This window comes from Micromonospora sp. NBRC 101691, assembly GCF_030269285.1.
Classification (GTDB): Bacteria; Actinomycetota; Actinomycetes; order Mycobacteriales; family Micromonosporaceae; genus Micromonospora; species Micromonospora echinospora.
This window is the reverse complement of the sequence record NZ_BSTB01000019.1, coordinates 1-115343: the sequence shown is the minus strand read 5'-3', so window position 1 is coordinate 115343 and position 115343 is coordinate 1. Positions and strand designations below refer to the sequence as shown.

General features: G+C 72.4%; 102 protein-coding genes and 1 pseudogene (1 of these 103 running past the window's edge). 50 read left to right on the top strand and 53 right to left on the bottom strand.

The annotated features are described in order from the left end of the window. Both QSK20_RS25115 and QSK20_RS25110 read right to left on the bottom strand, forming a co-directional pair. Positions 1-825, bottom strand: partial view of a hypothetical protein gene (locus QSK20_RS25115; protein WP_285791073.1) — the 5' portion only. Its footprint begins 36 nt before the window's first position; only the first 825 of its 861 coding nucleotides appear in the window; it begins with the start codon at positions 823-825; its stop codon lies off the left edge, out of view. A 139-nt stretch (positions 826-964) separates the two neighbouring features. Further along, positions 965-2806 carry a phosphoenolpyruvate carboxykinase (GTP) gene (locus QSK20_RS25110; RefSeq protein ID WP_285791072.1) on the bottom strand — a complete coding sequence of 614 codons (1842 nt, stop codon included), beginning with the start codon at positions 2804-2806 and terminating at the stop codon, positions 965-967. A gap of 374 nt (positions 2807-3180) precedes the next feature. Here QSK20_RS25110 and QSK20_RS25105 point away from each other — a divergent pair, with 374 nt between their 5' ends. The 4 genes and pseudogenes from QSK20_RS25105 (at position 3181) to QSK20_RS25090 (ending at position 6477) form a co-directional block, all read left to right on the top strand. Further along, on the top strand, positions 3181-3768 hold the full coding sequence (locus QSK20_RS25105; RefSeq protein ID WP_352232314.1) for a GtrA family protein: 588 nt from the start codon (positions 3181-3183) through the stop codon (positions 3766-3768). A 62-nt stretch (positions 3769-3830) separates the two neighbouring features. Then, positions 3831-4397, top strand: a pseudogene (locus QSK20_RS25100) (GtrA family protein); the annotation flags it as partial. A gap of 254 nt (positions 4398-4651) precedes the next feature. Then, complete coding sequence (locus tag QSK20_RS25095; RefSeq protein WP_285791070.1) at positions 4652-5779, top strand: MaoC/PaaZ C-terminal domain-containing protein; 1128 nt, start codon at positions 4652-4654, stop codon at positions 5777-5779. A gap of 98 nt (positions 5780-5877) precedes the next feature. After that, the gene (locus QSK20_RS25090; protein WP_285791069.1) at positions 5878-6477 is read left to right on the top strand and encodes a signal peptidase II; all 600 of its coding nucleotides are present in this window, start codon (positions 5878-5880) and stop codon (positions 6475-6477) included. A 36-nt stretch (positions 6478-6513) separates the two neighbouring features. On the opposite strand, the gene QSK20_RS25085 is transcribed toward QSK20_RS25090, so the two are convergent. Both QSK20_RS25085 and QSK20_RS25080 read right to left on the bottom strand, forming a co-directional pair. Further along, the gene (locus tag QSK20_RS25085; RefSeq protein WP_285791068.1) at positions 6514-7086 is read right to left on the bottom strand and encodes a PH domain-containing protein; all 573 of its coding nucleotides are present in this window, start codon (positions 7084-7086) and stop codon (positions 6514-6516) included. A 117-nt stretch (positions 7087-7203) separates the two neighbouring features. Beyond that, positions 7204-8079 carry a biotin--[acetyl-CoA-carboxylase] ligase gene (locus QSK20_RS25080; RefSeq protein ID WP_285791067.1) on the bottom strand — a complete coding sequence of 292 codons (876 nt, stop codon included), beginning with the start codon at positions 8077-8079 and terminating at the stop codon, positions 7204-7206. Between the two features lie 111 nt (positions 8080-8190). Here QSK20_RS25080 and QSK20_RS25075 point away from each other — a divergent pair, with 111 nt between their 5' ends. Then, the gene (locus QSK20_RS25075; RefSeq protein ID WP_285791066.1) at positions 8191-9774 is read left to right on the top strand and encodes an acyl-CoA carboxylase subunit beta; all 1584 of its coding nucleotides are present in this window, start codon (positions 8191-8193) and stop codon (positions 9772-9774) included. A 138-nt stretch (positions 9775-9912) separates the two neighbouring features. On the opposite strand, the gene QSK20_RS25070 is transcribed toward QSK20_RS25075, so the two are convergent. Both QSK20_RS25070 and QSK20_RS25065 read right to left on the bottom strand, forming a co-directional pair. Next, on the bottom strand, positions 9913-10776 hold the full coding sequence (locus tag QSK20_RS25070; protein ID WP_285791065.1) for a hypothetical protein: 864 nt from the start codon (positions 10774-10776) through the stop codon (positions 9913-9915). Next, the gene (locus QSK20_RS25065; protein WP_285791064.1) at positions 10769-11269 is read right to left on the bottom strand and encodes a SigE family RNA polymerase sigma factor; all 501 of its coding nucleotides are present in this window, start codon (positions 11267-11269) and stop codon (positions 10769-10771) included. Before QSK20_RS25065 ends, QSK20_RS25070 begins: the two co-directional genes overlap by 8 nt. A 114-nt stretch (positions 11270-11383) precedes the next feature. Here QSK20_RS25065 and QSK20_RS25060 point away from each other — a divergent pair, with 114 nt between their 5' ends. Beyond that, positions 11384-11854 carry a GNAT family N-acetyltransferase gene (locus QSK20_RS25060; protein WP_285791063.1) on the top strand — a complete coding sequence of 157 codons (471 nt, stop codon included), beginning with the start codon at positions 11384-11386 and terminating at the stop codon, positions 11852-11854. Between the two features lie 24 nt (positions 11855-11878). On the opposite strand, the gene QSK20_RS25055 is transcribed toward QSK20_RS25060, so the two are convergent. Continuing rightward, positions 11879-12622: a M50 family metallopeptidase gene (locus tag QSK20_RS25055; protein WP_285791062.1), complete on the bottom strand. Its 744-nt coding sequence runs from the start codon at positions 12620-12622 to the stop codon at positions 11879-11881. A 112-nt stretch (positions 12623-12734) separates the two neighbouring features. Between QSK20_RS25055 and QSK20_RS25050 the strand changes: the two genes are divergently transcribed. Continuing rightward, positions 12735-13286, top strand: a complete 552-nt coding sequence (locus QSK20_RS25050) for a Uma2 family endonuclease (protein ID WP_285791061.1) — start codon at positions 12735-12737, stop codon at positions 13284-13286. A 130-nt stretch (positions 13287-13416) separates the two neighbouring features. Beyond that, entirely contained in the window at positions 13417-14172 is a 756-nt protein-coding gene (locus tag QSK20_RS25045) for a GH25 family lysozyme (RefSeq protein ID WP_285791060.1), read from the top strand. Positions 14173-14282: 110 nt separating this feature from the next. Here QSK20_RS25045 and QSK20_RS25040 read toward each other — a convergent pair whose 3' ends face one another. Together QSK20_RS25040 and QSK20_RS25035 are read right to left on the bottom strand one after the other, a co-directional pair. Beyond that, positions 14283-14540 carry a hypothetical protein gene (locus tag QSK20_RS25040; RefSeq protein WP_285791059.1) on the bottom strand — a complete coding sequence of 86 codons (258 nt, stop codon included), beginning with the start codon at positions 14538-14540 and terminating at the stop codon, positions 14283-14285. 104 nt (positions 14541-14644) lie between these two features. Continuing rightward, positions 14645-16591, bottom strand: coding sequence for a serine/threonine-protein kinase (locus QSK20_RS25035; RefSeq protein ID WP_285791058.1), 1947 nt, complete (start codon positions 16589-16591; stop codon positions 14645-14647). Positions 16592-16683: 92 nt separating this feature from the next. On the opposite strand from QSK20_RS25035, the gene QSK20_RS25030 reads away from it, so the two are divergent. After that, positions 16684-16896, top strand: coding sequence for an acyl-CoA carboxylase subunit epsilon (locus tag QSK20_RS25030; protein ID WP_285791057.1), 213 nt, complete (start codon positions 16684-16686; stop codon positions 16894-16896). Positions 16897-17016: 120 nt separating this feature from the next. Beyond that, complete coding sequence (locus QSK20_RS25025; protein ID WP_285791056.1) at positions 17017-17481, top strand: hypothetical protein; 465 nt, start codon at positions 17017-17019, stop codon at positions 17479-17481. Positions 17482-17699: 218 nt separating this feature from the next. Here QSK20_RS25025 and QSK20_RS32180 read toward each other — a convergent pair whose 3' ends face one another. After that, positions 17700-18026 carry a hypothetical protein gene (locus QSK20_RS32180; protein WP_352232313.1) on the bottom strand — a complete coding sequence of 109 codons (327 nt, stop codon included), beginning with the start codon at positions 18024-18026 and terminating at the stop codon, positions 17700-17702. 815 nt (positions 18027-18841) lie between these two features. Here QSK20_RS32180 and QSK20_RS25015 point away from each other — a divergent pair. From QSK20_RS25015 to QSK20_RS25005, 3 genes are all read left to right on the top strand, one after another. Beyond that, positions 18842-19975, top strand: a complete 1134-nt coding sequence (locus QSK20_RS25015) for a S8 family serine peptidase (RefSeq protein ID WP_502889011.1) — start codon at positions 18842-18844, stop codon at positions 19973-19975. A gap of 137 nt (positions 19976-20112) precedes the next feature. Then, positions 20113-20787, top strand: coding sequence for a Maf family protein (locus QSK20_RS25010; protein WP_502889010.1), 675 nt, complete (start codon positions 20113-20115; stop codon positions 20785-20787). Between the two features lie 52 nt (positions 20788-20839). Further along, positions 20840-21493 (top strand): O-methyltransferase, encoded by a 654-nt coding sequence (locus QSK20_RS25005; RefSeq protein ID WP_285791053.1) that lies wholly within the window; start codon positions 20840-20842, stop codon positions 21491-21493. Between the two features lie 156 nt (positions 21494-21649). Here QSK20_RS25005 and QSK20_RS25000 read toward each other — a convergent pair whose 3' ends face one another. Both QSK20_RS25000 and QSK20_RS24995 read right to left on the bottom strand, forming a co-directional pair. Beyond that, on the bottom strand, positions 21650-22405 hold the full coding sequence (locus QSK20_RS25000; RefSeq protein WP_285791052.1) for an ABC transporter permease: 756 nt from the start codon (positions 22403-22405) through the stop codon (positions 21650-21652). An 18-nt stretch (positions 22406-22423) separates the two neighbouring features. Further along, entirely contained in the window at positions 22424-23383 is a 960-nt protein-coding gene (locus QSK20_RS24995; protein ID WP_285791051.1) for an ATP-binding cassette domain-containing protein, read from the bottom strand. Between the two features lie 202 nt (positions 23384-23585). Here QSK20_RS24995 and QSK20_RS24990 point away from each other — a divergent pair, with 202 nt between their 5' ends. Then, positions 23586-25337, top strand: a complete 1752-nt coding sequence (locus QSK20_RS24990) for an acetyl/propionyl/methylcrotonyl-CoA carboxylase subunit alpha (protein ID WP_285791050.1) — start codon at positions 23586-23588, stop codon at positions 25335-25337. Positions 25338-25481: 144 nt separating this feature from the next. Here QSK20_RS24990 and QSK20_RS24985 read toward each other — a convergent pair whose 3' ends face one another. Continuing rightward, positions 25482-26378 carry a LysR family transcriptional regulator ArgP gene (locus QSK20_RS24985; RefSeq protein WP_285791049.1) on the bottom strand — a complete coding sequence of 299 codons (897 nt, stop codon included), beginning with the start codon at positions 26376-26378 and terminating at the stop codon, positions 25482-25484. A 69-nt stretch (positions 26379-26447) separates the two neighbouring features. Here QSK20_RS24985 and QSK20_RS24980 point away from each other — a divergent pair, with 69 nt between their 5' ends. From QSK20_RS24980 to QSK20_RS24960, 5 genes are all read left to right on the top strand, one after another. Further along, positions 26448-27053 carry a LysE/ArgO family amino acid transporter gene (locus QSK20_RS24980; RefSeq protein WP_285791048.1) on the top strand — a complete coding sequence of 202 codons (606 nt, stop codon included), beginning with the start codon at positions 26448-26450 and terminating at the stop codon, positions 27051-27053. Between the two features lie 115 nt (positions 27054-27168). Beyond that, on the top strand, positions 27169-28608 hold the full coding sequence (locus QSK20_RS24975; RefSeq protein WP_285791047.1) for a GuaB1 family IMP dehydrogenase-related protein: 1440 nt from the start codon (positions 27169-27171) through the stop codon (positions 28606-28608). 141 nt (positions 28609-28749) lie between these two features. After that, on the top strand, positions 28750-29265 hold the full coding sequence (locus QSK20_RS24970; protein WP_285791046.1) for a MarR family winged helix-turn-helix transcriptional regulator: 516 nt from the start codon (positions 28750-28752) through the stop codon (positions 29263-29265). Further along, a complete protein-coding gene (locus QSK20_RS24965; RefSeq protein ID WP_285791045.1) occupies positions 29259-30989 on the top strand; it encodes an ABC transporter ATP-binding protein in 1731 nt (576 codons plus the stop codon). The genes QSK20_RS24970 and QSK20_RS24965 overlap by 7 nt, the downstream gene beginning before the upstream one ends. Beyond that, a complete protein-coding gene (locus tag QSK20_RS24960) occupies positions 30986-33067 on the top strand; it encodes an ABC transporter ATP-binding protein (RefSeq protein ID WP_502889009.1) in 2082 nt (693 codons plus the stop codon). The genes QSK20_RS24965 and QSK20_RS24960 overlap by 4 nt, the downstream gene beginning before the upstream one ends. Positions 33068-33159: 92 nt before the next feature. Here the strand turns inward: QSK20_RS24960 and thrS are convergent, their stop codons facing one another. Further along, positions 33160-34356, bottom strand: a complete 1197-nt coding sequence (gene thrS / locus QSK20_RS24955) for a threonine--tRNA ligase (protein ID WP_285791044.1) — start codon at positions 34354-34356, stop codon at positions 33160-33162. Positions 34357-34976: 620 nt separating this feature from the next. Between thrS and QSK20_RS24950 the strand changes: the two genes are divergently transcribed. After that, a complete protein-coding gene (locus QSK20_RS24950) occupies positions 34977-35618 on the top strand; it encodes a DedA family protein (RefSeq protein WP_285791043.1) in 642 nt (213 codons plus the stop codon). 18 nt (positions 35619-35636) lie between these two features. On the opposite strand, the gene QSK20_RS24945 is transcribed toward QSK20_RS24950, so the two are convergent. Next, positions 35637-37040 (bottom strand): NAD(P)H-quinone dehydrogenase, encoded by a 1404-nt coding sequence (locus QSK20_RS24945; protein ID WP_285791042.1) that lies wholly within the window; start codon positions 37038-37040, stop codon positions 35637-35639. A gap of 107 nt (positions 37041-37147) precedes the next feature. On the opposite strand from QSK20_RS24945, the gene QSK20_RS24940 reads away from it, so the two are divergent. Further along, positions 37148-37603 (top strand): gamma-glutamylcyclotransferase, encoded by a 456-nt coding sequence (locus QSK20_RS24940; RefSeq protein ID WP_285791041.1) that lies wholly within the window; start codon positions 37148-37150, stop codon positions 37601-37603. Between the two features lie 153 nt (positions 37604-37756). Here QSK20_RS24940 and QSK20_RS24935 read toward each other — a convergent pair whose 3' ends face one another. Genes QSK20_RS24935 through QSK20_RS24925 form a run of 3 tightly spaced genes read right to left on the bottom strand, consistent with a single transcriptional unit; the run spans position 37757 to position 40290 of the window. After that, positions 37757-38521 carry an SCO6745 family protein gene (locus tag QSK20_RS24935; protein ID WP_285791040.1) on the bottom strand — a complete coding sequence of 255 codons (765 nt, stop codon included), beginning with the start codon at positions 38519-38521 and terminating at the stop codon, positions 37757-37759. Between the two features lie 43 nt (positions 38522-38564). Beyond that, complete coding sequence (locus QSK20_RS24930) at positions 38565-39653, bottom strand: hypothetical protein (RefSeq protein WP_285791039.1); 1089 nt, start codon at positions 39651-39653, stop codon at positions 38565-38567. 4 nt (positions 39654-39657) lie between these two features. After that, the gene (locus tag QSK20_RS24925) at positions 39658-40290 is read right to left on the bottom strand and encodes an MBL fold metallo-hydrolase (RefSeq protein WP_285791038.1); all 633 of its coding nucleotides are present in this window, start codon (positions 40288-40290) and stop codon (positions 39658-39660) included. Between the two features lie 147 nt (positions 40291-40437). Here QSK20_RS24925 and QSK20_RS24920 point away from each other — a divergent pair, with 147 nt between their 5' ends. After that, complete coding sequence (locus tag QSK20_RS24920) at positions 40438-41547, top strand: DUF4349 domain-containing protein (RefSeq protein WP_502889008.1); 1110 nt, start codon at positions 40438-40440, stop codon at positions 41545-41547. Here QSK20_RS24920 and QSK20_RS24915 read toward each other — a convergent pair. Together QSK20_RS24915 and QSK20_RS24910 are read right to left on the bottom strand one after the other, a co-directional pair. Continuing rightward, entirely contained in the window at positions 41504-42763 is a 1260-nt protein-coding gene (locus QSK20_RS24915; RefSeq protein ID WP_285791036.1) for an amidohydrolase, read from the bottom strand. The genes QSK20_RS24920 and QSK20_RS24915 overlap by 44 nt on opposite strands. A gap of 585 nt (positions 42764-43348) precedes the next feature. Further along, positions 43349-44932, bottom strand: a complete 1584-nt coding sequence (locus tag QSK20_RS24910) for an acyl-CoA mutase large subunit family protein (RefSeq protein WP_285791035.1) — start codon at positions 44930-44932, stop codon at positions 43349-43351. A gap of 207 nt (positions 44933-45139) precedes the next feature. On the opposite strand from QSK20_RS24910, the gene QSK20_RS24905 reads away from it, so the two are divergent. Together QSK20_RS24905 and QSK20_RS24900 are read left to right on the top strand one after the other, a co-directional pair. Beyond that, complete coding sequence (locus QSK20_RS24905) at positions 45140-47341, top strand: protein kinase domain-containing protein (protein WP_285791034.1); 2202 nt, start codon at positions 45140-45142, stop codon at positions 47339-47341. A 47-nt stretch (positions 47342-47388) separates the two neighbouring features. After that, positions 47389-49062 (top strand): phospho-sugar mutase, encoded by a 1674-nt coding sequence (locus QSK20_RS24900; protein ID WP_285791033.1) that lies wholly within the window; start codon positions 47389-47391, stop codon positions 49060-49062. Positions 49063-49216: 154 nt separating this feature from the next. On the opposite strand, the gene QSK20_RS24895 is transcribed toward QSK20_RS24900, so the two are convergent. Together QSK20_RS24895 and upp are read right to left on the bottom strand one after the other, a co-directional pair. Then, on the bottom strand, positions 49217-49897 hold the full coding sequence (locus QSK20_RS24895) for a GOLPH3/VPS74 family protein (RefSeq protein WP_285791032.1): 681 nt from the start codon (positions 49895-49897) through the stop codon (positions 49217-49219). A 108-nt stretch (positions 49898-50005) separates the two neighbouring features. Beyond that, on the bottom strand, positions 50006-50638 hold the full coding sequence (gene upp, locus QSK20_RS24890; protein ID WP_285791031.1) for a uracil phosphoribosyltransferase: 633 nt from the start codon (positions 50636-50638) through the stop codon (positions 50006-50008). A 155-nt stretch (positions 50639-50793) separates the two neighbouring features. Between upp and deoC the strand changes: the two genes are divergently transcribed. The 9 genes from deoC (at position 50794) to cydC (ending at position 61679) form a co-directional block, all read left to right on the top strand. After that, positions 50794-51753 carry a deoxyribose-phosphate aldolase gene (deoC, locus tag QSK20_RS24885; protein WP_285791030.1) on the top strand — a complete coding sequence of 320 codons (960 nt, stop codon included), beginning with the start codon at positions 50794-50796 and terminating at the stop codon, positions 51751-51753. A gap of 5 nt (positions 51754-51758) precedes the next feature. Then, on the top strand, positions 51759-53189 hold the full coding sequence (locus QSK20_RS24880) for an aldehyde dehydrogenase family protein (protein WP_285791029.1): 1431 nt from the start codon (positions 51759-51761) through the stop codon (positions 53187-53189). Further along, a complete protein-coding gene (locus QSK20_RS24875) occupies positions 53182-54048 on the top strand; it encodes an aldehyde dehydrogenase family protein (protein ID WP_285791028.1) in 867 nt (288 codons plus the stop codon). The genes QSK20_RS24880 and QSK20_RS24875 overlap by 8 nt, the downstream gene beginning before the upstream one ends. A 339-nt stretch (positions 54049-54387) precedes the next feature. Further along, positions 54388-54792 carry a BlaI/MecI/CopY family transcriptional regulator gene (locus QSK20_RS24870; RefSeq protein ID WP_088980725.1) on the top strand — a complete coding sequence of 135 codons (405 nt, stop codon included), beginning with the start codon at positions 54388-54390 and terminating at the stop codon, positions 54790-54792. A gap of 10 nt (positions 54793-54802) precedes the next feature. After that, positions 54803-55708: a M56 family metallopeptidase gene (locus QSK20_RS24865; RefSeq protein WP_285791027.1), complete on the top strand. Its 906-nt coding sequence runs from the start codon at positions 54803-54805 to the stop codon at positions 55706-55708. 156 nt (positions 55709-55864) lie between these two features. After that, entirely contained in the window at positions 55865-57118 is a 1254-nt protein-coding gene (locus QSK20_RS24860) for a cytochrome ubiquinol oxidase subunit I (RefSeq protein ID WP_285791026.1), read from the top strand. Between the two features lie 10 nt (positions 57119-57128). Then, positions 57129-58136 (top strand): cytochrome d ubiquinol oxidase subunit II, encoded by a 1008-nt coding sequence (locus tag QSK20_RS24855; RefSeq protein WP_285791025.1) that lies wholly within the window; start codon positions 57129-57131, stop codon positions 58134-58136. Between the two features lie 7 nt (positions 58137-58143). Continuing rightward, the gene (cydD, locus tag QSK20_RS24850) at positions 58144-59901 is read left to right on the top strand and encodes a thiol reductant ABC exporter subunit CydD (RefSeq protein ID WP_285791024.1); all 1758 of its coding nucleotides are present in this window, start codon (positions 58144-58146) and stop codon (positions 59899-59901) included. Beyond that, the gene (cydC, locus tag QSK20_RS24845; protein ID WP_285791023.1) at positions 59898-61679 is read left to right on the top strand and encodes a thiol reductant ABC exporter subunit CydC; all 1782 of its coding nucleotides are present in this window, start codon (positions 59898-59900) and stop codon (positions 61677-61679) included. The genes cydD and cydC overlap by 4 nt, the downstream gene beginning before the upstream one ends. A gap of 64 nt (positions 61680-61743) precedes the next feature. Here the strand turns inward: cydC and QSK20_RS24840 are convergent, their stop codons facing one another. Beyond that, positions 61744-62082 (bottom strand): PadR family transcriptional regulator, encoded by a 339-nt coding sequence (locus tag QSK20_RS24840; protein ID WP_285791022.1) that lies wholly within the window; start codon positions 62080-62082, stop codon positions 61744-61746. Positions 62083-62160: 78 nt separating this feature from the next. Between QSK20_RS24840 and QSK20_RS24835 the strand changes: the two genes are divergently transcribed. The 3 genes from QSK20_RS24835 (at position 62161) to QSK20_RS24825 (ending at position 66950) form a co-directional block, all read left to right on the top strand. Next, on the top strand, positions 62161-63153 hold the full coding sequence (locus QSK20_RS24835) for a SatS C-terminal domain-containing protein (RefSeq protein ID WP_285791021.1): 993 nt from the start codon (positions 62161-62163) through the stop codon (positions 63151-63153). A gap of 55 nt (positions 63154-63208) precedes the next feature. Then, on the top strand, positions 63209-65605 hold the full coding sequence (locus QSK20_RS24830; protein ID WP_285791020.1) for a transposase: 2397 nt from the start codon (positions 63209-63211) through the stop codon (positions 65603-65605). Positions 65606-65729: 124 nt separating this feature from the next. Beyond that, the gene (locus QSK20_RS24825; protein WP_285791019.1) at positions 65730-66950 is read left to right on the top strand and encodes an ABC transporter substrate-binding protein; all 1221 of its coding nucleotides are present in this window, start codon (positions 65730-65732) and stop codon (positions 66948-66950) included. 135 nt (positions 66951-67085) lie between these two features. On the opposite strand, the gene QSK20_RS24820 is transcribed toward QSK20_RS24825, so the two are convergent. The 4 genes from QSK20_RS24820 to QSK20_RS24805 form a co-directional block, all read right to left on the bottom strand. Then, the gene (locus tag QSK20_RS24820; RefSeq protein ID WP_285791018.1) at positions 67086-67682 is read right to left on the bottom strand and encodes a GTP-binding protein; all 597 of its coding nucleotides are present in this window, start codon (positions 67680-67682) and stop codon (positions 67086-67088) included. A 1-nt stretch (position 67683) separates the two neighbouring features. After that, positions 67684-68061 (bottom strand): DUF742 domain-containing protein, encoded by a 378-nt coding sequence (locus QSK20_RS24815; RefSeq protein ID WP_285791116.1) that lies wholly within the window; start codon positions 68059-68061, stop codon positions 67684-67686. A 102-nt stretch (positions 68062-68163) separates the two neighbouring features. Continuing rightward, on the bottom strand, positions 68164-68568 hold the full coding sequence (locus QSK20_RS24810; RefSeq protein WP_067370442.1) for a roadblock/LC7 domain-containing protein: 405 nt from the start codon (positions 68566-68568) through the stop codon (positions 68164-68166). Next, complete coding sequence (locus QSK20_RS24805) at positions 68565-71936, bottom strand: sensor histidine kinase (protein WP_285791017.1); 3372 nt, start codon at positions 71934-71936, stop codon at positions 68565-68567. Before QSK20_RS24805 ends, QSK20_RS24810 begins: the two co-directional genes overlap by 4 nt. Positions 71937-72130: 194 nt before the next feature. Here QSK20_RS24805 and QSK20_RS24800 point away from each other — a divergent pair, with 194 nt between their 5' ends. Next, a complete protein-coding gene (locus QSK20_RS24800) occupies positions 72131-72736 on the top strand; it encodes a uridine kinase family protein (RefSeq protein ID WP_285791016.1) in 606 nt (201 codons plus the stop codon). 59 nt (positions 72737-72795) lie between these two features. Here QSK20_RS24800 and QSK20_RS24795 read toward each other — a convergent pair whose 3' ends face one another. Then, entirely contained in the window at positions 72796-73875 is a 1080-nt protein-coding gene (locus QSK20_RS24795; RefSeq protein WP_285791015.1) for an adenosine deaminase, read from the bottom strand. Positions 73876-73920: 45 nt separating this feature from the next. Here QSK20_RS24795 and QSK20_RS24790 point away from each other — a divergent pair, with 45 nt between their 5' ends. After that, positions 73921-74856, top strand: coding sequence for a putative RNA methyltransferase (locus QSK20_RS24790; protein ID WP_285791014.1), 936 nt, complete (start codon positions 73921-73923; stop codon positions 74854-74856). 63 nt (positions 74857-74919) lie between these two features. Here the strand turns inward: QSK20_RS24790 and QSK20_RS24785 are convergent, their stop codons facing one another. The 9 genes from QSK20_RS24785 to QSK20_RS24745 form a co-directional block, all read right to left on the bottom strand. Beyond that, positions 74920-75603 carry a DUF4272 domain-containing protein gene (locus QSK20_RS24785; RefSeq protein ID WP_285791013.1) on the bottom strand — a complete coding sequence of 228 codons (684 nt, stop codon included), beginning with the start codon at positions 75601-75603 and terminating at the stop codon, positions 74920-74922. Between the two features lie 11 nt (positions 75604-75614). Beyond that, the gene (locus tag QSK20_RS24780; protein ID WP_285791012.1) at positions 75615-76895 is read right to left on the bottom strand and encodes a thymidine phosphorylase; all 1281 of its coding nucleotides are present in this window, start codon (positions 76893-76895) and stop codon (positions 75615-75617) included. Further along, positions 76892-77617: a cytidine deaminase gene (locus QSK20_RS24775; RefSeq protein ID WP_285791011.1), complete on the bottom strand. Its 726-nt coding sequence runs from the start codon at positions 77615-77617 to the stop codon at positions 76892-76894. The genes QSK20_RS24780 and QSK20_RS24775 overlap by 4 nt, the downstream gene beginning before the upstream one ends. A 244-nt stretch (positions 77618-77861) precedes the next feature. Beyond that, on the bottom strand, positions 77862-79142 hold the full coding sequence (locus QSK20_RS24770; RefSeq protein WP_285791010.1) for an ABC transporter permease: 1281 nt from the start codon (positions 79140-79142) through the stop codon (positions 77862-77864). Between the two features lie 59 nt (positions 79143-79201). Further along, entirely contained in the window at positions 79202-80584 is a 1383-nt protein-coding gene (locus QSK20_RS24765; RefSeq protein WP_285791009.1) for an ABC transporter permease, read from the bottom strand. Beyond that, positions 80581-82125 carry an ABC transporter ATP-binding protein gene (locus QSK20_RS24760; protein WP_352232315.1) on the bottom strand — a complete coding sequence of 515 codons (1545 nt, stop codon included), beginning with the start codon at positions 82123-82125 and terminating at the stop codon, positions 80581-80583. The genes QSK20_RS24765 and QSK20_RS24760 overlap by 4 nt, the downstream gene beginning before the upstream one ends. 243 nt (positions 82126-82368) lie before the next feature. Continuing rightward, on the bottom strand, positions 82369-83436 hold the full coding sequence (locus QSK20_RS24755; protein WP_285791114.1) for a BMP family lipoprotein: 1068 nt from the start codon (positions 83434-83436) through the stop codon (positions 82369-82371). A gap of 278 nt (positions 83437-83714) precedes the next feature. Continuing rightward, positions 83715-84056, bottom strand: a complete 342-nt coding sequence (locus QSK20_RS24750; RefSeq protein ID WP_285791008.1) for a hypothetical protein — start codon at positions 84054-84056, stop codon at positions 83715-83717. 125 nt (positions 84057-84181) lie between these two features. Next, on the bottom strand, positions 84182-85183 hold the full coding sequence (locus QSK20_RS24745; RefSeq protein ID WP_285791007.1) for a hypothetical protein: 1002 nt from the start codon (positions 85181-85183) through the stop codon (positions 84182-84184). 102 nt (positions 85184-85285) lie between these two features. Here QSK20_RS24745 and QSK20_RS24740 point away from each other — a divergent pair, with 102 nt between their 5' ends. Continuing rightward, positions 85286-85879, top strand: coding sequence for a TetR/AcrR family transcriptional regulator (locus QSK20_RS24740; RefSeq protein WP_285791006.1), 594 nt, complete (start codon positions 85286-85288; stop codon positions 85877-85879). 48 nt (positions 85880-85927) lie between these two features. On the opposite strand, the gene QSK20_RS24735 is transcribed toward QSK20_RS24740, so the two are convergent. From QSK20_RS24735 to QSK20_RS24720, 4 genes are all read right to left on the bottom strand, one after another. Continuing rightward, positions 85928-87793 (bottom strand): glycoside hydrolase family 13 protein, encoded by a 1866-nt coding sequence (locus QSK20_RS24735; protein WP_285791113.1) that lies wholly within the window; start codon positions 87791-87793, stop codon positions 85928-85930. 131 nt (positions 87794-87924) lie between these two features. Next, positions 87925-88821: a sugar ABC transporter permease gene (locus tag QSK20_RS24730; protein ID WP_285791005.1), complete on the bottom strand. Its 897-nt coding sequence runs from the start codon at positions 88819-88821 to the stop codon at positions 87925-87927. Next, complete coding sequence (locus QSK20_RS24725) at positions 88818-90458, bottom strand: ABC transporter permease subunit (RefSeq protein ID WP_285791004.1); 1641 nt, start codon at positions 90456-90458, stop codon at positions 88818-88820. Before QSK20_RS24725 ends, QSK20_RS24730 begins: the two co-directional genes overlap by 4 nt. After that, positions 90458-91711, bottom strand: a complete 1254-nt coding sequence (locus QSK20_RS24720) for a sugar ABC transporter substrate-binding protein (RefSeq protein WP_285791003.1) — start codon at positions 91709-91711, stop codon at positions 90458-90460. Before QSK20_RS24720 ends, QSK20_RS24725 begins: the two co-directional genes overlap by 1 nt. A 200-nt stretch (positions 91712-91911) precedes the next feature. Between QSK20_RS24720 and QSK20_RS24715 the strand changes: the two genes are divergently transcribed. Together QSK20_RS24715 and QSK20_RS24710 are read left to right on the top strand one after the other, a co-directional pair. Then, complete coding sequence (locus tag QSK20_RS24715) at positions 91912-92997, top strand: LacI family DNA-binding transcriptional regulator (protein WP_285791002.1); 1086 nt, start codon at positions 91912-91914, stop codon at positions 92995-92997. A gap of 174 nt (positions 92998-93171) precedes the next feature. Continuing rightward, a complete protein-coding gene (locus QSK20_RS24710; protein WP_285791001.1) occupies positions 93172-94815 on the top strand; it encodes a glycoside hydrolase family 13 protein in 1644 nt (547 codons plus the stop codon). A 199-nt stretch (positions 94816-95014) separates the two neighbouring features. Here QSK20_RS24710 and QSK20_RS24705 read toward each other — a convergent pair whose 3' ends face one another. From QSK20_RS24705 to QSK20_RS24685, 5 genes are all read right to left on the bottom strand, one after another. Further along, positions 95015-95458, bottom strand: coding sequence for a hypothetical protein (locus QSK20_RS24705; RefSeq protein ID WP_285791000.1), 444 nt, complete (start codon positions 95456-95458; stop codon positions 95015-95017). A gap of 103 nt (positions 95459-95561) precedes the next feature. Next, on the bottom strand, positions 95562-96497 hold the full coding sequence (locus QSK20_RS24700; RefSeq protein WP_285790999.1) for a YihY/virulence factor BrkB family protein: 936 nt from the start codon (positions 96495-96497) through the stop codon (positions 95562-95564). A gap of 80 nt (positions 96498-96577) precedes the next feature. Then, on the bottom strand, positions 96578-97213 hold the full coding sequence (locus QSK20_RS24695) for a hypothetical protein (protein ID WP_285790998.1): 636 nt from the start codon (positions 97211-97213) through the stop codon (positions 96578-96580). A gap of 55 nt (positions 97214-97268) precedes the next feature. Next, positions 97269-97661, bottom strand: a complete 393-nt coding sequence (locus tag QSK20_RS24690) for a hypothetical protein (RefSeq protein WP_285790997.1) — start codon at positions 97659-97661, stop codon at positions 97269-97271. Between the two features lie 35 nt (positions 97662-97696). Continuing rightward, on the bottom strand, positions 97697-98212 hold the full coding sequence (locus QSK20_RS24685) for a hypothetical protein (protein ID WP_285790996.1): 516 nt from the start codon (positions 98210-98212) through the stop codon (positions 97697-97699). Positions 98213-98339: 127 nt separating this feature from the next. Between QSK20_RS24685 and QSK20_RS24680 the strand changes: the two genes are divergently transcribed. After that, the gene (locus tag QSK20_RS24680; protein WP_285791112.1) at positions 98340-98564 is read left to right on the top strand and encodes a DivIVA domain-containing protein; all 225 of its coding nucleotides are present in this window, start codon (positions 98340-98342) and stop codon (positions 98562-98564) included. Further along, complete coding sequence (locus QSK20_RS24675) at positions 98564-98818, top strand: hypothetical protein (protein WP_285790995.1); 255 nt, start codon at positions 98564-98566, stop codon at positions 98816-98818. Before QSK20_RS24680 ends, QSK20_RS24675 begins: the two co-directional genes overlap by 1 nt. Positions 98819-98911: 93 nt before the next feature. Here the strand turns inward: QSK20_RS24675 and QSK20_RS24670 are convergent, their stop codons facing one another. The 3 genes from QSK20_RS24670 to QSK20_RS24660 are packed head-to-tail and all read right to left on the bottom strand — an operon-like array spanning position 98912 to position 101684. Continuing rightward, on the bottom strand, positions 98912-99511 hold the full coding sequence (locus QSK20_RS24670; RefSeq protein WP_416901179.1) for a 2'-5' RNA ligase family protein: 600 nt from the start codon (positions 99509-99511) through the stop codon (positions 98912-98914). 10 nt (positions 99512-99521) lie between these two features. After that, positions 99522-100547: a tryptophan--tRNA ligase gene (trpS, locus tag QSK20_RS24665; RefSeq protein ID WP_285790994.1), complete on the bottom strand. Its 1026-nt coding sequence runs from the start codon at positions 100545-100547 to the stop codon at positions 99522-99524. Between the two features lie 33 nt (positions 100548-100580). Next, complete coding sequence (locus tag QSK20_RS24660; RefSeq protein WP_502889004.1) at positions 100581-101684, bottom strand: hemolysin family protein; 1104 nt, start codon at positions 101682-101684, stop codon at positions 100581-100583. Positions 101685-101910: 226 nt separating this feature from the next. On the opposite strand from QSK20_RS24660, the gene galE reads away from it, so the two are divergent. Both galE and galK read left to right on the top strand, forming a co-directional pair. Beyond that, complete coding sequence (gene galE / locus QSK20_RS24655; protein ID WP_502889017.1) at positions 101911-102840, top strand: UDP-glucose 4-epimerase GalE; 930 nt, start codon at positions 101911-101913, stop codon at positions 102838-102840. After that, the gene (gene galK / locus QSK20_RS24650; RefSeq protein ID WP_285790992.1) at positions 102837-104054 is read left to right on the top strand and encodes a galactokinase; all 1218 of its coding nucleotides are present in this window, start codon (positions 102837-102839) and stop codon (positions 104052-104054) included. The genes galE and galK overlap by 4 nt, the downstream gene beginning before the upstream one ends. A gap of 52 nt (positions 104055-104106) precedes the next feature. Here the strand turns inward: galK and QSK20_RS24645 are convergent, their stop codons facing one another. Then, complete coding sequence (locus tag QSK20_RS24645; RefSeq protein ID WP_285790991.1) at positions 104107-104256, bottom strand: hypothetical protein; 150 nt, start codon at positions 104254-104256, stop codon at positions 104107-104109. Continuing rightward, positions 104243-107197, bottom strand: a complete 2955-nt coding sequence (locus QSK20_RS24640; RefSeq protein WP_285790990.1) for a glycosyl hydrolase family 28-related protein — start codon at positions 107195-107197, stop codon at positions 104243-104245. Before QSK20_RS24640 ends, QSK20_RS24645 begins: the two co-directional genes overlap by 14 nt. 662 nt (positions 107198-107859) lie before the next feature. Between QSK20_RS24640 and QSK20_RS24635 the strand changes: the two genes are divergently transcribed. The 5 genes from QSK20_RS24635 to QSK20_RS24615 are packed head-to-tail and all read left to right on the top strand — an operon-like array spanning position 107860 to position 113643. Continuing rightward, a complete protein-coding gene (locus QSK20_RS24635; protein ID WP_285790989.1) occupies positions 107860-108906 on the top strand; it encodes a LacI family DNA-binding transcriptional regulator in 1047 nt (348 codons plus the stop codon). A 39-nt stretch (positions 108907-108945) separates the two neighbouring features. Continuing rightward, entirely contained in the window at positions 108946-110544 is a 1599-nt protein-coding gene (locus QSK20_RS24630; RefSeq protein ID WP_285790988.1) for an FAD-dependent oxidoreductase, read from the top strand. 27 nt (positions 110545-110571) lie between these two features. Further along, positions 110572-111855: an ABC transporter substrate-binding protein gene (locus QSK20_RS24625; protein ID WP_285790987.1), complete on the top strand. Its 1284-nt coding sequence runs from the start codon at positions 110572-110574 to the stop codon at positions 111853-111855. Between the two features lie 8 nt (positions 111856-111863). Continuing rightward, a complete protein-coding gene (locus QSK20_RS24620) occupies positions 111864-112811 on the top strand; it encodes a carbohydrate ABC transporter permease (RefSeq protein WP_285790986.1) in 948 nt (315 codons plus the stop codon). Then, positions 112801-113643, top strand: coding sequence for a carbohydrate ABC transporter permease (locus tag QSK20_RS24615; RefSeq protein WP_145834199.1), 843 nt, complete (start codon positions 112801-112803; stop codon positions 113641-113643). The genes QSK20_RS24620 and QSK20_RS24615 overlap by 11 nt, the downstream gene beginning before the upstream one ends. 142 nt (positions 113644-113785) lie before the next feature. Here the strand turns inward: QSK20_RS24615 and QSK20_RS24610 are convergent, their stop codons facing one another. Continuing rightward, the gene (locus tag QSK20_RS24610; RefSeq protein WP_285790985.1) at positions 113786-114832 is read right to left on the bottom strand and encodes a LacI family DNA-binding transcriptional regulator; all 1047 of its coding nucleotides are present in this window, start codon (positions 114830-114832) and stop codon (positions 113786-113788) included. A 387-nt stretch (positions 114833-115219) separates the two neighbouring features. After that, a partial coding sequence (locus tag QSK20_RS32295) for an elongation factor 1-alpha C-terminal domain-related protein (protein WP_502889016.1) occupies positions 115220-115343 on the bottom strand: 124 nt, incomplete at its 5' end.

The window sequence follows — 115343 nt, the reverse complement described above, 5'->3', positions numbered from 1 at the left end:
CCGCCACAGACCGTAGATGGCCAGGCCACCGGCGGTCACCAGCGGCGCGCCGTCCCGGACCAGACCGTCGACCCCGAGCAGCCACCAGCACAGCGGCAGGTCGACGGCGAGCACCACGAGGGTGACCGCCACCAGCAGTCCGCGCGCCCAGCGTCTGCCCCGCAACAGGAAGAAGGTGCAGAACAGCACCGCGTAACTGGTGGCGAGCGCGAAGCCGAACCAGAACAGCACGGCCGGCCCGGCGGCGAGCCGGCCGTCCAGGATCGTGCCGGCGGCGACCAGCGCGGGGACGAGCATCAGCGGGGCGTACGTGAACGCGGCGACCCGGGTGGTGAGCAGCCAGCCGGCGACCGCCGGACGACGCGGCGGCGTCTCCCGCCAGGAGATGCCCTGCCGGTCGATGACCAGTCGCCCCCGGTGCCGGGTCAGGTGCCCGGCGACCGCCGGGGAGCGGTACAGCAGCCAGAGCACGGCCAGGCAGAGCACCAGGAGCAGGACGAAGCCGAGGATTCCGGGCAGCGGGGGCACTCCCTGCCGGGGCACGATCAGCCGTCCGACCGCGAAGACGGTGGTGACGACGAGGATCAGCCCGAGCGGCCGGGCCAGCGTCCGGCCCCGGCGCACGTGCCCGATCAGCAGCACGAAACCGAACGCCCGCAGCAGCGCCCAACCGGTCCGGACGGCCAGGCCGAAGCCCTGCTCCGGGGCGTACCACCAGTTGAGCAGGTCGACCGCGACGGTGGCCGCCGCGGTCACGGCGAGCAGGGTGGTGAGCGCGCGGACGGCGGACGGCCGCCGGACCTCGGTCGCGGCGGCCGTCCTCATGACTGCTGATGATGCCCCCGGCGGTCCACCCGCACACCTGTCCCGGACGGGCGGGTGTCTCGTTCTTTGGTTGCCGGGGACCCCTGCTCGGCCCGAGGCGGTAACAGGGGTCCCCTGCTACCACCCCGGGCGCACGGATCTACCGTCCGGAGGTGGCGTCCAAGCGGGCCCGGAGGGCGTCCAGTTCGGACCAGAGCACGCCGGGCAGCTTGTCACCGAACTTCTCGAACCACTCGTTGATCAGCGGCAGCTCGGCCCGCCACTCCTCCGGGTCGACCTTCAGCGCGATCCGGACGTCCTCCGGGGTCATGTCGAGGCCGTCGACGTCCAGCGCGTCCTGGGCCGGGACCATGCCGATCGGGGTCTCGACCGCGTCGGCCCGTCCCTCGATCCGCTCGACGATCCACTTGAGCACCCGGGCGTTCTCGCCGAAGCCGGGCCAGAGGAAGTTGCCGTCGGCGTCCTTGCGGAACCAGTTGACGTAGTAGACCTGCGGCAGCTTGGAGGCGTCGCCGTCGGCGCCCTTGCCCATCTCGATCCAGTGCCGGAAGTAGTCACCGGCGTGGTACCCGATGAAGGGCAGCATGGCCATCGGGTCGCGGCGCACCACGCCGACCGCGCCGGACGCGGCGGCGGTGGTCTCCGAGGAGAGCGTGGCACCCAGGTAGACGCCGTGCACCCAGTCGCGGGCCTCGGTGACCAGCGGGATGGTGTCCTTGCGCCGGCCACCGAACAGGATCGCGTCGATCGGCACGCCGTTCGGGTCGTAGTAGTCCTCGGCGAGGATCGGGCACTGCGTGATCGGGGTGCAGAACCGGCTGTTCGGGTGGGAGGAGGGGGTGTCGCTCTGCGGCGTCCAGTCGTTGCCCTTCCAGTCGGTGAGGTGGGCCGGCGGCTCGCCCATCCCCTCCCACCAGATGTCCCCGTCGTCGGTGAGCGCGACGTTGGTGAAGACGGAGTTGCCCCGGTCCAGCGTGCGCATCGCGTTGGCGTTGGTCTTCCAGTCGGTGCCGGGCGCGACGCCGAACAGGCCGTACTCGGGGTTGACCGCGTAGAGGCGGCCGTCCGGGCCGAACCGCATCCAGGCGATGTCGTCACCGATGGTCTCGACCTTCCAGCCCGGGATGGTCGGCTCCAACATGGCCAGGTTGGTCTTGCCGCAGGCGGACGGGAACGCGCCGGCGATGTGGTAGACCTTCCCCTCCGGGGAGGTGATCTTGAGGATCAGCATGTGCTCGGCGAGCCAGCCCTCGTCCCGCCCCATGACGCTGGCGATCCGCAGCGAGTAGCACTTCTTGCCGAGCAGCGAGTTGCCGCCGTAGCCGGAGCCGAAGGACCAGATCTCCCGGGTCTCCGGGAAGTGCGAGATGTACTTGGTCTCGTTGCACGGCCAGGCGACGTCCTGCTGGCCCGGTTCGAGCGGCGCGCCGATCGAGTGCAGCGCGTGCACGAAGTCGGCGTCGTCCCCCATCGCCTCGAGGATCTTCGCGCCCATCCGGGTCATGATGCGCATCGAGGCGACCACGTAGGGGCTGTCCGTGATCTCCACGCCGAACATGGGGTTCTCGGCCTCGACCGGGCCCATGCAGAACGGGATGACGTACATCGTCCGGCCGCGCATGCACCCGCGGTAGAGGTCGGTCATCACCCGCTTCATCTCGGCCGGCGCCATCCAGTTGTTGGTGGGGCCGGCGTCCGCCTCGTCGACGGAGCAGATGAAGGTGCGCTCCTCGACCCGGGCGACGTCACCGGGGTCGGTACGGGCGTAGAAGGAGTTCGGTTTCTTCTCCGGGTTGAGGCGGATCAACGTGCCCGCCTCGACCAGCTCGTCGGTGAGGCGACGCCACTCCTCGTCGGATCCGTCCACCCAGACCACCCAGTCGGGAGTGGTCAGTTCCGCGACTTCTCGGACCCAGGCGAGCAGCTTGGCGTGGGACGTCGGGGCCTGATCGATACCCCGAACAGCAGCCGGAGCAACCATGACACATCTCCTTGTGGTCGACGCTGACCGATCTATGGGATGCACGAGTCGTGGCGGGCGGGAACCGCGTCGCCTTCGTGGAAACCTGGGATTCCGCTCAGCGTAAACCGGGCGGCCCCAGGCGTCAGTGGGACTGGTTGTGAAGAACTGCACAAAGTACGGCTAACCTGCGGCTTCACGAGCTGATACCCGCTTTCCCGCTCAGTTTCACGCACATTCCCCTGTTGACCTTCAATGCGCCACAGGAAGTGGAACCCGGCCGGGCGGCGGCCGCACGGACACGGCACCACACCACCTCCGCCGGCCACCGCTCCCCACGGCACCGCCGACATCACCCTCTGTCATCGTCGGGAGGCGTTTACCCGCTGTCGACGTTGCTACCCGTCCGGGAAGCGGTCAGCCGGTACGCTTCCCCCGTGGCTGCGACCGTGACCGGGGACCAACCGGGTGCCCCGCATGCGCGACCGGGCCTCCTCCGGTCGCTGCTCGACCGGTTCGGTCACCTCCTGCGCGAGTTGAGCAAGTTCGCCACGGTGGGCGGGATCGCCTTCCTCATCGACTTCGCCCTGTTCAACTTCTTCACCACGGGCCGTGGCATCGAGCCGGTCACCGCGAAGACGATCTCCACTGTCATCGCGGCCACGGTCGCCTTCCTCGGCAACCGGTTCTGGACCTGGCGGCACCGGGAGCGCTCCAACCCGCTCCGCGAGTACGCCCTGTTCTTCTTCTTCAACGGGGTGGGGCTGGGCATCGCGGTAGCCTGCCTCGCCATCAGCCGTTACGGGCTGGGCAGCATCTGGCCGGAGGTCTTCCAGACCACGCTGGCCGACAACATCGCCAGCTTCATCGTCGGCACGGGCCTCGGCACGCTGTTCCGGTTCTGGTCGTACCGACGGTTCGTCTTCGTCGAAGCGGGAACCCGACGGGTTCCGCGAGGACCCGACCCAGAATCCCAGGCGTGACCTGGGGCCCATCCCGTCCGGCCAACAGGCCGGAAGCCACGACCGACCTTAAGGTGTTCCGCATGCGTCTTGTCCGCCTCCTGCCCGAGCGCTGGCAGAAGTTCGTCCACGAGGCGCTCAAATTCGGCATCGTCGGTGGCATCAACACCGTCATCAATTACGCGGTGTTCAACGCACTGGCACTCACCGTGTTCTCCGACGGTCAACTCAAGGCCGCAGTCGCCGCGACGGTCGTCGCCACCATCACGTCGTATCTGATGAATCGGCACTGGACATACCGGGACCGACCGAGATCGGCGATGCGTCGGGAGTATGCCCTTTTCTTCCTTTTCAACGCGACCGGGCTGCTCATCGAACTGGGCGTCCTGGCCGCGGCGAAATACGGCCTCGGCATGACCGGTCTGCTCGCGCTGAACGTGGCGAAGACCGGCGGTGTCGTGCTCGCCACGCTGTTCCGCTTCTGGTCGTACCGGACCTTCGTCTTCCAGCCCGTTCCGGCCACCGACTCCGCCGCCCAGCGGGACGAGCACGAGGCGGTCGCCGAAATGGACCCGGTGGCCGAACTCGCCGAGTCGGTCACCGAGCTCGAGCAGGCCCAACCGGAGCCGACCGCACCACCCGAGGTCCGGCCACGACCGACACTCCGGCCCCGCTCGCGGGTCACGCCGAGCCCGATCGCGGGCCCCGGTCGGGCGGCCAAGCCGCGCCCGGCCGGTGTCGGCGACACGTTCCCGCCCCGCACGAACAGCGCGGAGGCCCGACCCGGCCCGTCCCCGCTGGAGCAGCTGAAGCCGCTCGACCCGGGGCTCGTCGCGATCGACAGCGAACTGGAAGCCGAACTCGCCGCCGAACTGCACGCCGTGTCCCGGCGTGCCCCGCGCCGGTGAGCGCCGAACCGGTCCGCTCGGGGACCGGAGCCTCGGCCGAGCTGTTCTTCGAGGACCTCACCCCGGGTCGTTGGTTCGACCTCGGCATGCTCACCGTCGACGGGGACGAGATGGTCGCCTTCGCCCGACGGTTCGACCCGCAGTGGTACCACGTCGACGAGGAACTGGCCCGGCAGAGCCACCACGGCGGCCTGATCGCCAGCGGCTTCTACACGGTCAGCCTCTTCATGCGGGCGTACGTCGACCACGTGCTCTCCCGCGCGGCGGCCGACGCCTCCCCCGGCCTGGAGGAGCTGCGCTGGCTGGCGCCGGTGCGCGCCGGCGACCGCCTGGCGGTACGCCTCGACGTCATGGGCAGCAAGCCCTCCACCGCCCGTCCGGGGCTCGGCACGGTCACCCTGAGCGGCACGATGCTCCGCCTCGACGCAGAGGGACGCCCGGAGTGCGAGGTGCTCCGCACCCGGTTCCGTGGCTGGTTCACCCTCCGCGACCAGGACGCGCCCGACGACGTCACCGATCCGGACAGCGCGGCCGACGGGGACGAGCCACCGCCGGACCGCCCGAATCCGGTCGCGGTCGCCACCGGTCCCGCGCCGATGGCCGGGACCGCTCCGGCCGCCGCCCCCGATGCCGTTCCGGCCCCGGGGGCCCACCCGGCCGTGGTCGCGGACAGCCGAACCGGCCCGTTGCCGGTGCTGGTGGCCGACGCCCGACCGTCCGGTCCACCCGTCTCCGGCCCTCCGGCCCCGGTCGGCGCACCCGTCTCCGCGCCCCCCCTGCCCGGCGGAGCGCCCGGACCCGTCTCCGCGCCGCCCCTGCCCGGCGGGGCTGCCCCGCAGGTCGGCGCACCTGTCTCCGGGCCACCACTGCCGAACGGGTTGACCGGCCTGCCCGGCCGGATGGTGGCGTCGGCCAGCTCGGTCGACGCCCCCACCGCCGTCCTGCCCGGTCCGGTGGTCTCCGCCCCGCCGGCACCACCGACAGGGCCGACGGGGCAGTACGGTCTGGACGCCCCCACCGCCGTCATCCCGGCCGCCCGGGACCCGCACGACCACCCCGACCCGTCCCACCGGCACCATCCGCCGGAGGGCGCCCGGGGGTCCGTGCCGCCGGAGGCCGTCTGACGGCGCGTGACGCCGGCCACCAGCCGGCGGGTGCCCCTCATGTCCGGGCCGGCTGACGTCGGTCGGCGGAGTCACGATCGCGTGAGAGACTTGCCGGGATGAGCGAGCAATCCGCGACCGACGAGTCGCCACCGGTCGCCGGTGACGCACCGGCCCCCGCGCCCCGGACGCAGCGGTGGACGCGCCGTGCTCCCTGGCTGGCCGGCGGCACGGCACTCGTCGTGGTCGTCACCGACCAGCTCACCAAGCTGTGGGCCGAGAGCACTCTCACCCGGGGCGAACGGACCCCGGTGCTCGGTGACGCGCTGGGCATCCAGCTCATCTACAACCCCGGCGCGGCCCTGTCGATCGGCGCGGGCTCGACGTGGATCTTCACGATCGCCACGGCCATCGGCGTGGTCGCGGGCCTCTGGTACTCGTGGCGGGTGCGGTCCCTCGCCTGGGCCCTGGCCCTCGGGCTGATCCTCGGCGGGGCGACGACCCACCTCGGCGACCGGCTCCTGCGCGAGCCGTCGTTCGGCCAGGGCCACGTGGTCGACTTCATCGCGTACTTCGACTGGTTCATCGGGAACGTGGCCGACATCGCGATCGTCGTCGGGGCGGGTATGTTCCTCCTCCTCACCGCGCTGGGCACCACCATGCGGCCGGAGGACGCCGAGACGGCGGAGCCGACCGTCGTGCCCGGCGTCGAACGCTAGCCGAGCCGGGCACGACGCACGCCCACCGGGTCGCGGTCAGGCGGTGGGGTCGCGCAGCGGGCGGCCGTCCTGCATGTCGGCCATGATCTCCCGCAACTCTCCGTCGCCCACCGAGTGCCGGTCGTGGTGCGCCTCGACCAACTCGTACAGCCGGGTCTGCACCTGCTCCACCCCGGGCACGTCGACCAGCACCGACTGACCGCGCTCCCCGGCCGACTCGATGGTGAGCGTGCCGCAGCCGAAGAGCCGCTCGACGAACCGCTGGTTCATCGAGTGGTCGTTGATCCGGCCCAGCGGGATGTCCCGTCGCTCCCGGGAGAGGATGCCCTGCTGGAGCAGCACCCGTTCGGTGGTGAAGAGGTAGTGCGTGCTGCGCCAGGTCAGGTACGGCACGAGCGCGAACACCACGGCCAGCGCCACGGCCAGCCCGGCGACCAGGTAGAGACCGATCCGGCCGGCCTCGCCGTCCGGCAGGAGAATCCAGGCGGCCACCACCGCCGCCACGCTCAGCACCAGCACCAGAACGGGTCGGACCAGGGCCTTCCCGTGCGGGTGCAGGTGGAGCACGATCTCCTCGTCCTCGGTGAGGACGTCATCGGGGAACGCCACACGAACCTCCTCGCAGGTACACCGACGCGCTGACGGTAGCCTGCCGCCGCCCGTACGCGCGGCAACCGGCCGGACGGCACGGGTCGGACGTTCGTACGGACGGTGGAAACCGCCGCCTCAGCGCAGGTGCAGGACGTCCCCGGCGGCGAGGCTGCGCTCCCCCCGCACGGTGTCGACCAGGAGCTGCCCGTCGGCGTCGACGCCGGTGGCCGTACCGGTCAGCTCCTCGCCACCGGGCAGGATCACCCGGACCGGGCGCCCGATCGTGCCGCAGGCGGCCAGGTACGCGTCGCGCAGTCCGCTGGTGACCGCGTCCCCCCCGGCGGACCGCCAGCGGTCGTACCAGTCGGCGACCGCCCGGAGCAGCGCCCGCAGCAGCGGGTCCCGGTCGGTGGCGGCGGCACCGGCGAGTTGCAGCGAGGTGGCGGGCAGGCCGGTCGGGTTCTCCGGCAACTCGTCGGCGCGGAGCGTCACGTTGAGGCCGACACCGAGCACGACCGCGGACGGCTGGGCGAGCGTGCCACCGGGCACCGCCTCGGCCAGCACCCCGGCGCACTTGGCGTCGTCGAGAAGCAGGTCGTTGGGCCACTTCAGCCGGGCGTCCAGCTCGGCCAACCGGGTCACCGCCTCGACCAGGGCGACCCCGGCGAGCAGCGGCAGCCAGCCGTACCCGGTGGTGGGAACCGGTGACCAGCCGCGCTCCGGGGCGGCCTCGCCGGGCCGGAGCAGGACACTGGTCGCGATGCCCGCCCGGGGCGGCGACTGCCAGACCCGGCCGCGCCGGCCCCGCCCGGTGGTCTGCCGCTCGGCGACCACGACCAGGCCCTCCGGCTCACCGGTCCGCGCGGCCTCGGCGACGTCGGCGTTGGTGGAACCGGTCTCGGCGCGCAGCTCCAACCGCCGCCACGGCCCGTACGGCGCGACCAGCGCGCGCCGCAGCCGGGCCGCGCTCAGCGGCGGTCGGTCCAGGTCGGTGTACGGGGAGCCCGGCATCCCGCCAGCCTACGGCCCCGTCCTCGACGCGCCGGGGAGCGGACGCGGACGACCGGACGTGAGGCGAAGTGCACACCGGCACGCCACCTGAACCATCGTTATATTCCCAGGGTGACTACCGAGACCGGGACCAACATCCACACCACCGCCGGCAAGCTGGCGGACCTGGAGCGACGGGTCGACGAGGCGGTGCACGCGGGCTCGGCGCGCGCCGTGGAGAAGCAGCACGCGCGGGGCAAGAAGACCGCCCGGGAGCGGATCGAACTGCTGCTCGACGAGGGTTCCTTCGTCGAGTTGGACGAGTTGGCCCGGCACCGCTCGACCAACTTCGGCCTCGACCGCACCCGCCCGTACGGGGACGGCGTGATCACCGGGTACGGCACCGTCGACGGCCGGCAGGTCTGCGTCTTCGCGCAGGACTTCACGGTCTTCGGCGGCTCCCTCGGCGAGGTCTTCGGCCAGAAGATCGTCAAGGTGATGGAGCTGGCCATGAAGATCGGCTGCCCGATCATCGGCATGAACGACTCCGGTGGCGCGCGGATCCAGGAGGGTGTGGTCAGCCTCGGCCTGTACGCCGACATCTTCTTCCGCAACGCCCGCGCGTCCGGGGTGATCCCGCAGATCTCGCTGGTGATGGGGCCGTGCGCGGGTGGTGCGGTCTACTCCCCGGCGCTCACCGACTTCACCGTGATGGTCGACCAGACCTCGCACATGTTCATCACCGGCCCCGACGTGATCAAGACGGTGACCGGCGAGGACGTGGCGATGGAGGAGCTGGGCGGGGCACGTACCCACAACACCCGCAGCGGCAACGCCCACTACCTGGCCAGCGACGAGGACGACGCGATCGACTACGTCAAGGCGCTGCTGTCGTACCTGCCGGCGAACAACCTGGACGAGCCGCCGGCCTTCCCCGTCGAGGCGGACCTGACCGTCACCGAGGAGGACCGGGAACTCGACACGCTGATCCCCGACTCGGCGAACCAGCCGTACGACATCCGCCGGGTGGTCGAGCACGTCCTCGACGACGGGGAGTTCCTGGAGGTCCAGCCCCTCTACGCGCAGAACATCGTGGTCGGCTTCGGTCGGGTCGAAGGGCGGCCGGTCGGCGTGGTCGCCAACCAGCCGATGCACTTCGCCGGCTGCCTGGACATCGCCGCCTCCGAGAAGGCGGCCCGGTTCGTGCGCACCTGCGACGCGTTCAACATCCCGGTGCTGACCTTCGTGGACGTGCCCGGCTTCCTGCCCGGCACCGACCAGGAGTGGGACGGCATCATCCGCCGGGGCGCCAAGCTGCTCTACGCGTACGCCGAGGCCACCGTCCCGAAGGTCACCGTGATCACCCGCAAGGCGTACGGCGGGGCGTACGACGTGATGGGCTCCAAGCACCTCGGCGCGGACCTGAACTTCGCCTGGCCGACCGCGCAGATCGCGGTGATGGGGGCACAGGGCGCGGTGAACATCCTGTACCGCGCCGAGCTGGCCGCCGCCGAGGACCCGGCCGCCGTCCGCGCCGAGAAGATCGCCGAGTACGAGGACACCCTGGCCAACCCGTACATCGCCGCCGAGCGGGGCTACGTCGACGCGGTCATCCCGCCGCGCGAGACGCGCACCCAGATCGTCCGGGGGCTGCGGATGCTGCGCACCAAGCGGGAGACGCTCCCACCGAAGAAGCACGGCAACATCCCGCTCTAGCGGCGGTTCTGCTCGCTGGGGTAGCTGTCGGGTGGTAGCAGGGGTCCCCTGTTACTCAAAAAGCGGTAGCAGGGGTCCCCTGCTACCACCCGAGCCGGGCGCTCCGCCTCTCCCCGAGCTGTCCGGAGCAGCCAGTGGTCAGCAGGACGGGTTCGCGGAGGGACACATCCGGGTGGCGGCGACCCGGGCGAGCCGCCGCAACTCGTCATCCGACATGGAGCGTCCCGGCACGATCACGGTCACCAGGTCCCCTACCCGGACGATCGCCAGACTGGTCGTCGACGGGGACATCTCGCCGAGCGGCTTCCCGGTGGTCCGGTCACGGGGTTGGGACACCGAGTGGCGCAGCAGGGCCGCCTCGTCGCCGACGAAGTCGCGGTCCGCCAGCGCCCAGTTGTGCACCGCCTCCGCGTCGATCGTCCGGCCCTGCCATTCGATCGGGCCGACCGAGCGCCACGCGGCGCACGGGGCAATGAGCTGTTCCAGACCCTGGAAGAAGCGTCCGGCCACCTCGGGTGTGACCCGGTAGATGTCCTGGCCGACCAACAGGCCGCTGGGGGGGTGGTCACCGCCCGGGCGGTCCCGAAGGATCGCCTGCGAGCGGGACCAGAGCGACGTCTCCCACCGCGTCGACTGGCCCTGGTCCGTCCGACAGGCGCCGAGGTGATCATCGAGGCGGATCGACTCGCCGAGATCCGACGCGGTCAGCGGCGGCTCGGACCGCTCCCGCAGGTCGGCCGGTTGCAGCAGCGCCTCCGGCGGGATCTCGCCGCGCGCTCCCGGATCCACCACCGGTACGGCAACCGGCGGTGGTTCGGCCCCACCGGTCGGACGGAGCACGGCGACGCTCCCCACCACCAGCACCAGGGCGGCGGCTGCCCCGGCCACCTGCCGGCGGGTCCGCCGTCGGGCACGCGCCCGGATCTCCGCCGGCTCCGGCCAGCGGACGGCTGCCAGGTCGACCGCGAGCCGGTCGGCCAGGGTGGGCTCGTGCTCACGCATCGGCGGCCTCCTCCAGATCCGTGACGGCGAGCAGTCCGGCGAGCGCGGTACGCCCCCGGGAGAGCCGGGCCTTGACCGTGCCGACCGGGGCGTTGGTCTCCCGGGCGACCTCGGCGACCGGCATGCCGAGCAGGTAGTACAGGGCGAGTGCGGTGCGCTGTTCCTCGGGGAGCCGGCGCAGCGCGGCCACCACCTCGACGGTGTCGGTGTTCGGGGCGGGAACGGCCTCGGTGGCCCCGTGCCGCAGGTACGCCCGGGCGCGGCTGCGCAGGCTGCGCCAGCGGCTCACCGCGATCCGGCTGGCGACCACCCGCACCCAGGCCTCCGGGTCGTCGTACCGGCCGACGGTCGACCAGCGCTGCCACGCGCGCACGTACGCCTCCTGGACCGCGTCCTGGGCCTCGGCGAGGTCGCCGGTGAGCGCGTAGACGAACCCGAGCAGCCGTTGCCGGCTCCCCCGGTAGAACTCGTCGAACCCGTCGACGTCGGGCACCTGTCACCTCCCGTGGCCACTCCCAGGTGACACGCTCCCGGGCACCGGCCCGGTTGCCGGTCGCGGCGGAAAATGACCTGCACGCGACACCGGGGTGGCGGCACGATGCAGGGCATGCCGACCGAGCGCGTCATCCGCCCGTACCGTCCGGACGACTGGCCGGCGGTCACCCGGATCCACGATGCCGCCCGGCTGGACGAGCTCCGCGACGGCGCCAACGTGGCCGCCTTCCTTCCCCTGGCCGACATCGCCGAGGGCGAGGGGTTCTTCGACGGCGACGTCTGGGTGGCCGAAGAGTCCGGCGAGGTCGTCGGTTTCGTGGCGTTCGCCGACGACGAGATCACCTGGCTGTACGTGGACCCGGCCCGCTACCGGCAGGGGCACGGCCGTGCGTTGCTGCGTCACGCCCTGGCCTCGGCGCAGGACCGGCCGGTCGAGCTGACCGTCCTGGTCGGCAACGACGGCGCCCTGGCGCTCTACCTCGCCGAGGGCTTCCGGATCGAGCAGACGAAGACCGGCCGGTTGGCGGGCAACGAGGCGTTCCCCGCCACCGGGCACATCATGGTGCGGCCGGGCCGGTCCTGACCTCTGTTCCGACGTCCGCGACCGTCACGGCGTGAGGTTGACGTCGGCGAGCACCGGACCGGCGAGCAGCGCCGCCCCGACCAGCAGGGTGACCAGGTTGGCCAGGGCGAAGAACGTCACCCAGAGGAACGCCGGGAACGGGGTCAGTCCGGCGAGCTGGTCGGCGTCGGACGCGGGCATCCGCCCTCGGCCGCGCAACCGTTGCAGCTCCACCACCGGGCGCACCCCGCCGAGCAGCAGGAACCAGACCCCGGTGTACGCGAACGCCGCCTGCACCTGCGGCGACGCGTACCAGGAGACGGCGAGCACCAGCCCGCCGGTGACGACCAGCGACACCACGCCGAACGCGTTGCGCACCATCACCAGCATGGCCAGCAGCAGCGCCACCGCGACCCAGAGCAGCAGGGTGATCCGGTTGCCGCCGAGCAGCCACGCCCCGGCGAGCCCGATCAGCGGCGGGGCGACGTACCCGGCGAGCAGCGTGAGGATCATGCCGGGGCCGGTGGGCCGTCCGGCTGAGAGGGTGAGCCCGGAGGTGTCCGAGTGCAGCCGGATGCCGTGCAGCCGGCGGCCGGTCAGCAGCGCGGCCAGCGCGTGGCCGCCCTCGTGGGCGATGGTGATCGCGTTGCGGGCGACCCGCCAGGGCAGCCGGGTCGACACCACGACCAGCGCGACGGCGGCGGTGGCGAGGACGAGCCACGGTGGCGGGTCGGGTTGCGCGCCGAGGAGCCGGTCCCACAGGCTGCCCAGTCCGTCGATCGGCGTCATGGGCCGGCAGCCTACCGCCCCGGCGCACCCCCGCCACCCCGCCGCTTCCCGGTCCCGGCCGGCTGACCATGGGAAACTGGCCCGGTGACGACCCGAGTTGGAGGTGACCGGGATGACCGCAGCACCGCTTGAGCCGCACGTCGGCCCGTGGACCGAGGCGGAGTACCTCGCCATGGCCGAGACCCCTGACCGGATCGAGCTGCTCGACGGGAGCCTGATCGTGAGCCCTGCCCCGAGTAAGCGGCACCAGTTGGTGTCCCGGCGCCTGGCGAACATCCTGGAAACTGCCGCGGAGCAGCAGGGACTCATGGTGTTCGAGGCGGTCAACGTCCGGCTCGGCACGGATCGGATCGCGATCCCCGACCTGGTCGTCGCGGACACCGACGACGAGGGCTCGGTGGTGGAGGCGGCCGAGGTCACTCTGGTCGGAGAGATCGTGTCGCCCGGCAACGCCGCCGCTGACCGGGTGCTCAAGATGCAGCTCTACGCAATCGCCCGCATCCCCTGGTACCTGCTGGTCGACCCGGAGGGCGACAGCCACACCCTGCGGCTGTTCCGTCTGGACGGCACGCACTACGTCGAGCATGCCGTGGCCAAGGCTGGTGAGCGCCTGACCCTCGCCACGCCCTTCCCGCTCTCGCTCGACCCGGCGTCCCTGCGCTGAGCTCGGTTCGCTCGCCGTCAGGTGCCGAGCACCGAGCACCCTCCGGCAAATCTTTTAACAGGTATTGCAATCCCGGGCGGATTCCTTCAATGATGTCTGTCAATAACGGACACCTCGGGAGGGAAGCCTCATGTCGCGTAGCCGCCTCACCCTGCGCCGGATGCTCGCCACCGGCCTGGCCGCTCTCGCCACCGCCGCCGCCGGCCTGGTCGCCACCGCGAGCCCGGCCGCTGCGGCCACCACACCTGGCATCGACGTCTCACACTGGCAAGGCTCGATCAACTGGACCAGCGTCCGCAACGCCGGCATCCAGTTCGCCTACATCAAGGCCACCGAGGGTACGAGCTACAAGGACCCGCAGTTCAACGCTAACTACACCAACGCCTACTACGCCGGCGTGATCCGTGGGGCGTACCACTTCGCCCGGCCGAACATCTCCTCCGGCGCGGTCCAGGCCAACTACCTCGCCAGCAACGGCGGCGCCTGGTCGGCGGACAGCCGTACCCTGCCGGCCGCCCTGGACGTCGAGGCCAACCCGTACAGCGGCGGCTACTGCTACGGCCTGAGCACCACCGGCATGCGCAACTGGATCCAGGACTTCCTGAACACCTACCGCTCGCGCACCGGCCGCTACGCGGTCATCTACACCACCACGAGCTGGTGGAACCAGTGCACCGGCAACTGGACCGGCCCCTGGGCCAACCACCCGCTGTGGCTCGCCCGCTGGTCGAGCACCCCGGGCGCGCTGCCGGCCGGCGCCTCGGTCTGGAGCTTCTGGCAGTACACCGACTCGGGCAGCGTCTCCGGCATCAGCGGTGGCGTCGACCGGAACCACTGGAACGGCACCCGCGACCGCCTGATCGCGCTGGCCAACAACACCCCCTGAGCCGTACCGCGCCCGGCCGGGTGGCACCGCGCCTCGCGGCCCGCCCGGCCGCGCCACGTTCCGAGGCGGTACGCCGACACCGGCCGACCCGGTGGTCCCGACTCCGCGCCTCAGGCTTCCCGGTGCCGGGTGACCGGCACGGTGACCGGGACCGAGACACCCTCGGCGGCGGACACGCTGTCCGGTACGGACGTGCCGCGCCGCAGCACCATCCGGCCGCCCACCACGGTAGCGGCGATGGCCACGACGCTGACCAGGGCGACCAGCGCCGAGATGCCGACACTCGCGAGGAGCAGGACGGCGTCGCCGAGGGCGACGAGCATCCACAGTGCCACCGAGGACTTCGTGGCCTTCCGTCGGTAACCCATCGGTCGTACCTCCTTCCGTCGTCACGGATGAGGTACCCCGTTCGACGGAAAGTCATGCGAACGAATGTCGCACCGGCACGATTCCCAGGGCTGGGGCAGCCGGATCAGTCCTGCCGGTCGGGCTTGAAACCCTTCGCGATCAGGTCGAACTCGTCGAGGTTCTGCTCCCACTCGCTGGCGGCGACCTCCCAGCGGATGGCGTACCCCCGGTTGCTGGCCGTCACGAAACCCCGGTTACGGACGTGGATCCGGGTGCCGTCCCGGGTCTCCAGCCACTCCCAGTCCGCGCAGGTCTTCCAGAAGTCACACCGCTCGATGCTGAGATACTCGTAGTCCCGGACGTAGTTCTTGCGGGCCGGCTCAAGGCGCTTCCAGTCCGCGTACGCGTCGGACTTCGGGCTGGGCGTCCACTGGATGAGCAGTTCGCCCACGCCGTTTGTCTGGTCGAAGATGACCGTGTCACTTCCGGAGCTCCGGCGCACCCAGCCCGGCGGCAACGGCAGCTCGAAGCCGGCCTGGTCCTTGTGCATCTTCCAGCCGGCCGGCAAGGTGACGCCTCCGGAGGCGCTCGGGCTGGGGGTCGGGCTGGGCGGAGGCGTGGTCGGCGACACCGGGGCCGACGCGCTCGTCGGCGCGGTGGAAGGCTGGCCGGTGGCATCCGTCGTACCGCCGGTCTGCGGGCCCGGTCCAGGGTCGTCGGAGTCGCCGTTGAGCAGTGGCACGACGAGCACCACCGCGAGCAGCAGCACCGCCACCAGCGCGCCGATCAGCAGGTTGCGGCGACGGTTGTCCGGCTTCGCCCCGGTGGACGGCGGCACGGCGGCCCGCCCGGACGTCGGCGGCGGACTCACCGGGGCCGACATCACGGCGGTCGGGTTCTGCGCGGACGGGGTCAGCCGGGTCGGCGGCTCCTCGCGCGTACCCTGGTCGGCCGGCACCACAGCGGTGGGCGCGGCGTCCGAGGTGGACGAGGCGTTCCCCGGGGCGGCGACCTTCGCCGTCGCGTCGTCACCGGAGCCGGTCACGTCGGACGTGGTGGCCTTCACCGTGGCGTCGCTGCCGGCGGCACCGACGGCGGCAGCCCCCGCGACGGCCGCAGCGGACGAGGAAGCCGAGCGGTCGCCGCCCTGCTCGGCGGGGCGTGGGCCGGGCACCACCGGAGGACGTGGCTCACGGGGACCGTTCGGGCCGGGACGGCGTACCCCGTCGAGCAGTGAGATGCCCCGGCTGCGCTTGCCGCCCGCGCGGCGCAGCATGCGCTCCGCCACCTCGGCGTCGATCCGCTCGGCCGGGTCCTTGCGGAGCAGCCCGTTGAGGACCGGCTTCAGTGGACCGGCGTTCTTCGGCGGCGGCATCGGCTCGGTGGCCAGCGCCGCCAGGGTGGCGATCGCCGACGGCCGGGCGTACGGGGACTTGCCCTCCACGGCCGCGTAGAGCGTCGCGCCCAGCGACCAAAGGTCGGCCTCCGGGCCGGCCGTGCCGTCCCGGGCGCGCTCCGGTGCGATGTACGCGGGCGAGCCGAGCACCATGCCCGTCCGGGTCACGTTCGGGTCGCCGGGGATGGTGGCCAACCCGAAGTCCGTCAGCACCACCCGGCCGTCGTCGCCGAGCAGGACGTTGCCGGGCTTCACGTCCCGGTGCATCACGCCGGCCTTGTGCGCAGCCTTGAGCGCGCCGAGCACCCCGAGACCGATCTCGACGGCACGCGACGCCGACACCGGCCCGTCCTCGGCGAGGGTGTCCTGAAGCGACTTCGACGGGACGTACTCCATGACGATCCACGGGTCGCCGTCGGTACGCAGCACGTCGAAGATGCGCACGACGTTGATGTGGTTCAGTCGGGCGATGGCCCGCGCCTCCCGCAGCGAACGTTCGCGCATCTCCCGACGTTCCTCGTCGGTGAGGCTGGGCGGCGGGACCAGTTCCTTGATCGCCACGTCCCGGTGCAGCACCTCGTCGCGCGCCTTCCAGACCCGACCCATGCCGCCCTGACCGAGCGGCGAAATGAGCCGGTATCGGTTGGCGACGAGTTGGGGAAGCGCGTTCGACATTGCCGAGACGGTACCCGGAGCGGCCGACCCTCACACCGCCGGCACGCCACTATGCGGGATAGGTCAACTCGACGACGCGTACCCTTGACAACATGTCTGCCGACGAGCCTCAGTTCCGGGTGGTCCGGGGAGTTCCCACCGCCGAGGAGTTGGCCGCCCTGGTGGGCGCGATCCTCGTCCGGTACCGTCCGGCCCCCGCACTCGCCCCCACCACCCCGTCCACCTGGGCACGCAGCGGCCGACCGGGCACCGCCACCCCCGCCGCCGGCCCCGGAGCCTGGCGCACCTCCGGCCTACCGCACTGACGAAGCGTATCGATGCATTGACATAGAGTGACCAGATCCACCGCGCGTGGGACTGCCCGCCGTCGCACCGAACGATTAGCCTCACTCAGGGGCACCGGGCTGTGACGGGCGGGAGGGCCGATGATCCCTGAGGAAGACCTCGGACCGAAGTGGCTACGCGACTACGGCGACATCGAGGCCGACATCCGCCAGATGCGGGAGTTCGCCACCCGACTGGAAGCCGAGGTACGCCGCAACTACGCGCCCCACCTGGCGTACATCGCGGACGACATGTCAGTGAAGCTGCCCGACCCGTGTGACGCCTTCATCGAGCTGGTTCACTTTCTCACCGCACACCAGCAGGTCCAGCAGGACTCGACGAACCGGGTCTACGACGTCGCCAGCTACACCGGCGGCCTCGCCCACGCCGCCGGCACGATCAGTCAGCGGTACGAAGGCAGCGACGCGTTCGCCCGGGCACAGGTCCAGGACGTCGAGCGGGCGCTGCGCGGAGGGCAGATGCCGGCCCCCGGTGACCCGCCTCCGCCCCCACGCACCGTGCCGGATCCGGCCGGTGCGCCCACCTCGCCGGAGGTACTGCCATGATCGACCCTGGCGGTGGCCCGACGACCGGCCTGACCAACTGGCACAACATGGACGTGGCAACCATGTGGGCCACCATCCAGGACCACCAGACCGACAACCACTGGCGGCAGGTCGCCGGCTGGCGCAAGACCAGCGAGCTGGCACAGACCCACCTGAGCCGGCTCCGGGAGTACCGACGAGGGCTCGCCCAGGCGTGGCCGCCGGAGAAGAGCGCCGCCTCACGGACGTATCTCGCCGAACTGGACCAGCTCATCGACACCGTCCAGCAGACGCACGACGCCGCGGTCGCCAACTACACCGCTCTCTCCGCCGCCACCACCGCCATCGGCAGCACCCGCACCGAACTGAAGAAGCTCCACGACCGGTACGCCGAGAAGGTACGGCTCAAGCAGGCGTACGAGGCGACGCTCGACCAGCGTCCGCTGCACCGGGTCGGACGGGCCATCCCCGCCCGACCACCGGTCACCGATGCCGAACTGGAGCAGTTGAACGGCCAGGCCCGTTCCCTGATGTATGGCCTCAGCGGCGAACTTCAACAGGCCCAAGCCATGCTCAAACCACCCCCGCCAGCACCAAAGGTGGTCCGATTCGACCCATCGAACCCCGACGTTTATGGAGGCAATCCCCCACCAGCCATCCCGCCCATCGTGCCGGTACCGCTGGGGACTTCTGGGAAGTCCGGTCCAACAAGCCAACCCGCAAGGGCGGCTGGACCGGCTCCGACACCAGCCGCTCGTAATGTAGGCCCCATCCTCGGTGGTGCCAGCCCCGGCGTGTTGCCACCTCAGGGAAGCCCGACGACGCCTCCGATCGCACCCTCGACACCACCGCCCCATCCGGGCGTCGGCCCTGGTGCGATACCGCCTTTTCCGTCAGTTTCCGGGCCGCCATCGGGTGCAATAAGCGCACCGGGTAAGAGCAGTACGGCCGGTCCGGTGAGCAAGCCTCACGGCGGCGGCACTCCGACCGCTCCTCGGCCGATGCCGCCAGGTGGTCTAATCGGTGGACCGCCAGGGATGGGACTCGGTCAACCCGCGCCGGGGGCACCCACAGCACGCAGGGTGAACCCAATCGGTGGTGTAATCGGTGGCGGTGGCGCAGGTACCGCTCCCACAGGTGGCGCAGGATCGCGGCCAGGTTCTGGGCGTGGACCCTCCATCAGCGGTATGCATGGCATGGGTCCCTACGGCGGATCGCCCGGGCTCGCCAGTCAGTCAGGTCGACGCGAGCAAGACGAAGGCAATCCGCGCCGCTGGGATCCCGACAACCCGTGGGAGACCGCTAGAGGTGTGGACCCGATCGTTCGACCGCCGGACGAGGAAGGTCCAATCGATCCGGGTCCGGCGATCGGCCTTGACCGTTGAAATCACGCACCGCACTAGCGACGCTCGCCGTGGCCGCAGCCGTCGTTCTGCCAACTCTCCCTGCGCACGCAGATCGCATCCGAGGCGACCAGTGGCACCTGCGGTTTCTCAAGGCGGCCGAAGCACACCGAATCACCCAGGGTGAGAATGTAATCGTGGCCGTGCCGGACACCGGCGTCGATCCGCATCCCGACCTACGTGACAACTTGCTGCCGGGTACTGACGCCATCGCTGGCGGCTCGGGCGACGGTCGAGAAGACCGGGACGGTCATGGGACTGGCATGGCTGGCCTAATTGCCGCCCATGGCAGAGGCGGCGATAACGGCGCGTTCGGGATCGCCCCGAGGGCAAAGATTTTGCCCATCTACTACTCGTCACCCAATGAACACGGCGAAGCAGAGGCACTAGCCAGAAGTGTCGAGTACGCCGTCCGACACAATGCCAACGTCATCAGCATTTCTGCCGGCGGTGGGTCCAGCACACTTCTTCGCGAAGCGGTTGATATGGCGCTCGCGGCAGACATCGTCGTGGTTGCCGGAGTGGGGAACCACCCCCAGGACTTCGTTGTGGGGTATCCGGCGCGGCATCCGGGGGTGGTTGCGGTGGGTGGGGTCGACCGGGAAGGGAACCATGCCGCCGTCTCGGTGACCGGCCGCGAGATCGACGTGGTCGCGCCGGCCACCGACATCTACAGCACCAGCATGGACGGCAAGTACCGCAAGGGCACCGGCACCTCCAACTCCACCGCGATCGTGGCTGGAGCGGTGGCGTTGATTCGGTCTCGGTACCCGGAACTGCCGGCCACGGAAGTCGTACACCGGCTCACCGCCACCGCCATCGACAAGGGCCCGCCCGGCCGGGACGACCAGTACGGGTACGGCGTCATCGACCTGGTGGCGGCGCTGACGGCAGACGTACCGCCGCTGGCGGCGCAATCGCCGACGGTGAGCGCTCCGGCCGACGCCTCGTTGACCACGACGACGGCCGGGCCGGAGGCTGGTGGCGGCGGTCCGGTCGGGTGGCTGCTCGCCACGGGTGGCCTGGCGGCTCTCGGCGGGGGTGCGGCGTGGGCGCTGGCTGCCCGACGGCGTCGGCGGAGCGACGCGGCGCCCCCACCGGCGGGTGGCTGACCGGCGGCACTTGGACGGGATCGCATCACCCAATGAACTGTCAGTACGACGGTGCCGGCCGGCAGCACCAATGGGTAAGCGGGCGGCAACGGAGGTCAGCACGGCTTTTCGGCGTGCCGGCGAACTGCCGTTGGCGGTTGGTGGGTACCCTCCCGGGCGTGCCGAACCAGACACTTCGCCTCGTGCTCGCCTCGGCGAGCCCCGCCCGCCGCAAGCTTCTCCAGGCCGCCGGTATCGAACCGGAAGTACTGGTCAGTGGAGTCGACGAGTCCCAGGTCAAGACCGACCAGCCGGAGGAGTTGTGCCTGGAGCTGGCCCGGCTCAAGGCCGCGGCGGTGGCCGAGCGGCTGCGTCCGGCCGTCGGCGACCGGCCGTTGGTGCTGGGGTGTGACTCGGTGCTCGCCTTCGACGGCGAGATCCTCGGCAAGCCGGACGACGCGGCGGACGCCACCCGCCGGCTGGAGCGGATGCGCGGTAACAGCGGTGTGCTGTACACCGGACACTGCCTGATGGACCTGACGATGGAGAGTCGGGTGGAGGCGGTCGCGGCGACGACCGTGTACTTCGCCGAGATCAGCGACGAGGAGATCGCCGCGTACGTGGCGACGGGTGAGCCGCTGGCGGTGGCGGGTTCGTTCACCATCGACGGCCTGGGTGGGGCGTTCGTCGAGCGGATCGAGGGCGATCCGGGGACGGTGGTGGGGCTCTCCATGCCGTTGCTGCGCAACCTGTTGATCGAGCTGGAGCTGAGTGTCACCGACCTGTGGACGCAGCCGGCGCCGGGCGGTCAGACGGTGAAGTCGCTGCCCTGACCAGCAGCGGGTCGGGGCGGGCCGGGGCGCGCGGTTCGGCTAGCGTCCGGTCATGAGTGTGAAGTCGCTGCCGCTGACCGACGAGTTGCACGAATACCTGGTCGCCCATGGTGCCCCGCCGGACGAGGTCGTCCGCGAGTTGGTCGACGAGACCCGGGCCGCGTTGCCGGCCGAGGCGCAGATGCAGGTCGCCCCGGAGCAGGCGGCCCTGCTGACGTTCCTGACCCGGCTGCTGGGCGCGCGTCAGGCGGTGGAGGTGGGCACCTTTACCGGCCTCTCCTCGCTGGCCATCGCCCGGGGTCTGGCCGACGGCGGGCGGTTGACCTGCTTCGACATCTCGGAGGAGTACACGTCGGTGGCCCGGCGGTACTGGGCGCGGGCCGGAGTGGACGACCGGATCGAGCTGCGGATCGGTCCGGCCGCCGACGGGCTGCACGACCTGCAGCACGAGCGTTACCTGGACTTCGCGTTCATCGACGCGGACAAGGTCGGCTATCCGGTGTACTGGTCGGAGCTGGTGCCCCGGATGCGTCCCGGCGGGTTGATCGCGGTGGACAACGTGCTGCGTGGCGGCCGGGTGCTCGCCCCGCAGGACGAGTCGGACCGGGCGATTGCCGCGTTCAACGACGAGGTGCTGGCGGACGTCCGGGTGGACCTGGTGATGCTGCCGGTCGCCGACGGTCTCACCCTCGCCCGGGTGCGCTGAACTTCGGCTGGGCGCCGACTTCCGTGGGTGTTTGCAGGGGCCCCCTGCTCGGCAGAAAACGACTGCAGGGGACCCCTGCTACCACCCCGACCACCCCGACCACCCCGACCCCACCAGAACCCACCAGAACCCACCAGAACCCACCAGAACCCAGCGTCAGCGGACGCTGCGGGCGAAGGCGCGGGCCGCCCAGGTGACGGCGAGCAGGGTCAGCACGCTGATGATGCCGAGCCCCTGCCAGACCCGGTCGTTGCCGAGGTCACCGGCGAAGAGCGCGCGGGTGCCCTCGACCGCCCAGGAGAACGGGTTCCACTTGGCGATGCCCTGCAACCAGCCGGGGGCGAAGGTGAGCGGCAGCAGGATGCCGGAGAGCAGCAGCACCGGCTGGGCGACCGTGTTCATCAGCGGGGCGAGCGCCTCCTCGCTGCGTACCTTCAGCGCGACGCCGTAGGAGACGGCCGAGGTCATCAGCGCGATCAGGGCGAGCATCAGGTACGCCAGGAGCAGGTCGCCGAGGATCACGCTGAGCCCGAAGAACAGGGCCAGCAGGGTGATGATGACGGCCTGCACGAGCAGCGAGACCACGTCCCGCAGGGAGCGGCCGAGCAGCAGGGCGAGGCGACTGACCGGGGTGACCCGGGAGCGTTCGATGAGCCCGGCGCGTAATTCGGCGAGGAGGCCGAAGCCCTGGAACAGCCCGCCGAAGATGGCGAGCAGCACGAGCAGGCCGGGTACGAAGATCTTGTACGCGTCCGCCTGGGTGGGCGCATTCAGGGCCGGCTTGAGCAGCGGAGCGAAGAGGAGCAGGTACATCACCGGCTGGAAGACGCCGACGAAGACCCAGACCGGGTTGCGGAGCAGCAGTTGCAGCTGACGTTGGAAGATCAGCCAGGTGTCGCGGGCGAGTTTCATGTGCGGTCTCCTAGGTGGTCAGGACTCGCGCAGCGAGCGGCCGGTCTTGGTGAGGAAGACGTCGTCCAGGCTGGGGCGGTGCAGCTCGATGGAGCGCAGGTCGAGCCCGGCGCCGTCGATCCGGCGGAGGATCTGCGGGATGGTGGTCGCGCCCTCGTCGACCCAGAGCCGCAGGCCGCCCTCGTCGAGGCGCTCCAGCCGGTTGACGTAGACCTCACCCTCGAAGAGGCGGTACGCGGCCGGCGTGCCGGCCGGGTCGAGGCCGACGACCACCACGTCCCCGGAGATCTCCCGCTTGAGTTCGCCCGGGGTGCCCTCGGCGACGATCTCGCCGTGGTCCATGATCGCGATCCGGTCGCAGAGGGCGTCGGCCTCGTCGAGGTAGTGGGTGGTGATGAAGACGGTCATGCCGTCGCCCCGTAGCCGCCGGATCTCGTCCCACATGTGGGCCCGGCTCTGCGGGTCGAGGCCGGTGGTGGGCTCGTCGAGGAAGACGATCTTCGGCTCGTGGATGATACCGAGGGCGATCTCGACGCGTCGCCGCTGGCCTCCGGAGTAGGTCTTGCACTTGCGGTCGGCGTACTCGGAGAGCTGGAACGCGGCCAGGGCGCGGTCGGTGCGACGCTGCGCCTCGGCCTTGCCGAGGCCGTACATCCGGGCCTGGAGGACGAGTTCCTCGCGGGCGGTCGACTCGTCCCAGCTGCTGCCGCCCTGCGGGACGTACCCGATGCGACGCCGCACCCCGGCGGGGTCGGCGCGCAGGTCCGCGCCGGCGATGGTGGCCTCGCCGCCGTCCGGTTCGATGAGGGTGGCGAGCATCCGCAGCGTGGTGGTCTTGCCGGCCCCGTTCGGACCGAGGAACCCGAAGATCTCGCCCTCGGCGACGTCGAGGTCCACCCCTCGGACCGCGTCGACCGTCCCGGCCTTGCGACCCGCCCGGGATCGGTACGACTTGCGCAGTCCTCTGGTCCTGATCATGCCTGCTCCCACCCGTTCGTCGGTTTGGTGGTCGGTGAAACCGGTTCGGTCCAGTTCAGCAGACCGGCTCCGGCGGGGTGACGGGGATCCGGAGCGTACGGACCGGGCCGGTTGCGGCGTATCACACTGAGCGATCGTTAGGGTGCTCTTCCGGCGGCGGATACACTCCCGGGCAGTAGCCTCCCGGGAGGAGCCACCGAAGGTGCGCAAGGTACTCATCGCCAACCGAGGCGAGATCGCCGTCCGCGTCATCCGTGCCTGCCGCGACGCCGGCCTGGGCAGTGTCGCCGTCTACGCCGACTCCGACCGGGACGCCCTGCACGCCACGCTCGCCGACGAGGCGTACGCCCTGGGCGGCGACACCGCTGCCGAGACGTACCTGCGTGTCGACAAGCTGATCGACGTCGCCGCACGGGCCGGGGCCGACGCGGTCCACCCCGGGTACGGCTTCCTCTCGGAGAACGCCGACTTCGCCCAGGCGGTCATCGACGCGGGCCTGACCTGGATCGGTCCGACCCCGCAGGCGATCCGGGACCTCGGCGACAAGGTGACCGCCCGGCACATCGCCCAGCGGGCCGGCGCGCCGCTCGTGCCGGGCACCCCGGATCCGGTGGGCAGCCCGGACGAGGTGATGGCCTTCGCGGTCGACCACGGCCTGCCCGTGGCGATCAAGGCCGCCTTCGGTGGCGGCGGACGGGGCCTGAAGGTGGCCCGGACCATGGAGGAGATCCCGCAGCTCTTCGAGTCGGCGACCCGGGAGGCAGTCGCCGCGTTCGGCCGGGGCGAGTGCTTCGTCGAGCGGTACCTGGACCAGCCGCGCCACGTCGAGGCGCAGGTCCTCGCCGACCGGCACGGCAACGTGATCGTGGTCGGCACCCGGGACTGTTCCCTCCAGCGCCGGCACCAGAAGCTGGTCGAGGAGGCGCCGGCGCCGTTCCTCACCGACGCGCAGCGCGCCCAGATCCACGACTCGGCCAAGGCGATCTGCCGGGAGGCCGGCTACCACGGCGCGGGCACGGTGGAGTACCTGGTCGGCGCGGACGGCACCATCTCCTTCCTGGAGGTCAACACCCGGCTCCAGGTGGAGCACCCGGTGACCGAGGAGACCGCCGGCATCGACCTGGTCCGCGAGCAGTTCCGGATCGCCGACGGCGAGAAGCTGCGGTTCGCCGGAGACCCGACCCCGCGCGGGCACTCCATCGAGTTCCGGATCAACGGCGAGGACCCGGGTCGCAGTTTCCTGCCCGCCCCGGGCACGGTGACCGCGCTGCGCCTGCCGAGTGGCCCCGGCGTGCGCGTGGACACCGGCATCTCGGCCGGGGACGTGATCGGCGGCAACTTCGACTCGCTGCTGGCCAAGGTGATCATCACCGGCGAGACCCGCGCCGAGGCGCTGGAGCGGGCCCGGCGGGCGCTGGACGAGATGGTCGTCGACGGGATGGCCACCGCGCTGCCGTTCCACCGTCTCGTCGTCCGGGATCCGGCGTTCACCGCCGAGCCGTTCACCGTGCACACCCGGTGGATCGAGACCGAGTTCGACAACACCGTGCCGCCGTTCACCGCCGCCGCCGGCCCCGCCGAGGCTCCGGCCGAGCGCGAGACCGTCGTGGTCGAGGTGGGCGGCAAGCGGCTGGAGGTCACCCTCCCCGCCGGCCTCGGCGCGGGTACGACCACCGCGTCGCCGGGTACGCGGAAGCCCGCCCGCCGGGGCGGTGCGGCGAAGCCCGGCGCGGCGGTCAGCGGGGACACGCTGGCCTCCCCCATGCAGGGCACCATCGTCAAGATCGCCGTCGCGGACGGGGACACCGTCGACGAGGGCGATCTGGTGGTGGTGCTGGAGGCGATGAAGATGGAGCAGCCGATCCACGCCCACAGGGCCGGTACGGTCAGCGGGCTCTCCGCAGACGTCGGCGTGGTGATCACGGCCGGCTCGGCCATCTGCACGATCGCCTGACCGCCCGCAGCCCTGTCCCCGTAGCAGCCCTTCGCGACGCTGCCCGGTCCGAGGTGGTAGCAGGGGTCCCCTCCTCATCAAAAAGCGTGAACAGGGGACCCCTGCTACCACCAAAGCAAGCTGGGGCGGGAGTGGTGGTGGCGGTCAGCGGAGGGATTCGGCGGCCACGGCGTGCACGGCGGTGGTGAGCGCGCCCAGCACGGTCGCCTCCAGCCGCCAGTGCTGCCAGTACAGCGGCACGTCCAGGTGCCGGCCGGGAGCGAGGTCGACGCAGTGGCCGGCGGCCAGGTCGTCCCGGGCGAGTTGCTCGGGCACCAGGCCCCAGCCGAGCCCGAACCGGATCGCCGCCCCGAAGGCCGGCACCGACGGGACGTAGTGCACCGGTGGGTCGAGCCGCTGCCCGGTGACGGTCTCGACGAAGCGGTGCTGGATCCGGTCCTTGCGGTCGAAGACGACCACCGGGGCTGCGGCCAGGGCTGCCGGAGTGAGCCCGTCGGCGAGGTGTCGGGTGGCGAAGCCGGGGGCGGCCAGGGCGAGGTAGCGCATCGCGCCGAGTGGTTGGGAGCGGCAGCCCTGCACCGGTTCGCGCTCGGCCGTCACCGCCGCCGTCACCGTGCCGTCGCGGAGCAGCCGCGCGGTGTGTTCCTGGTCGTCCTGGCGCAGGTCGAACGAACAGGCCAGGTCCGTGGGCAGTCGGGCCAGGGCGGCCGGGAACCAGGTGGCGAGCGAGTCGGCGTTGACCACCACGGCGACCCGGACCCGGTCGCGACCACCGGCCAACGGTGCGCGTGCCTCGGCCAGTGCCTCCTGTTCGAGCAGCGCGACCTGCCCGGCGAGGCGCAGCAGCGGCTGCCCGGCAGTGGTGGCCCGGCACGGCTTGGCCCGTCGGACCAGGACCTGCCCGACCGTCTCCTCCAGGGCCTTGATCCGCTGGCTCACCGCCGACGGGGTGACGTGCAGCAGGGCGGCGGCGGCCTCGAAACTGCCCTCCCCGATCACGGCGGCGAACGTCCGGAGCTGGGCCGGGTCGAGACCACTCATCATCAAATCTTAACAATGCTCAGAAACATTAATTGGACTTAAGAGCAGCTCGGCTCCTAGCCTCGCTTCGTGTCCGCCGTACTCACCTCGACCGTCGCCGGGTTCTCGGTCGCCATCGCGCTGATCGTCGCCATCGGCGCGCAGAACGCGTTCGTCCTCCGTCAGGGGTTGCGCCGGGAGCACGTCGTACCGGTGGTGGTCACCTGCGCCGCATCCGACGCGTTGCTGATCGTCGCCGGGATCGCCGGCCTGGGCACGGCGGTGGCCGGCCGGCCGGGGCTGCTCACCGCGATCCGCTGGGGCGGGGCGGCGTTCCTGCTCTGCTACGCCGCCCTGGCCGCCCGCCGGGCGCTACGTCCGGGCCGCCTGGTGCCCACCGAGCAGCCGCCCGCCACCCTCCGGGCGACCGTGCTGGCCTGCCTGGCCTTCACCTGGCTGAACCCGCACGTCTATCTGGACACCGTGCTGCTGGTGGGCGGGATCGCCCAGCAGCACGAGCACCGGTGGCTGTTCGGGGTCGGTGCGACGTCCGCCAGCGTGGTCTGGTTCACCGCGCTCGGCGTGGGGGCGCACCGGCTCGCACCGATGCTCGCCCGTCCCGCCGCCTGGCGGGTGCTCGACGGTGTGGTCGCGGTGGTGATGGTCGCGCTGGCGGTGGCACTGCTGCTGGGGTGACGCACCGCCGCACGCGCCACCGGGTCCGTCACCGCCCGGCCCACGAGTCGCCACCGCACGGGTCGCCTACCGAGCCGACCCGGCGGGACCGGCCGCGAACAGGAATGATGGCCGGGTGCGGTTCCTTCATGGCGCGGCTCCCGCGCACGACCTGACCTACAACGACGTCTTCATGGCGCCGGTCCGTTCCGACCTGGGCTCCCGGCTCGACGTCGACCTGTCCTCGGCCGACGGCACCGGCACCACCGTCCCGCTGGTGGTGTCGAACATGACGGCGGTGGCGGGCCGGCGGATGGCCGAGACGGTGGCCCGGCGGGGCGCCATCGCGGTGATCCCACAGGACATTCCGATCGACGTGGTGGCGAACGTCGTCGCCTGGGTGAAGCAGCGGCACCTGGTGCACGACACGGCGATCACGCTCGGGCCCACCGACACCGTCGGTGACGCGATCCACCTGCTGCCGAAGCGGTCGCACGGGGCGGTGGTCGTGGTCGACGACGACGGGCGGCCGGTCGGGGTGGTGACCGAGGCGGACACCGTGAGCGTGGACCGGTTCGCCCAGCTCCGGCACGTCATGTCGACCGAACTGCACACCGTGCCGGCGGACGCGGACCCGCGTACCGGGTTCGACCGGCTGTCGGCGGGGCGCCGCCGGCTCGCCCCGGTGGTGGACGCCGAGGGCCGCCTGGTCGGGGTGCTGACCCGGCAGGGGGCACTGCGCGCCACCCTCTACCGCCCGGCGACGGACGACCGGGGACGGCTGCGGATCGCCGCCGCGATCGGCATCAACGGCGACGTCCGGGGCAAGGCCGCCGCGCTGTTGGCGGCGGGGGTGGACACGCTGGTGGTGGACACCGCCCACGGGCACCAGGAACGGATGATCAGCGCGCTCCGGGCGGTACGCGGGCTGGATCCGGCGGTGCCGGTGGCGGCCGGCAACGTGGTCACCGCCGAGGGGGTACGCGACCTGGTCGAGGCCGGCGCGGACATCGTCAAGGTCGGGGTCGGTCCGGGCGCGATGTGCACCACCCGGATGATGACCGGGGTGGGGCGTCCGCAGTTCTCGGCGGTGCTGGACTGCGCGGCGGCGGCCCGGGAACTGGGGCGGCACGTGTGGGCCGACGGCGGGGTGCGGCACCCCCGGGACGTGGCGCTGGCGCTTGCCGCCGGGGCGTCCAACGTGATGGTCGGTTCCTGGTTCGCCGGCACCTACGAGTCCCCCGGCGACCTCTACACCGACGCCGACGGCCGACGGTACAAGGAGAGCTTCGGGATGGCCTCGGCGCGGGCGGTCAGCGCGCGCACGGCCGACGACAGTCCGTTCGACCGGGCCCGCAAGGCGGTCTTCGAGGAGGGGATCTCCTCGGCCCGGATGTACCTGGACCCGAACCGCCCCGGGGTGGAGGACCTGATCGACGAGATCGTCGCCGGGGTGCGCAGCGCGTTCACGTACGCGGGGGCGCGTAACCTCGCCGAGTTCCACGAGCGGGCGGTGGTCGGGGTGCAGAGCACCGCCGGCTACACCGAGGGGATGCCGCTGCCGACAAGCTGGTGAACGGAGGGCCGCCCACCGGTGCGTCCGAGGCCTGATCGACCACGCGGGCCACCGGGGGCGGCACCCGTCGAGGAGTCGACGGCCCACCACGTGGGCCAAAATTCGTTCGGCCCCGTACTGTATGGGGGCTAACATGCCCCCATGGACCCCCACGACCTGCGGGACGCACCCCTCGGCCGCCTGCTCGTGGTGGCCGGGCATCTGGTGGCCCAGCGGTGGAACCGCAGGCTCACCGAGGAGTACGGCCTCACCCAGGCCGGCCTGGCCACCCTGATGACCCTCAACCGGTACGGCACGCTGACCCACCGCGCGGTCGCGGAACGGTGCTTCGTCCGTCCGGCCACTCTGACCGGCATCGTCGACACCCTGGAACGGGACGGACTGGTCAGCCGGCAGCGGGACGAGACCGACCGGCGGGCGGTACGCCTGACCATCACCCCCGCCGGCCGGGAGAAGATCGCCGGGCCCGCCGCCCTGGTGGCCGCCAACCCACCGTTGACCTCGGTCGACGCCGAGCCGGAGCGGGCCGCCGTGATCCGGAACTTCCTGCTGGAGGTGATCGGCAGCGGCGAGCCGGAGGACTGCGGCAACGACCGGTCCGGAACGCGCGGGGACGGCCCGCAGGGCGACGTACGGTCGGGGGACGCCTCGTGCTGATCCGGCTCCTGCGGCGGCACCTGCACCCGTACGCCCGGCCGCTGCTGGCGGTGGTGGTGCTCCAGTTCGTCGGCACGATGGCCTCGCTCTACCTGCCGCGCCTCAACGCCGACATCATCGACCGGGGCATCGCCGAGGGCGACACCGACCTCATCGTCCGGCTCGGCGGGTGGATGCTCCTGGTCAGCGCGGTCCAGGTGGCCTGCGCGATCGTGGCCGTCCGGTACAGCGCGCTCGCCGCGATGGGCTTCGGCCGGGACGTCCGGGCCGCCGTCTTCCGGCACGTCACCCGCTTCTCCGCCCGCGAGGTGGCCCGGTTCGGGGCACCGTCCCTGATCACCCGGAACACCAACGACGTGCAGCAGGTGCAGATGCTGGTGCTGGTGGCCGGCTCGATGCTGGTCACCGCGCCGATCATGAGCGTCGGCGGGCTGGTCATGGCGCTGCGCGAGGACGTCGGGCTCTCCTGGCTGGTGGTGGTCAGCATCCCGGCGGTGGCCGTGGCGGTCAGTCTGATCACCCGGCGGCTGGTCCCGCTCTTCCGGCGCCAGCAGACCCGGATCGACGTGGTCAACCGGGTGCTGCGCGAGCAGATCAGCGGCATCCGGGTGGTCCGGGCCTTCGTCCGCGAACCGTACGAGACGGAGCGCTTCGCCGCCGCGAACGCCGACCTGACCGACACCGCGCTGCGCGCCGGCCGGCTGCTCGCGACGATCTACCCGGTGATCCTGCTGGTGCTCAACGTCTCCAGCGTCGCGGTGCTCTGGTTCGGGGCGCTGCGGGTCGAGGCCGGCCAGATCCAGGTCGGCGCGCTCACCGCGTTCGTCGCCTACCTCACCCAGATGCTGATGGCGGTCATGATGGCCACGCTCATCCTGATGATGGTGCCCCGCGCCGCGGCCTGCGCAGAGCGGATCACCGAGGTCCTCGACACCGAGCCGTCGGTGGCCCCGCCCCGGGCACCGGTGGCCCCCACCGGGCCGGCCGGCGTGGAACTGCGTGCCGTGCGGTTCCAGTACCCGGGCGCGGCGGCTCCGGTGCTGCGTGACGTCTCGTTCCGCGCCACCGCCGGCACCACCACGGCGATCGTCGGCAGCACCGGCGCTGGCAAGACCACCCTGCTGTCGCTGATCCCCCGGCTGGTCGACGTGACCGCCGGCTCGGTGCTGGTCGACGGGGTCGACGTCCGCGACCTCGACCCGGAGACCCTGTGGGGGCGGATCGGGCTGGTGCCGCAGCGGCCGTACCTGTTCACCGGCACGGTGGCGAGCAACCTGCGGTACGGCAACCCGGACGCCAGCGACGAGGAGCTGTGGGCCGCGCTGGAGATCGCCCAGGCCCGGGAGTTCGTCGCGGCGATGCCGGGCGGGCTGGACGCCGAGATCGCGCAGGGCGGCACGAACGTCTCCGGCGGCCAGCGGCAGCGGCTCGCCATCGCCCGCGCGCTGGTCCGCCGGCCCGGGATCTACCTCTTCGACGACTCGTTCTCCGCCCTGGACCTGGGCACCGACGCGCGGCTGCGCGCCGCGCTGCGCCCGGCCACCCGGGACGCCGCCGTGCTGGTCGTGGCGCAGCGGGTCTCCACGGTCGTGGACGCCGACCAGATCGTGGTGCTCGAGGACGGGGCCGTGGTCGGGATCGGTCGCCACGCCGACCTCCTGGACACCTGCCCGACGTACGCGGAGATCGTCTCCTCCCAGCAGACCGCGGGAGCGGCGGCGTGAGCGCGCAGGCCGTACCCGAGGAAAAGCGGAAGGGACAGATGAGCGGGGACGAACGGACGCCCCGGCGGCTGCCACCGGGTGCGCGGCGCGGCGGGCCGGCGACCGGGGTGGGCGTGCCGGCGGAGAAGCCGCTGGACTTCGGGCCGTCGGCCCGCCGGTTGCTCGGCCTGCTCCGGCCGCACCGGGGCCGGCTCGTCGCGGTGGTCGCCCTCGCCGTGGCCGGCGTGGGGCTCACCGTGGTCGGGCCGTTGATCCTCGGGTACGCCACCGACCTGATCTTCGGCGGGGTGCTCGGTCGGCAGTTCCCGGCCGGGCTGACCACCGAGGAGGCCGTGGAACGGGCCCGGGCGGCCGGCGACGACACCCTCGCCCGCCTGATCGACCGGATGGACGTGGTGCCCGGCGCGGGCGTCGACCTCGACCGCCTCGGGCGGGTGCTGCTGCTGGCCCTCGGACTCTTCCTGCTGGCCAGCCTGCTGACCTGGGTGCAGGGGCACATGCTGACCGGCGTGGTGCAGCGGACGGTGCAGCAGTTGCGCGCCGACGTGGCGGCGAAGCTGCACCGCCTGCCGCTGCCCTACTTCGACCGGCAGCCCCGGGGCGAGCTGCTCAGCCGGGTCACCAACGACATCGACAACGTCGCGCAGAGCCTGCAACAGACGCTGAGCCAGTTGCTCACCTCGGTGCTGACCGTGCTCGGGGTGGTGGTGATGATGGTCGTGGTCTCGCCGCTGCTGACCGCGCTCACCCTGCTGGCGATACCGGCGTCGGTGCTGGTCACCCGGCAGGTGGCGAAGCGCTCGCAGCGGCAGTTCGTCGCCCAGTGGACGCACACCGGGCAGCTCAACGCCCTGGTCGAGGAGGCGTACACCGGGCACGAGCTGGTCCGGGTCTTCGGTCGGCAGCGGGAGGTCGAGGCGGCCTTCGCCGCGAAGAACGAGGAGTTGTACCGGGCCGGCTTCGGCGCCCACTTCGTCTCCGGGATCATCATGCCGTCGCTGATGTTCATCGGGAACCTCGGTTACGTGCTGGTCGCGGTGGTCGGCGGCCTGCGGGTGGCGACGGGGGCGATGAGCCTGGGCGAGGTGCAGGCGTTCATCCACTACTCGCGGCAGTTCACCCAGCCGCTGACCCAGTTCGCCTCGATGATCAACCTGCTCCAGTCCGGGGTGGCCTCGGCCGAGCGGGTCTTCGCCGTCCTCGACGCGCCCGAGCAGACCCCGGACCCGGTGGCCCGGACCCCGGAGCTGCCGGCCGTCGGCCCACGGGTCGGGGCGGTGGTGGCCCAGCGGACCGGCCGGGTGGCCGGGCACGTCGCCACCGGCCGGGTCGAGTTCGAGAAGGTCTCCTTCCGGTACGACCCGGACCGGCCGCTGATCGAGGACCTGTCCCTGGTCGCCGAACCCGGGCACACGGTGGCGATCGTCGGGCCGACCGGCGCGGGCAAGACCACCCTGGTCAACCTGATCCTGCGCTTCTACGAGCTGGACTCCGGGCGGATCACCCTGGACGGGGTGGACGTCACCGAGCTGCGCCGGGACGAGCTGCGCGGCCGGATCGGCATGGTGCTCCAGGACACCTGGCTCTTCGGTGGGACCATCCGGGAGAACATCGCCTACGGCCGGCCGGACTCCGGCGAGGAGGAGATCCTGGCGGCGGCCCGGGCGACCTTCGTGGACCGGTTCGTCCGCAGCCTCCCGGACGGGTACGACACGGTCGTCGACTCCGAGGGCGGCAACGTCAGCGCCGGCGAGAAGCAGCTGATCACCATCGCGCGGGCCTTCCTCGCCGAGCCGTCGCTGCTCATCCTGGACGAGGCGACCAGCTCGGTGGACACCCGTACCGAGGTGCTGGTGCAGCACGCGATGGCGGCGCTCCGGTCGGACCGGACCAGCTTCGTCATCGCCCACCGGCTCTCCACCATCCGGGACGCCGACCTGATCCTGATGATGGAGCAGGGCCGGATCGTCGAGCAGGGCACCCACGAGGAGCTGCTCGCCGCGCGGGGCGCCTACCACCGGCTGCACCACGCCCAGTTCTCCGCCCCGATCCAGGACGACCCGTCGCCGGTGCCGTGACGCCCACCGGTGGTGCCGCCGGCCGTCGTCGGCGGGCGGCACCACCGGTGACCGTCACCCCAGCGGTGGCCGGGCGGCACCACCGGTGACCGTCACCCCAGCGGTGGCCGGGCGGCAGCGGCGACCAGGTCGACAGCGGCGGACCCGGGCAGCGGGTCGAGCCGTCCGCCGTCGCGCTGGCGCAGGCTCACCCGCCCCTCGGCGGCCTCCCGGGGGCCGACCACGGCCACGTACGGAATCCGGCGGCGGGCGGCGTCCCGGATCCGCGCGCCGAGGGAGCCGGCGGCGTCCACCTCGGCCCGCAACCCGGCGTGGACGCAGTCGCGGGCGAACCCCGCCGCCGGCCCGGCCTGCCGGTCGTCGAGCGGGAGCACCACCACCTGCACCGGGGCGTACCAGGGCGGGAACGCGCCCGCGTGCTCCTCGATCAGGTACGCGAAGAGGCGTTCCATGCTGCCCACCAGGCTCCGGTGCACCATCACCGGTCGGCGTCGCTTCCCGCCCGCGTCGACGTACGACAGGTCGAACCGCTCCGGTTTGTCGAAGTCGAGCTGGACGGTGGAGAGGGTGAACTCCCGCCCCGCCACGTCCCGGACCTGGATGTCGATCTTCGGTCCGTAGAAGGCGGCCTCGCCGGGCGCCTCGGTGTGCTCGATCCCGGCCAGCGCGCCCCGCAGCAGGTCCTCGGCCCGACGCCACTGCTCCTCGTCGCCGACGTACTTCTCCCCCAGCCCGCGCAGCGACAGCCGGAACCCGGCGGCCCGTACGCCGAGCGCGGCGTGCGCCGCCCGGATCAGCCCGAGGATCTCCGCGACCTCCGCGCCGACCTGTTCCGGGGCGCAGAAGTTGTGCGCGTCGTTGAGCGAGATGGCGCGTACCCGGGAGAGCCCGCCGAGCACCCCCGACCGTTCCGCCCGGTACATGCCGCCCAGTTCGGCGACGCGCAGCGGCAGCTCCCGGTAGGAGCGGCCCCGGGCCCGGTAGACCAGCGCGTGGTGCGGGCAGAGCGCCGGCCGGAGGACGAACTCGTCCGCGCCCAGTCGCATCGGCGGGAACATGTCGTCGGCGAAGTAGCCGAGGTGACCGGAGCGGTCGAAGAGGTCCCGCCGGCCCAGCGGCGGGGTGTGGACGTGCTGGTAGCCGGCCCGGCGCTCCAACTCCCGGAGGTACTCCTCGACCGCGTGCCGGGCGGCGGCGCCGGCCGGCAGCCAGAGCGGCAGCCCGGCGCCGCTGAGCGGGTCGGAGGCGAAGAGGTCCAGGTCGCGGCCGAGCCTGCGGTGGTCGTTCATCGGGTCTCCTGGTTCGGGTACGACCCCGGAAGCGACCGGTCGGAGCACGGCGAAGGCCCCGGGCGGATCGCCCGGGGCCTCGTCGACGGATCAGGTCAGCGCGGCGTGCCGGGGTCTCCCGGCGTCGTCGTCACCACCGCACTGCGCACACCGCGACGCTACGCCGCCCCACGCACCCCCGCACCCGTTTTCCCCTTCCGTCGATCATGGAGTTGTGGCGCCCGGTTGGTGACGATTGCGGGGTTTGAGCGGTGCCCGAAGTCCATGATCGACGGGGTGGGGGGTGGGGCGGGGGAGGCAGGGGGCGGGGTGGGGGGTAGGCGGGCGGACCGCCGGCACGGGACCTGCCGGCGGTCCGCGAGCGACCCGCTCGTCGGAAACGGGGGACCCGACGCGATCGGGCCGCACTGTCAACGGTACGCGCGCGGCGACGGATCCGCCCGACCGTGCCGGCCCCCCGCGACGGCGTCGTTTTCCGTAACCTCTGCGGTAGCTCGACGTTGTACCCAGGTGGCTCCACCCGTGGTGGGGGTCACCACCGGCCGGGGCTGTCCGTGGTGACGCGGCACACGCCGTCAGGCTCGGTACACCCCGATCGGCCGAACCGCGAGGTGGCAGTGGTGCCCGACCTACTCACCGACGTGGCGTCACCCGCGTGGGCCTACCTGATCCTGCTCGGTCTCCTGGCGGTGGACGCCTTCGTCCCGGTGATCCCGACGCAGGCCATCATGATCACCGGCGGCGCATTGACCGTGTACGGCGAACTGAACCTGCCGTTGACCATCGGGATCGGCGCGACCGGGGTGTTCGCCGGCGACCTCGCCTGCTACCTGCTGGGCCGACGGACCCCGGAGCGGGTGCCCCGCCAGCGGCGACCCGGCCGGGCCCGCCGCGCCGCCGACCGGTTCACCCAGGGGCTGCGCCGCCCCGGGCCCCTGGTGATCCTGCTCTGCCGCTTCGTGCCGGGTGGGCGGATGGCGGCGTGCTTCTCCGCCGGCCGCAGCCGCTACCCGTACCGCCTCTTCCTCTGTTACGAGGCGGTCGCCGCACTCGGCTGGGCGGCGTACGGCGGACTCGTCGGCCACCTCGGCGGCGCGGCGCTGACCCGGTCGGCCTGGCTGCTGGTGCTGATCGCGGCCGGCGCGGCGGCCGGGTTCGCCGCGGCCGGGTGGGCGTTGAACCAGGTCGCCGCCCGCCAGGCGCGCGTGGCCGGGGCCGCTCCGGAGGCGGAGACGACGACAGTGGGCACCTCCGCCCGCTGACGACGCCCCGCCCGGCCGTCACTCCAGCTCGTGCAGCATCAACTGCCGGGCCGCCTCGGCGATCGAGCCGGACAGCGACGGGTAGATGGTGAACGTCTGGGCCAGTTCGTTGACGGTGAGGTTGTTCTCCACCGCCATGGTGATCGGCAGGATCAGCTCGCTGGCCTTCGGCGCGACGACCACCCCGCCGACCACCTGACCGCTGGCGGGCCGGCAGAACAGCTTGACGAAGCCGTCGTTCAGCCCGGCCATCTTGGCCCGTGGGTTGCCGGCCAGCGGCAGCATCACCTGTCGGGCCGGCACCTTCCCGGCGTCCACCTCGTTCTGCGACACCCCGACGGTGGCGAGTTCCGGGTCGGTGAAGACGTTCGCCGAGACGGTCCGCAGCCGCAGCGGCCGGACCGCCTCGCCGAGCGCGTGCCACATCGCGATCCGGCCCTGCATGGCGGCGACACTGGCCAGCGGGAGCAGCCCGGTGCAGTCACCGGCGGCGTAGATGCCGGGCACGGTGGTGCGGGAGACCCGGTCCACGGTGACGTAGCCGCCCTGGGCGAGCTGGACGCCGTACTCGGCGAGCCCGAGGCCGGCGGTGTTCGGCACCGAGCCGACCGCGATCAGCGCGTGCGAACCCGCCACGAGGCGTCCGTCGGAGAGCTGGACCTCGACCCCGTCGCCGGTGCGGCGGACCGCCTCGGCGCGGGAGTTGTTGAGGATGCTCATGCCCCGCGAGCGGAACACCCGCTCGATGGCCATGGCCGCGTCGGCGTCCTCGTGCGGCATGACCCGGTCCCGGCTGGAGACCAGCGTGACCTCGACCCCCATCGCCAGGTACGCGCTGGCGAACTCGGCACCGGTCACGCCGGAACCGACCACGATCAGGTGTTCGGGCAGGTCGGGGAGGTCGTAGACCTGCCGCCAGGTGAGGATGCGCTCGCCGTCGGGCACGGCGGTGGGGAGCTGGCGCGGGGTGGCCCCGGTGGCGATCAGCACGGTCGACGCGGCGATCGAGTGTTCCGGCTCGCCGTCGGACGGGGTGACCACGACCCGGTGGGTGTGCCCGAGCGTGTCCTCGCCGAGCCGGGCCCGGCCGGTGACGACGTTGACGCCCGCCTTGACCAGCTTGGCGTGGATGTCGGCGGACTGGGCCAGGGCCAGCCGCTTGACCCGCTCGTGGACGGCCCGCGCGTCGACGGTGACCGCCTCCAGACCGTCGGAGTCCACGCCGAACTCCTCGGTGTCCCGGTAACCGGTGACCACCTCGGAGCTGGCGATGAAGGTCTTCGAGGGGACACAGTCCCAGAGCACGCAGGCACCGCCGGCCCCCTCGGCCTCCACCACGGTGACATCGGCGTCGAGCTGGGCGGCGACCAGCGCCGCCTCGTATCCGGCCGGTCCACCGCCGATGATCACGATCCGGCTCACAGCGCTCGCCCTCCGTCACTTCCCATGATGGTTTTCTCTACCCCAGACTGCCCGACACGCACCGTTCGTATTCTCCCCCGCCCGTCCGCCGGGCTATCGTCATCGCTGTGCGTCATTACGCCGCCTACGGCTCAAACCTGGACCCCGCCCGGATGCGCGCCTACTGCCCGCACTCGCCGATGGTCGGCGTCGGCTGGCTGGAAGGCTGGCGACTCACCTTCGCGGGTGAGGGCGTCATCGGCTGGGAGGGCGCGGTCAGCACCGTCGTCGAGTCCCCCGGCGACCGCGTGTTCGTGGCGCTCTACGACATCCACCCGTACGACGCCGCCCAACTCGACGAGATCGAGGGGGTGACCGCCGGCACGTACCGGAAGCTGCACGTCCGGGTCTCGACCCTGGACGGCGACGTGACCGCCTGGATCTACGTCTTCGCCGGGTACGAGGGCGGGCTCCCCACCGCGTGGTACCTCTCCGAGATCGCCACGGCCGCCGAGAAGGCGGGCGCGCCCGACGACTACGTCAAGGAACTGCGGTCCCGCCCCACCGGCACCGCATCCGCGTAGCACGTCTGACACCCCCTCAGTCTGCGCTGGTCGTCAGCGGCCCGACCGACCGACCCCACCTCGGGTCGGCTGGCGCACACGTAATCCACCCGGAGGGTGGAGAAGCCGTCACGCTGCGCGTTTCCGCTCCCGCCAGGCCGACCCGCCGGGACGTCAGTGGCCGCTCGGCGGACACCCGTCGGCCGCGCGCACCCGCCCGTGGGTGACGGTCAGCAGGTCGGCCAGTTCGACCCGCTCCGCCGCCCCCAGGGCCCGGAAGGCGGAGGAGACCAGGCGATCGGTCGCCGCCTCCGCCCAGATTCTCCGCCGCACCAGCGGGCCCACCGGCGGATACGGTCGGGGCCAGCCGCCGGCCATCGCCCCGGCCTCGCCCTCCGCCCCGGCGAGCACCGCCTCCAACGGGGTCATCCCGCTGACCCGTACGGCGAGCAGGTACGCGTCGAGGTACAACTCCCGCAGCAGGTGCAGCCCCACGGCCGCACGCGCGCCGGGCGCGTCGTCCGGCACCGGCATCGCCCGCCAGGCCGCGAAGAGGGGCAGGCCGTGCGCCTCGGCGGCGGCCACCGCCCGGTGCAGCAGGTCGGCGAGGCGGGTCACGCCGGGGGCGTCGGCCAGGTGCTGGCGGCCCCAGCGGCAGCACTCGGCGAGGCCGGCCGCGGCCACCTCGCGCGGGGCGACCACCCGGGCCGCCGCGTCCCAGCCCTCGGCGACCGCGTCCGGTGCGATGAAGCCCAGGCAGGCGGCGGCGGTCTCCGACCCGACGGCACCGAGCGCGCCGCCCCGGGCGGTGACGTAGAAGGCCCAGCCGGAGATGCCGAGCAGTCGCGCCCGGCGGCGGGTGGTGGGGCACCGGGTGTATGCCTCCCCCAGCTCCACCACGATCGCCCGGCTCGCCGCGGCGGCCTGTTCCGGCGTCATCCGGCCCGTCCCCGACGGGTCTCCAGCCGTACGTCCATCCGGTTTAGTCTGCCGTGTCGTCGTCCGTCCCGGCAGTCCCCTCTTCGGCGAGAAGCTCCTCCCACGCTCCCTCGACCTCACCGGTGTGCCGGCGGGCCGCCGTGACCGCCCGCTCGGCGGCCCGCCGGGCCAGCTTGCGTCGACTCACCTCCTGCTCGGCGACGGCCCGCCGGCGTTCCACCTCGGCCAGCTCGGCCTCGGCCGTGGCCAGTGCGTCGGCGGCGTCGCGTTCGGCCGTCGTCGCGCCGCCCAGCTCCGCCTCGGCCCGTTCCTGGTCGGCGCGTGCCCTGACCAGTTCCCGTTCCAGCGCCCGCCGCCGTTTCGCCCGTTCGGCCCGTTCCGCCCGTTCGGCCGCCCGGGCCGCCCGCTCGGCCTCCCTGGCCCGTTCCGTCCGGTCGGCCTTTCCGGCCCGGGCCGCCCGGTCGGTTCCGCCGACTTGAGCGGTCCGGTCGGTTCCGCCGGCCTGAGCGGTCCGGTCGGTTCCGCCAGCCTGAGCGGTCCGGCCGCCCCGCTCCGTCCGCCCGCCCGGAGCCGCACGCCCGGTGGGCTCCCCGCCCTCCGAGGGCTCCCCGGCACCACCGGTGAGCAGCCGGAGCTGTGGTCGGGGCACCTCGCCGAACCCGGCGTAGCTGGCGGCCCGGAGCAGCCGGCCGGCGCGGACCTGGGCGGCCACCTCCGTGTCGGCGAGCGCGGCGTTGAGCGTCGCCTCGACCTCGGCCAGCGGCAACCGACCGGCCGGGGGCGCGCCCTCGGAGCCGGCGGCCAGCGTCCGGGCCTCGGCCACCAGGGCGGCCACCACCGCGCGCCGCTGGGCGGAGAGTTCCCGCAGCTTCGGCCCGCGCAGGTCACGCTGGGCCGACCGGAGCGCCTCGGCCAGCTCCACCAGGCCGGCCACCAGCTCGGGACGCCGGAGGGCGAGCAGGTTGACCAGCCAGGCCGCGACGGTGGGCCGGCGCAGCTTCGCGATCTCCCGGGCGGTCGCCGGATCGCCGGCCCGGCGGGACTCGGCCACGGCGGCGTCCCGGGCGGCCACGAACCGGTCCGGCGGCGTGCCGTAGAGCCGTTCGACCAGGTCTCGGGAGGGGCCGGGCATCGACTCAGACGTCGATCCGGGTACCCGGCGTCAACCGCTGGTAGTCGACGGTGGAGAGCCGCCGGAAGTTGGCCTCCAGCACGGCGAGCCCGTTCGCGTTGAGCAGCCCGTCGTGCAGGGCGTACGCCCGGCGCGGGGCGACCGCCCGGAGGAAGTCCAGGGACTCGGAGAACTTCGCCCAGGGCGCGTGGATCGGCAGGAAGAGGGTGTCGACCGTGACGTCGTCCGGGGCGACCAGGGCGTCACCGGGGTGGTAGACCACCTCGTCGACCAGGTACCCGAGGTTGTCGACCACCGGGATGTCCGGGTGGATCACCGCGTGCCGTCCGCCGTACGCGCGGACCGGGACACCGGCGGCGGTGAACGACTGCCCCGGCTCGACCGGGGTCAGCACGTCGGGCAGGCCGTCCACGGTGGTGGCCAGCGACGCCGGCCCGTACAGGGTGAAGGGGCGCCGGTCGAGCTGGCGGGTCAGCGCCGCCACGTCCACGTGGTCGGGGTGCTGATGGGTGATCAGCACCGCGTCCACCCCGTCGAGCGCCTCGGCGGTCTCGCTGAACGTTCCCGGGTCGATGACGAGCACTCCCCCGTCGTGCTCGACCCGGACGCAGGAGTGGCCGTACTTGGTCAGTCGCATTCGTGACTCCTCGACAACCAAATCGTGATCTCTTGACCGCAGTTTGCCGGAACGAGGACGGCACCGCTCCTCGTCTGATCGAACGCTTCGGCAGGTCGGGTCAGCGGACCCGGTCGGCCGGGACCGCGAGGATCGGAGAAGGCAATGGTGGATAACGGACGACGGCGGTGGGGCGTACCGCTGGTGGCCCTCGGTCTGGTGGCGCTGGTCGCTGTCGGCGGATGCTCGGCCGACCGGGGCAGCGACAGCGAGCGGGCCGCCTCGGACAACGCGGCCGGCGCGCCGGCGCCGGCCGCACCGGAGGCGGGTCGGGAGGGCGCAGGGTCGGACGCCGCGCCGGGCGGAGCCGGCGGCGTGGACCTGCGGGTGGACCAGCGCGCCATCGTCTACACCGGATCGGTCCGGGTGCAGGTCGACGACGTCGACCGGGCCGCCCAGGACACCGTCGCGCTGGTCACCGCAGCCGGCGGCTTCGTCGGCGGGGACGAGCGGCGCGGGGTGGACGAGAACGCCCGCGCCCAGTTGGAGTTGCGGGTGCCGGCGGCGCGGTTCACCGGTGTGGTCGACGGTATCGCCAAGCTGGGCGAGCAGCAGTGGCGGGAGATCCGCACCGAGGACGTGACCGAGCAGACGGTCGACCTGGACGCGCGGATCACCACCCAGCGGGCCCGCGTGGAGAGCGCCCGCCGACTGCTGGCCCGCGCCTCCTCGATCAGCGACCTGGTCCAGTTGGAGAACGAGCTGGGCCGGCGGGAGGCCGACCTCGCCTCGCTGGAGGCGAAGAAGCGCCGGCTGGCCGACCTGACCGCGCTCTCCACCATCAACGTCTCGCTGGTCACCGAGAACACCCGGACCGGCGACACGGACGAGACCGGTTTCCTGGCCGGGCTCGCCAGTGGCTGGCGGACCTTCCTGGACTCGGTGACCGTCCTGGTCACCGTGCTCGGCGCGCTGCTGCCGTGGCTGGTCGTGCTCGCCGTACCGGTGGTGTTGGTCTGGCGGTTGGTGCGGCGGCGTCGGCGGCGTGCCACGCAGGTCGTCCCCGGCGCTCCGGCGTACCCTGCCATGCCCGGCCCGGTGCCCGCCGGGGTCGGCGCCGTGCCGCGGCCGGCACCGCCCGCCCAGCGGTCGCCCGCGGGCGGCACGTCGTCCCGGCCGGCGACGCCCGCCCCGCCGACGGCCGGGGGCGGTGCGCCGCCGTCGCCGGGTGGGGTCAGCGAGCCTCCGCCAGCGCCCGGAGCGCCGTCTGCACCATGAGCCGGACGCCGACCGCGATGGCCCGCTCGTCCACGTCGAACGAGGGGCGGTGCAGGTCGAGGCTGGGCCCGGATCGGCCGACCCCGAGCCGGGCCAGCGCGCCGGGGACGTACTCCAGGTACCAGGAGAAGTCCTCGCCGCCCATGCTCTGCGGGGTCTCGGCGACCGCGTCGGGGCCGAGCGCGGTGACCGTGGCGGCGGTGAGCACCTGGATCGCCCGCGCGTCGTTGCTGACCGGCGGACGTCCCCGCAGGTACTCCAGGTCGACCGTGGCGCCGGTGGGGGCGAGGACGTCCCGGACCACCTGGCCCACGATCTTCGGCGCCTCCTCCCAGGCCTCCCGGGTCATGGCGCGTAGGGTGCCGGCGGCGACCGCCTCGGACGGGATGACGTTGTAGCGGGTGCCGGCCGAGGCCTGCCCGAACACCAGCAGCAGGCCGCTGTTGGCCGGCACCCGGCGGCTGACCAGCGCCGGGACCTCGGTGACGAGCCGGCCGAGGGCGTCGACCATGTCGACGGTGAGGTGGGGCCGGGCGGTGTGACCGCCCGGCCCGCTCAGCCGGACGGTGACGTTGTCGGCGGCGGCGGTGATCGGACCGACCCGCAGGCCGATCTTGCCGACCGGCAGGTTGGGGTCGCAGTGCAGGGCGAAGATCCGGGTCACGTCCTCCAGCCCGCCGGCCTCGATGACCTCCAGCGAACCGCAGGGCAGGATCTCCTCGGCCGGCTGGAAGATCAGCCGGACCCGGCCGGGCAGTTCGCCGAGGTCGGCGAGCTGGGCGAGGAGCATGCCGACCCCGAGCAGCACGGTGGTGTGCACGTCGTGTCCGCAGGCGTGGCAGACCCCGTCGACGGTGGAGCGGTACGGCACGTCCTTCACGTCGGTCAGCGGCAGCGCGTCGATGTCGGCGCGCAGCGCGACCACCGGGCCGTCCGGGCGTCCGTCGATGTCGCAGATCACCCCGTTGCCCTTGGGCAGCATCCGGGGTTGCAGCCCGGCCAGGGAGAGTTCCCGGGCGATCAGCGCGGCCGTCTCGAACTCCTCGCCGGAGAGTTCCGGGTGCGAGTGGAGGTGCCGACGGGTGGCGATGAGGCCGGGTGTCCGGAGCGCGAGCAGATGGTCGAGCTCGAACGGCAGGGGTTGGGATCCCGGCGGGGCCTCGTGCCAGGACGACGCCAGATGGCTGCCGTTGGGCAGCGTCAACGCACTCGTCACGTCGATTTCTCGATCACTGTGGATGGGATGGGACTCGGACAGCCTAGACCGTCGACGGTGACGCTGCGCAACTTCGTTACGGTGATCGTCAGTGCGCACAGAGTCACGAAAAGCCTGGTGGGAGCGCTCGCAGACCTGCGGGACAGCAGGTAGATCGCCCTCGGGAGCCTCCATCCGCCCCACACCTCCTACACCGCGTAACCGCCTGCCGACCGACGACGAGCGCGTCGACCGACAAACCATTGCTCCCGAATTGTCGCATTGGCCGATTCCGGGGATGATGCCTCCGACAATGACCCGACACCGGGACTTCCCGGCACCCGGGAAGCTCCGGACGCGAGGCAGATCCCGACGATCCCACCAACGGACGGCGCCCCACCACACATCCTGTCCGTTCCCGTCACCGGGTGGGATTACCCGTCCCGTCCGTAGCACTCACCCGTCCCGCCCGGTTTGCTGAGGTGGTAGCAGGGGTCCCCTGTTACTCAAAAAGTGGTAACAGGGGACCCCTGCTACCACCCGACGACGCGCGACGACCTCCGCCGCCCCGGAAGACCGGGGCGGCGGACGAGGGAGGGGGCGGGGTCAGAAGCGGTCGCTGGGCCGGTACGTCCCCCAGACCTCACGCAGCGTCCCGCAGACCTCGCCGACCGTGGCCCGGGATCGAAGCGCCTCACGCATCGGATGGAGCACGTTCTGCGTGCCCTCGGCGGCGGCACGCAGGTCGGCGAGGGCACGTTCGACCGCGGCGCCGTCCCGCGAGCGCCGCAGGGTCACCAGCCGCTCGGCCTGGGCCGCCTCGATCGCCGGGTCCACCCGCAGCGGCTCGTACGGCTCCTCCTCGTCGATCCGGAACCGGTTGAGGCCCACCACCACCCGTTCACCGGAGTCGATCTCCTGCGCCATCCGGTACGCGGACTGCTCGATCTCCCGCTTCTGGAACCCGGCCTCGATCGCGTCCACCACCGAACCGTGGTCGGCGACGCGGGTCATCAGTTCGTCGACCGCCGCCTCGATCTCGGCGGTCATCGCCTCCACCACGTACGACCCGGCGAACGGGTCGACGGTCGCGGTCAGGTCCGACTCGTACGCCAGCACCTGCTGGGTACGCAGGGCGAGCCGGGCGGCCTTCTCGGTGGGCAGCGCGATCGCCTCGTCGAAGCTGTTGGTGTGCAGCGACTGGGTGCCGCCGAGCACCGCGCCGAGGCCCTGGATCGCCACCCGGACCAGGTTCACCTCGGGCTGCTGGGCGGTGAGCTGCACGCCGGCGGTCTGGGTGTGGAAGCGCAGCATCATCGACTTCGGGTTCTTCGCGCCGAACTCGTCGCGCATCAGCCGGGCCCAGATCCGCCGGGCGGCCCGGAACTTGGCGACCTCCTCCAGCAGGGTCGTACGGGCCACGAAGAAGAACGACAGCCGGGGCGCGAAGTCGTCCACGGCCAGCCCGGCGGCGAGCGCGGCACGGACGTACTCCACCCCGTTGGCCAGCGTGAACGCGATCTCCTGCACGGGCGTCGCGCCGGCCTCGGCCATGTGGTAGCCGGAGATGGAGATGGTGTTCCACTTCGGCACCTCCGCGCGGCAGTACGCGAAGGTGTCGGCCACCAGCCGCAGCGAGGGCTTCGGCGGGAAGATGTACGTGCCCCGGGCGATGTACTCCTTGAGGATGTCGTTCTGGATGGTGCCGTTGAGCGCCTCGCCGGCGACCCCGGTCTCCTCGGCCACCAGCTGGTAGAGCAGGAGCAGCACCGAGCCCGGCGCGTTGATCGTCATCGAGGTCGAGACCTTGTCCAGCGGGATGCCGTCGAAGAGGGTCCGCATGTCCTCGATGGAGTCGATCGCCACCCCGACCTTGCCGACCTCACCGTGCGCGATCGGGTCGTCGGAGTCGTAGCCCATCTGGGTGGGCAGGTCGAAGGCGACCGAGAGGCCCATCGTGCCGGCGCGCAGGAGCTGGTGGTAGCGGGCGTTCGACTCGGCGGCGGTGCCGAAGCCCGCGTACTGCCGCATGGTCCACGGCCGCGAGGTGTACATCGTCGGGTAGACCCCGCGGGTGTACGGGAACCCGCCCGGTTCACCGAGGCGGGCGTCCAGGTCTTCGGGAAGGTCGGCCGCCGTGTAGACGTCCTTGATCGGGAACCCGGACTCGCTTGACCGCCGTTCGCTCATCCCCGGATGGTAGGACGCGCAGCTCGACCCGCGGATGAGGGATAGCGCACACCCCGGTGGACGAGCCCGGACGGGCGGCTCCGGGAGCAGCACGTATGGTCGACGGTGAAAGAACGCCCGCCGCGTCGGCTTTCGCATCGGGTGTCGGAACCCGCAAGATAGAGGGGTTGTGTCCCAGCCCCCTCGATTTACTCCGGTGGCTTTTCTGTGACTCAGATCCCGACGTGGAGCGGCGGACCGGCCAGTCCTCCCAGCGGCCGCGCAGCCCCCGGCACCACCATAGGTGGTCGCTACGAGCTGCGCTCCCCGGTGGGCAACGGTGGCATGGGCACGGTCTGGCGGGCCACAGACACCCTTCTCCGACGTGACGTGGCGGTCAAGGAGGTCGTCCTCCCGCCGGGCCTCGCGCCCAGCGACCGCGACGCGATGTACGAACGCACACTCCGCGAGGCACGCGCCGCCGCGGCCATCCAGCACCCTGCGGTGGTGCAGGTCTACGACGTGGTCACCGAGGGCGGCCGGCCGTGGATCGTGATGGAGCTGCTCGACGCCCGCAGCCTGGCCGACATGGTCATCGAGGACGGTCCGGTCGCCCCACGCGCGGTCGCCAAGATCGGCATCGCGCTGCTCGGCGCGCTGGAGGTGGCGCACGCGATGAGCGTGCTGCACCGGGACGTGAAGCCGGCCAACGTGCTGATCTGCACCGACGGTCGCTGCGTGCTCACCGACTTCGGCGTCGCCCGGATGCCCACCGACGTCCAGCTCACCACCCCCGGGATGGTGCTCGGCTCACCGCACTTCATCTCCCCCGAGCGGGCCATGGGGCAGGACTTCGGTCCTCCCAGCGACCTGTTCTCGCTGGGCGTGACCCTCTACACGGCGGTCGAGGGGCGGCCACCCTTCGACAAAGGCGACCCGATCGAGACGATGCACTCGGTCGTCGAGGACGAGCCGGCCACGCCGGTCCGCAGCGGGCCGCTGACCCGGGTGCTGATGGGGCTGCTGGAGAAGGACCCGGCCCGCCGCTTCGACGTGCACACCTCCCGGGCCATGCTGCGGGAACTGCTCGCCGGCCCGCTGGCGAGCAACGCGGCGGCGGTCAACTCGGTCACCGACCCGTACGCGGTGGTGCCGGTGCAGCGGCCCGCCACGCCGCCCCCGGTCCCGGTCGAGACCGAGGAGGCGAAGCCGACCGGCCAGATCGGCGGCCGGGCGATGCTCGCGCCCGGCGAGTCCCTGACCGACCGGCTCGCCGCGCTGCGGCGGGGCGAGACGCCGCAGGGGGTCACCCCGAAGCCGGCCGCCGCGCTCGACGACACCAGCGCGGACGCGCTCGCCGGGCCGCTGCACACCCCGACCGGCGCGATGCCGGCGCCCAGCGCCCACGCCGACCGGCCGGGCACCACCTACGGCACGCGCGCCGACGCCGGTCCGACGACCGCCGACTCCCCGTCGCCGGCCGTCCGCGAGGACACCGCGCCAACGGTCAACCTCGGGCGTGCGCCCGGGGCCAAGGGCGGCTTCGGCGCCGACCCGACCATCGCGCTCGGACGACAGACGGAGACGCCCCGCCCGGTCACCTACGGCCGACCGGCGGACGCCACCCAGCAGGTGCCGGCGGGCCGTCCGCCGGAGTCCACGGCGAGACTGGGCTCCCCGTACGGCTCGACCTACGGCGCACCGGCCGGCAACCAGTGGTCGGTGCCGGGCACCGGCCAGCCCTGGGCCGTGCCGGCCGCCACCGGGCCGGCCGCCGGCCCCGCCGCCGGCGACGGCGGCCGGAGCGGCGGCGTCGGACGGGTGCTGGAGCAGGTCCGCCGCTGGCCGCGCAAGGTGCAGCTCGCCGCCGCCGGTGGACTGGCCGTGGTGCTGCTGATCGGCCTGGTCGCCGTGTTCAGCGGCGACGACCCGGAGCCGCCGACCACGCCGCAGGCCCAGCCGAGCGCCTCCGAGCCGGCCGCGCCGGCCGTGGAGTTCCAGGAGCACTCGGCGCGCGGGATCACGATGATGGTGCCCAAGGGGTGGAAGCGGGCCACCGGCGGCAGCTACACCGACTACACCGACCCGGAGGACAGCGGCCGACGGGTCCGCATCATCGTCGAGCCGTTCAGCACCACCTCGGTGCGGTGGGCGGAGGTCGCCGCGAACGGCCTGCGCACCCGGGACTCCTGTGCCAAGCCGTACAACCAACTCGCCCTGGACGAGCAGGAGCTGGCCGGCAGGCCGGCCGCCCAGCTCGAGTACACCTGCGGCGAGGGCGACGGCATGCGGCACGGGGTGTGGCGTGGCGTCGTGCACGACGGGAAGGCGTACTCCTTCTACCTGACCGCCAACGACTCCCGCTTCGCCGAAAGCAAGCCGATCTTCGACGAGATGGTGAAGTCGTTCCAACTGAGCGACGCCGGCTGAGTCGAGCCGACGGGACGTGGTGATCCGCCGCCGTGCTATCAAGGGGCATGGCGGCGGATCTCACTGACACCATCGACGACCTTCGCGAGCGCGCCCGGCGCTGGCTCGACGACGACCCCGACCCGGCCAGCCGGGAGGAACTCCAGGCGGTGCTCGACCGGCTCCCGGAGAGCGGCCCGGAGCTGGCCGACCGGTTCGCCGGGCCGCTGACCTTCGGCACCGCCGGGCTGCGCGGTCCGCTGCGCGCCGGCCCGAACGGAATGAACCTCGCGGTGGTCACCCAGGCCGCGGCCGGGCTGGTCACCTGGCTCGCCGCCGAGGGCGCCACCGGTCCCCTGGTGATCGGGTACGACGCCCGGCGCGGCTCCAAGGAGTTCGCCGAGCGCACCGCCGAGGTCGCCACCGGAGCGGGTCGCGCCGCGATGCTCCTGCCCCGGCCGCTGCCCACCCCCGTGCTCGCGTACGCCGTCCGCCACCTCGACGCGGCGGCCGGGGTGATGGTCACCGCCAGCCACAACCCGCCGGAGGACAACGGCTACAAGGTCTACCTCGGCGCGCGGCTCGGCGGGGAGACCGGCGCGGGCGCGCAGATCGTGCCGCCCGCCGACCGGGACATCGAGGCGGCGATCCGCGCGGTCGGCCCGCTCGCCGACGTGCCGCTCGGGCCGCCCGGCGAGGTGCTCGGCGACGACCTGGCCGTCGCGTACGTCAAGCAGGCGGCGGAGGTGGTCGACCCGGACGGCCCCCGGGGCCTGAGGGTCGCGTACACGCCCCTGCACGGGGTGGGAGCGGCGGTGCTCACCGCCGCGTTCAGCCGGGCCGGTTTCGGCGTGCCCGGGGTGGTGCCCGACCAGGCCGAGCCGGACGGAACCTTCCCGACCGTCTCCTTCCCCAACCCGGAGGAGCCGGGCGCGGTGGACCGGCTGGTCGCGCTCGCCGAGTCGACCCGGGCGGACCTGGCCATCGCCAACGACCCGGACGCCGACCGGTGCGCCGTGGTCGTCCCGGACCACGCCGCCGGCGGGTGGCGGATGCTGCGCGGCGACGAGGTCGGCGTGCTCCTCGCCGACCACCTCATGCGCCGGGGCGTCCGTGGCCTGTACGCCACCACGATCGTGTCGTCCGCGCTGCTGCGGGCCATGTGCGTGGCACGCGACCTGCCGTACGACGAGACGCTGACCGGGTTCAAGTGGATCGTCCGGGCCGGCGACGGCAGCACGCCGCTGGTCTTCGGTTACGAGGAGGCCCTCGGCTACTGCGTCGCGCCGGAGCACGTACGGGACAAGGACGGCATCACCGCCGCACTGACCGTCGCCGAGCTGGCCGCCGACCTGAAGGCCCGGGGCCGGAGCCTCACCGACCGGCTGGACGAGCTGGCCGCCGAGTTCGGCGTGCACCACACCGACCAGTACAGCGTCCGGGTGACCGACCTGCGGCTGATCGCCGACGCGATGGCCCGGGTCCGGGCCGCCACCCCGACGACGCTGCTCGGCCGTCCGGTCACCGAGACCCGGGACCTGCTCCCCGAGGCCGACGTGGTGATCCTGCGGACCGACACCGCCCGGGTGGTGATCCGTCCCTCCGGCACCGAGCCGAAGCTGAAGGCGTACCTGGAGGTCGTGGAGCCGGTCGCGGAGGGCGACGTCGCCGCGGCCCGGGAGCGGGCCGGCGCCGCCGTGGCCGCCCTGCGCACCGAGATCGCCGCCGCGCTCGGCCTGTAGGCCGCCCGCTCTCCCCGGCCTGCGGGCCGTGCTCACCTGCGCCGTCCCCGGCCGGTGGGTCCGCGCGGAGCCGGCCGGTTCGGCCGGCTCCGCCAGCGGCCGGATCGTCACCCAGGGTGGCTGTCGGATCGGACGAGCGGACGGTCGTCCCGGGTCAGGCGCGCTTGCCGAGCGCCTGGTCGACGGCCTGGCCGAGGGCGGCGATGACCAGCGCCACCGACGGACGGACGACGGAGTCGTCCATGCCGACGGTGCCGGAGAAACCGGCCCCACCGGCGATCTCCTCCAGCCGGCGGTGGGCGTCGGCGGCGGCGTCCCCGGTCAGCCCGAGGACGGACTCCATCCGCACCGCGCAGACCAGGGTGGCCAGGGCGGCGGTCCGCTCGTCCGGCACCGGGCCGCCGGTGAGCGCCTCGGCGAGGCGGCGGCGGGTGTCCTGCTCCACCGACGGGTCGACCATCGGGTAGCGGTGGACGTGGATGAAGCCCAGCTCGGTCTCGTCGACGTCCCGCACGACCCCGCGCCCGCAGAGATCCCCGAGGATCCGGTCGCGCAGACCGTGGCGGAGCCGCTGCACCCAGGAGGAGGGGCTGCGGGGGCTGTCGTCGGCGGCGATCCGGGCCAGCACGTCGTCGATGATCGGCTCACCGGTCGGGGACGGGTCGGTCACCACCAGGGAGCCGTCGGAGTAGGCGATCCGGCCGGCGAGGGCGAGTTCCACCAGGACCGCGGCGGCCATGCCGAGGTCCAGGCTGATCCGCGGCATCGTCGCCTTGCCGGTTTCGTCGTCGTACGCGAGGAGCAGCAGCTCTTCGGCAAGCGCAACACCAGTCATGGCCGGAGACGGTAGCGGGTGCACGCCGCCTCCCGCACCCGTCTGGCGCGCGCCGTCGCCCGGATGCCCGCACCGGGCGACGGAACCGCTGGTCGACGGGGTCGCCGACTAGAAGCGGGGCATCCCGCCGAACTGGCGGTCGCCGGCGTCCCCGAGCCCGGGCACGATGAACATCTGGTCGTTCAGCCCCTCGTCGATCGAGGCGGTGACCAGGCGCAGCGGCAGGCCGGACCGTTCCAGCCGCTCGATGCCCGACGGCGCGGCCAGCACGCAGAGCACGGTGATGTCGGTGCAGCCCCGGTCGGCGAGCAGCCGGCAGCAGTGCTCCAGCGAGCCGCCGGTGGCGAGCATCGGGTCCAGCACCAGCACCGGCAGCCCGGCCAGGTCGCGCGGGAGCGACTCCATGTACGCGCGGGGCTCGTACGTCTCCTCGTCGCGGGCCAGCCCGACGAAGCCCATCGAGGACTCCGGCAGCAGGCCGAGCGCGGCGTCGGCCATCCCCAGACCGGCCCGGAGCACCGGCACCAGCAGCGGCGGGTTGGCCAGCCGGGTGCCCTCGGTGTCGGTGACCGGCGTGCTCACCGGGTACTTCTCCACCGGGAAGGAGCGCGCGGCCTCGTACACCAGCATGGTGGTGAGTTCGTGCAGCGCCGCCCGGAACGTGGAGGAGTCGGTGCGGGCGTCCCGCATCGCGGTGAGTCGCGACTGGGCGAGCGGATGGTCGATCACGTGTACGTCCACGATCGTCCAACCTACCGAACGCCGCTGCGGACGGGCACCGGCCCGGCGGAGCCGACCAGCGCTTTCGCCGCCGTGCCCGGCCTGCTCCCCGGGTCCGGACAGCCGGGGCACGTGATGAGGATCACCGATGCCTCGGGATGCGTAGACTTCCCGGCATGACGGCGACAGCGACGTCGGCCCGGTCGGACCTCTCCGAGCTGGGACGATCCGAGACCGCTCTGCGGACCTTCCTGCACGGCCTGCCGGGCGTGGACCAGGTCGGCGCGGAGCAGCGGGCGGCCCAGCTCGGCACCCGCTCCATCAAGACCACGGCCAAGGCCCAGGCGATCGACCTGGCCATCCGCATGGTCGACCTGACCACCCTGGAGGGGGCGGACACCCCGGGCAAGGTACGGGCGCTGGCCGCCAAGGCGCTGCGTCCCGACCCGGCGGACCCGTCCTGCCCGCACGTCGGCGCGGTCTGCGTCTACCCGGCGATGGTTCCGTACGTGGCCGAGGTGCTGCGCGGCAGCGACGTGCACCTGGCGAGCGTGGCGACGGCGTTCCCGTCCGGGCAGGCCCCGCTGGAGGTCAAGCTCGCCGACACCCGGGCCGCCGTCGCGGCCGGCGCGGACGAGATCGACATGGTGATCAGCCGGGGCGACTTCCTCTCCGGCCGGTACCGGGCGGTCTACGACGAGATCGTGGCGGTCAAGGAGGCCTGCGGCGACGCCCACCTCAAGGTCATCCTGGAGACCGGCGAACTGGTCACCTACGACAACGTGCGGCGGGCGTCCTGGCTGGCGATGCTGGCCGGCGGTGACTTCATCAAGACCTCCACCGGCAAGGTCCCGTCGGCGGCCACCCTGCCGGTGACGCTGGTGATGCTGGAGGCGGTCCGCGACTTCCGGGCCGCCACCGGGCGGCAGGTCGGCGTGAAGCCGGCCGGCGGCATCAAGACCACCAAGGACGCCATCAAGTACCTGGTGATGGTCAACGAGACGGTCGGCGCGGACTGGCTCGACCCGGACTGGTTCCGGTTCGGCGCGTCCAGCCTCCTCAACGACCTGCTGATGCAGCGCACCAAGCTGACGACCGGCGTCTACTCCGGTCCCGACTACTTCACCCTGGACTAGGAGCGATGTTCGAATACGCACCCGCCCCCGAGTCCCGCTCGGTGGTGGACATCAAGGCCTCGTACGGGCTCTTCGTCGACGGTGAGTTCGTCGACCCGGCCGACGGCGGCAGCCTCAAGTCGATCAACCCGGCCTCCGAGGAGGTCCTGGCCGAGGTCGCCGAGGGCGGCACGGCCGACGTGGACCGCGCGGTCCGGGCCGCGCGGAAGGCGTACGAGAAGGTCTGGGGTCCGATGTCGGGCCGGGACCGGGCGAAGTACCTGTTCCGGATCGCCCGGATCATCCAGGAGCGCTCCCGCGAGCTGGCGGTGCTGGAGTCGCTGGACAACGGCAAGCCGATCAAGGAGTCCCGGGACGTCGACCTGCCGCTGGTCGCCGCGCACTTCTTCTACTACGCCGGTTGGGCCGACAAGCTGCCGTACGCCGGCTTCGGCCCGAACCCGCAGCCGCTCGGGGTGGCCGCCCAGGTCATCCCGTGGAACTTCCCGCTGCTCATGCTGGCCTGGAAGATCGCCCCGGCGCTGGCCGCCGGCAACACGGTGGTGCTGAAGCCGGCCGAGACCACCCCGCTGAGCGCACTGTTCTTCGCCGAGGTCTGCCAGCAGGCCGACCTGCCGCCCGGCGTGGTCAACATCGTCACCGGGGCCGGCGAGACCGGCCGCGCGCTGGTCGAGCACCCCGGCGCCGACAAGGTCGCCTTCACCGGCTCGACCGAGGTCGGCCGGGCCATCGCCCGCGCGGTGGCCGGCACCCGCAAGAAGCTCACCCTGGAGCTGGGCGGCAAGGCGGCGAACATCGTCTTCGACGACGCCCCGGTCGACCAGGCGGTCGAGGGGATCGTCAACGGCATCTTCTTCAACCAGGGGCACGTCTGCTGCGCCGGATCCCGGCTGCTGCTCCAGGAGTCGGTCGCCGAGCCGGTCCTGGAGTCACTGAAGCGGCGGATGGCCCAGCTGCGCGTCGGTGACCCGCTGGACAAGAACACCGACATCGGCGCGATCAACTCGGCCGCCCAGCTGGCCCGGATCACCGAGCTGTCCGACGCCGGCGCGGCCGAGGGCGCCGAGCGCTGGTCACCCGCGTGCGAGCTGCCCGAGCGGGGTTTCTGGTTCGCCCCGACCATCTTCACCGGAGTCACCCAGGCGCACCGGATCGCCCGGGAGGAGATCTTCGGCCCGGTGCTCTCCGTGCTGACCTTCCGTACGCCGGCCGAGGCCGTCGAGAAGGCCAACAACACGCCGTACGGGCTGTCGGCCGGGATCTGGACCGAGAAGGGCTCCCGGATCCTGTGGATGGCCGACCGGCTGCGCGCCGGGGTGGTCTGGGCCAACACGTTCAACAAGTTCGACCCGACCTCGCCGTTCGGCGGCTACAAGGAGTCGGGCTACGGCCGCGAGGGTGGCCGGCACGGGCTGGAGGCGTACCTCAATGTCTGACAGGTCGGGTGCGAAGGCCAAGGCGAAGCCGCCAGCGCCGCAGCGGGTCGCGGTACGCAAGACGTACAAGCTCTTCATCGGCGGGAAGTTCCCCCGCAGCGAGTCGGGACGGTCGTATCCGGTGCAGAACGCGAATGTCGCCCTCTCCTCCCGCAAGGACGTCCGGGACGCGGTGGTCGCCGCCCGCGCCGCGGTGAAGGGCTGGTCGGGTGCGACCGCATACAACCGGGGGCAGATCCTCTACCGGGTCGCCGAGATGCTGGAGGGGCGGCGCGAGCAGTTCGTCGCGCTCGGCGTGCCGGGCGACGAGGTGGACGCGGCCACCGACCGCTGGGTCTGGTACGCCGGCTGGTCCGACAAGCTCCCCCAGGTGCACGGCGGCGCGAACCCGGTCGCCGGGCCGTACTTCAACCTCTCCGCGCCGGAGCCGACCGGCGTGGTCGGCGTGGTGGCCCCGGAGCGGCCGGCGCTGCTCGGCCTGGTCAGCGTGATCGCCCCGGCGATCGTCACCGGCAACACGGTGGTGGTGCTGGCCTCGCCGACCGAGCCGCTGGCCGCGGTCACCCTGGCCGAGGTGCTCGCCACGTCCGACCTGCCCGGCGGCGTGGTCAACCTGCTCACCGGCCGGGTCGCCGAGACCGCACCGCCGCTGGCCGGTCACATGGACGTCAACGCGTTGGACCTGACCGGTGTCGCCGACGCCGAGCTGGCCGCCGAGCTGGAGGTCGCCGCCGCGCAGAACCTCAAGCGTGTGCTGCGGCCGGTGGCGGCCGGGCACGACTGGTCCGTCGATCCCGGTCTGACCCGGATGACCAGCCTGTTGGAGACGAAGACCGTGTGGCATCCCAAGGGGGTGTGAACGCGGTTCTTGCCGGGTGGGGGTTTTCGGGGGAGCCCGCCCACTCCGGGCGGTCAGGCTTGGTCCCTGCGTGGGCGGGCTCCCCCGAAAACCTGTTCGGGTCGGGGTCCGCGTGGGGGTGAGGGGGCTCCGGGGTGCCGCCCTGGGGAGGGTGCTGCCAGGGCGGCCGGAACCTGTTCCGGTTGCGGTCCACGTGGGGATGAGAGGGCTCCGGTGCCGCCCTGGGGAGGGTGCTGCCAGGGCGGCCGGAACCTGTTCCGGTTGCGGTCCGCGTGGGGATGAGAGGGCTCCGGTGCCGCCCTCGGAGGGCGTTCTACTACGGGGGGTAGGATTGGCGGCGTGACACGGCTGGGGGACCTTGAGCGGGCGGTGATGGACGTGCTGTGGGACGGCGCGTCCGGCGACACCGGGGGCGGGGTGACCGTCCGCGAGGTGGCCGATGCGCTGGCCGGGCGCGAGCTGGCGTACACCACGGTGATGACCGTGCTGGACCGGCTCGCGGGCAAGGGCATGGTGGAGCGTGAGCGGGAGGGACGGGCCTGGCGCTACCGGGCGGCGGCCACCCGCGAGGCGCACATCGCGCAGCTCATGCTCGACGCGCTCGACCTCGGCGGCAGCCGGGACGCGGCCCTGGTGCGCTTCGCCCGGTCCGTCACCGGCACCGAGGCCGACGTGCTCCGGGCCGCCCTGAACGCGCAGGCGACGCGGGCGGCGGTCCCGGTCGACGAGGGCCCGGACCGGTAGGGCGCCGGCCGTGGCGTACGCCCTGCACTTCGCCGTGACGGTGCTGGCCTGCTGGCTGACCGCCCAGGTGCTCGCCGCCGCCACCTGGCCGGGGCGCAGCCCCCGGGTGGCGATCCTGTGCTGGCAGGGGGTCGGGCTGGCGCTCGGCCTCTCCGCGGTGGGGGTGCCGATCGCCCTCGGGCTGACGCCGTACGACCTGCCGACCGGCAGCGCGCTGCTGGCTCTCGCCGACGATCTGGTCCACGACACCCTGCCGCCCGGCCTGGGGGTGCTCCACCTGGCGGGGGTCGGCATCGGGTTCGGCATCGGCACGATGCTGCTGGCCACCACCTTCCGCAGCATCCTCGGCACGGTACGCGCCCAGCGCCGGCACCGGGAGTTGCTCACCCTGGTCGCCCGGGACGATCCGGCCGCCCCCGGCGCGCTGGTGCTCGACCATCCCTGCGCGGCGGCGTACTGCCTGCCCGGGATGCGGCCCCGGGTGGTGGTCAGCGCCGGCACCCTCGACCTGCTGGACCGCGCCGAACTGGCCGCCGTGCTCGCCCACGAGCGGGCGCACGCCGAGGAGCGGCACGACCTGGTGCTGATGCCGTTCACCGCGCTGAGCCGGGCGCTGCCCTGGTTCGGCTGGGTACGCGCGGCGCACGAGCGGGTGGCGCTGCTGGTCGAGATGCGCGCCGACGACAAGGCCCGCCAGGCGCACGCCGACGCGCCGCTGGCCGGCGCGCTCCGCCGGTTCGCCGCCGCCGGCAACCGGGTCACCCCGACCGGCGCGCTCGGGCTCGGTGACCGCGACCTCGATCTGCGGGTACGCCGGCTCCTGGTGGCCGAACGGCCGCCCCGGGTCCTCGGGGCCACCGTGCTCGCCCTGACCACCACGCTGGCCGCGCTGCCGATCACCCTTTTCCTGAGCTGACCCCGGTCCGGGCACGAGCCGCCCGGCATGGACGGGGGTCGAACCACCACCCGCGACACGCTAAAGTACTACGACAAGTAGTAAAGATGTGGATGAGTAGGCTAACTACCTGTAGGCTGCCGGCAAAATGCGACTCCCCCCATTGGAGAGCCGGCCATGGATCCGCTCCTGTTAGCCCGCCTGCAGTTCGCCACCACGACCTCGATCCACTTCCTCTTCGTCCTCGTGACACTCGGCCTGATCACGTTACTCGTCTATCTCCAGACGGCGTGGGTGATCACCAAGAAACCGGTGTACGAGCGGCTCACCCGCTTCTGGGGCACGCTCTACGTGATCAACTACGTGCTCGGCATCGCCGCCGGCGTGGTCATGGAGTTCCAGTTCGGACTCAACTGGAGCGGCCTGTCGAAGTACGTCGGCAACGTCTTCGGCGCGCCGCTGGCGATCGAGACGCTGACCGCGTTCTTCCTGGAGTCCACCTTCCTCGGCATGTGGATCTTCGGGTGGCACCGGCTGCGCCGGGGCGTCCACCTGGCGCTGCTGTGGGGCGTCGCGCTGACCGCGTACATCTCGGCTTTCTGGATCATGGCCGGCAACGCCTGGATGCAGAACCCGGTCGGGTACGAGATGCGCGACGGCATCGCCCACCTCACCGAGTTCTCCGCCCTGGTGACCAACCCCGCCTTCCGGATGGCGTTCGTGCACACGATGCTCGCCGCCCTGGTCACCGGCGGCATCCTGATGGCCTCGATCAGCTCCTGGCACCTGATCCGGCGCACCGCCGACTTCGAGCTGTTCCGCAAGTCGCTGCGGATCGGCCTGGTCACCGCCGCGCTCACCGTCGGCCCGCTGCTGCACTTCGGCTTCATCCAGCTCGCCGACATGGCTCCGCTCCAGCCGACCAAGTACGGCACCCCGGAGGAGAAGGAAGCCAAGATCGCCGAGCTGACCGCAGCCTTCGGTCCCGGCGACTACGAACCGCCGACCATCTTCCTGAGCAGCCTCAGCTTCATGTTCATCATCGGCTTCCTGCTGGTGCTGATCTGCCTCCAGTTCGTCCTGCTCCCCAAGGACCTGCTGATCCGGCTCCGCTTCCCGCTCTGGATCCTGCTGTTCGCCCTGCCACTGCCCTTCGTCGCGGCCATCCTCGGCTGGATCACGCGCGAGGTGGGCCGCCAGCCCTGGGCCGTCTACGGGCTGCTCCGGGTGGAGGACGCCGTCTCGCCGGTCAGCGGCGGTGTGATGTTCACCTCGTTCCTCGGCTTCACCCTGCTGCTCGGCACCCTCGCGATCACCAACTGGGTGCTGATCGCCAAGCACGCCGCGCGGGGCGCGCACGACGACCTCGCCCTCGGCCGACCGCCGGAGCAGGAGCCCGCCGACGACCGTCCCGACCCCGCCTTCGTCTGAGGAGCCGACCGTGGAACTCGCCTGGTACGCCCTCCTGGGCGTCTTCTTCGCCGCCTACCTGGTGCTCGGCGGCTACGACTACGGGACCGGCCTGATGCTCGCCCGGTCCGGTGACCCGGCCAGCCGGCGTGGCCTGCTCAACGCGGTCGGCCCGTTCTTCCTCGGCAACGAGGTCTGGCTGATCGCCGCCGTCGGCATCCTCTTCGGGGCCTTCCCGATCCTGGAGGGGGAACTCCTCGCCGGGCTCTACCCGGCCTTCGCCGGCGCGCTCACCGGCGTGATCCTGGTCACCGCCGCCGTGCAGCTGCGCAGCCGTCCGGCGAGCCGGTGGGCGCGTACCGCCTGGGACCGCGTGATCGTCGTCGGCTCCGCGCTCGCCGCGCTGGGCTGGGGCGCGGTGCTCGCCGGGATGCTTCAGGGCGTACCGCTCAACGACGAGGGACGGGTGGAGGGCATCGGCCACATCTTCACCCCGTTCGCGCTGGCCGCATCGGTGACCATGGTGGCGCTGGTGGCCGTGCACGGCGCGGCCTTCCTGGCCCTGCGGCTCCCCGCCGACGAGGCCGGGCCGGTCGCCGCGCTGGGCCGCCGGCTGGTGCCGGTCGCCCTCGCCGCGGGCGTCGTGACCACCGTCGTGGCGCTGCTCTCCGACCGGGTACGCGACGCGGTGCAGCAGCCGCTCGCCGCGATCGCCATGCCCGTACTGCTGGTGGTGGCCCTGCTGGTGGCGTGGGTCGGCTTCGGCCGGCGGAGCCCCGGCCTGGCCTTCACCGCCACCAGCGTGACGCTGGCGCTGCCGGTGCTGCTGGTCGGGGCGACCCTCTGGCCCAACGCGCTGTACTCCACCATCGATCCGGCGGCCAGCCTGACCGTCGCCGACGCGGCGGCCAGCGGGCCGACCCTGCGGCTGCTGACCTGGCTGACGGTGCCGCTCCTGCCGGCCCTACTAGGCTTCCAGGTGATGTTGTGGTGGGTGTTCCGGGGACGGACCGGCGGCAGGGCACCGGTGTACTGGTGATGCATCGGTGAACCGTCGTCCCTTCGACCCGCGTCTGCTGCGCCGGGTCCCCGCGATCCGGCGCCACCTCGCCGTGCTCGCCGGGCTCGGCGTACTCACCGCGCTCCTGGTCATCGCCCAGGCCACCGCGTTGGCCATCCTCCTCGCCACCGCCTTCGACGGGCGGTTGCACCGGGAGGCGCTCGCCGGCCTCGTCGCGGCGGTCGCCGCCCGCGCGGCGGTGGTCTGGGCCCAGGGGGCGGTCTCGGCGCGGGCCGCGGCGACGGTCAAGGCCACTCTCCGCGCCGACCTGCTCGGCGCGGTGGGACGGCACGGGCCGGGCTGGGTGGCCGGGCAGCGGGCCGGACAGCTCGCCACCCTGGCCGGGCGAGGGCTGGACGCCCTGGACGCCTACTTCACCGGCTACCTTCCCCAGCTCGTGCTGAGCGTCACCGTGCCGGTCGCGGTGCTGGCCCGGCTGGTCTTCGCCGACTGGAGTTCGGCGCTGATCGTCCTGGTGACGCTGCCGCTGATCCCGATCTTCGGCGCGCTGCTCGGGTGGCAGGCGCAGGCCGCCACGGAACGGCAGTGGCGTCGCCTCTCCCGCCTCGGCGGGCACTTCCTCGACATGGTGGCCGGGCTGGCCACCCTGCGCGCCTTCGGGCGCTCCCGGGCCCAGGTGGACGTGGTGCGGCGGATGGCCGACGGGCACCGGGTCGCCACCATGCGGACCCTGCGCATCGCCTTCCTCTCCGGGTTGGTGCTGGAGCTGGTCGCCACCCTGTCGGTGGCGCTGGTCGCCGTTCCGGTGGGCATCCGGCTGCTCGACGGCGGACTCACCCTCACCACCGCGCTGCTGGTGCTCCTGCTCACCCCGGAGGCCTACCTCCCCCTGCGGGCCGCCGGCGCCCGGTTCCACGCCAGCATGGAGGGCCTGAGCGCGCTCAACGACGCCTTCGCCGTGCTGGAGGGGGCCGACGCCGCACCCCAGCCCGGTGCGCCCACCCGGGCAGAGGTGCCGGGTGCCCCGGCCGGGTCTGAGGTGCCTGCAGGGGCCCCCTGTTCGACAGAAAGCGGTAACAGGGGACCCCTGCTACCACCCCAGCCCGGTGAGATCCGGTTCGAGGCGGTCACCGTGGCGTACGAGCGGACCACCGCGCTCCGGGACGTCACGCTGACCATCCGCCCCGGCGAGCGGATCGCCGTCGTCGGGCCGAGCGGGGCGGGCAAGAGCACCCTGCTCGGTCTCCTGTTGGGCTTCGTCGCCCCGACCGGCGGGCGGGTCACCGTGGACGGCGTCGACCTCGCCACCGTCGACCTGGACGAGTGGCGTCGCCGCCTGGCCTGGGTGCCCCAACGGGCCCACCTGTTCGCGGCCACCCTGGCCGACAACATCCGCCTCGGCGCACCGGAGACCCGTCCGGAGGCGCTCACCGCCGCGGTCCGGGCCGCCGCGCTGGACGAGGTGGTCGCCGCCCTGCCCGACGGGCTGGAGACCCGGCTCGGCGAACGCGGCCACGGCCTCTCCAGCGGCCAGCGGCAGCGGGTGGCGCTGGCCCGGGCGTTCCTGCGGGACGCCCCGGTCGTCCTCCTCGACGAACCCACCGCCCGGCTCGACACCGCCTCGGAGGCCGTGGTGCTGGAGGCGACCCGTCGGCTCGTCGCGGGGCGTACCGCCCTGCTGGTGGCACACCGCCCGGCGTTGCTCGCCGACGCCGACCGGATCCTGCGGGTGGTCGACGGGCGGGTCGTCGAGCTGACCCGGACCGGGGAGGTGGTCGGATGAGCCGGGACACCGGCCCCGCGCCGGTGGGGGCGACGGGGCGGTTGGGAGCCGAACGGGCCGTGCTGCGGCTGGCCCGGCCGTACCTGCGCCGGTTGCTCGGCGCGGGGCTGCTCGCCACCGCCACCGAACTGGCCGCCCTCGCGCTGATGTCCACCGCCACCTGGCTGCTGATGAGCGCCGCCGGTCGGCCGCCCCTGGACCGGCTGACCGTGGCGATCGTCGCGGTCCGGGCGCTCGCGATCGGCCGGGGCGTGCTGCGCTACACCGAACGGCTCGCCGGGCACGACGCGGTGCTGCGCATCGTCACCGACGTACGCACCCGGGTCTTCGCCACCCTGGCGGCCCGTCGGGGCACCGCCGACCAGCGCTCCGGGGACACCCTCAGCCGGCTGGTCTCCGACGTGGACACCGTCCAGGACCTGATGCTGCGGGTGCTCGTGCCGGGAGCGGCGGCGGCCCTGGTGAGCGTGCTCGCGGTCGGCGGGGCTGCGGTGGTGTCCCCGGCGGCGGCCGGTGTGCTCGCGGTGGGGCTGCTGCTGGCCGGCGTCGCGCTGCCGGTCCTGGCCACGGTGCTGACCCGGCGCGGCGCCGCCGAGGTCGCGCCGCTGCGCGGCGCGCTCGCCTCGGACGCGGTGGACCTGACCCACGGGGCCGCCGACCTGGCCGCCTTCGGGGCGGCCGGCGCGGCCCTGCGGGCGGCGACCGGACGGGCCGACCGGCTCGCCCGGTTGGAGCGTCGCCTCGCCGCGACCGGTTTCGCGGTGGACGCCCTCGGGGTGCTGGTTGCCGGAGCGACCACCGCGGCGGTGGTGGTCGCCGCCCTCCGGGCCGACGTCTCCGGCGTGCTGGTCGGCGTCCTCGCGGTCGGCACGCTCGCCGCCGTGGAGGTGGCGTCGGCGCTGGTCGGCGCCGCCCGGCAGTGGAGCGGGCTACGGGCCGGGCTGACCCGGGTGGCCGCGTTGCTGACCGCCCCGACGGATGCCCCGTCGGGCGGGGACCGGCCGGTGCCCACCGCCGGCCACCACGTACGTCTCGACGGGGTGCGGGTCCGCTACCGGGAGGGTGCCCCACCCGCCCTGGACGGCGTGGACCTCGACCTCCCGGCCGGCCGGCGGATCGCCGTCGTCGGGCCGAGCGGGGCGGGCAAGAGCACCCTGGCGGCCGTCCTGACCGGGGCGGTGGAACCGGACCGGGGCCGGGTGACCCTGGACGGGACCGACCTGTCGGCGTACCGGGTGGAGGAGTTGCCCCGGGCGATCGGTGGTCTGCTGGCCGAGGCGCACGTCTTCCACGCCACCGTCCGGGAGAACCTCCTCCTCGGTCGGGGCGGGGCCGACGACGCGGCGCTCGACTCGGCCGCCCGGGCGGCCGGGCTGCTCGACTGGGTACGCGCCCAACCCGAGCAGTGGGACACCGTGGTGGGCGAGGACGGCGGGCAGCTCTCCGGCGGCCAGCGGCAGCGGTTGGCGCTGGCCCGGGCGCTGCTGGCCGCACCGGGCCTGCTGGTGCTGGACGAGCCGACCGAGGGACTGGACCCCGCCGCCGCCGACGCGGTGCTCGCCTCGACCCTGGCCGCGGTGCCCGCTGACCATTCGGTGCTGCTGATCAGCCACCGGCTCAGCGGCCTCGCCGGCTTCGACGAGGTCGTGGTGCTGGACGCCGGCCGGGTGACCCAGCGGGGGCACCACGACGAGCTGGTGGCGACACCGGGCTGGTACCGCGACCAGTGGCTGATCCAGGTGGCGGCCGAGCAGGGCTACCTGGCCCTGGCCCCCTGACCCGGTCGGCGTGGCCCACCCGGGGCCCGGGGCCACCGACCTGGCTGCCGGCGGCCGGACGGGGTCAGGCGGTCGCCGGCGGCACGTCCGGGTTGAGGAACCGCCCGACGGTCGAGCTGAACTCACGCCAGCCGGCCCGCTCGCCGGCCAGCGCCCGCCGTCCCGCGTCGGTGAGCTCGTAGGTGCGCCGTTCCCGCCCGTTGACCGTGTGCCAGGAGCTGGCCACGTAACCGGCGCGTTCCAGCCGGCGCAACGCCGGATAGGTCGTGCCGGTGGGCAGGTCCAGGCTGCCGCCGCTGCGCACCCGCAGTGCCTCGATGATCGCGTATCCGTGCAGCGCACCGTCCTCGAGCACCGCCAGGAGCAGGGCGTCGAGGTGTCCGTGCAGCGTCTGGCCCTTCACACCACACCACGCTACTGACTCTCCGGGACGTAGCCAACGGGGTGCGGGCACCGGTCCCGCCGGATCGCCCACTAGGGTATGTGCGCAGAGTCACCCGACGGCACGGACTACCGCCGGGTCAGCAGCCCGAAGCACACGGAGGTCAGCGTGGCCCGCCAGTCGCCCCAACGGCCCGACGCCGACGAGCCCCAGCTCGACGAAGCGACCGCAGCGACCGAGTCGGAGGAGGCCGGCGACACCGCCGCCAGCTCCGGCGCGGCGGACCGGTCGCTCTGGGAGGAGCTGCGGATCGATCCGGTGGAGATCGCGCTGCCGGCCGGTTCCGGCTTCACGCTGCGGGCGTACCGGCCGGCGCGGGAGCTGACCCCCACCGACGTCGCCGAGCGGGACGCCGACGACCCGTTCCTGGCGCGTGGCCGGGAGGTCGTCGAGGAGGACGACGACGAGACCGTCGTGATCCTCGACGAGGAGCTCGCCGAGGAGTTCGCCGAGGCCGACGAGGAGGAGAAGCAGTCGGCCCGCAAGGGCGACAAGGCCGAGGCGGACGCCGGGGACGAGAGCGAGGACGAGGACGCCGCCGGCGACGAGGAGGTGCCCGTCTTCCTCAGCCACCGGGGTCGCCTGCTGCTGTTCAAGACGCCCGAGTCCCTGGTCAGCTTCATCCGTTCCGGCGCTCCGCACGACCTGTCCCAACTGGACGGCTGGAATGAACTGTCCGAACGGGTGGAGCCGGCGGACATCGCCCCCCTCGACGAGGACACCTACGAGCTCGACCTCGTGGTGGAGAACCTGCGCGGCGGGCACGACACCTGGGACCCGACCCTGCTCATCGAGGCCGGCGAGGCGGCCCGCGACCTGGCGTACGCGCTGCGGCTCCCCGCCGTGCTCGACATGCTCTCCGCCGGGTCCAGCCTGGACGACCTGGACGAGGCGCTGCGGGCCACGGTCGGCGGCGGGATCGGCGGTTTCATGGGCCGGCGTCGGCTCAAGAAAATCGGTGCCCAGACCGCCAGCCTGGGGTGGCGGACCATTGTCGGGAAGATCTCTGCGGTCGTGGACTGGCGCGACTGAGCTGTAACAGGGAGCATCAGTCTCTGGCACAGAAACCCGGGAGGAGGACGACGCCGTGGCGCTCGTGCGCGTGTACTGCGGTCTTGCCTCGGCCGACTCGGCAGACCGACCGGCTTCGGCCAGTTCGACGCTGACGTCCGCTGTGGTCGACGACGCAGGCCGGCTGCTCCACGTCTGCGAGATCAGCGACGACCCGGCCGGTTACGCCCGGCTGGTGGCGTTGCTCGTGGAACGGTCAGGCGGCCCGAGCGGTGCGGCGATCGCCGCCGACAGTGACGACCACACGGTCACCTCGCTGCTCAGCGCGGCCGGCCGGCCGCTCGCGATAGCCGACGACGACTCCGTCGACGACTTCGCCGAGCGGTTCGCCGACGACGACTCCCTGGAGGAGATGCAGTCGCCGCCGGCCGAGCGTCGGGCGGTCGGGCTGGCCCGGGCCCTCCAGGCCGGCGCGCTCTCGGCGGTCACCCTGCCCGTGCCCCGCGACCTCGCCGGCTACAAGCAGGTCCTCGCCGCGCACGCCGCGCTCGCCAACGGCCGGCACACCGCCGCCGTGGCGCTCCGCGAGGTGCTGCGTGAGCTCTACCCGGCCGCCCTGCGGGCCTACCCCGACCCGGCCGAGCCGGTCTCGTTGGCCGTGCTCGACGCCCTCCCCGAGCCCGGCATGCTGGGCGGCACCGTCGCCCGGGGCCGGGACGTCTCGGTCGCCGCGGACGCCATCGTCGCCCACCTGGCCGCCGACGGGGTGGCCGACGCCGACTCGATCAACGACGCGGTGACCGCGCTGCGGGTGGCCATCGCCGAGACCCCGCGCCGGGCGGCGGTCAGCCGGGCGCTCACGTCGGCGGTGGCCGAGACGGTACGCCAGGCCGTCGCCGCCGTCCGCGCCTGCGACGCCGGGTGCGACGCCTTGGTCGGGGCGCTCCGTGCCCGGGTCAGCGCCCCTTCCCCCGGCCGGCGTGCGGCGCCGTCCGACGAGCGTGCCGAGTTCGGGACCGGTGGCGGGCTCCGCGCGGTCGACCCGGTGCCGCCGCAGCCGACCGGACGCCGCAGCCGACCGGAGCCGGTCGGTGGCACTCCGCCCACCCCACCGCGTCCACTCGGCCCGCCCCCGGTGGCGCCGGCACCGATCGCGCCGCCGCCGTCCGCACCGGCTCCGGTCACCCCGGCCGCCTCGGTCAAACCGCCGGTCAACGGAGTTCCCGGCCGGGGCGATACCCCGGTTCTCCCGGCGGCCCGTCAGGTGGACGGGCCGACGAACCGGCCGGTCTCCTCGCCGCCGCCCCCGCCCGGGATCACCCCGATCGCCCCGGCGCAGCGGGGCAACTCGCCGGCCGACGCGGGTGAGCCGTTCCGCCCCACCCTCACCACGGCCGCGATCAACAGCGCCCGGGCCGAGCGGCAGCGGACCGTCATCCCACCGCGCCCCAAGACCACCGGCGGCGACACCCCGACCGGCGGGTTCGCGGTCACCGACCTCAGCGTTCCGGTGCCGGCGCAGCGTCCGGAGCAGGAGGCTCCGGCACCCGGGTCCCGGGCCAACTGGCCGCTGGTCAACAATCCGGAGGACCCGGCCGACAGTTCGCCGCGCAATCCGGTCGCGCAGTCCGCGCCGGAGCGCGACGACCGGCAGATCGACGCGCACACCGACCCGGGCCGCCCCGAGGGCCGGATCACGCCGCCCTGGCTGGCGGACGACCTGCCCCAGGAGCCGCCGATGCTGCGCCTGGTGGAGCCGCCGCTGCACGACCGGCCGGCCACGCCGGTCGACCGTGGCGCACGCACCGTCCCCCGCCCGGAGCGCGGCGGTGACCGGGTCGACCCGAACGCCGAGCGGAGCGCCCGCCCCTCGTTCGAGGCCCCGACCGACGACCGGACCGTCCTCCATCCCACCGCCGGCTCCCGCTCGGAGAACCCGCCGCGCCCGGAGAACCCGCCGTTGCGCCTGGTGGACCGGAAGGACGCGCCGCCTCTGCCCGAGCGGCCCACCGCCGAACGCCGCCGGCCTCCGATCTCCGACGAGAACGACGGTGACCTGCTCATCTTCGCCCAGGCGAAGTCGGCCTGGTTCGTCGGTCACTCGGACGAGACCGACCTCGACTGGTCCAGCATGGCCGACACCGGTTGGCAGGCCGCCGAGCAGGCCGCGCAGCCGGTCAAGGGCGACGAGACGCCGGCCGGGCTCCCCCGCCGGGTTCCGCAGGCCAATCTGGTGCCCGGCTCGCCGCTGCGCGAGGAGCGTCCGCTGCGGATCGTCCGGGACGCGGCGCGCATCGCCGAGAACACCACCGGCTACTTCCGGGGCTGGCGCCGCGGACAGGAGATCGGCGGGTTCGCGGTGGGTGGCCGCCCCGGTCGTGAGGCGGCCGGCGGCTGGGACTTCACGCGCGATCACGGCGACCGCGACGATGACAGGGAGTACGAGTACCGCTCCGCCGGCTACCGCTCCTGAGCGGACCGGACCGCCTCCCACCTGCGTGTTCACGGCCACAGTAGTTGACGGTCGCTGGTCACGGACGGCAACATTCCCCCGGTAGTGCCGGCGGCGGATGTCGCCGGAGGTGGGAAGGCGGCTCATGGCGACACCGACGTTCGACCCGTCCCGGCTGACCCGCCGGGGTGTGCTCACCACGGCGGCGGCCACCCTGCTGCTGGCCGCCTGTGGCCGGGACGGACAGGCGGACGGCTCGGCCACCCCGGTCGACGGGCCGCAGGAGATCGTCGTCGGGGCGAGCCTGGAGCTGAGCGGTCGGGGCGCGGCGCTGGGTGTGCTCCAGGAGCGGGCGCTACGGATCGCGCAGGACTCGCTGAGCCCGGACGGCCTGCCGGTGGGAAACCAGCGCCGGACCGTACGACTGGACATCCGGGACAACGCGAGCGACCCTCGTCTGGCCGCCCGGCAGGCCGCCGAACTGGTCGGTTCGGCGGGGGTCCACGTCCTGGTCGGCGGGGTGCTCGCCGAGGTCTCGACGGCCATCATGCGGGTGGCCGAGGAACGCCGGACGCCGTTTCTCTCGCTCGCGCCGGGCGACACCGTCGTGGACCCGGCTGCCACCGAACGCACCTTCTTCTACAAGCTCACCCCGGACGCCACCGACGTGGCGTGGCGGCTGGGCCGCCTGATCCGCGCGCAGGGAGCCCGACGGGTGACGTTGGTGGCCGAGGCCGGGCTGCACGGCGACTCGGGCGTACGGGCCGTTCCGGAGGCGCTGCGGGCGGCCGGGGTGGACCTGCTCCGGACGGTCCGGTTGCCCGTCGGTACGACGGGTCTCACCCGCGCGGCGGAGCAGGCGGTGACGGGTGCCCCCGACGCGGTGCTCGTCTGGGGCACCGCCCCCGACTCGGGGACGGCCGCACGGGCGTTACGCCGGGCCGGCCACGACGGGCTGTTCTTCTTCGACGCGGGCGCGGTGGTGGAGGACACCCTGGCCGGCCGGAACGCGGAGGCGGTCGAGGGGGCCTTCGCGGTGCACCCGATCAGCCTGGCCCAGTCCACGCTCACCAACACCACCACGGCAGCGCTGGCCCGCCGGGACTTCGTGTTCCGCTACATCCAGCGGCACGGCGGGTTCAGCGGTTTCGCGCCGTACGCCGCGGACGCCCTGCGGCTGGTCGGCGAAGCCGCCCGGGCGGCCGGCAGCGTCGACCGTGGACGGCTGAACGCCCGCCTCCAGAACCAGGTGACCGAGGGCATCGCCGGGTCGTACGTGTTCACCCCGATCCGGCACGGCGGCATGGAACGCGACTCGCTCGGCGAGTACACCGTCAACCGGGGCAGTTGGGTCCGCATCTCCTGACCGCTGCGGCGTCGTGCCGCCCGGCAGAGACACTGCGGGCGTCGTGCCGCCGGGCGGAGACGACGTACCGGCTCGGGAACGACGTACCGCCCGGTGGCGCGGCCGGAGCCGGCACCGGGCGGTACGCAGGTCGCCTCAGGCCGGCGCGACCGCGCGCGAACGGCGCATGGTGAGCACGTACTCGACCAGCGAGATCAGCACGTGCTTGGTCGACTCCCGCTGTCGGGCGTCACAGGCCACCACCGGCACCTCCGGGGAGATCGCCAGCGCGTCCCGGACGTCCTGCGGGTCGTGGTACTGCATCCCGTCGAAGCAGTTGATGGCGATCAGGTACGGCAGCCGCCGGTGCTCGAAGAAGTCGATGGCCGCGAAGCAGTCGGCCAACCGGCGGGTGTCGACCAGGACCACGGCGCCGATGGCGCCCCGGACCAGTTCGTCCCACATGAACCAGAACCGCGTCTGACCGGGTGTACCGAAGAGGTACAGGATCAGATCACGGTCGATCGAGATACGACCGAAGTCCATCGCCACCGTGGTCGTCGTCTTGCCCGGCACCTGCCGGGTGTCGTCGACGCCCACACCGGCCGAGGCCATGATCGCCTCGGTGGTCAGTGGCGTGATCTCCGAAACCGAGCCGACCAGCGTCGTCTTGCCAACGCCGAAGCCACCGGCGATAACGATCTTCGCCGATGTCACGCGCCCGCTCGACGGAGTCGGCGGCCGGTGCGACATGTCAGAGCCTGCGAAGTCCACTCAGCACCCTCTCCAGCAGTTCAGTGCCCACCGCGTCGTCGGAGTCGTCCAGGATGGTCGGCTCGTGCACCGCGACCAGGCCGTCCGTAGCCATGTCGGCAATGAGCACCCGGGCCACCCCGAGTGGCAGCTGCATCCGCGCCGCGATCTCGGCGAGCGACTGCAACCGTCCGTCACACAGCGCGGCGATGTACTGGTGCTCCCGGCCCTGACCACCGTTGGCGTTCGCAGCGGTCCGACCGCGCACCGTCGTCTCGACGAGCGCCTCCAGCGCGATGTCGAGGCGGGGACGGGTACGACCGCGGGTGACGGCGTATGGACGGACCAGTGCCCCGGTGGGCTCGTCACGATCGACCACGTCGCCGCTCACCTCCTTCCGCGTACCCGCCACCGGCTCGCTCCGGTGGAACCCGTCGACTTTTCCGTTGTCGGTCCGCCGACCCTACGGTCAGCGCCCGTCTCAACCCAGCATTCCTGCGGCGGCGCGCGGCTGCGGGGTCAGCGCGTCGCCGACCCGGTCGACCAGCAGCGCCATTTCGTACCCGACCTGCCCCACGTCGCAGCTCCGGGCGGCGAGCACCGCGAACGACGACCCGTCCGAGATGGACATGAGGAACAGGAAGCCATTGTCCATCTCGACCACTGTCTGGAGCACCGCACCACCCTCGAAGCAGCGAGCCGCTCCCTGGGTGAGGCTGACCAGGCCGGACGCGATCGCGGCCAACTGGTCGGCGCGGTCACGCGGCAGGTCCCGTGACGACGCGAGGAGCAGGCCGTCCGCGGAGACGGCGACCGCATGCGCGACACCGGGCACCCGGTCGGCGAAGTTGGCCAGCAGCCAACCGAGATCCTGCGTAGTTGTCATCCTTCTTGCTCCTTCTGCCTGCTCCCGGCCAGGGGGCCTGAGCCAGACTGCGAGGACTGCTGCCCACCCGGAGTCGCCCCCAGGCCGGACGAGTGGCTGTCAGCGTGGTTGCTTCGGCCGCGTTGCACGCCACGATGGTATGCCGAGAGAAGTCCGCGTACCGCCTCCGGCGTACGTCGTTGCACCGACGTCGTCGGCTTCTCGATGCTGCCCGGCACGAGCTGCGCCATGGGCTTCCGCTTGGGCAGGCCGGTCTGGGTGGTCTCGACCACCGGCACGTCGGTGGCCGCACTGGCGGCACGCCAGCCGTCGTCCGCGGCGGTCTGCCAACCGCCGGGAGGCTGCGGGGTGCGCCGGCCGGCGAGGCTCTCGGCGTACGCGGAACGGTCGCTCCCGTTGGTCGCCGCACCGTTGTCGTGCGACGCGCCTCCGGTGTTCGTTGCCATCGGTGCGTTACCTGTCGTCCCTGCTGGTTCCTTGGCGGCCGGACGGCCCCGTTCGACTGCGGCGAGCTGCTGCGTCTGGGCAGCGTCCGGGCTGCCGAGGGTGACCCGGGCACCACCGACGGCCGTCTCGTCGTTGACCGGTCGCCGAGTGCGGAACCAGGCGGATTCCAGCTCCCGGAAGATCGGCAGTTCCATCGTCTCGTCCGCGTACCGCTGCTGGTCGCGGACCGCCGGGGCCGGTGCGGGATGCCCGGCCGGGTTGGGGTGGCCGACCGGAACGGCCGGTGACTCGCCTGCCGAGCGCGGCACGCGGGGCAGCTCGGTGGTCATGTCGAGCGCAGCGGCGAGCCGCTCGGGCACGGGCGGGGTGGGCACCTCCCGCTCCGTCCCGGCCACCGGCGGCCAGACCGGTGGAGCCGGCGTGGCCGGAGCCGGTCGGGTCGGCGGACCGGACATCGGCGGACCGGAGACCGGCGGGGCCGACACGGGCGGCCCGGAGACCGGCGGGGCCGACACCGGCGGCGGGATCTGCGGGTGGGTGGTGCGCGCCTCCGGGTTCGACGGCAACTGCCGTGGCACCGCGGGTGACTGGCCGAACCCGGCCGGTTCCTCGTCACCGGTCGCGTGCCGCTGCGGCAGCGCGTCCACCTGCTGTCCGTTCGCCGGACGGGGCGTGAAGGCGTCGCCGCCGCTGGCCCGTACGTCCGCACCGGTCAGGTCGGACCAGGCGGGCAGCGGCCGGCCGGCACCTGGGGTGCCGTTGCGCGGCTCCGGCTCGAAGGGCCGCCCACCGAGGGTGACCTGGTTGCCGGAGCCTCCCGGACGGGGAGCCGGTGCCGGAACGTTGCCCAGTGCCGGCAGCGTGCCGACGGTGGGCAGCGGGGCGGCCGGAGCGGGACCGGACGCGGGAAGCGCCGGCGGTTGCTGCACCCGGCCGGAGAGCGCACGTGGCACCAGGACCGTGGTGGGCAGGTCGACCTCGGCGACCGTGCCCCGCTCGGTGCCCGGTCGCAGCTCGACCCGGACCCCGTGCCGGGCGGCCAGCCGGGCCACCACGACCAGGCCCATCATCCGGGAGACCGCGACGTCCACCTGTGGCGGCGTGGCGAGCCGCTCGTTCAGGTCGGCGATCTGCTCGGCGCTGATGCCGATGCCCCGGTCCTCGACGTAGAGCGACGCGCGGTCGCCGACCCGACGGGCCTCGACCATGACCTGGGAGTCCGGCGGCGAGAACGCGGTGGCGTTGTCGAACAGCTCGGCGACCAGGTGGACCAGGTCGTTGACCGCGTGCGCGGCGACCTCGATGTCCCGGTCGATCACACCGAACTCGATCCGGGTGTAGTGCTCGACCTCGGACTGGGCGGCCCGGAGCACGTCGATCAGGGCGGCCGGCTGCCGCTGCACCCGGGTGGAGTCCGCACCGGCGAGGACCAGCAGGTTCTCGTCGTTACGGCGCATCCGGGTGGCCAGGTGGTCGAGTTGGAACAGCTCGGCCAGCCGGTCCGGGTCCTCCTCGCCGCGCTCCAGCCGGTCGAGGTGACCGATCAGCCGGTCGACCAGGATCTGGGACCGGCGGGCCAGGTTGACGAACATGGTCGCCACGGAGGCGCGGAGCGCGGCCTGCTCGGCCGCCGTCCGGACCGCCTCCAGGTGGACGGCGTTGAACGCCTCGGTCACCTGGCCGAACTCGTCCTTGCTGCGCACCGGGAGCGGCTCGGCGATCTGGTTGGCGAGCTGCATCGGGGTGAGCTGGCCGGTGACCTTCGGATCCCGCAGCCGGGCCACCGCCTGGGGCAGGCCGTACTGGGCGATGGAGAGCGCGCCCTGCCGCAGGTCGCGCAGGGAGCGGGCCATCGACCGGGCGACCAGGTAGGCGAAGAAGATCGCCAGAAGCAGCATGCTGAGCAGCAGGCCGGTCTCCAGGAATACCCGGCGCTGCACGTCGGAGCGGAGCTGGTCGGCCAGGCCGATCACGTCGCCGTCGAGCTTGGCCTCCACGGTACGGATCAGTTTGGCGTTGGCGACCATCGCGGCGTCCCACTCGTTCGCCCCGAACGGCGCGCCGGCCATGCTGTCGCTGGTGTTGCCGTTGATCCAGCCGAGGTAGTTCTCGACCTGGCGCTGGTCCGATCCGGCGACGGTCTGCTGGTACAGCTCGGACTCGGCCTGGTTGGCGACCGCCTGGAAGCTCTGCAGGGCCTGCTGCTGGCCGGTGCCGGTGGCGATGTAGTCGGTGCGCAGCACCGGGCTCATCGACCCCTGGATCAGCGCCCGGTGCACCACGACCCGGCGGACCGAGAGGAACTCCTTGGCCCGGGCGCTGGCGGCCACCGCGCGCATCCGCTCGCTCAGGTCGGTGTCCCCGGCGAGCTGGCTGGCCGAGTCCCGGATGTCCAGCAGGTCGTTGATCAGACCCTCGTAGGACCGGGCGGCGTCGGTGAGCGGCAGCCGGTTGTTGAAGACCTGGCTGCGGGTGCCGGGCAGATCCTGCAGACTCTGGTCGATCCGGTCGAGGACCTTCTCCAGGTTGCCGGGGAGCCCGTCGAGCTCGGCCCGCTGCCGGGAGTACGGCGCCCGGGCCCGGTCGACCCGCTGGTGCACCTCGGTGTAGGCCTTGTTGTACTGCTCCCGGGTCTGCGCGTTCGCCCCGAGCAACAGCACCGCGGCGGCCCGCTCGTCCTGGAGGGTGTCGACCAGCTCACCGGAGTGACCGGTGAGGTGCGCCAGGTCGTCGGCGCGGTTGGCGCTGTTGAGCGTGTCAAGGTGGTCGATCAGGCCGTTGGTGCCGACGACCACCGTGGCGATGGTCGGCACGATCATGATGAGGCCGAGCTTCGACCAGATCGGCATGTCGCGGAGCCGACCAGCTGGCCGGCGCATTCGCGACAGGAAGGAGCCCGCCGTCTTTGGTCGTTTGCTCACGTCACCGCCCTCGCGATCTCAGCGTCCGCCGTGTTGCCCCGGGCAACGCCCAGCGACCGACCCGGCGGGTCGGACCTCCGAGATTCCATCACGCCGCCTCTCAAAGAGAAAGCCCAGGCTGTCCCTCGCCCGGGGTGTGATGAGATGTTGAGACTGTTTGATCGCAGCCCGTCTGGCCGGAGTCACCTACCGTAATGAAACCCCCGCACCGTGTCGTCCTGCTCGCCGGCCCTTCGGGCTCCGGAAAGTCCTACATCGCACACCGAACCGGACTTCCCGTGCTCTGCCTCGACGATTTCTACAAGGACGGCGACGACCCCACGTTGCCACGTCGGCACGACCGAATCGACTGGGATTCGCCGCATGCGTGGGATGCCGGCTTCGCCGTGGAAACCATTGCTCGACTGGCTCGTGACGGCAAGGCCGAAGTGCCGGTTTATGCAATCGGCGAAGACCGCCGAGTAGGCACCCGGACGTTCGATCTCGCCGGATCGCCATTCTTCGTCGCCGAGGGGATTTTCGCCGCCGAGATCGTCGCCGAATGCCGTGATCTGGGTCTTCTCGCCGGCGCCTACGCCCTTCGCCGGCCGCGCGGCGCGACGTTCCTCCGCCGGCTCACCCGGGACCTCGCCGAACAGCGCAAGGCACCCAGGGTGCTCCTCCGGCGTGGCCTGACGTTGCTGCGCGAGGAACCGGCGGTGCTGCGCCGGCAGACCGGACTGGGCGCGGAGGCGGCGCGGGCCCGGGAGGTGCTGCGGCGGGTGGCCGCGCTGCTCGCCGGCCACCCCCGCCGGTCCTGATCCCGCGCTCGTACGACCCGGCGGGTTGGTGACGGTCAGAACCGCTCCCGCACGCCGGGTCAGGAGAGCAACTTCGCGTACGCCGGCTTGATCACGTCGTCGATGATCCGCAGCCGCTCGTCGAACGGGATGAAGGCGCTCTTCATCGCGTTGATGGTGAACCACTGGAGTTCCTTCCAGCCGTAGCCGAAGGCGTCCACGAGCAGCGCCATCTCCCGCGACATCGAGGTGCCGCTCATCAGCCGGTTGTCGGTGTTGACCGTCACCCGGAACCGCAGGTCGCGCAGGAGACCGATCGGGTGCTCGGCGATCGACGGGGCGGCCCCGGTCTGCACGTTGGACGACGGGCACAGCTCCAGCGGGATCCGCTTGTCCCGTACGTACGCGGCCAGCCGGCCGAGCTGCGGACGGTCGTCGGTGAGGGCGATGTCGTCGACGATCCGCACCCCGTGCCCGAGGCGGTCCGCGCCGCACCACTGGATCGCCTGCCAGATCGACGGCAGGCCGAACGCCTCACCGGCGTGGATGGTGAAGTGGAAGTTCTCCCGCTGGAGGTACTCGAAGGCGTCCAGGTGCCGGGTGGGCGGGAACCCGGCCTCGGCGCCGGCGATGTCGAAGCCGACCACGCCGGTGTCCCGGTGCCGGACGGCCAGCTCGGCGATCTCCTGGGACCGGGCGGCGTGCCGCATCGCGGTCAGCAGGGTGCCGACCCGGATCGGGTTGCCGGACCGGGCGGCCAGCTCGCTGCCCTCGGCGAAGCCGGCGAGCACCGCCTCGACCACCTGGTCCAGGGTGAGGTCCCGCTCCAGATGCTGCTCCGGGGCGAAGCGCACCTCGGCGTAGACCACCCCGTCGGCGGCCAGGTCCAGGGCGCACTCCCGGGCCACCCGGGTCAACGCCGGGGCGGTCTGCATGACCGCCACCGTGTGGGCGAAGGTCTCCAGGTAACGCTCCAGCGAACCGGAGTTCGCCGCCTCGACGAACCACCGGCCCAGCGCCTCCGGGTCGGTGCTGGGCAGTTCGTGGCCCACCTCGGCGGCCAGCTCGACCACTGTCGCCGGCCGGAGGCCCCCGTCGAGGTGATCGTGCAGCAACGCCTTCGGGACCCTGACGATGTCCTCGTATCCGATCGCGACCATGCTCAGACATTAGTCAGCCCCCGCACGGACCGTACGATGGCCTCCGTGGACCCGGAGATCGTCAACCGGCTGCGCTGTCCGGTCTGCGCCGGGACGCTCGCGCCGGCCACCGCCGGCACCGCGCACGCCCTGCGCTGCCCGCGCGGCCACAGCTTCGACGTCGCCCGGCAGGGGTACGTCAACCTGCTGGCCGGACGCACCCCGCACGCCGGGGACAGCGCCGCGATGGTCGCCGCCCGGGCCGACTTCCTCGCCGCCGGACACTACGACGTGGTCTCGTCGGCGCTCGCCGACGCCGCGGTACGCGCGCTGGCGGAGCACCGACCGGCCGTCGGGCCGCCGACGTCCCCGGCCGAACCGGTGCCGGCCGACCCGACGCCGACCGGCACGGTGCCGACCGGTGGGGCGTACCCGCTGGTGGTGGAGCCGGGGGCGGGCACCGCCCGGCACCTGGCGGCGGTGCTGGCGGCGCGACCGGACGCCGTGGGCCTGGCGCTGGACGTCTCGAAGCCGGCACTGCGCCGCGCGGCCCGCGCCCACCCCCGGGCCGGTGCGGCGCTCGCCGACACCTGGCAGCGGCTGCCGCTGGCCGACGCCTCGGTGGCCGTGCTGCTGAACGTCTTCGCCCCCCGCAACGGGGCGGAGTTCCACCGGATCCTCGACCCGGCCGGCACGCTGCTGGTGGTCACGCCGGTCGCCGAGCACCTGGCCGAGTTGGTCGACGCGCTCGACCTGCTGCGGGTGGACCCGGCGAAGGCCGAGCGGGTGGCCGGCAGCCTGGCCGGTCACTTCACCGAGACCGGCACCACGGAGCACCGGGCGCGGCTGACGCTGACCCGCCCGGAGGTCGAGACCCTGGTGGGGATGGGGCCGAGTGCCTGGCACGCCGACCCGGCCCGGCTCGCCGCACGGATCGACGCCCTGGCGGAGCCGGTCACGGTGACCGTCGCCGTCCGGCTGTCCCGCTACCGCCCGGCCTGACCGGTGACCCGCCCCGGGCTCCGGGGCGGGTGCGAGGCGGGACCGGGTCGGAGCCGCCCGGTCTCAGGTGGAGAGGTCGACCTCTTCCCAGCCGGGGGGCGGGTCGTGGTACGGACCGCGCAGCACCACGGCCCACTCCAACGCCCAGCGACGCTGGCCGATGGCGTGTGAGTCGATCACCCCCGGCAGCGGCAGCCCCTCCCGCTCCGACTCCAGGTACGCCCAGTCCAGGCAGTAGTGCAGGTCGAGCAGGGCCGCCGCGTCGGCGGGATGCTGCGGGGCGACGAGCAGCCGCGCCCGCCACCCGTCGAACGTCTCCCCGCCGGCGATGTTCGGCAGCTTCACGATCAGGTCCTCGTCGACCGGCAGGGACGGGTCGAGCTGCCGGGTCAGGCCGAGCACCCAGGTCAGCGCGAAGAGGGCGTCGTGGTGCAGCACGAACGAGCGGTGGTCGCCCTTGCCGGCGGTGACGAAGTCCCACTCCGGCGGGGTGACCGAGTCCACCAGCCGCGAGTTGAGCAGCCAGCCCATCGCCGCTTCCATCGACATGCCGAAACAGCGGGCCAGGATCAGGTGCAGTACGGCGATCCGCGCCTCGACCTCGACGACCGGCCGCAGTTCGATCTCGTCCCCCGGCTCCCAGACCAGCGGGAAGTTCTCCGGCGGCAGCGGCAGCCCGAGCCGGCTCAGCTCGTCGAGACTCGCCTCCCGGACGGCTCCCGGGTCGGGTGCGGGTACGGCGGTCACCTCGGCCCGCCTCAGGCGATCCGCTCGATCACCAGCGGGGCCACCGACGGGGCGGTCGGGGTGATCCGGACCGCCCTCGCCGCCTCCGCCAGGGCGGCCGGGAGCCGGCCGGCGTCGGAGGCACGCAGCTCGTAGAGGGGTTCACCGGCCCGGACCGGGTCACCGGGGCGCTTGTGCAGCACCACCCCGGCCGGGACGCTGACCGGGTCCTCCTTGCGGGCCCGGCCCGCCCCCAGCCGCCACGCGGCCATCCCGATCGCGTACGCGTCCACGGTGGCGACGAACCCGTCGGCCCCGGCGTGGACCACCTCCACCTCGTCGGCCTTCGGCATCGGGGCGTCCGGGTCGCCACCCTGGGCCCGGACCATCGCCCGCCAGGTGTCCATCGCGCGCCCGTCGGCGAGCGCGGCGGCCGGGTCGGCGTCCGGCAGCCCGGCGGCGTCGAGCATCTCCCGGGCCAGGGCCAGGGTCAGCTCGACCACGTCGGCGGGACCGCCCCCGGCGAGCACCTCCACCGACTCGGTCACCTCGACCGCGTTGCCGACGGCCCGGCCGAGCGGGGTCGACATGTCGGTGAGCAGGGCGACCGTCCGCACGCCGTGCGCGCCGCCCAGTTCGACCATGGTGCGGGCCAGCTCCCGGGCCTGGTCGACGGACTTCATGAACGCGCCGGAGCCGACCTTCACGTCGAGCACCAGCGCGCCGGTGCCCTCGGCGATCTTCTTGCTCATGATCGAGCTGGCGATCAGCGGGATCGCCTCGACGGTGCCGGTGACGTCACGCAGGGCGTAGAGCTTGCGGTCGGCCGGGGCGAGCCCCTCCCCGGCGGCGCAGATCACCGCGCCCACGTCGCGGAGCTGGGCGATGAACTCGTCGTTGCTCAGCGCGGCCCGCCAGCCCGGGATGGACTCCAGCTTGTCGAGGGTGCCGCCGGTGTGACCGAGGCCCCGCCCGGAGAGCTGCGGCACCGCCGCGCCGCAGGCCGCGACCAACGGGGTCAGCGGCAGAGTGATCTTGTCACCGACGCCGCCGGTGGAGTGCTTGTCGGCGGTGGGCCGGTCGACGGCGGAGAGGTCCAGCCGCTCCCCGCTCGCGATCATCGCGGCCGTCCAACGGGCGATCTCCGGGGCGGTCATGCCGCGCAGCAGGATCGCCATGGCCAGCGCGGACATCTGCTCGTCGGCGACCTGCCCCCGGGTGTACGCGTCGACCACCCAGTCGATCTGCGCGTCGGAGAGCACCCCGCCGTCGCGCTTCGCACGGATGACGTCGACCGCCGCGAACCCGCTCATCGTTCTCCTCCCTCGACCTGGCCGGGCCACCGCACCGGGATCTCCATCGGTGGCTCGCCCTCGCCCGCCCAGTAGATGGTGCCGGTGGCGTCGACCACCACCACCCGGGGCGTCCGGGCGTGCCCCCAGGTGATCGCCGCAGCCGGGTCGCCCCAGGTGGGGCCCTCCTCCAGCACACCGGTCTCGGCGCCCACGTCGTCGCCGGCCGACCGCTCCCAGTAGGCCGTCCAGACCTGCTGACCGGCGTCGAGGTCGGGGTGCACGAAGACCGTGCCCCGGCCCCGCCAGGCGGCCAGCCGCTCCGGCACCACCGGCACCGGGGTCTCGCCGACCACCGCCTCCAGGTCGGTCACGTCGAACGCGTGCGGCAGCAGCTCGGCCATCCGCAGCGGACCGCCCTTCGCCTCGATGAGGCACTCCGGGCCGCCGTGCTCCCAGAGCAGTTGCCGGCACCGGCCGCACGGCATCAACGGTTCGCCGGTCGCGTCCACGCAGGAGAGGGCGACCAGCCGGCCACCACCGGTGGAGTGCAGCGCGGAGACCACGCCGCACTCGGCGCAGAGCACCACGCCGTACGCGGCGTTCTCGACGTTGCAGCCGACCACCACCCGACCGTCGTCGACCAGGGCGGCGGCCCCGACCGGGAACCGCGAGTAGGGCACGTAGGCGTGCCGCATGACCTCGGTGGCGGCGGCGCGCAGCCGTTCCCAGTCGATGTCCATGCCGGCGATTCTGCCCCACCCCCGCGACGACCTGCGGCGGGGTCCCGCTCCCGATCGACTCGCCCGCCAGGTCGACCAGCGCCAGCGCCTCACCGCGCCGAAGCAGGCGGACACGTCACGCTCCGTGCCTCCACTGCCGACACGCCGACGACGGAAACGGGCCCGGGGCCGTACCGTCGGATCGGCGACCGGACGCACGTGGGCCCGGAGGGACGCATCCCTCCGGGCCCACGGACGCGGGCGGTCAGCCCTTGATGTACGGCTTGCCGTCGGCGGCCGGCGCGCGGACCTTGCCGACCAGACCGGCCACCGCCAGCATGGTCGCGAGGTACGGCAGCATCGCCAGGAACTGGCTGGGGATGATGCTGTTGATCGCCCCGAGGTAGGTGCCGAGCTGGTCGGCGAAGCCGAAGAAGAGCGCGGCGAGCAGCGCCCCGGTCGGGCTCCAGCGGCCGAAGATCAGCGCGGCCAGGGCGATGAAGCCCTTACCGCCGATCATGTTCTTGGTGAAGGTGTAGAGCGCCAGGGTGTACGACGCGCCGCCGATGCCGGCGACCAGCCCGGCCAGGATCACGTTCCGGTACCGCACCGCCAGCACCTTGACGCCGAGGGTGTCGGCGGCGGTCGGGTGCTCGCCCACCGCCCGGGTCCGCAGCCCCCACCGGGTCCGGAACAGCGCGATGTGGATGACCAGGACCAGGATGAGCCCGAGGTAGAGGAAGATGTTGCCCCGGAACAGCGCCGGCCCGATCACCGGGATGTCCTCCAGCAGCGGGATCGCCCAGGTGTCGAAGCGCGGCGGCTGGTTGTACTTCTCGGTGTCGGTCTGCATCAGCCGCTCGTAGAGGAAGCCGGTCAGGCCGAGCGCGAGCAGGTTCAGCACGATGCCGATGACCACCTGGTCGACCAGGTAGCGGATGGCGAAGACGGCCAGCAGCAGCGAGATGAACGCGCCGCCGAGCGCGGCGGCCACCAGGCCGACCCAGACGTTGCCGGTCATCGTGCCGAACAGGGCACCGGCGAAGGCCCCCATCAGGAGCTGACCCTCGATCGCCACGTTCACCACGCCGGAACGCTCGCAGAGCACCCCGGCCAGCGCGCCGAAGATCAGCGGCAGGGCCAGGATGAAGGTGCCCCGGACGATGTTCACCATCGGCATGAAGTTCTGCCCGGCCGGCGCGGCCGAGACCTGCCAGCAGAGGAACGACGCGACGAAGCCCACCACGCCGACCGCGAGCACGGCGGTGAACCAGCGCTTGGGGATGCCGGCCAGCAGGGCCGCCCCGGCGGCGACGGCGAGCACGCCGAAGAGGATCGCGCCGAGCGTGCCGTCGACGGCCAGCGCGGCCCCCTCGGCGTCCTCGCTGAGCGTGAAGCGCGCCTGCTGGTCGGTGGCGAGCGCGCCGAAAAGGATCGCGGCGAGCAGGCCGAGCGCCAGCAGCACCGCGCCGATCTTGCGGTTCCGCGTCCAGAAGCCCTCGTGGACGGGGGCGACCGCGACGTCGTCGACAGCCATCGTGGACATCAGCTCGGGTCTCCGTTCACGACTGCGGGGCTCGGTGGCTCACTGATCGCGTGCACCGGTCACCAGCCCTTCGCGAGGCTCGTCTGCAACCGGGCGGCGCGCGCCGCCCGGAGGCGGAAGATCGCCTTCACCAGCGCGGGAGCGGCGATGAAGATGACGATCAGCGCCTGGAGCACGGTGACCAGCTCCAGCGAGATCCCGGAGTAGGACTGCATCCGGTTGCCGCCGGCCTGGAGCGCGCCGAACAGCAGCGCGGCGAGCAGCACACCCCACGGCTTCACCCGGCCGAGCAGCGCCACCAGGATGCCGTCGAAGCCGATCTGGGCCACCACCAGCGGGGTCAGCGCGGCGGCGGTGGTGCCGAGCACCATCTGCGCGCCGCCGAGCCCGGCGAGCGCCCCCGCCAGCACCATCAGCAGCGTGTACGTCTTCCCCACGCCGATGCCGGCGGTGCGGGCGGCGTCCGGGTTGGCCCCGACCGCGCGCAGCTCGAACCCGAAGGTCGAGCGGTTGAGCAGCCAGGCGACGAACCAGGTGGCCGCCACCGCGAGCAGGATGCCGGTGTGCACCCGCAGGTCGGCCCCGAGCAGCCGGGGCAGCTGGGCGGAGCCGTCCACCGCGCGGCTGATCGCGTCGGTGCGCTCCGGGTCCTGGACGCCGTTCTGCACGATGATCCAGGAGAGGAAGTAGACGCCGACGTAGTTGAGCATGATCGTGTTGATCACCTCGTGGGCCCCGGCGCGGGCCTTCAGGATGCCCGGGATGAACCCCCAGATGGCGCCGCCGAGCGCACCGGCGATCACCGCGACGACCAGGTGGAGCACCGGCGGCAGCGGCAGCAGGAAGCCGGCGAGGGCGGCGAGGATGACGCCGATCGTCGCCTGCCCCTGGGCACCGATGTTGAACAGGCCGCCCCGGAAGGCGAGCGCGACCGACAGGCCGGTGAAGACCAGCGGAGCGGCGTAGGTCAGCGTCTCGGAGATCGGCGCGAAGACCGGCTCCCAGCCGTTGCTGCCGTTCAGCCAGCCGGAGAAGGCCTCCGGGTCGAAGATCGAGCCCTTGAAGAGGTTGGCGTAGCCCTCGCTGACCGCCGTCCAGCTCGCGTTGATCGCGTCCGACGGGCGGGCGGTGATGTAGCTGTAGGTGGCCAGCACCTCCGGGTCGGAGATGATGATCAGGACCGCGCCGACCAGCATCGCCAGCACCAGCGCGAGCACCGTCACGGTGACCGTGTTGGCGGCCCAGAGGTTGGCCAGGAAGAGCTGGCCGAGCGAGGGTCGCGGGCCGTCCTCGGACCGCTTCACGCCGCCCGGCGTGGTCGTCACCGCGGTGGCCGTCGGGTCGGCGGCCCGGCCGGTGCCGCCGGCCGCGTCACGGGCGGCCTGCTCCGGGGTCGCCGGCGCCTTGTCCGGGGACCCGGCGTCGGGGTTGGGGTTGGTCATGCCTCGTCCTCGTTCACTGGGCCGTCGGGCGCCGGGGTGGCCGTCGCGCCGTCGGTCGTGGCGTCGCCGGACCGGGCGTCGGTGCCGGCCGCCTGGTCCGGGGTGATGCCGGCCATCAGCAGGCCGATCTCCTCGCGCGGGGTGTCCGGGGGAACGATCCCGATGATCCGGCCCCGGTACATGACCGCGATCCGGTCGGCCAGGCCGATCACCTCGTCCAGTTCGCTGGAGACCACCAGCACGGCGGTGCCGGTGTCCCGCTCCCGGATGATCTGGCTGTGGATGAACTCGATCGAGCCGACGTCCACGCCCCGGGTCGGCTGCGCGGCGATGAAGAGCTTGAGCGGCCGGGAGAACTCCCGGGCCACGATCACCTTCTGCTGGTTGCCGCCGGAGAGCGTGCCGACCGGCGCGTCCGCCGAGGAGGTCCGGACGTCGAACTGCGCGATCCGCTCCCGGGCCGACCTGGCGATGGCGTCCGGCTTCAGCGCCAGGCCGGAGGCGAACGGCGGCTGGTCGTAGAGGTCCAGGACCAGGTTCTCCGCGACGGAGAACTCCTTGACGATGCCATCCACGCTACGGTCCTCGGGGACGTAGCCGACCCCGGCGCGGAGCACCTTCTTCGGTGACCAGCCGTCGATCCGCTGCCCGTTGAGCGAGACGCCGCCGGCGAGCGCCGGCCGCAGTCCCATGACCGCCTCGACCAGCTCGGTCTGCCCGTTGCCCTGCACGCCCGCGATGCCGAGCACCTCGCCCGCGTGGACGGTCAGGTCGACGCCGTCGACCGCGCGGACGTCCCGGTCGTCGTCGACGACCAGGCCGGCGACCTCCAGCACGGGGGCGCCCGGCTGCGCCGGTTCCTTCTGCACGGTCAGGTGCACGCTGCGGCCGACCATCAGGGCGGCCAGTTCGTCCCGGCTGGCGCTCGGGGAGGCGGTGCCGACGGTCTTCCCGCGCCGGATCACGGTGATCCGGTCGGCGATCGCCTTGACCTCGCCGAGCTTGTGGGTGATGAAGACGATCGACTTGCCGGCCGCCTTGAGCGACCGCATGACGGTCAGCAGTTCCTCGGTCTCCTGCGGGGTGAGCACCGCGGTCGGCTCGTCGAGGATGAGCAGGTCCACCTCGCGGGTGAGCGCCTTGACGATCTCCACCCGCTGCTGGATGCCGACCGGCAGGTCCTCGACCACCGCGTGCGGGTCGACCCGGAGGTTGTACTTCTCGGAGACCTCGGCGACCTCCCGGCTGGCCCGGCGGCGGTCGAGGAAGCCGGCCAGTCCGCCGCGCACCTTCTCCGCTCCGAGCATCACGTTCTCGGCCACCGTGAAGACCGGCACGAGCATGAAGTGCTGGTGCACCATGCCGATGCCGGCCGCGATCGCGTCCGAGGGCCCCCGCAGCTTGAGCGGCTTCCCGTCGACCAGGATCTCGCCCTCGTCGGGCTGGTAGAGCCCGTAGAGGACGTTCATCAGGGTCGACTTGCCCGCGCCGTTCTCGCCGAGCAGGGCGTGAATCTCTCCAGGCTCCACCGTCAGGTCGATGTGGTCGTTGGCGACCAGATCACCGAACCGCTTGGTGATGCCGCGCAGTTCGAGTCTCAGCGCAACCTCCTGGAGTGCGTACGTGGGTGCGACCTGGTCGGGCGGGGTGGCCGTCGGCCGCGTGGTGGGGGGCGTCGGTGCAGATCGGCCGCTCCGGCGGCAGGGGTTCGTATCCGTGCCGGCCGGAGCGGCCGTCGTGGTACACGACCGCCGGTCACCGCTGAAGCGGTGACCGGCGGCGGGTCACTTCGGCTGGGCCGGCGAGGTGACCTGGACGGTGCCGGCGGAGATGTCGGCCTTGAGCTTGTCCAGCTCGGCCTTCAGCTCGGCCGGGACCTGGCTGTCGAAGTCGTGGAACGGCGCGAGCGAGACACCGTTGTTGGCCAGGGTGCCCAGGTAGCCCGGGGCGGCCTCCAGCTTCTCGCCCTTGGCCGCCTTGACCACGGCCTCCTTCACCGCGTCCGGGATGTTCTTGACGACGGTGCTGATGATCGCCGGGCAGTTCGGGGTGCTCTCGCAGCCGTCGACGTCCACCCAGATGGTGTTGTACTTGCCGCCGCTGGCCTGCGCGGCGGCGGTGGTGCCGAGGCCGGCGCCACCGGCGACCGGCATGACGATGTCGGCGCCCTGGGCGACCAGGGTGTCGCCGACCTTCTTGCCCTCGTCCTGCTTGACGAAGTCGTTGGTGAACGAGCCGTTCTGGGTGGCCTTGTCCCAGCCGAGCACCTGGACGGTGGCGCTCTTGGTCTTGTTGTAGTGGGCCACGCCGTCGGCGAAGCCGTCCATGAAGATGGTCACCGGCGGGATCTTCATGCCGCCGTAGGTGCCGACCTTCTTGCTCTTGCTCATGCCGGCCGCCAGGTAACCGGCGAGGAAGCCGGCCTGCGCGGTGTCGAACTGCATCGGGTAGACGTTGGTCTCCGGCACCTTCGCGTCGACGATGCCGAACTGCTGGTTCGGGTTCGCCTTGGCGGCCTTCGAGGTGGCGTCGCCCATCAGGCCACCGACGGCCAGGATGAAGTCGCACTTCTGGTTGACGTACTGGGTCAGGTTCGGCTCGTAGTCGGCCTCGGCCTTGGACGCCACGTACTTGGTCTCGATGTTGCTGTTCTCCGCCTTGGCGGCCTCCAGGCCCTTCCAGGCCGAGGTGTTGAACGACTTGTCGTCGATACCGCCGACGTCGGTCACCATGCAGGCGGTGTACTTCTCGCCACCGTCGCCGGCGCCGTTGTTGTTCTCCTCCGGAGCCTCACCGCACGCTGCGGCACCGAGCACCAGCCCGCCGACCGCGAGGGCCGAGACGACCCGCATCCCACGCACAGAGCGCAAGACGACTCCCTCCCCATCGCCACCGCTTCACCGGCGGTGACAGTCATCAAGCCGGCCTGCGCCTTGCCGCCGGCGTCTCACGTTACGGACGCGAAGCGTAGCCGCACGCCCTCCCGCCGGCCGACAATCGTGCACGACTGTTGAACGGCTGTTACCGCTACGTAACCGTCGCGTGCGGCAGGTCACTCGCCGGGTTCACGGTAACCCGCCGGGCCGTTGCCGGACGCCGGCTTCCACCCGGCGTCCGACCAGCCGGACCGTCACCGCCAGAAGACCGCCACCGCCGCGTTGACCAGGGTCAACCCGACGATTGCCAGGAAGTGCCCCCGGTTGACCGCCTCCCGCTTCCGGGAGAAGAAAACCATGACGAAGATGAGCAGCGCGAGCACCAACTTGGTAACAAGCTTCGCCGGTGCCGGTTCGTCACCGTCCCGCAGCGGGGCGGAGAGGCCCAGCCCGGTCACCAGTTGGATGATCGATCCCCAGAGCATCGCGGGATTGATCCTGATCCGTCCGGAGGCGAGCTGGGCGATGGCGCCGCCGAGCAGCAGCGCGAACCCGATCAGGTGGGCATAGAGGAGTACGAGCCGGATAGCTTCCACGACGCACATCCTCCCCCATCAACGACACGTCGTAGTAGCCACCCCTGGGGCGATTCGTGGTTGCAGGGGGCCCTTCCTCGGCAAAATGCGGTAGCAAGGGCCCCCTGCAACCACCCGGGCGGGCGTCAGCCGGTAACGGTCGCCGGCTGAGGGCGGTGGGTGGGGTCGGGGAGCGGGCGGGGCGAGTCCGCCGGAGCGCGCCGGACGAGCAGGGTCAGTCCGACTCCGATCACCGCGTAGCCGGCCAGTGTGGCGAGCGCGTGACCGGCGCCGGCGCCGTCGAAGAACGCGGCCGAGCGGAGCAGGGTGCCCCCGGCGCCGGCCGGCAGCCACTGCCCGACCGTGCCCCACGGTTGCGGCAGCAGTTCGGGGGCGGCGGAAACCGCCGAGAGCGGGTTGCCGACCAGGAACACCAGCAGCGCGCCGAGACCGATCCCGGCTCGTCCGAGCAGCGCGGCGAGGCCCGCGACGGTGGCGGACGCGGCCAGCGCGAACAACCCCATGGCACCCGCCTCGGCGAGCAGGCTGCCGTCGAGGACGCCCAGCCAGCCGTGCAGCACGAGCACGCCGCCCGCCCCGGCCAGCACCGCGTAGCCGAGCAGGCCGACCAGCCGGGCGACGCGCCCGGCGACCAGGAGGGCGAGCGCCGCCCCGGCGACCAGGCTGGTCAGCGTGAGCGGCAGGAACCCGGCGGCGAGACCGGTGCCACGCGGGTCGTCGGGGTCGGCGGGCACCACCTCCACCACGGGCACCGGTCGGCCCCCGGCCAGGCCGCCGACCGCCTCGGTGAGCAGCGCGGCGACCGTGGGGCTGGCCGCGGGCGCGGTGTGCAGCGCCAGCCCGTCCGGGCCGACGACCAGGGCCGCGTACGCCTCGCGGTCGCGGAGGGCCTCGTCGGCCGCCGCCGCGTCCGGACGGGTGGTGACCGCGAAGCCACCCGGCCGTACGGTGCCCAGCCGGGCGACGAGGTCGTCCACGGCGGGGGCCGGCCCGGCGACGACGACCGGCAGGTCACGCGGGGCCAGGTTCGCCGCCGGAGCCGCGAACAGGGGTACCAGCAGCGCCTGCACGCCGACCACGAAGCCGGCGACCAGCAGGGCGAGCATCAGGGGTGACCGGGCACGCATCTCCCGCTCCTTCCAAAACGAACGCTCATTCTCTTTAGAGTTCGAGACTCCTCCCCCGGTGACGAAAAATCAAGAACGAACGTTCGCTCTACAATGTGTGGCGTGCCCCGCGTCTCGGAGGAACACCTCGCCGCCCGCCGCCAGCAGATCCTCGACGCGGCCCGGCGCTGCTTCCTGCGCAACGGCTTCCACCAGACCACGATGCAGGACGTGATCACCGAGGCGGGGCTCTCGGTGGGCGCGGTCTACCGTTACTTCCGCAGCAAGAACGACCTGATCGCGGCGATCGCCGAGTCGGTCGTCGGCGGCGCCGGCCGGATCTTCGCCGAGCTGGCCGAGGTGGAGCCACCACTCCCGGTGATCGAGGTGTTGAGCCGGGCGCTGGACTACGTCGACACCCACACCGGTCCCGACGGCCAACTCCGGATCGGCATCCAGGTGTGGGCGGAGTCGCTGCGCGAACCCGCCCTGGCCGAGTTGGTCGCGTCGAAGTACACCGGCATGCGCGACCACTTCGCGGTGCTCGTCCGGCGCGCCCAGCGCAGCGGCGAACTGCCCGTCGACGCGGACGTCGAGGGAGTCGCCGCCGCGCTGTTCGGCATGATCCTCGGTTACCTGCTACAGCGGATCCTCACCGGTCGCCCGGACCGGGCCGTCTACCTCGCCGGCGTCCGGGCCCTCCTCGCCGACGCCTGACCCCGGCCCCGGCCAGGGCAGCACCGGCGGCAGACCGGTGGCCGGGCCTCACCCCTGGCGCCAGACCTGGAACGTGGGGCCGTCGCCGGGGAGGGTGACGGTGCCGTCGGCGGCCGGACGCAGGGCCGGCGCACCGCCGTACACGTTCTCGGCAGCGGGCAGGCCGGCGAGACGGACCGGACGGCCGGGGGCCCGACGGGCCAGCACCACGGCGGTGTCGTCGACCGTTTCCCGGGCGAAGACCAGCGTGTCGGCGTCGGCGTACAGCCAGCGCAGGCCACCGTGGCGCAGCGCGGGCTCCGCCCGGCGCAGCGCGATCAACGACCGGTACGTCTCGAACGTCCGGGTGTCCCAGGTCTCCGGCCGGTGCCAGGGCATCGGGGTACGCGACCCCTCCCCGTTCGTGCCGGTCAGCCCCAGCTCGTCCCCCGCGAAGATCATCGGAGTGCCGGGCATGGTGGCGAGCAGTCCGGCGGCGACCTCCTGCCGGGCCGCGTCCCCGACCACGGTGCGGATCCGGGCCGAGTCGTGCGAGCCGAGCAGCTGCCACGAGTGGGTGTACGACCGCCAGGACACCAGCGACCGGTAGGTGTTCATGGTGGCGAGCACCGCGTCCGCGTCCCGCCGGACCACCCCGCCGGGGGTGCCGAGGAAGTTCGGCAGTGGCTCGTCCCCGGCGCGCAGCCAGCTCCACACCGGGTCGGTGAAGCCGACGTAGTTCATCGTCCCGTGCCAGCCGTCCCGGTCCAGGTCGCCGGTGTGGTCGTGACCGTGTTCGGCCATCACCAGGGCGTCCGGGCGGGTGTCGGTGGCGACCGCCCGCAGCAGCGCCGCCACCTCGTGGGTGTACGCGTCGGTGCCCCGCCGGCCGGTCATGTTCGCCACGTCCACCCGCCAGCCGTCCAGCCCGTACGGCGGGCGCAGCCAGCGCCGCAGCAGCGAGTCCGGGTCGGTGGCGAACCGGCGGCGCAGCTCGGCGCTGCCCCAGTTCAGCTTCGGCAGCGACCGGACCCCGTTCCAGGACTCGTACGACGGCTCCAGGTCGCGGCGCGGCGTCAGACGCGCCGAGCTGGAGTTGTCGCAGCCGTCCGCGTCGAAGTAGTACAGCTCCCGCTCGGGGGCGTGCGCGTCGGCGCGGGCCCGGGTGAACCACTCGTGCCCGTCGCCGGTGTGGTTGCTGGTGATGTCGCCGAGCAGCCGCCAGCCCCGGGCGTGCACCGCGTCGGCGAGTCGGGCCAGCGCGGCGTCCCCGCCGAGGAGCGGGTCGATCCGGTCGAAGCCGGCCGCGTCGTACCGGTGGTTGGAGCGGGCCGGGAAGACCGGGGTGAGGTAGACGGTGTTGACCCCGAGCCGGTCCAGGTGGTCCAGGTGTTCGGTGATCCCGTCCAGGTCACCGCCGTAGAACTGGTACGGCGTCTCCGGGCCGCGCCCGACGACCGGGGTGTCCCAGTCGCAGGGGATCGCCCAGTCCGGGGCCGTCCGGGACGCCGCCGCCGCCGAACGGGCGAACCGGTCCGGGAAGATCTGGTAGATCACCGCGTCCCGGGCCCAGGCCGGCGGCGGGTCGTACGCGACCAGCCGGAAGTCGGCGTGGTCGGGCACGTCGTGGTCGACCGGCCCGGCGGCGTTGAGCCACCGGTAGCCGCGCCGGCCGGTCAGCATGAAGCGGTAGTTGGTGACCGGGTTGCGCACGTCCACCTGGGCCCGCCACCAGACGGTGTCCCCGTCGGTGTGGTCGACGGTGGCCTCGGCGAAGCGCGGCTCCCCGTCCGGGGTGGTCCGTACGTGCACCTGGCGGACGTCGGCGCCGGCCGGCACGCGGACGAGGACCGGCACGGTGTCGCCGAGTTCCGGGGCCTGCTCGGGCACGTAGCGGGCGGATCCGTCGTGGTGCGGTGCGACGGGATGGGACATGGACATGGTCGGCCCTTTCCGGGTCGGGTACGGGGAAGAGGCGAACTGCCCGCCGGGTCGGTCGACCCGACGGGCAGCTCTCGACTGCTCCGGTGTACGTCGTCGCCGACGCCCTTGCCGGTGGGCTGTGGTCAGCCCTTGACCGCTCCGGCGGTGAGGCCGGAGACGATGTAACGCTGGACGAGCTGGAAGACCAGCACCGTCGGGATCGCGGTGAGCAGGGTGCCCGCCGCGAAGATGCCGAAGTTGTTGTTCCGCTCGCCGGCCACCAGTCCGAACATGCCGACCGCGAGGGTCTTCGACTCGGCGCTGGTGAGGAACACGTTCGCCATCAGGAACTCGTTGATCGTGCCGATGAAGGCGAGCAGACCGGTCACCGCCAGGATCGGCGCCACCAGCGGCAGCATGATCCGGAAGAAGACCTGGGCGTGCGAGGCGCCGTCCATGGTCGCCGACTCGTCCAGCTCCCGGGGGAGCGTGTCGAAGAAGCCCTTCATCAGCCAGGTGTTCACCCCGAGCGCTCCACCGAGGTAGAGCAGGAGCAGGCCCCACGGGGTGTTGAAGCCGATCGCCGGCCAGAGGTCGGTGACCGTCGTGAAGATCAGGAAGATCGCCACGATCGCCAGGAACTGCGGGAACATCTGGATCAGCAGCAGCGCGAGCAGCCCCGGCCGCCGGCCGGCGAACCGCATCCGGGAGAACGCGTACGCGGCCAGTGCGGAGAGGAAGACCGACACGAAGCTGGCCACCCCCGCCACCAGCAGGGAGTTGAGGAACCACCGCTCGAACGCGGTCCGCTCGAACAGGCCGGTGAAGTTCTCGAAGGACACGCCCTCGGTGGGCACCAGACCGGTGGAGCTGAGGGTGCCCAGCGGGTTGAGCGCGGCGGAGAGCACGAACAGGATCGGGAAGAGACTGAACACCACCGCGAGCACCCCGACCAGGTGCCGCCAGCCGACCTGGGCGAACCAGCGGCCCCGGGGTCGGCCGGCGTTCCGGTTGGTGACCGGTGTCTGTGCGACCGTCACGAGTACACCTCCTCCTGCTGCCGGGTGCGTCGGAAGCTGACCGCCGAGACCACCGCCACGATGGTGAAGATGAAGATCGACACCGCCGCCGCCAGGCCGTACTCCGCGCCCTGCGCGCCGAAGGCCAGCCGGTAGGTGTAGGTGATCAGCAGGTCGGTGGCGCCGCTGGTCGGGTTGTCCGCCGGGAACGGTCCACCCTCGGTGGTCAGGTAGATCGCGTTGAAGTTGTTGAAGTTGTACGCGAACGACGCGATCAGCAGCGGGGAGAGCGCGACCAGCAGCAGCGGCAGCGTGACCGACCGGAACGACTGCCAGGGTGACGCCCCGTCGACCGAGGTCGCCTCGGTCAGTTCCCGGGGGATGGCCTGCAACGCTCCGGTGGCGACCAGGAACATGTACGGGTAGCCGAGCCAGAGCTGCACCAGGATCACCGCCACCCGCGCCGACCAGTCCTGCCCGAACCAGTCCACGCCGAGGCCGAACAGGTTGTTGATCAGGCCGAAGTCGGTGTTGAACATGTCCCGCCAGACCAGCAGCATCGCGAACGACGGCATCGCGTACGGCAGGATCAACAGGACCCGGTAGATGTTGGTGCCACGCATCCGGGGCGAGTGCAGCGCCAGCGCGATGGCCATGCCGAGGACGAAGGTGAGCCCGGTGGAGCCGAGCGCGAAGGCGAAGTTCCAGATCAGCGTGCCGAAGAACGGGCCGGAGATGTTCGGGTCGGTGAGCACCCGGCTGAAGTTGCGCAGCCCGACGTTCACCTTCCAGCCCTGGGCGAGCCGCTCGCCGTCGGCGGCGACGAACGCGCCGGTCTCGGCGTCGGCCGTCCAGGTCCTGCCGCTCTCGGTGTCCCGGATGCAGTCGCAGCCCTCGTCGTACGCCCGGACCGCCTTGCCCTCGTAGGCGCGGGAGAGGCCGGACGAACGCAGCGCGCCCGACTCGGTCGGCACCACCAGCCCGGTGATCTCCGCGCTGCGCGCGCTGGCCTGACCGAAGTTGAGCACGGTGTAGCCCTCGGCCGCGGTGACCTTGCCGCCGGTGGCGACGGTGACGTCCGCCGCGTCCAGCTCCCGCAGGCCGTTGGCGTCACCGGCGGAGACCTTGCCGCTCTGCGGGTCGCTGACCAGGAAGACCAACGGGCCGGTGGCCGGGTCGCCCTGGGTGGCGACGGAGAGGGCGTACTCGGTGGAGCCGGGCACCTGCTTGACCGAGGCGGTCTGGATGGCGACGATCGCGTCGTCCTTGGTGCCCCGGTGGCCGTCGCCGAAGTTGGTGAACGCGGTGCTCGCCGTGTAGAGCACCGGGAAGATCTGGAACGCGATCAGGAAGAGCGTGCCGGGGACCAGGTACTTGGCCGGGACGTGCCGGCGGCTCAGGTAGAGGTAGAACAGGCCGGCGGTGGTCGCCAGCAGCAGGGCCAGTCCGGCCCACTTCTCGGCCTCGATGAGCGGGAAGGCCGCCCAGACCGCGATCCCGGCGGTCAGCCCGAGCAGGACCACCTTCACCGCGAGGCCGGTGGCGGTGATCGGCGTGTCGGTGCGCGCGGCGCGGCGCGTGCGCGCGGGCCGGGAGCCGGTGGGCTCCCGGCCCGGGGTCTGTGTGCCAGACCCCGAGCCGGACAGCGACGTGCTCATTACTTGATCTGCTCGGAGATCGTCTTACCGGCGGCGGTGATGGTCTTCGCCGGGTCGGCGCCACCGATGATGGCGGCCTCGGCCTTGCCGAACGGGTCCCAGATCGCGGCCATGGCCGGGATCGCCGGGAGCGGCTGGCCGTTCTTGCCGGCCTCCTGGAACTTGGCCAGGTCCGGGTCGCTGCCCTTGACCTGGTCGAGGGCGGCGGTCAGCGCCGGCGGGCGCGGCTCGGCGTTGTAGAGCGCCACGGCCAGGTCGGAGGTGGTGACGTGGTTCGCGACGAACTCCTGGGCCAGGGCCTTGTTCTTGCCCTTGGCGGCGACGTAGAACGCCTGGACACCCACGAACGGCTGGGCCTCCTTGCCACCGGCGAAGCCGGGGACCGGGGAGATGTCGTACTTGATGCCGGCCTTCTTGGCGTCGGTGATGGCCCACGGCCCGGAGACCAGGAAGGCGCACTTCTTGCCGGTGAAGGTGGCGATCGAGTTCTCGCCGGTGATCGAGCGCTTGAGCGCGCCCTCGCCCTTCTCGCCCAGCTTGGCGATCTTCTGGAACGCCGCGATCGACTCCGGCTTGCCGACGCCCAGGTCCTTGGGGTCGTAGTCGCCGTTGGCCGCGGTGCCGAAGAGGTAGCCGCCGGCCGAGGTGTACAGCGGGTAGATGTGGTAAGCGTCGCCGTTCTGACCGGACTGGAGGCAGAGGATCTCGGTGGCCTTCTTCTCGGCCTTGAGCTTCTTGCCGGCGGCCACGAGGTCCTCGATGGTCTTCGGCGCCTCGGGGGCCAGCTCGGTGTTGCGGATCAGCGCCAGGTTCTCCATCGCGTACGGGACGCCGTAGAGCTGGCCGTTGAAGGTGACCGCCTTGACGGCGGTCTCGTTGAAGGCGCTCTTCTGCTCGGCGGCGAGCTGTACCGGCTCGATGGCGCCGTTCTGCACCATGTTGCCGATCCAGTCGTGCGCGCCGACCACGACGTCCGGGCCGCTGCTCTGCTGGGAGGCGGTCACGAAGTTGGTCTGGAGGTCCTTGGAGACGGCCTCGACCTTGACGGTGACGCCGTTCTCCTGGCCGAACTTCTCGGCGAAGGGCTGGAGGGCGGCGGCCCGCTTGTCGTCGGCCCAGATCACCAGTTCGCCGCCGGAGGCCTTGGCGGACTCCTTGGCGGCCGGCTCGTCGCTGTTGTCGCTGCCGCCGCAGCCGGACGCGGCGAGCGCCAGGGCGACGGCGGCGACCACACCCGCGGTACGGATGCGCATCGGTACTCCTGTCGTCATGGCAGGCCCGCCCGGGGGAAGGGCGGCCCGCCAGGGTAAACATCGGTAGAATTTCGTGCCAACCGGCGCAGTGCCGCGCCGCTGCTCTCGCGTGTTGCGGGGACGTTAGCAAGAGGTTGCAGATAATGGAAGGGCTTGCAGAAGTGTTCGCAAGAAGTTGCGGTTGAGCTAGAGTGCGGCCCATGCGCGCTCGACTGTCCGACATCGCCCAACAGGCCGAAGTCAGCGAGGCCACGGTGTCGCGGGTGCTCAACGACCGCCCCGGCGTGGCCCCCGAGACCCGGCAGGCCGTGCTGACCGCCCTCGACGTGCTCGGTTACGAGCGTCCCGCCCGGCTGCGCAAGCGCAGCGCCGGACTCGTCGGCCTGGTCGTGCCCGAGCTGGACAACCCCATCTTCCCCGCCTTCGCGCAGACCATCGAGTCGACGCTGGCGCAGAGCGGGTTCACCCCGGTGCTGTGCACCCAGACCCCCGGCGGGGTCACCGAGGACGAGTACGTCGAGATGCTGCTGGACCGGCAGGTCTCCGGGATCGTCTTCGTCTCCGGCCTGCACGCCGACACCGCCGCCAACCACGACCGGTACCGTGCCCTGATCGGCCGTCCGCTGCCGATCGTGATGATCAACGGGTGGGCGCCGGGCATCGCGGCGCCCTTCGTCTCCTGCGACGACCGGGAGGCCACCGAGCTGGCCGTGGCGCACCTGGTCGCCCTCGGGCACCGGCGGATCGGCCTGATCACCGGCCCGGACCGGTTCGTGCCCGTGCAACGCCGGGTCGCCGGCTACAAGGCCGCCATGCGGCGTCTGGTCGACCTGGACGACACCGAGCTGGAGCCGCTGGCCGAGCTCTCCCTCTTCGGCGTGGAGGGCGGCGAGGCCGCCGCCACCCGGCTGCTCGACCGGGGCGTGACCGGCATCGTCTGCGGCTCCGACCTGATGGCGCTGGGCGCGATCCGGGCCGCCCGGCAGCGCGGGCTCTCCGTCCCGGCGGACCTCTCCGTGGTCGGGTACGACGACTCCCCCCTGATGGCCTTCACCGACCCGCCGTTGACCACGATGCGGCAGCCGGTGGTGGCGATGTCGGTCGCCGCCGTGCGGGCCCTGGTCGACGAGATCAACGGGCACGGTGCCCCGCACTCGGAGTACCTCTTCCGCCCGGAACTCGTGGTCCGGGGCTCCACCGCGGTCGCCCCGGCCGACGCGACCCGACCCGGGCCGCCCCCGGCCCGCCAGCGTCCGGTGCCCCCGGCGCTGGCCGTACCCGCCTGAGGGGACCGCCCGGGGCCGGCGCGCGCCGGCGGATGACGGCAACCCGCGACATTTCTTGCGCAAGTCCTGCTTGACTCTTGCAGCGCCGGGCCGGCATTCTGCACCCACAACCGCGCCCGCACCGACTCCGTGCGGTGCGTCGCCGTCCCGCGCCACAGAACGGGGTACGCCACCGTGACCGCCACCCACCCGACGCCGTCCGCCACCGACCTCGACTGGTGGCGCTCTGCGGTCGTCTACCAGGTCTACGTCCGCAGTTTCGCCGACTCCAACGCCGACGGCGTGGGCGATCTCCAGGGCATCCGGGAACGCCTGCCCTACCTGCGGGACCTGGGCGTGGACGCGCTCTGGCTGACCCCCTTCTACACCTCCCCGATGGTCGACGGCGGCTACGACGTGGCCGACTACCGCGACGTCGACCCGATGTTCGGCAACCTGACCGACTTCGACAACATGATCAACGACGCGCACGCCCTCGGCCTGCGGATCATCGTGGACCTGGTGCCGAACCACACCTCCGACGCGCACGTCTGGTTCCAGGCCGCCCTCGCCGCCGGCCCCGGCTCCCCGGAGCGGGAGCGGTACCTCTTCGCCGACGGCCGGGGCGCGACCGGCGAGGAGCCCCCCAACGACTGGGAGAGCATCTTCGGGGGTCCGGCCTGGACCCGGGTCGCCGACGGCCAGTGGTACCTGCACCTGTTCGACCCGGCCCAGCCCGACCTGAACTGGCGGCACCCCGAGGTCCGCGCCGAGTTCGAGGACATTCTGCGGTTCTGGCTCGACCGGGGCGTGGACGGATTCCGGATCGACGTGGCCCACGGCATGATCAAGCAGGAGGGGCTGCCGGACGTCGGGTTCAGCACCATGACCACCGGCCAGCGGCAGGTGGAGCTGCTCGGCAAGGGGCGGCTCCCCTACTTCGACCAGGACGAGGTGCACGACATCTACCGGTCCTGGCGGCCGATCCTGGACAGCTACCCGGGCGGCCGGATGGCGGTGGCCGAGGCGTGGGCGGAGACCCCGCAGCGACTCGCCCGCTACATCGGCCCGGACGAGCTGCACCAGGCGTTCAGCTTCGACTTCCTCGACGCGACCTGGTCGGCCGACTCGTTCCGCAAGGTCGTCGACACCGCCCTGGCCGAGTCGACCATCGTCGGCGCGCCCACCACCTGGGTGCTCTCCAACCACGACAAGAAGCGGCACGTCACCCGCTACGGCGACGGCGAGGTCGGCCTGCGCCGGGCCCGCGCCGCCACCCTGCTGATGCTCGCCCTGCCCGGCTGCGCGTACATCTACCAGGGCGAGGAACTGGGCCTGCCGGAGGTGCTCGACCTCCCGGACGAGCTGCGACAGGACCCGTCGTTCCTGCGCACCGGGGAGAGCCGGGACGGCTGCCGGGTGCCGATCCCGTGGAGCGGCCAGCTCGCCCCGTACGGCTTCGGCCCGGCCGGCAGCGAACTGAGCTGGCTGCCGGCCCCCGCCACCTGGGCCGCCCTCTCGGTCGCCGCCCAGACCGGGGTGCCCGACTCGACCCTGGAGCTGTACCGCACCGCGCTGCGGATCCGGCGCGACCACCCGGCGTTGGCCCTCGGCGACGGCGGGATCACCTGGCGGGAGACCGCCCCCGGCGTGCTGGCGTTCAGCCGCTCGGCCGGCGACGTCGAGCTGACCTGCGTGGTCAACCTCAGCGGCGCCCCGGCGCGGATCAGCGGGTACGGCACTCCGCTGGTGGCCAGCGCGCCGCTGACCGGCGAGGGTGACGGGCATCTCCTGCCGATCGACGCCGCGGTGTGGTTCGAACGGCCCCTGGTCGGGTAGACCTGATCTCACCTGGTCGTTCGCCGTGCTCCGCGCCGGCGGGCGACTGGGGCTGACGACCCCTTGTGGTGGGGGGTGAGGGCACCGGCGCCCCGGGGCACGTTCCCCGGGGCGCCGGTGTTCGTCCGGGCCTCCCGGTCGGGGAGCTTCAGTCCGCAGGGCTGGCCGGCGTTCGTCCGGGCCTCCTGATCGCGGCGCTTCAGTCCGCGGGGCTGGTCAGCCGGGCGGCGATCCGCCGGAACCCGGCCCGCAACTGCTCCTCGGTCGGCGGGGTGCGCGGCTCGCCGTGCGGCTCCCGGGCCGCCGCCTCCTCCAGTTCCTCGTCGATGGTGTCCTCGAAGTCGCCGTACAGGTCGGCCTCCTCGACCTCGGCGGTCTCGTCCTCGGCGGCGATCCGCGCCGAGGTGATCTCGCCCCGGATCTCGTCGGCGGAGACCGCCGGCAGCAGCGGCTCGACCACCGCCATCAACTGCTCGTCGGCGACCACCGACTCGGCCAGGGCCAGCGCGTGCGGGCGCTCGTACGGCCCGCAGACCACCGGCTCCCACTCCTCGACGTCGCCCAGCGGGCCGAACGTGATGATCCACGGCAGGCCGAGCATCGGCGAGTCGTCCGGCAGGTCCAACGTCACGAGTGCGCCCACGCGCCCATCATGGTCCCCCGGCGTGGGATGGCGAGCCGGATTCACGCTAATTTCCGCGCAGGTCAGCCGGTCGCGGGGCGGGACGATCCGGTTTCCGCGCACGTCAGCCGGTCGCGGGAGCGGGACGCTCCGGGGGATCCGGTGCCGGGTCGCCGACCGGGGCGACCGGACGGGCGCCGTCCGCCATGTCGAGCACCCGCCCGGTCCGGCTGGTCGCGGCGAGCGCCGCGCCGAAGAGCACCAGCTGGTTGAGCAGGTAGAGGTAGAGCAGCAGCCCGACCGCGCCGGCCACCACCGTGTACGCCGGGTTCCGCTCGGTCCGGACCACGTAGTACCGGCCGACCGTGTTGAGCAGGGTGATGCCGACGGCGACCACCAGCACCACCGGCCGCAGCCGACGGCGACTCATCCGCAGCCGGGGCACCAGCACCAGGAAGGCGCTGGCCAGCACCAGGTTGACCACGACGCTGAGCAGCGCGCTCACCGTGGTCAGCCCGACCGAGCCGGTGCTGCGCAGCAACCAGCGCAACAGGGACTCCAGCGCGTCGACGGCGGCCACCGACACCCCGAGCAGCACGAAGAGCGCGACCAGGATGCCGAGGTCCACCAGACGGCGGACCACCAGGTTGCCCGGCTGCTCGTTGAGGCCGTAGATCAGCCGCTGCGAGGAACGGATCGCCTCGACCCAGCCGATGCCGGTGAGGGCCAGGAGGACCAGGCCGATCACGCCGACCCGGCCGCTGCTGTCGGCGATCTGCACCGGGTCGAGGAAGGGCAGGTTCTCCCGGAGGAAGTCGGCCGCCGCCTCACTGACCTCGTCGTTGTCCTCGACGACCGCCCCGAAGACCGCGTACCCGATCAGGGCGAGGGCGAAGGCCGCGAAGAACCCGTAGTAGGCGATGGCCGCGGCGAGCCGTCCGGCGAGCACGTCGTTGTAGCGCACCCCGGCCCGCCAGACGTGGTCGAACAGCCGGGACCGTCGGCGCGCCGACGTGATCCGCCGGTTGGCTCCGGCCTCGATCCGCCCGAACACGTTCACGCGAGCATCCTCGCCGATCCGCCGCCCCACCGCCTGCCCGACACCGGACAGCCGGGGCACCGGCCCCGTCCCGGATTCCGTCACCGCACCGCTCCGTCGAGTCCGACGCAGTAGGCGAGGGTGGCGTCGTCGAAGGTCTTCCCGCGTGGCCATCTCGCGCCGTGCGGGTCGCTGGTCTCCGCGTCGCGAACCCGCCGGATGATTTCCGCCGGCCCGGCCGTGGCGAGTAGCGCGAGCGCTCCGGGCCAGTCCGCGAGCCGGAACCGGTCGACGAGTCGGCTGGCTCCGTCACTCAGCAGGGCCACGGACGCGATTCCATGGCTGGGCATGCTCCCGGTCAGCGCCTGGGCAGCCGCCCGGGGATCGTCGGCGGCGACCCAGAATCCGCCGGACTGGTTCCGGTGGCCGCGCATGGCCTCGACGTATTCGCGGCGGGCCCGGTGATGCTCCGGTGTGTCGTTGACTGCGGCATCCATGGCTGCCCGGAAGCGGCGGCCGATTCCCGCTTCGCGGTCGTCGGTGATGACGAGGGGCGTGCCCTCGTCGGGCTCGACGACGAGAACGGAGTCTGCGAGGACCAGGTAGTCGGCGCGGTCGTCGACGACTCGGAAGATGACGACAGTTGCGGACGGGCTGCTCGGATCGTGGACGTCACCGGACCCCTCGGCACCTGCCGGCACGTACGCCCTCTTCTGCGCCAGGCGTACCTGCTGCACCTGGCCGCCGAGGACCAGGCCCCCGCCGCGCGGGCCGTCTTGCCGGTCGCGGACCCTACGGCCCTGCGACGGCGATCGTGGATGTCAGGCCAGGAGGGTCGAGGGTGACGGTGATCTGGGCGCCCTCGGGGGCGATCCGGGTCGGCCTGCCGTAGAGGCCGAAGGTCACGATCATGCGGTAGTAGCCGCGACCGCCGTCGCCTCGGAGGATCTTGGGGTAGACGGGGTCTCCGTCCGGTCCGGCAGCGGTCACGGCCAGGGGGGACGGAAGACCCGGCTCTCTCCAAGCCGGGGTCCGGAGGGCTCCGGACCCCGGCTCTTCGAGGACGTCGACCACCATCATCAGCCCGTGCGGGCCGTCGATGATGCCGTTGTGCAGGAGGATCAATCCGTCACGGCGGCCGAGGATCTCCGGCCGGCGCAGGATCCGGGGCTCCATGACCGTCATGGTGCGACCCTAGCCGGCCGCTGGGCCCGCACTGGTTACATCGAGCAGGCGAGGATGGGCTCATTGGTGCCGACGACGGTGTCGAGGTGAATGCCTCGGGCGTACACCTCGACCACCAGCCGGTATTTCCTGCGGTCGGTGTTGTCGCAGCCCTGGCCGCCGGTCGTGCTGGTGACGCGACCCATCGTCCAGCGGGAGTCCAGCTCGCCCTCGGCCTGGAAGATTAGGCACCAGATGTCGGGGCAGGTGCTCTGGAGCTCGACCACGATGCGGTGGGGCCAGTCCCCGGAGTTGTCGCAGGTCTGCTGGCCGCCGAACTCCAAGGTGAGAGTGGAGATCATCTTGGGGCCGTGTGTGGTGCCCTTGCAGTAGGAGACGGGGTAGGCGACGTTAGCGGGGTCGCGAATCTCCCAGGAGCCGTCGGGGTGCATAACCACCTCGGGCTTCGCGGGGGTGGGGGCTGCGGCGTGGGCCGGGGCTGCGGTGGCCAGGGTGACGAGCGTGAGGATCGCCGCGAGGGCCAGGCAGAGCGGGGCGGTGTGCCGTTTCATGCTGCCTCCTCGTGTGGGGTGCCCCCTACGATCCGAGCAGCCGATTAACAGGTTTCGATGCTTGAAGAGTTAACACAGTCAGAATCTGGACAGGGCGGGGGATCTGGATGGTGCGACTCGTTCAGTCATCGCCCGGCGTTGTGTTGCGGCCAGGTTCTCGCTGGCACATTGGTGGCGGCGTGGGCTTGACCCGGACGAGGTGCACGACTTCCTCGACCGGGTCGCCGACGACCTGGCCACCACTTACGAGCTGCTGCACCACAGCCAACAGGAGACCAACCGGGTCAAGGAGGCGCTGCGGCGGTGGCAGTCGCAGTACGCGCCCCGGGTCAACGAGCAGAGTTACCGCTGATGCCCGAGCGCTTCGTCATCCAACTGCCGGTGATCGCCAGCGACCTGCCCGGTGCGGTCCGCCTCGCCCGGGTCCTCGCCCGCTGGGCGCGCGTCCTGCCGTACACCGACCCGGGCGAGACCACCGTCTCCCATGAGGACGAGCAGGGCGTACGGCATCGGGTCTTCTGTGACGCGAGGATGCCGGACGGCCGGCGCTGCCTGCTCCGCGTCCGCCACGACGGACCCTGCACCCGCCGCCTCACCCCGCGCTGACGGAACCGGGAGCACGCAATCTTGGACAGTTTCCGCTGACATACGACGGAAACTGTCCAAGATTCACAACACCGCCCACGACAGCGCGCCGGTTCAGGGGCCCAGCCGGAAGTCGCGGCGGGGTTGCCAACGGATCTGCCCGGAGTGCGAGAAGAGGGTGAAGGCCTCCACCTCGAAGATGGCGGAGAAGTCGGCCAGGTCCTCATAGACCCGGTCCAGCGACTCCGGCGCGACGTCCTGGGCGACCGTCACGTGCGGGTGGTACGGGAAGCGGGTCTCCCGGTGCAGCTCGGGGGCGGCGCTGATCGCCTCGGCGAGCAGTTCACACTCGCTGATCCCGGCGGCCACCGCGACGAAGACCACCTGGGTCACCGGGCGGAAGGTGCCGGTGCCCCGCAGGTGCAGGCTGAACGGCAGGTGCGCGGCGGCCACCGCGGCCAGGTGCGCCTCGACGACCGGCATCGCGTCGACCGGGATCTCGGTGGGCCCGAGGAGTGTCACGTGCGCGGGGATGTGGGCCGCCAGCGGGTCACCCGCCTCCGCCCGCCGACGGGTGAGGAGCGAACCCCACGGTTCCGGAATGTCGACCGCCACGCCGATCTGGGTGGTCGCGGCCGTGCCTGCCGTTGCGCCCCTGCGATCCACGCCCCGCGCCATCCCTCCGGTCGCTGACCCGTCCACCGTCGACGTCATGGCACCGACGTCACCCGACGCGTACCGGCGGGAAGAACCCGACCCGCTCGTATGTGGTCGCGAGCGTCCGGGCCGCGACCGCGCGGGCCTTCTCGGCCCCCTGCGCGAGCAGCTTGTCGAGCTGGGCCGGGTCGTCCAGGTAGCTGCGGGTGCGCTCCTGCACCGGCCGGACGAACTCCACCACCACCTCGCCGAGGTCCTTCTTGAGGTCGCCGTAACCCTTGCCGGCGTACGCGGCGACCAGGTCGTCGATGCTCCGGCCGGTCAGCGCGGAGTAGATGGTCAGCAGGTTGGCGATGCCCGGCTTGGCCTCGGCGTCGAAGACGATCTCGCGGCCGGTGTCGGTGACCGCCGAGCGGATCTTCTTGGCCGAGCGGGCCGGCTCCTCCAGGAGGTTGATGATGCCGGCCGGGGAGGACGACGACTTCGACATCTTCGCGGTCGGGTCCTGGAGGTCGGTGATCTTCGCGGTGTCCCGGACGATGTGCGCCGCCGGCACGGTGAACGTCCGGCCGAAGGTGGTGTTGAAGCGCTGGGCCAGGTCCCGGGTGAGTTCCAGGTGCTGACGCTGGTCCTCGCCGACCGGCACCGCGTCCGCCTGGTAGAGCAGGATGTCGGCGGCCTGGAGGATCGGGTACGTGAAGAGACCCACGCTGGCCCGGTCGCTGCCCTGCTTCTGCGACTTGTCCTTGAACTGGGTCATCCGGCTGGCCTCGCCGAACCCGGTGACGCAGGAGAGGATCCAGGCCAGCTGGGCGTGCTCGGGCACCTGGGACTGGACGAACAGCGCGCAGCGCTCCGGGTCCAGCCCGACGGCGAGCAGCTGTGCGGCGGCCGTCCGGCTGCGCTGGCGCAGCGTCTTCGCGTCATGCCCGGCGGTGATGGCGTGCAGGTCGACGACACAGTAGAAGGCGTCGTGGGTGTCCTGGAGGGCCACCCAGTGCCGGACCGCGCCCAGGTAGTTGCCGAGGTGGAACGAGTCGGCCGTCGGCTGGATGCCGGAGAGGACGCGGGGGCGGGCAGGCACGTCGGACATGCCGGCAATTCTGTCAGTAACACCCGACGTACGTCATGACGGGCCGGCGTTCGGCTTCGCCGCCACGGCAGCCGCTGGGACGGGGCTGGCCGGAGGCGGGCGGCGTGGTTCGGCGGGGCGGGCCACGGCGACCGCCACCTGGGCCACCCGGCGTCCCTCCAGCGCGAGCACCCGCAGCGACCAACCGGCCGCCGGAGTCGGTTCCGTGACGTTTTGTCCTGTTCCACCGGTCGGGGGACGGTTCGCGCCACCGGCCGGCTGCTCCCCGGACTCGGCGGCCACCGACACCTCGTCGCCGACGACCGGCAGTCGGCCCAGGGCCGCCATCACGTGTCCGCCGACCGTCTCGTACGGACCGACGGGCAGCACCACCCCGGTGCGCTCGGCGAAGTCGGCGAGGTTCAGCCGGCCGTCCACCACGGCGGGAAGGCCGGCGTGCACCGGGTCGGGGTCGGTGTCGTACTCGTCGTGGATCTCCCCGATCAGCTCCTCGATCAGGTCCTCCAGGGTGACGATGCCGGCGGTGCCGCCGTACTCGTCGACCACCACCGCGAGGTGGTGCCGTTCCCGGCGCATCTCGGTCAGCGCCGCCAGCACCCGCTTGCTGCCGGGAAGGCGCTTCACCTCGCGGGTCAGCTCGCCGACGGTGGCCCGGGGCTCCGGATCCGGGTCGGGCCGGAGCAGCAGGTCGCGCAGGTGCACGAAGCCGACCACGTCGTCGTGGGTGCCGTCGACCACCGGGTAACGGGTGTGCGTCGCGGTGCGGGCCAGTTCGGCGGCCTCGGCGACGGTGAGCCGCGCCGAGAGGAAGACCACCTCGGTGCGGGGCATCATCACCTCGCGGACCAGGCTCGCCCCGGCCACCAGCACCTCGTCGATGATCCGGCGCTCGTCCGCGTCGAGGACGGTGTTCGCGGCGACCAGGTCACGCAGGTCCGCCTCGCTGATCCGTTCCCGCCCGGCGGCGGGGCCCGCGCCCAGCAGGTGGGTCACCAGTCGGGTCGCGCCGTCGGCGGCGCGGACCACGATCTCGGCCACGGCCCGGGCCACCGGGCCGGGTTCGGGCCGTGGCCGCCCGGATCGTCGTGACTGCCCCGGCCGTCGCCGCCGGGGCCGGGAACCGCCCGTCTCCCGCATACCGGAGATGTTAGACACCGGAGCCCTCGGTGGATCCCCCGTGTTTGACTCTGTTCGATCCTGACAGGTTATGGTGGAATATCCCGGCGGTGGGCCGCGTCGGCTACGAACGGCGGCCGTAGGGTGAGCTACGGGACGGCCGCCACAGGTGGCCGGTCAGGAGGGGGCCGACGTGAAACTGCTCGTCACCGGTGGGGCCGGCTACATCGGCAGCGTGGTGACCCGGATGCTGCTGGACGCCGGTCACGAGGTGGTCGTCCTCGACGACCTGCGCACCGGTCACCGGGCGGCGCTCGCCCCCGAGGCGACCCACGTCGAGGCCCCGGTGCACGAGGCCGCCGCCGTGCTCACCCCACAGGCCGGATTCGACGGGGTGCTGCACTTCGCCGCGTTGATCGCCGCCGGTGAGTCCATGGTGCGGCCGGAGCTGTACTGGCACACCAACACCGTCGGCTCGCTGGCGCTGATCGACGCCGTCCGCGCCGCCGGGGTGCCGCGCCTGGTCTTCTCCTCCACCGCCGCGGTCTACGGCAACCCGGTCGAGCTGCCCATCCCGGAGACGGCGGTCAAGGCCCCCACCAACACGTACGGCGCGACCAAGCTCGCCGTCGACATGGCGCTCACCTCCGAGGCGGTCGGACACGACCTGGCGGCGGTCTCGCTGCGCTACTTCAACGTCGCCGGGGCGTACCTGCGCGGCGGGCAGGCCATCGGCGAGCGGCACGACCCGGAGACCCACCTGATCCCGATCGCGCTGGACGTCGCCGCCGGACGCCGGGAGAAGCTCCAGCTCTTCGGGGACGACTACCCCACCGTCGACGGCACCTGCGTGCGCGACTACATCCACGTCGAGGACCTCGCCCGCGCCCACCTGCTCGCGCTGGACGCGGCGACCCCCGGCCAGCACCGGATCTACAACCTCGGCAACGGCAACGGCTTCACCAACCGGCAGGTCGTCGAGGTGGTGCGCGAGGTCACCGGGCACCCCGTCCCGGTCGAGATCGCCCCGCGCCGCGAAGGTGACCCGGCCGAGCTGGTCGCCTCGTCCCGGCTGGCCCGCGCGGAACTCGGCTGGACGCCCGAGAAGCCGACCCTGCGCGACATGGTCGGCGACGCCTGGGCGTTCTACCGCGCGCACGTCCTGGAGCGGCCGTGACCGGGCGTCCCACCGGTGAGGTCGCCGAGCACGCCCCCGGTGAGGTCCCGGCCCGCGTCGCCCCCGGTGACGTCGCCGACCGCGCCACCGCCGGCTTCCGGCAGCGGTACGCCGCCGAGCCGGCCGGCCGCTGGGCGGCTCCCGGGCGGGCCAACCTGATCGGTGAACACACCGACTACAACGACGGTTTCGTGCTCCCCTTCGCGCTGTCCCTGCGGACGGTGGTGGCCGCCGCCCCGGAGCCCGACGGGGTCTGGACGGTCTGCTCGGAACTCACCGACGAAGCGGTGCGGTTCACCGTGGACGACCTCGCCCCGGGCCGGGTGACCGGCTGGGGGGCGTACGTCGCCGGGGTGGTCTGGGCGCTGCGCGAGGCCGGCCACGCCGTGCCGGGCGCACGGCTCGCCGTCGCCAGTGACGTACCGCTCGGCTCCGGCCTGTCCTCGTCGGCCGCGCTGGAGGCCGCGGTGCTGGCCGCCCTGGTCGACCTCGGCGGGCTGGACCTGCCCGCCGATCAGCGGCCCCGGCTCGCCCAGCGCGCCGAGAACGCCTACGTCGGCGCGCCGACCGGGATCATGGACCAGTCCGCGGTGATCCGTTGCCGGGCCGGGCACGCCCTCTTCCTCGACTGCCGCACCGAGGAGGTCGAGCACATCCCGTTCGACCTCGACGCCGCCGGTCTGGCCATGCTGGTCGTCGACAGCCGGGCCCCGCACCGGCACGCCGACGGCGAGTACGCGGCCCGCCGGAGGTCCTGTGAGCGGGCGGCCGGACTGCTCGGGGTGCCCGCCCTGCGGGACGTGCCCACCGACGGGCTGGCGACCGCGCTGGAACGGCTCGGTGACGACGAGACCCGTCGGCGGGTGCGGCACGTGGTGACCGAGGACCAGCGGGTCCTCGACACCGTCGCGTTGCTCCGCGCCGGCCGGGTAGGCGAGATCGGGCCGCTGCTGACCGCCTCGCACGTGTCCATGCGGGACGACCTCGAGATCACCGTGCCGGAGATCGACCTCGCGGTCGAGACGGCGCTGGCCGCCGGGGCGCTCGGCGCCCGGATGACCGGCGGCGGCTTCGGCGGCTGCGTCCTGGCGCTGGTGGAGGCGACCTCGGTCGACGCGGTCGCCACCGCCGTCACGGCCGCGTACGCCGAGCGCGGCTTCGCCGCGCCGGGGCACGTCCGGGTGCGGCCCGCCCCGGGCGCCGCCCGGCTCTGAGCCGCCGGTCGCGGAAGGGACGCCGGTCGGCGTCCCTCCCGCGACCGACGTGTCACGGTCGGGCGACCGCCGGCCGTCCCGCGCGGGCCGATCCGGCCGCGAACGCCGGGCCGGCCACGGTCGCCGCGGTGGCGGCCAGGAGGCCCCGGCCGAACGTCCGCCGGCTGGTCCGGTCGGACGTCCACGGGTCACCGGGTGCCATGGATCTCCACCTCGAAGACGCGGGCCAGCCCGTCGGTCGGACTGGGTTCGGTGAACGACAGACGTACCTGCTGGATGCCGCGTGGCGCGTCGGCCAGATCGAGCCGGACCGGGCTGGCGGAGTTCCCCGCCACGGTTCCGATCGGCGTCCAGACCCCGCCCACCAGGCCGTCGACCCGGAAGGCCCGGACCCGGAGGCTGTCCGAGCCGGCCACCCCGCTGTAGAGGACGAGCCGGTGCAGGTCCGCCGGTTGCCCCAGGTCGACGGTGAGCGTCGGGGACGGGTCGGCCGAGCCGGAGATCCACCGGCCGCCGGTGTGGTTCCCGTCGACGGCGTTGCCGGCGACGTTCGTGGAGAGCGTCGAACTGGCCGTCACCGTGGCGCCCACCGCCAGGTTCTCGCCGCCGACCCGGACCGCCAGGGTCAGCGGGACCTCGTGCCGCTGCCCGGCCCGGGTGTAGGTCAGGGTCACCGCCACGACGCCGTCGCCCTCCGCGTCCCCGGGCAGCCGCACGTCGACCGTGGCGGTGGCGGTGCCACCGGCGCGCAGCGTGGACGTGTCGAGCGCGGCCCGCGCCTGCCACCCGGTCGGGGCCCGGACGCCGACCGCGAGGCGGGTGAGCGTCCCCGGACCGTCGTTGCGCAGCCGCACGGTGGAGCTGCCCGAGTGTCCGGGTACGACACTGATCCCCGGGTCGTCCGGCGCGGCGTACACGCCGGCCGGCTCGGGCGCCTCCTTCGGTACGCCCACCCCGAGGTAGGCCACCTCAAGTTCGGGGACGGTGCGTCCGGTCACCACGTCGGCGATGGTGGCGCCCCAGCGGGTGTTCGCCGTGTTGTCCGGACGGTAGCCACGGGTGCCACGAATCACGATGCCGCTGCTGTTCCGTATCCCGACGGCGTACGGGTAGGGCCCGAGCACGGTGGCGACGCGGAAGAAGACCGTGTTGCCGAAGAGCACGTCGTGCACGTCGTCCAACTCGACGGCCTGCGACCGCCAGCCGTAGATGTGGTCCTCGGTCTGCAGGGCGTGGAACTCCCAGTTGCGCACCCGGCGCAGCACGACCTCACGGTGCTCGTGGTGTTCGACGGAGACCTCGTACACCCGGCCCCGGACCGAGGTGTCCTCGACGAGGAAACCGTTGTCGGCCCAGCCGGCGACGCTCCACAGGTTGACGAAGGTGCCGCCACCGCCCTGCACCCAGAAGTTGTACTTGTGCCGGCCCCGGTACTGGTAGCCGGGGTCGCCGGCGCTCGGGTCACCGGGGCGGGTCTGCTCGGGGTGCCACTTGACGAACTGGGTCGCGGTGTCGGCGAGGTGGCTGCGCGCGCCGGACCGCCAGAGCACCTGCACCGCGCCCGGGGTCTGCTGGGCGGAGTCGAGGCCGAGGCCGGTGACGTGGTTCGTCCCCCCGCGCGGGGTCTCGATCATCGCCTTCGGCCGGTCCGGGTCGCTGAACGCGGGTGAGCGGTCGGGCAGTTTCAGCCAGGTCTGCCGGGGGTGCAGGCCGATCAGGTTGCTCTGCGGACGCAGCCGCAGGGTGTCTCCGATCAGGTACTCGCCCATCGGCACGTACACCGTGTCGTACCTGTCGATGGCCTGCTGGAAGATGGCGTGGTCGTCGCTGGTGCCGGTGCCGACGGTGACGCCACGGGTCGCGGCGTACTCGGCCAGGTTCACCCAACCGTCGGTAACCGGAGGCAGCGGGACGTCCGAGGTGAGCAGTCGCTTGAAGCTCGGTGCCGCGGCGGGCACGGCCGAGACCACCACCCCGGCCTGGCGTCGCTCGTCGTCCCCGAGCGCGTCGTGCACGCGCAGGCCGAGCGTCGCGTCCCGGACCAGGTACGACGTACCGGGACCGGCCCAGGTACGTCCGCTGGGCACGGTGGTCAGCAGCGCGCCGGCCCCGGCCACGCCGGTGTTCACCACGTTGAGCTGGTTCTGGCCGCGGATCAGGTCCGGCTCGGCCCCGCCCGGGATGGCCTCGTTGTCGTTGAGGGTGATCGCCGGCCCGGCGATGTTCTCGAAGACGGAGTCCTGGACGTAGAGACGCTGGGTCTGGCCGGGGTTGGCGACGATGCCGGCGGGCGCGCCGACGAACCGGTTACGGATCAGGCTGAGCTTGCTGTCGGTGTGCAGCCTGATCGCGGCCTCGCGCTGGCCGGTGAAGGTGGTGTCGAGCAGGGTCGTCTGCCAGCCGGGGGAGGCGGCGTACGCCAGCAGGCCGACCGCGCCACCGTCGACCCGGACCCGCTGGATCAGGTTGGCGTTGTGGTCGATGCCGGCGTACCCGTCGCCGACCTGGATGTCGAGATCCTGGAGGACGAACATCTGCGCGCCGCTGAACCGCACCGCGACGGCGGCCGGGTTGCCCGGGCCGATGCGGATGTCCAGGTTGACCAGTCCGGTGCCGAAGGTGTCGTTGTTGCCGAACGTCGGCGTGGTTCCCGGCTGGTACGGCCGGCGGGTGGCGACGAACAGGAAGGACTGGTTGCCCTCCTGGAAACCGGGGGTCGACTCGCCGAGGTGGAACTCGGGACGCTTCGCCCCGAAGCCGATCAGCCGCACCGAGGCGTGCAGGTCGACCCGGCGGGACAACCGGTAACGCCCCTCGGGCACGAAGACCACACCGCCGCCGTCGCCGACGGTGACGCCACGGGCCCCGCCGACGATGTTGCCCAGGCCGTTCTCGCCGCCACGGCGGGAGGCTTCGTCGATGGCCGCCTGCACCGACGCGGTGTCGTCGCCGACGCCGTCGCCGTGCACCGGAAACTGCGCGCTGCCGAGGACGACCGCGGTGGGATCGGTCGGCATGGTCCGGTAGACCGAGGCACCGGCCGGCGCCGAGTCGGGCGGCGCGGCGGCGGAGGTCACGCCGGCCGGTGACGCGACGGCGGTCGGGCCGGTGACGATCGCCGGAACCAGGGCCACAGCGGTCACGAGGAGACCCGCCAGGAGACCCGTCCGGCCACCTCGGCGGCCGGTTGCCCGTGGGGATGGAGGTTCGGTCATCAGTGAGGCCTTCCTGCCCCTCGGGGCTGGGTCGGCGACCAGGTGGTCATGCGCATTACCACCTTGCTTTCCGGACTGCGGGGTGTCAAGGGCGGGGCCAGATCACACCTGTCTGGTTAGGACATTGACTTTCCGGCGACGACCCCGCAACATGCAGGAAACCCGCTCCTGGAACGTCACCGTGCGACCGCGTGGTCATGCGCATGACAGGTCAAGGCGACGACTCGGGAGCGGGGCGGACGACGGAAACGTCGCCGCCCGGCCACGCGACACCAGTTCGACCCGGGATCTTCCGCGCCCATCGGTCACCGACCGGACGAGGTGGTCCGCGACCGGTCCGCGCAGGCCTCCACCACTCAACGGCGAGCAGGAGCTCCGGTCACGGCGAGTGACCACCGGTGCTGCGATCGACGGCGTCACCGCCCAGGGCCGGTGCCGGCCGGCTTCCGTGGCGCACTAATCCGTATTAGCTAGAGGCTTTGGTTTCGGGCAAGTTAACGGCCGACTCTTGACAGCGGCTCAGCCGAGGGGCGAAGCTCCCTCCAGCACCCCGCTAATGCGTATTAGCTCCCCCATGAAAGGTCAACCCCGTGACCTCTGCATCGAGACGTGTCACCCAGCGTGACATCGCCCGCCTGGCCGGTGTGAGCCAGGCGACCGTCTCGCTGGTGCTCAACAACCGGTCCGACGCCGACGTACGGATCGCCCCGGAGACCCGGGAGCGGGTGCTCCAGGCGATCGCCGACACCGGCTACGTCGCCGACCCGGTGGCCCGCCGGTTGGCCTCCCGGTTCAACCGGATCATCGGTGTCTTCACCTACGAGCCGGCCTTTCCCAGCGGTACCCGGGACTTCTACCACCCGTTCCTGCTCGGCATCGAGGAGTACGCCGAGCGGGTCGGCTGCGACCTGCTGCTCTTCACCAGCGCGCCGGTCGTCGACGGTCGGCGTCGGGTCTTCCACCAGGACAACCGGCTCCGCCTGGCCGACGGGTGCATCCTGCTCGGCCGGGAGATCGACGGCACGGAGCTGCGTCGCCTGAACGCGGACGGCTTCCCGTACGTCGCCGTCGGCCGCCGGGACGACGCCGGTGGCCCGGTGCCGTACGTCGGAGCCGACTACGCCGAGGCGGTGGGACAGCTGGTCAGGATGTCCCTGGCCCACGGACACCGGCGCCTCGCCTACCTGAGCGTCGGGCTGGACGCCGAATCGTCCGCCGACCGGTACCGCGGTTTCCGGGAACACGCCACCGGCGCGGAGAGTGCCCGACACGTCCCCGGCACCGGGCAGGAGCCCGACACGCTCCTCGACGACCTGCACGCCGACCGGGCCACCATCGTCTTCGTGGAGGACTTCGCCTACGCGGTGGCGCTGGAACTGGCCGCCCGCCGGCGCGGACTGGCCGTTCCCGGCGATCTCTCCATCGTGACCCTCGGCGACCCGACCGTCGCGGTACCCAGCGACGTCGCGTTCACCGGGTTCCACATCCCCCGGGAGGAGATGGGCCGCCAGGCCGTGCGGATGCTGGCCGACCTGGTCGACGGCGGCGCCAACGGCGTCCACCAACGACTCCTTCCCTGCGAACTCGTCGAGGGCGAGACCCTCGGCCCCCCGAATCCGGCGGTCGACCGCAGCTGAAGCGGTGACCGTGAAACTGGAAGGAAGCAAGTGGTACAGATGCGTGCGGACGTCCTCGTCGTCGGCGGCGGGTTGGGCGGGGTGGCGGCGGCGCTGGCCGCCGCCCGGGCTGGCCGGTCCGTCATCCTGACCGAGGAGTTCGACTGGCTCGGCGGGCAACTCACCAGCCAGGCCGTCCCGCCGGACGAGCACTCCTGGATCGAGCAGTTCGGCGCCACGGCCAGTTACCGGGCCCTGCGCACCGGCGTCCGGGACTACTACCGTCGGTACTACCCGTTGACCGAGCGGTCCCGTGCCTGGGGTGACCTGAACCCCGGGGCCGGTTGGGTCAGTCGGCTCTGCCACGAGCCCCGGGTCGCCGTCGCGGTCATCGAGGCGATGCTGGCGCCCTACCGCGGCTCCGGCCGGTTGACCGTCCTCCAGCCGTACCGGCCGGTCGCGACGGAGACCGACGGGGACCGGGTGGTCGGGGTGACCGTGGCGCACCGCGACCGGGACGACGACCGGATCGACCTCGTCGCCCCGTACGTCCTGGACGCCACGGAGACCGGTGAGCTGCTGCCGCTCTCCGGCACCGAGTACGTCACCGGCTTCGAGGCGCAGACCGAGACCGGTGAGCCGAGCGCGCCGGCGCAGGCGCAGCCGATGAACATGCAGGCCGTCTCGGTCTGCTTCGCCCTCGACCACGTCGACGGCGACCACACCATCGACCGCCCGGCCGGGTACGACTTCTGGCGGGACTACAAGCCGGACTTCTGGGGTGACCGGCTGCTCTCCTGGCGGTCGCCGAACCCGCGCACGCTGGAGATCCTCGAACGGAGCTTCACGCCGAACCCGGACGACGACCCGCTGCTGGTCAACGCCGACCAGCGGCTCAACGCCGGTGACGGCAACCTCTGGACGTTCCGGCGGATCGCCGCCCGGCGCAACTTCACCGAGGGCACGTACGCCAGCGACATCACGCTGGTCAACTGGCCGATGATCGACTACTTCGAGGGTCCGGTCATCGACGTGCCGAACGCGTCCTGGCACCTGTCGAAGGCGCGCGAACTGTCGTTCTCGGTCCTCTACTGGTTGCAGACCGAGGCGCCCCGGCCGGACGGTGGCACCGGCTTCCCCGGCCTGCGGCTCCGCGGCGACATCACCGGCAGCCGGGACGGCCTGGCGCAGGCGCCCTACATCCGGGAGTCACGCCGGATCCGGGCCGAGTACACGGTGGTCGAGCAGGACCTCTCCCTGGCGGTACGTGGCGCGCACGGCGCGGTCAACTACCCGGACTCGGTCGGCGTGGGGATGTACCGCATCGACCTGCACCCGTCCACCGGTGGCGACAACTACATCGACGTCGGCTCCTGCCCGTTCGAGATCCCGCTCGGCGCGCTGATCCCGCAGCGGATGGAGAACCTGCTGCCTGCCGGCAAGAACATCGGCACCACCCACGTCACCAACGGCAGCTACCGGCTGCACCCGGTCGAGTGGAACGTCGGCGAGGTCGCCGGTCTGCTCGCCGACTTCTGTCTGGCGCGGGGCGAGTCCCCGCGCGCGGTCCGCAACACCCCCCGTCTGCTGGCCGACTTCTCCGACCGCATCACCGCGGCCGGCGTGGAACTGCGCTGGCCGCAGATCGCGGGCTACTGACACCACCCCCGGTTGAGGAGAAACATCATGAGAACAGGAAAGGGCCTGCGCGGTGCCGCCGTCGCTCTGGCCGGCGTGCTCGCGCTGACCGCCTGCGGTGGCGGTGACCAGGCCGAGGAGAGCGGCCCGGCCAACCTGCGGATGACCATCTGGAGCGCCAACGAGGCGCACCTCAAGCTGTTCAACGAGATCGCCGACGAATACAAGAAGGCCAACCCGGACGTCACCGGCATCACCTTCGACCCGCTGCCGTTCGAGAACTACACCACCACCCTGACCACCCAGATCGCCGGCGGGAACGCCCCCGACCTGGCGTGGGTGCTGGAGAACTCCGCCCCCGACTTCGTCTCCTCCGGCGCGCTGCTGCCGCTGGACGACACGCTCAAGAAGGCCGACGGCTACCAGTACGACGACCTCTCGCCGGCCACCCTCAAGCTCTGGCAGGACGACGCGAAGCTGTACGCGTACCCGTTCTCCACCTCTCCGTTCGCTGTCTTCGTCAACAACGACCTGGTCAAGAAGGCCGGTCAGAAGACCCCGGCCGAACTGATCGCCGCCGGACAGTGGAACTGGGACACCGCGTTGGCGTCCGCCGCGGCCACCGCGGGCGCGACCGGCAAGGCCGGCCTGGTGGTCCGCGACTTCGACTACAAGGGCTGGGACAACCTCTCCACCTTCTGGACCGGTTGGGGCGCCCAGGCGTGGAGCGCCGACGGCAAGTCCTGCGGCTTCGCCGCGCCGGAGATGGTCGACGCGATGACCACGCTGCACAAGGCGATCTTCACCGCCAAGGCGCTGCCCGGCCCGGGCACCACCGCCGACTTCTTCGCCGGGGACGCGGCCATGACGGTCACCCAGATCTCCCGCGCGTCGCTGCTCAAGCCGGACGGCTTCGCCTGGGACCTGGTCCCGCTGCCGGCCGGTCCGAAGGGCAACTACGCCGTGGTCGGCCAGGCCGGCATCGGGGTGCTGAAGCAGAGCAAGAACGCCGACAAGGCCGCCGACTTCCTCGCCTTCTTCACCAACCCCACCAACTCGGCGAAGCTCTCCCAGTTCTTCCCGCCGCCGCGGCAGTCCCTGCTCAACGCCGAGACGCTGGCCAAGTCGAACCCCCAGCTCAAGCCGGAGCAGTTGCAGAAGGTCGTCATCGACGGCATCAGCACCGGAGTGGTCAAGCCCAGTCACGCCGGCCAGGCCGAACTGAGCCAGCAGGTACGCGCCGGACTCGACCCGCTGTGGAAGCCCGACGCGGACGTCAAGGCGGTCCTGGAAGGCGTCTGCACCAAGATCCAGCCGCTGCTGGCGAAGTAAGGCGAATCATGACCCGTACGGACACCAGGGTGGGTCGGGCCGACGCCCGGCCCGCCCCGGGCGGGGCGCGGCCGTACTGGACCTCCCGCCGCCGCGACCAGCTCACCGGTTACCTGTTCATCGCGCCGCAGATGTTCGGCAGCGCCGTCTTCGTGATCCTGCCGCTGATCCTCGTGGTCTGGTACAGCCTGCACGAGTGGAACGTGCTGGCCGGCACGTTCGACTTCGTCGGCGCCGACAACTACCAGGCCCTCGCCGACGACGCCAACCTCGGGGCGGTCCTCCGTGCCACCGGCCTCTTCTCGATCGGGCTGGTGGTGTTCAACCTCGGCCTGGCGCTGCTGCTCGCCGTCCTGCTCAACCAGAAGTTCCGCGGGACCGTCCTGTTCCGCACCCTGTTCTTCTCACCCGTGGTCGTCTCGCTGGTCGCCTGGACCATCGTGTGGGGCTTCCTGCTCCAGGACAACGGTGGCGTCAACGGTCTGCTCGACACCATCGGCGTGGACGGGCCGAACTGGCTGCGCGGCGAGACCACCGCCATGATCTCCGTCATCGTGGTGCAGGTGTTCAAGAACGTCGGCCTGAACATGGTGCTCTTCCTCGCCGCGCTCCAGGGCGTACCCGGCGAGTTGTACGAGGCCGCCGAGGTGGACGGCGCCAGCCGGCTGCGTCAGTTCTGGCGGATCACCGTACCGATGATCAGCCCGACCATCCTGCTCACCTCGATCATCACGGTGGTCGGCTCGCTCCAGGTCTTCGCGCAGATCGCGGTGCTCACCCAGGGCGGACCGGGCACCTCCACCACGGTCCTCGTCTACTACCTCTACCAGCAGGCGTTCCAGTTCCACCACTTCGGCTACGGCGCGACCCTGTCGATCGTCCTGTTCGCCATCGTCCTCGCCCTCACCGTGCTCCAGTGGCAGATGCGCAAAAGGTGGGTCCACCATGAATCGTGAGCTGTCGCGCCGAACGAAACTGGCGCTCTACGCGGCGCTGATGGTCCTGGCGATCCCGTTCGTCTTCCCGACCTGGTGGATGGTCACGTCCTCGCTCAAGCCGATCGCGGACATCTTCGCCTTCCCGCCACAACTCCTACCGGTCAACCCGAAGTTCGACGCCTATCAACGGGTGTTCGAGTTGCAGCCGTTCGGGCAGCAGTACCTGAACAGCCTCTACATCGCCCTGGTGGTCACCGTCGGCACCCTGGCCGTGTCCGCGCTGGCCGGGTACGCCTTCGCCCGGATCCGGTTCCGTGGTCAGAACCTGCTGTTCCTGGTCGTCCTCGCCGGCCTGCTCATCCCGAGCGAGGTCACCATCGTCCCGCTGTTCCAGATGTTCTTCAAGCTGGGCCTGGTCGACACCCACTGGCCCCTCATCCTGGTGCCGATCCTCGGGGCGCCCAGCGTGCTGGCGACGTTCATCATGCGGCAGTTCTTCCTCGCCCTTCCCGGCGAACTGGAGGAGGCGGCCCGGATGGACGGGCTGGGCCGGTTCGCCACGTTCTGGAAGATCGCCCTACCCCTGTCCCGGCCCGCCCTCGGCGCAGTGTCGATCTTCACCTTCCTGCACAGCTGGAACCTCTACCTCGAACCCATCGTCTTCCTCTCCTCACCGGAGAAGTTCACCCTGCCGCAGGCACTCACCCAGTTCGTCGACGCGTACGGCGGTCCGATGTGGAACGTCCAGCTCGCCGCCGCCTCGATGACCGCCCTGCCCGTGCTGGTGGTCTTCGTGGTCGCGCAGAAGCAGTTCGTGGAGGGCCTCGCGCACACCGGTCTGAAGGGGTGACGCCGCCGGGCCCGGGCCGGGTCGGACCGGGTCCGTGACGACCCGCCGGCCCGACCCGGTCAACCGGCGGAGCGCGACGGGGGCCGGGACGAGGAGCCCGGCGCGGACACCGTCGCCTTGTTCTTCGCCTTGCCGGTGAAGCTCACGTCCTCGGCGGGCCGGCGGTGGTACCGGTCAGCACCGTGCAGGGCAGGCTCCGCTGGAGCGCGTCGGCGGTGAGGGGGGTGGCGCTGACCAACTGCTCGTACAGGAGTCGTACGGCGGCGGCGCCCATCTCCTCACGGGGGATCCGGAAACCGGTCCACTCGACGTCGTCCGGCGTCTCGCTCTCGGCGTCCCCGAGCTGGGCCAGCGACAGGTCACCGGGCACCGACAACCCCCGGGCCAGCGCCGCCGCCCGGATCGCGGACGCCAGTCCGGACGGCCAGATCACCGCTGCGGTGAGACCGTTGTCGCCGAGCAGGTCGAGCGCCTCCCCGCCGGACAGCCCGGTGCCGTCGAGGACGACCGGGCGACGCCCGGCGGCCCGCACCGCCTGGTGGTAACCCTCTGCGCGGTCCACTGACGGCTCGTCGCGACGGAGGTCGCCGAGAAACCCGACCCGCTCGTGGCCGAGAGCGAACAACCTCTCGACCACCTCCCGGGTCGCGGTCCGGTAGTCCGCGCCGACGTACGGGACGGGGCCGGCGGTCGACTCCCGGCGGCCGATGAACGCGAACGGGAAGTCCCGGTCGAGCAGGTCGGCGAGGTCCCGCTTGTCGTCGTAGCGGCCGAGCAGCACGCAGCCGTCGGCGATGCCCAGCCGACGGGAGCCGTCACCGAGCAGCCGCTGACCCCCCTGGGGTGACGGAGTGCCGGTGAAGAACAGCAGGTCACACCCGAGCGCCTCGGCCTGCGCCTCGACCCCGATCAGGAACGGATGGTAGAAGTCCCGACTGTCACGCGGGAAGACCGGTTCGTAGGTGAAGACGCCGACGATCCGGGTCCGGCCGCCGGCCAGGCGCTGTGCGGCCGGGTTGGCGACGTAGCCGGTCATCCGGATGGCGTCGAGCACGCGCTGACGGGCCTGCTCGCCCACCCGGCGGCGGCCGTTCTCGCCCCCGTTCAGGATCAGCGAGACGGTGGCCTGGCTCACCCCGGCGAGCCGGGCCACGTCAGCCTGGGTTGCCCGCCCGGTGCCACGTCCCATCGCCTTCCACCTCCTGTGTCCCGGGCGGTGACCGGTGGCCCGCTCCGGACTGCGTGTCGGTCATGCGCATGACCGCAGGATCTCGATGGCATCGCCTCGGCGGTGGACCGCCCCGCGATCGGCGTCGTCATCGGTCGACCCCATGCTACGTCCGCAGCCGGACTCCTCCGGACGCACCGGCACCAGGACCGGCCGGGAAATGCCACAGTAGTGCGCATGACCACTGGTCGCCCGAAACGCGTCCATCCCTCGACCACCGTCACGGCCGTGGCATGACGTGACGCGGGGTGGCTGGAGCGGGGTGGGGGTTGGGGTGGTTGCAGGGGGCCCTTCCTACCGTTTTCTGGTGAGGAGGGGTCCCCTGCAATCATCCGGGGTGCTGGTGGTTCAGGTGGTTTCGACGATCATGGCGGCGGCGACGGTGCGGTTGGTGGCTTCGTCGATGATGATGAACCCGCCGGTGGTGCGGTTACGGCGGTACTCGTCGGCGAGCAGCGGCACCGTGGTGCGT

Excerpts from the sequence above, each read along its gene's own strand:
- QSK20_RS25025 (WP_285791056.1), top strand. The coding sequence starts at position 17,017 with ATGATCCCTGAGGAAGACCTCGGACCGAAGTGGCTACGCGACTACGGC.
- QSK20_RS24875 (WP_285791028.1), top strand. The coding sequence starts at position 53,182 with ATGTCTGACAGGTCGGGTGCGAAGGCCAAGGCGAAGCCGCCAGCGCCG.
- QSK20_RS25035 (WP_285791058.1), bottom strand. The coding sequence starts at position 16,591 with ATGTCGAACGCGCTTCCCCAACTCGTCGCCAACCGATACCGGCTCATT.
- QSK20_RS25060 (WP_285791063.1), top strand. The coding sequence starts at position 11,384 with ATGCCGACCGAGCGCGTCATCCGCCCGTACCGTCCGGACGACTGGCCG.
- QSK20_RS24895 (WP_285791032.1), bottom strand. The coding sequence starts at position 49,897 with ATGACTGGTGTTGCGCTTGCCGAAGAGCTGCTGCTCCTCGCGTACGAC.
- QSK20_RS24770 (WP_285791010.1), bottom strand. The coding sequence starts at position 79,142 with ATGTCCACGATGGCTGTCGACGACGTCGCGGTCGCCCCCGTCCACGAG.
- QSK20_RS24935 (WP_285791040.1), bottom strand. The coding sequence starts at position 38,521 with ATGACGCCGGAACAGGCCGCCGCGGCGAGCCGGGCGATCGTGGTGGAG.
- QSK20_RS24755 (WP_285791114.1), bottom strand. The coding sequence starts at position 83,436 with ATGCGGGTCGTCTCGGCCCTCGCGGTCGGCGGGCTGGTGCTCGGTGCC.
- QSK20_RS25030 (WP_285791057.1), top strand. The coding sequence starts at position 16,684 with ATGTCTGCCGACGAGCCTCAGTTCCGGGTGGTCCGGGGAGTTCCCACC.
- QSK20_RS25050 (WP_285791061.1), top strand. The coding sequence starts at position 12,735 with ATGACCGCAGCACCGCTTGAGCCGCACGTCGGCCCGTGGACCGAGGCG.
- QSK20_RS24715 (WP_285791002.1), top strand. The coding sequence starts at position 91,912 with ATGCGCGCTCGACTGTCCGACATCGCCCAACAGGCCGAAGTCAGCGAG.
- QSK20_RS24620 (WP_285790986.1), top strand. The coding sequence starts at position 111,864 with ATGACCCGTACGGACACCAGGGTGGGTCGGGCCGACGCCCGGCCCGCC.
- QSK20_RS25000 (WP_285791052.1), bottom strand. The coding sequence starts at position 22,405 with ATGAAACTCGCCCGCGACACCTGGCTGATCTTCCAACGTCAGCTGCAA.
- QSK20_RS25005 (WP_285791053.1), top strand. The coding sequence starts at position 20,840 with ATGAGTGTGAAGTCGCTGCCGCTGACCGACGAGTTGCACGAATACCTG.
- QSK20_RS24720 (WP_285791003.1), bottom strand. The coding sequence starts at position 91,711 with ATGCGCATCCGTACCGCGGGTGTGGTCGCCGCCGTCGCCCTGGCGCTC.
- QSK20_RS24685 (WP_285790996.1), bottom strand. The coding sequence starts at position 98,212 with ATGAAACGGCACACCGCCCCGCTCTGCCTGGCCCTCGCGGCGATCCTC.
- QSK20_RS24765 (WP_285791009.1), bottom strand. The coding sequence starts at position 80,584 with ATGACCAACCCCAACCCCGACGCCGGGTCCCCGGACAAGGCGCCGGCG.
- QSK20_RS25055 (WP_285791062.1), bottom strand. The coding sequence starts at position 12,622 with ATGACGCCGATCGACGGACTGGGCAGCCTGTGGGACCGGCTCCTCGGC.
- QSK20_RS25045 (WP_285791060.1), top strand. The coding sequence starts at position 13,417 with ATGTCGCGTAGCCGCCTCACCCTGCGCCGGATGCTCGCCACCGGCCTG.
- QSK20_RS24660 (WP_502889004.1), bottom strand. The coding sequence starts at position 101,684 with ATGCGGGAGACGGGCGGTTCCCGGCCCCGGCGGCGACGGCCGGGGCAG.
- QSK20_RS24995 (WP_285791051.1), bottom strand. The coding sequence starts at position 23,383 with ATGATCAGGACCAGAGGACTGCGCAAGTCGTACCGATCCCGGGCGGGT.
- QSK20_RS24615 (WP_145834199.1), top strand. The coding sequence starts at position 112,801 with ATGAATCGTGAGCTGTCGCGCCGAACGAAACTGGCGCTCTACGCGGCG.
- QSK20_RS24835 (WP_285791021.1), top strand. The coding sequence starts at position 62,161 with ATGTGCGCAGAGTCACCCGACGGCACGGACTACCGCCGGGTCAGCAGC.
- thrS (WP_285791044.1), bottom strand. The coding sequence starts at position 34,356 with ATGAACGACCACCGCAGGCTCGGCCGCGACCTGGACCTCTTCGCCTCC.
- QSK20_RS24645 (WP_285790991.1), bottom strand. The coding sequence starts at position 104,256 with ATGGCACCCGGTGACCCGTGGACGTCCGACCGGACCAGCCGGCGGACG.
- QSK20_RS24625 (WP_285790987.1), top strand. The coding sequence starts at position 110,572 with ATGAGAACAGGAAAGGGCCTGCGCGGTGCCGCCGTCGCTCTGGCCGGC.
- QSK20_RS24880 (WP_285791029.1), top strand. The coding sequence starts at position 51,759 with ATGTTCGAATACGCACCCGCCCCCGAGTCCCGCTCGGTGGTGGACATC.
- QSK20_RS24825 (WP_285791019.1), top strand. The coding sequence starts at position 65,730 with ATGGCGACACCGACGTTCGACCCGTCCCGGCTGACCCGCCGGGGTGTG.
- QSK20_RS24690 (WP_285790997.1), bottom strand. The coding sequence starts at position 97,661 with ATGACGGTCATGGAGCCCCGGATCCTGCGCCGGCCGGAGATCCTCGGC.
- trpS (WP_285790994.1), bottom strand. The coding sequence starts at position 100,547 with ATGTCCGACGTGCCTGCCCGCCCCCGCGTCCTCTCCGGCATCCAGCCG.
- QSK20_RS24795 (WP_285791015.1), bottom strand. The coding sequence starts at position 73,875 with ATGGTCGCGATCGGATACGAGGACATCGTCAGGGTCCCGAAGGCGTTG.
- QSK20_RS24745 (WP_285791007.1), bottom strand. The coding sequence starts at position 85,183 with ATGCGTGCCCGGTCACCCCTGATGCTCGCCCTGCTGGTCGCCGGCTTC.
- QSK20_RS24610 (WP_285790985.1), bottom strand. The coding sequence starts at position 114,832 with ATGGGACGTGGCACCGGGCGGGCAACCCAGGCTGACGTGGCCCGGCTC.
- QSK20_RS24985 (WP_285791049.1), bottom strand. The coding sequence starts at position 26,378 with ATGAGTGGTCTCGACCCGGCCCAGCTCCGGACGTTCGCCGCCGTGATC.
- QSK20_RS24900 (WP_285791033.1), top strand. The coding sequence starts at position 47,389 with ATGGCGGCGGATCTCACTGACACCATCGACGACCTTCGCGAGCGCGCC.
- QSK20_RS25080 (WP_285791067.1), bottom strand. The coding sequence starts at position 8,079 with ATGCCGGGCTCCCCGTACACCGACCTGGACCGACCGCCGCTGAGCGCG.
- QSK20_RS24775 (WP_285791011.1), bottom strand. The coding sequence starts at position 77,617 with ATGGACATCGACTGGGAACGGCTGCGCGCCGCCGCCACCGAGGTCATG.
- QSK20_RS24810 (WP_067370442.1), bottom strand. The coding sequence starts at position 68,568 with ATGACAACTACGCAGGATCTCGGTTGGCTGCTGGCCAACTTCGCCGAC.
- QSK20_RS24930 (WP_285791039.1), bottom strand. The coding sequence starts at position 39,653 with ATGCCCGGCCCCTCCCGAGACCTGGTCGAACGGCTCTACGGCACGCCG.
- cydC (WP_285791023.1), top strand. The coding sequence starts at position 59,898 with ATGAGCCGGGACACCGGCCCCGCGCCGGTGGGGGCGACGGGGCGGTTG.
- QSK20_RS25090 (WP_285791069.1), top strand. The coding sequence starts at position 5,878 with ATGAGCGAGCAATCCGCGACCGACGAGTCGCCACCGGTCGCCGGTGAC.
- QSK20_RS24970 (WP_285791046.1), top strand. The coding sequence starts at position 28,750 with ATGGACCCCCACGACCTGCGGGACGCACCCCTCGGCCGCCTGCTCGTG.
- QSK20_RS24675 (WP_285790995.1), top strand. The coding sequence starts at position 98,564 with ATGCCCGAGCGCTTCGTCATCCAACTGCCGGTGATCGCCAGCGACCTG.
- QSK20_RS24860 (WP_285791026.1), top strand. The coding sequence starts at position 55,865 with ATGGATCCGCTCCTGTTAGCCCGCCTGCAGTTCGCCACCACGACCTCG.
- deoC (WP_285791030.1), top strand. The coding sequence starts at position 50,794 with ATGACGGCGACAGCGACGTCGGCCCGGTCGGACCTCTCCGAGCTGGGA.
- galE (WP_502889017.1), top strand. The coding sequence starts at position 101,911 with ATGCTGCTGGACGCCGGTCACGAGGTGGTCGTCCTCGACGACCTGCGC.
- QSK20_RS25070 (WP_285791065.1), bottom strand. The coding sequence starts at position 10,776 with ATGCGTGAGCACGAGCCCACCCTGGCCGACCGGCTCGCGGTCGACCTG.
- QSK20_RS24630 (WP_285790988.1), top strand. The coding sequence starts at position 108,946 with ATGCGTGCGGACGTCCTCGTCGTCGGCGGCGGGTTGGGCGGGGTGGCG.
- QSK20_RS24800 (WP_285791016.1), top strand. The coding sequence starts at position 72,131 with ATGAAACCCCCGCACCGTGTCGTCCTGCTCGCCGGCCCTTCGGGCTCC.
- QSK20_RS24925 (WP_285791038.1), bottom strand. The coding sequence starts at position 40,290 with ATGCGACTGACCAAGTACGGCCACTCCTGCGTCCGGGTCGAGCACGAC.
- QSK20_RS25040 (WP_285791059.1), bottom strand. The coding sequence starts at position 14,540 with ATGGGTTACCGACGGAAGGCCACGAAGTCCTCGGTGGCACTGTGGATG.
- QSK20_RS24780 (WP_285791012.1), bottom strand. The coding sequence starts at position 76,895 with ATGAGCGGGTTCGCGGCGGTCGACGTCATCCGTGCGAAGCGCGACGGC.
- QSK20_RS25110 (WP_285791072.1), bottom strand. The coding sequence starts at position 2,806 with ATGGTTGCTCCGGCTGCTGTTCGGGGTATCGATCAGGCCCCGACGTCC.
- QSK20_RS24735 (WP_285791113.1), bottom strand. The coding sequence starts at position 87,793 with ATGTCCCATCCCGTCGCACCGCACCACGACGGATCCGCCCGCTACGTG.
- QSK20_RS24670 (WP_416901179.1), bottom strand. The coding sequence starts at position 99,511 with ATGACGTCGACGGTGGACGGGTCAGCGACCGGAGGGATGGCGCGGGGC.
- QSK20_RS24820 (WP_285791018.1), bottom strand. The coding sequence starts at position 67,682 with ATGTCGCACCGGCCGCCGACTCCGTCGAGCGGGCGCGTGACATCGGCG.
- QSK20_RS24910 (WP_285791035.1), bottom strand. The coding sequence starts at position 44,932 with ATGAGCGAACGGCGGTCAAGCGAGTCCGGGTTCCCGATCAAGGACGTC.
- QSK20_RS24725 (WP_285791004.1), bottom strand. The coding sequence starts at position 90,458 with ATGAGCACGTCGCTGTCCGGCTCGGGGTCTGGCACACAGACCCCGGGC.